General features: G+C 69.3%; 98 protein-coding genes and 1 tRNA gene (2 of these 99 cut by a window edge). 36 read left to right on the top strand and 63 right to left on the bottom strand.

Annotated features, from left to right (window positions below):
• Together AC3ZJJ_RS04570 and AC3ZJJ_RS04565 are read left to right on the top strand one after the other, a co-directional pair.
• Positions 1 to 683, top strand: partial view of a M56 family metallopeptidase gene (locus tag AC3ZJJ_RS04570; RefSeq protein WP_489894072.1) — the 3' portion only. It extends 250 nt beyond the left edge of the window; 683 of the gene's 933 nt are visible here — the last part of the coding sequence; the start codon falls outside the window, past its left edge; it ends in the stop codon at positions 681 to 683.
• A gap of 349 nt (positions 684 to 1032) precedes the next feature.
• The gene (locus tag AC3ZJJ_RS04565; protein WP_489894071.1) at positions 1033 to 1914 is read left to right on the top strand and encodes a hypothetical protein; all 882 of its coding nucleotides are present in this window, start codon (positions 1033 to 1035) and stop codon (positions 1912 to 1914) included.
• On the opposite strand, the gene AC3ZJJ_RS04560 is transcribed toward AC3ZJJ_RS04565, so the two are convergent.
• A complete protein-coding gene (locus AC3ZJJ_RS04560; RefSeq protein WP_489894070.1) occupies positions 1899 to 2174 on the bottom strand; it encodes a DUF1540 domain-containing protein in 276 nt (91 codons plus the stop codon). The two genes, AC3ZJJ_RS04565 and AC3ZJJ_RS04560, sit on opposite strands and share 16 nt — an antisense overlap.
• 263 nt (positions 2175 to 2437) lie before the next feature.
• Here AC3ZJJ_RS04560 and AC3ZJJ_RS04555 point away from each other — a divergent pair, with 263 nt between their 5' ends.
• Positions 2438 to 2911 (top strand): hypothetical protein, encoded by a 474-nt coding sequence (locus AC3ZJJ_RS04555; RefSeq protein WP_489894069.1) that lies wholly within the window; start codon positions 2438 to 2440, stop codon positions 2909 to 2911.
• 39 nt (positions 2912 to 2950) lie between these two features.
• Here the strand turns inward: AC3ZJJ_RS04555 and AC3ZJJ_RS04550 are convergent, their stop codons facing one another.
• Positions 2951 to 5056 (bottom strand): DNA gyrase/topoisomerase IV subunit B, encoded by a 2106-nt coding sequence (locus tag AC3ZJJ_RS04550; RefSeq protein ID WP_489894068.1) that lies wholly within the window; start codon positions 5054 to 5056, stop codon positions 2951 to 2953.
• Positions 5057 to 5282: 226 nt separating this feature from the next.
• Here AC3ZJJ_RS04550 and AC3ZJJ_RS04545 point away from each other — a divergent pair, with 226 nt between their 5' ends.
• Positions 5283 to 5510, top strand: a complete 228-nt coding sequence (locus AC3ZJJ_RS04545; RefSeq protein ID WP_489894067.1) for a DUF7455 domain-containing protein — start codon at positions 5283 to 5285, stop codon at positions 5508 to 5510.
• A 96-nt stretch (positions 5511 to 5606) separates the two neighbouring features.
• On the opposite strand, the gene AC3ZJJ_RS04540 is transcribed toward AC3ZJJ_RS04545, so the two are convergent.
• From AC3ZJJ_RS04540 to AC3ZJJ_RS04525, 4 genes are all read right to left on the bottom strand, one after another.
• Positions 5607 to 6803 (bottom strand): RNA polymerase sigma factor, encoded by a 1197-nt coding sequence (locus tag AC3ZJJ_RS04540; RefSeq protein ID WP_489895691.1) that lies wholly within the window; start codon positions 6801 to 6803, stop codon positions 5607 to 5609.
• Between the two features lie 311 nt (positions 6804 to 7114).
• Positions 7115 to 8269 (bottom strand): DUF4192 family protein, encoded by a 1155-nt coding sequence (locus tag AC3ZJJ_RS04535; protein WP_489894066.1) that lies wholly within the window; start codon positions 8267 to 8269, stop codon positions 7115 to 7117.
• 129 nt (positions 8270 to 8398) lie between these two features.
• Positions 8399 to 9721, bottom strand: a complete 1323-nt coding sequence (locus tag AC3ZJJ_RS04530; RefSeq protein WP_489895689.1) for an MFS transporter — start codon at positions 9719 to 9721, stop codon at positions 8399 to 8401.
• A 17-nt stretch (positions 9722 to 9738) separates the two neighbouring features.
• Positions 9739 to 10671 (bottom strand): proteasome assembly chaperone family protein, encoded by a 933-nt coding sequence (locus AC3ZJJ_RS04525; protein ID WP_489894065.1) that lies wholly within the window; start codon positions 10669 to 10671, stop codon positions 9739 to 9741.
• 216 nt (positions 10672 to 10887) lie between these two features.
• Between AC3ZJJ_RS04525 and AC3ZJJ_RS04520 the strand changes: the two genes are divergently transcribed.
• From AC3ZJJ_RS04520 to AC3ZJJ_RS04500, 5 genes are all read left to right on the top strand, one after another.
• The gene (locus AC3ZJJ_RS04520; RefSeq protein ID WP_489894064.1) at positions 10888 to 12423 is read left to right on the top strand and encodes a leucyl aminopeptidase; all 1536 of its coding nucleotides are present in this window, start codon (positions 10888 to 10890) and stop codon (positions 12421 to 12423) included.
• 230 nt (positions 12424 to 12653) lie between these two features.
• Positions 12654 to 14033 carry a dihydrolipoyl dehydrogenase gene (lpdA, locus tag AC3ZJJ_RS04515; protein WP_489894063.1) on the top strand — a complete coding sequence of 460 codons (1380 nt, stop codon included), beginning with the start codon at positions 12654 to 12656 and terminating at the stop codon, positions 14031 to 14033.
• A gap of 142 nt (positions 14034 to 14175) precedes the next feature.
• The gene (gene sucB, locus AC3ZJJ_RS04510) at positions 14176 to 15936 is read left to right on the top strand and encodes a 2-oxoglutarate dehydrogenase, E2 component, dihydrolipoamide succinyltransferase (RefSeq protein ID WP_489894062.1); all 1761 of its coding nucleotides are present in this window, start codon (positions 14176 to 14178) and stop codon (positions 15934 to 15936) included.
• Positions 15937 to 16125: 189 nt separating this feature from the next.
• Complete coding sequence (locus AC3ZJJ_RS04505; RefSeq protein ID WP_489894061.1) at positions 16126 to 16476, top strand: hypothetical protein; 351 nt, start codon at positions 16126 to 16128, stop codon at positions 16474 to 16476.
• A 134-nt stretch (positions 16477 to 16610) separates the two neighbouring features.
• Positions 16611 to 17048, top strand: coding sequence for an OsmC family protein (locus tag AC3ZJJ_RS04500; RefSeq protein WP_489894060.1), 438 nt, complete (start codon positions 16611 to 16613; stop codon positions 17046 to 17048).
• Positions 17049 to 17153: 105 nt separating this feature from the next.
• On the opposite strand, the gene AC3ZJJ_RS04495 is transcribed toward AC3ZJJ_RS04500, so the two are convergent.
• Positions 17154 to 20882 (bottom strand): S41 family peptidase, encoded by a 3729-nt coding sequence (locus AC3ZJJ_RS04495; RefSeq protein ID WP_489894059.1) that lies wholly within the window; start codon positions 20880 to 20882, stop codon positions 17154 to 17156.
• Positions 20883 to 20911: 29 nt separating this feature from the next.
• Positions 20912 to 22591 (bottom strand): serine/threonine-protein kinase, encoded by a 1680-nt coding sequence (locus AC3ZJJ_RS04490; protein ID WP_489894058.1) that lies wholly within the window; start codon positions 22589 to 22591, stop codon positions 20912 to 20914.
• A gap of 104 nt (positions 22592 to 22695) precedes the next feature.
• Between AC3ZJJ_RS04490 and lipB the strand changes: the two genes are divergently transcribed.
• The 3 genes from lipB to AC3ZJJ_RS04475 are packed head-to-tail and all read left to right on the top strand — an operon-like array spanning position 22696 to position 25163.
• The gene (gene lipB, locus AC3ZJJ_RS04485; protein WP_489894057.1) at positions 22696 to 23370 is read left to right on the top strand and encodes a lipoyl(octanoyl) transferase LipB; all 675 of its coding nucleotides are present in this window, start codon (positions 22696 to 22698) and stop codon (positions 23368 to 23370) included.
• Positions 23367 to 24371, top strand: coding sequence for a lipoyl synthase (gene lipA / locus AC3ZJJ_RS04480; protein ID WP_489894056.1), 1005 nt, complete (start codon positions 23367 to 23369; stop codon positions 24369 to 24371). The genes lipB and lipA overlap by 4 nt, the downstream gene beginning before the upstream one ends.
• Before the next feature lie 30 nt (positions 24372 to 24401).
• Complete coding sequence (locus AC3ZJJ_RS04475; RefSeq protein WP_489894055.1) at positions 24402 to 25163, top strand: DUF4191 domain-containing protein; 762 nt, start codon at positions 24402 to 24404, stop codon at positions 25161 to 25163.
• A gap of 106 nt (positions 25164 to 25269) precedes the next feature.
• Here the strand turns inward: AC3ZJJ_RS04475 and AC3ZJJ_RS04470 are convergent, their stop codons facing one another.
• Positions 25270 to 25704 carry an RDD family protein gene (locus tag AC3ZJJ_RS04470; RefSeq protein WP_489894054.1) on the bottom strand — a complete coding sequence of 145 codons (435 nt, stop codon included), beginning with the start codon at positions 25702 to 25704 and terminating at the stop codon, positions 25270 to 25272.
• Positions 25705 to 25959: 255 nt separating this feature from the next.
• Here AC3ZJJ_RS04470 and glnA (AC3ZJJ_RS04465) point away from each other — a divergent pair, with 255 nt between their 5' ends.
• Positions 25960 to 27384 carry a type I glutamate--ammonia ligase gene (gene glnA, locus AC3ZJJ_RS04465; RefSeq protein ID WP_489894053.1) on the top strand — a complete coding sequence of 475 codons (1425 nt, stop codon included), beginning with the start codon at positions 25960 to 25962 and terminating at the stop codon, positions 27382 to 27384.
• A gap of 107 nt (positions 27385 to 27491) precedes the next feature.
• Here the strand turns inward: glnA (AC3ZJJ_RS04465) and AC3ZJJ_RS04460 are convergent, their stop codons facing one another.
• From AC3ZJJ_RS04460 to glnA (AC3ZJJ_RS04450), 3 genes are read right to left on the bottom strand one after another with little or no spacing between them, the layout of a single operon-like run.
• Positions 27492 to 27818 (bottom strand): cupin domain-containing protein, encoded by a 327-nt coding sequence (locus tag AC3ZJJ_RS04460; protein WP_489894052.1) that lies wholly within the window; start codon positions 27816 to 27818, stop codon positions 27492 to 27494.
• Between the two features lie 38 nt (positions 27819 to 27856).
• On the bottom strand, positions 27857 to 30865 hold the full coding sequence (locus tag AC3ZJJ_RS04455; RefSeq protein ID WP_489894051.1) for a bifunctional [glutamine synthetase] adenylyltransferase/[glutamine synthetase]-adenylyl-L-tyrosine phosphorylase: 3009 nt from the start codon (positions 30863 to 30865) through the stop codon (positions 27857 to 27859).
• 9 nt (positions 30866 to 30874) lie between these two features.
• Entirely contained in the window at positions 30875 to 32215 is a 1341-nt protein-coding gene (gene glnA, locus AC3ZJJ_RS04450) for a type I glutamate--ammonia ligase (protein ID WP_489894050.1), read from the bottom strand.
• Positions 32216 to 32361: 146 nt separating this feature from the next.
• Between glnA (AC3ZJJ_RS04450) and panB the strand changes: the two genes are divergently transcribed.
• Positions 32362 to 33237, top strand: coding sequence for a 3-methyl-2-oxobutanoate hydroxymethyltransferase (gene panB / locus AC3ZJJ_RS04445; protein WP_489894049.1), 876 nt, complete (start codon positions 32362 to 32364; stop codon positions 33235 to 33237).
• A gap of 13 nt (positions 33238 to 33250) precedes the next feature.
• On the opposite strand, the gene AC3ZJJ_RS04440 is transcribed toward panB, so the two are convergent.
• A complete protein-coding gene (locus tag AC3ZJJ_RS04440) occupies positions 33251 to 33439 on the bottom strand; it encodes an SPOR domain-containing protein (RefSeq protein WP_489894048.1) in 189 nt (62 codons plus the stop codon).
• A gap of 48 nt (positions 33440 to 33487) precedes the next feature.
• Between AC3ZJJ_RS04440 and map the strand changes: the two genes are divergently transcribed.
• Both map and ppgK read left to right on the top strand, forming a co-directional pair.
• Positions 33488 to 34363 (top strand): type I methionyl aminopeptidase, encoded by an 876-nt coding sequence (gene map, locus AC3ZJJ_RS04435; RefSeq protein WP_489894047.1) that lies wholly within the window; start codon positions 33488 to 33490, stop codon positions 34361 to 34363.
• Between the two features lie 91 nt (positions 34364 to 34454).
• On the top strand, positions 34455 to 35258 hold the full coding sequence (ppgK, locus tag AC3ZJJ_RS04430) for a polyphosphate--glucose phosphotransferase (protein WP_489894046.1): 804 nt from the start codon (positions 34455 to 34457) through the stop codon (positions 35256 to 35258).
• 140 nt (positions 35259 to 35398) lie between these two features.
• Here ppgK and nrdR read toward each other — a convergent pair whose 3' ends face one another.
• From nrdR to dinB, 25 genes are all read right to left on the bottom strand, one after another.
• The gene (nrdR, locus tag AC3ZJJ_RS04425; RefSeq protein ID WP_489894045.1) at positions 35399 to 35887 is read right to left on the bottom strand and encodes a transcriptional regulator NrdR; all 489 of its coding nucleotides are present in this window, start codon (positions 35885 to 35887) and stop codon (positions 35399 to 35401) included.
• A gap of 85 nt (positions 35888 to 35972) precedes the next feature.
• The gene (hisD, locus tag AC3ZJJ_RS04420; protein WP_489895687.1) at positions 35973 to 37379 is read right to left on the bottom strand and encodes a histidinol dehydrogenase; all 1407 of its coding nucleotides are present in this window, start codon (positions 37377 to 37379) and stop codon (positions 35973 to 35975) included.
• Positions 37380 to 37404: 25 nt separating this feature from the next.
• Positions 37405 to 40911, bottom strand: coding sequence for a DNA polymerase III subunit alpha (dnaE, locus tag AC3ZJJ_RS04415; RefSeq protein WP_489895685.1), 3507 nt, complete (start codon positions 40909 to 40911; stop codon positions 37405 to 37407).
• A 142-nt stretch (positions 40912 to 41053) separates the two neighbouring features.
• Complete coding sequence (locus AC3ZJJ_RS04410) at positions 41054 to 41977, bottom strand: RluA family pseudouridine synthase (protein ID WP_489894044.1); 924 nt, start codon at positions 41975 to 41977, stop codon at positions 41054 to 41056.
• Complete coding sequence (lspA, locus tag AC3ZJJ_RS04405; protein ID WP_489894043.1) at positions 41977 to 42525, bottom strand: signal peptidase II; 549 nt, start codon at positions 42523 to 42525, stop codon at positions 41977 to 41979. The genes AC3ZJJ_RS04410 and lspA overlap by 1 nt, the downstream gene beginning before the upstream one ends.
• Before the next feature lie 96 nt (positions 42526 to 42621).
• Positions 42622 to 43305 carry a DivIVA domain-containing protein gene (locus AC3ZJJ_RS04400; RefSeq protein WP_489894042.1) on the bottom strand — a complete coding sequence of 228 codons (684 nt, stop codon included), beginning with the start codon at positions 43303 to 43305 and terminating at the stop codon, positions 42622 to 42624.
• A gap of 172 nt (positions 43306 to 43477) precedes the next feature.
• Positions 43478 to 43765, bottom strand: coding sequence for a YggT family protein (locus AC3ZJJ_RS04395; RefSeq protein ID WP_489894041.1), 288 nt, complete (start codon positions 43763 to 43765; stop codon positions 43478 to 43480).
• Positions 43766 to 43783: 18 nt separating this feature from the next.
• On the bottom strand, positions 43784 to 44299 hold the full coding sequence (locus tag AC3ZJJ_RS04390; protein ID WP_489894040.1) for a cell division protein SepF: 516 nt from the start codon (positions 44297 to 44299) through the stop codon (positions 43784 to 43786).
• 66 nt (positions 44300 to 44365) lie between these two features.
• Entirely contained in the window at positions 44366 to 45148 is a 783-nt protein-coding gene (locus AC3ZJJ_RS04385; RefSeq protein ID WP_489894039.1) for a YggS family pyridoxal phosphate-dependent enzyme, read from the bottom strand.
• On the bottom strand, positions 45145 to 45897 hold the full coding sequence (locus AC3ZJJ_RS04380; protein WP_489894038.1) for a purine nucleoside phosphorylase YfiH/LACC1 family protein: 753 nt from the start codon (positions 45895 to 45897) through the stop codon (positions 45145 to 45147). Before AC3ZJJ_RS04380 ends, AC3ZJJ_RS04385 begins: the two co-directional genes overlap by 4 nt.
• Positions 45898 to 45927: 30 nt before the next feature.
• Positions 45928 to 47136: a cell division protein FtsZ gene (ftsZ, locus tag AC3ZJJ_RS04375; protein ID WP_489894037.1), complete on the bottom strand. Its 1209-nt coding sequence runs from the start codon at positions 47134 to 47136 to the stop codon at positions 45928 to 45930.
• A 199-nt stretch (positions 47137 to 47335) separates the two neighbouring features.
• Positions 47336 to 48088, bottom strand: a complete 753-nt coding sequence (locus AC3ZJJ_RS04370; protein WP_489894036.1) for a cell division protein FtsQ/DivIB — start codon at positions 48086 to 48088, stop codon at positions 47336 to 47338.
• Positions 48085 to 49482: a UDP-N-acetylmuramate--L-alanine ligase gene (murC, locus tag AC3ZJJ_RS04365; RefSeq protein WP_489894035.1), complete on the bottom strand. Its 1398-nt coding sequence runs from the start codon at positions 49480 to 49482 to the stop codon at positions 48085 to 48087. Before murC ends, AC3ZJJ_RS04370 begins: the two co-directional genes overlap by 4 nt.
• 4 nt (positions 49483 to 49486) lie before the next feature.
• Positions 49487 to 50623 (bottom strand): undecaprenyldiphospho-muramoylpentapeptide beta-N-acetylglucosaminyltransferase, encoded by a 1137-nt coding sequence (gene murG / locus AC3ZJJ_RS04360; protein WP_489894034.1) that lies wholly within the window; start codon positions 50621 to 50623, stop codon positions 49487 to 49489.
• Between the two features lie 43 nt (positions 50624 to 50666).
• Positions 50667 to 52028 (bottom strand): putative lipid II flippase FtsW, encoded by a 1362-nt coding sequence (gene ftsW, locus AC3ZJJ_RS04355; protein ID WP_489894033.1) that lies wholly within the window; start codon positions 52026 to 52028, stop codon positions 50667 to 50669.
• 10 nt (positions 52029 to 52038) lie between these two features.
• On the bottom strand, positions 52039 to 53583 hold the full coding sequence (gene murD / locus AC3ZJJ_RS04350) for a UDP-N-acetylmuramoyl-L-alanine--D-glutamate ligase (protein WP_489894032.1): 1545 nt from the start codon (positions 53581 to 53583) through the stop codon (positions 52039 to 52041).
• A complete protein-coding gene (mraY, locus tag AC3ZJJ_RS04345; RefSeq protein WP_489894031.1) occupies positions 53565 to 54671 on the bottom strand; it encodes a phospho-N-acetylmuramoyl-pentapeptide-transferase in 1107 nt (368 codons plus the stop codon). Before mraY ends, murD begins: the two co-directional genes overlap by 19 nt.
• Entirely contained in the window at positions 54668 to 56140 is a 1473-nt protein-coding gene (locus AC3ZJJ_RS04340; protein WP_489894030.1) for a UDP-N-acetylmuramoyl-tripeptide--D-alanyl-D-alanine ligase, read from the bottom strand. Before AC3ZJJ_RS04340 ends, mraY begins: the two co-directional genes overlap by 4 nt.
• Positions 56141 to 56153: 13 nt before the next feature.
• The gene (locus tag AC3ZJJ_RS04335) at positions 56154 to 57839 is read right to left on the bottom strand and encodes a UDP-N-acetylmuramoyl-L-alanyl-D-glutamate--2,6-diaminopimelate ligase (RefSeq protein WP_489894029.1); all 1686 of its coding nucleotides are present in this window, start codon (positions 57837 to 57839) and stop codon (positions 56154 to 56156) included.
• Complete coding sequence (locus AC3ZJJ_RS04330; protein WP_489894028.1) at positions 57839 to 59692, bottom strand: peptidoglycan D,D-transpeptidase FtsI family protein; 1854 nt, start codon at positions 59690 to 59692, stop codon at positions 57839 to 57841. The genes AC3ZJJ_RS04335 and AC3ZJJ_RS04330 overlap by 1 nt, the downstream gene beginning before the upstream one ends.
• Positions 59693 to 59771: 79 nt before the next feature.
• A complete protein-coding gene (gene ftsL / locus AC3ZJJ_RS04325) occupies positions 59772 to 60500 on the bottom strand; it encodes a cell division protein FtsL (protein WP_489894027.1) in 729 nt (242 codons plus the stop codon).
• Positions 60501 to 60502: 2 nt separating this feature from the next.
• On the bottom strand, positions 60503 to 61498 hold the full coding sequence (gene rsmH / locus AC3ZJJ_RS04320) for a 16S rRNA (cytosine(1402)-N(4))-methyltransferase RsmH (RefSeq protein ID WP_489894026.1): 996 nt from the start codon (positions 61496 to 61498) through the stop codon (positions 60503 to 60505).
• Between the two features lie 168 nt (positions 61499 to 61666).
• Entirely contained in the window at positions 61667 to 62098 is a 432-nt protein-coding gene (gene mraZ / locus AC3ZJJ_RS04315; protein WP_489894025.1) for a division/cell wall cluster transcriptional repressor MraZ, read from the bottom strand.
• A gap of 305 nt (positions 62099 to 62403) precedes the next feature.
• The gene (locus tag AC3ZJJ_RS04310; RefSeq protein WP_489894024.1) at positions 62404 to 62772 is read right to left on the bottom strand and encodes a DUF3040 domain-containing protein; all 369 of its coding nucleotides are present in this window, start codon (positions 62770 to 62772) and stop codon (positions 62404 to 62406) included.
• A gap of 161 nt (positions 62773 to 62933) precedes the next feature.
• Complete coding sequence (gene dinB / locus AC3ZJJ_RS04305) at positions 62934 to 64118, bottom strand: DNA polymerase IV (protein ID WP_489894023.1); 1185 nt, start codon at positions 64116 to 64118, stop codon at positions 62934 to 62936.
• Positions 64119 to 64185: 67 nt separating this feature from the next.
• Here dinB and AC3ZJJ_RS04300 point away from each other — a divergent pair, with 67 nt between their 5' ends.
• A complete protein-coding gene (locus AC3ZJJ_RS04300) occupies positions 64186 to 65295 on the top strand; it encodes a polyprenyl synthetase family protein (RefSeq protein WP_489894022.1) in 1110 nt (369 codons plus the stop codon).
• A gap of 34 nt (positions 65296 to 65329) precedes the next feature.
• Here the strand turns inward: AC3ZJJ_RS04300 and AC3ZJJ_RS04295 are convergent, their stop codons facing one another.
• Positions 65330 to 65683 carry an Rv2175c family DNA-binding protein gene (locus AC3ZJJ_RS04295; protein ID WP_489894021.1) on the bottom strand — a complete coding sequence of 118 codons (354 nt, stop codon included), beginning with the start codon at positions 65681 to 65683 and terminating at the stop codon, positions 65330 to 65332.
• Between the two features lie 207 nt (positions 65684 to 65890).
• Here AC3ZJJ_RS04295 and AC3ZJJ_RS04290 point away from each other — a divergent pair, with 207 nt between their 5' ends.
• Positions 65891 to 67162: a lytic transglycosylase domain-containing protein gene (locus AC3ZJJ_RS04290; RefSeq protein ID WP_489894020.1), complete on the top strand. Its 1272-nt coding sequence runs from the start codon at positions 65891 to 65893 to the stop codon at positions 67160 to 67162.
• A gap of 82 nt (positions 67163 to 67244) precedes the next feature.
• Here the strand turns inward: AC3ZJJ_RS04290 and AC3ZJJ_RS04285 are convergent, their stop codons facing one another.
• From AC3ZJJ_RS04285 to AC3ZJJ_RS04265, 5 genes are all read right to left on the bottom strand, one after another.
• Positions 67245 to 68714: a sensor histidine kinase gene (locus tag AC3ZJJ_RS04285; protein ID WP_489894019.1), complete on the bottom strand. Its 1470-nt coding sequence runs from the start codon at positions 68712 to 68714 to the stop codon at positions 67245 to 67247.
• A 3-nt stretch (positions 68715 to 68717) separates the two neighbouring features.
• A complete protein-coding gene (locus tag AC3ZJJ_RS04280; RefSeq protein ID WP_489894018.1) occupies positions 68718 to 73532 on the bottom strand; it encodes an NAD-glutamate dehydrogenase in 4815 nt (1604 codons plus the stop codon).
• Between the two features lie 114 nt (positions 73533 to 73646).
• On the bottom strand, positions 73647 to 74879 hold the full coding sequence (locus AC3ZJJ_RS04275) for a CpaE/TadZ family protein (RefSeq protein ID WP_489894017.1): 1233 nt from the start codon (positions 74877 to 74879) through the stop codon (positions 73647 to 73649).
• Positions 74876 to 75532, bottom strand: coding sequence for a hypothetical protein (locus AC3ZJJ_RS04270; protein WP_489894016.1), 657 nt, complete (start codon positions 75530 to 75532; stop codon positions 74876 to 74878). Before AC3ZJJ_RS04270 ends, AC3ZJJ_RS04275 begins: the two co-directional genes overlap by 4 nt.
• 147 nt (positions 75533 to 75679) lie before the next feature.
• Positions 75680 to 76231 carry a hypothetical protein gene (locus tag AC3ZJJ_RS04265; RefSeq protein ID WP_489894015.1) on the bottom strand — a complete coding sequence of 184 codons (552 nt, stop codon included), beginning with the start codon at positions 76229 to 76231 and terminating at the stop codon, positions 75680 to 75682.
• A gap of 120 nt (positions 76232 to 76351) precedes the next feature.
• Between AC3ZJJ_RS04265 and AC3ZJJ_RS04260 the strand changes: the two genes are divergently transcribed.
• On the top strand, positions 76352 to 77125 hold the full coding sequence (locus tag AC3ZJJ_RS04260) for a LysM peptidoglycan-binding domain-containing protein (RefSeq protein ID WP_489894014.1): 774 nt from the start codon (positions 76352 to 76354) through the stop codon (positions 77123 to 77125).
• Between the two features lie 76 nt (positions 77126 to 77201).
• A complete protein-coding gene (locus AC3ZJJ_RS04255; RefSeq protein ID WP_489894013.1) occupies positions 77202 to 77798 on the top strand; it encodes an Rv3235 family protein in 597 nt (198 codons plus the stop codon).
• On the opposite strand, the gene secA is transcribed toward AC3ZJJ_RS04255, so the two are convergent.
• The 7 genes from secA to mtrA form a co-directional block, all read right to left on the bottom strand.
• Complete coding sequence (secA, locus tag AC3ZJJ_RS04250) at positions 77795 to 80515, bottom strand: preprotein translocase subunit SecA (protein ID WP_489894012.1); 2721 nt, start codon at positions 80513 to 80515, stop codon at positions 77795 to 77797. The two genes, AC3ZJJ_RS04255 and secA, sit on opposite strands and share 4 nt — an antisense overlap.
• Before the next feature lie 41 nt (positions 80516 to 80556).
• A complete protein-coding gene (locus tag AC3ZJJ_RS04245; protein WP_489894011.1) occupies positions 80557 to 81813 on the bottom strand; it encodes a winged helix-turn-helix domain-containing protein in 1257 nt (418 codons plus the stop codon).
• A gap of 28 nt (positions 81814 to 81841) precedes the next feature.
• Positions 81842 to 82534, bottom strand: a complete 693-nt coding sequence (hpf, locus tag AC3ZJJ_RS04240) for a ribosome hibernation-promoting factor, HPF/YfiA family (RefSeq protein ID WP_489894010.1) — start codon at positions 82532 to 82534, stop codon at positions 81842 to 81844.
• 113 nt (positions 82535 to 82647) lie between these two features.
• Positions 82648 to 83571: a ComF family protein gene (locus AC3ZJJ_RS04235; RefSeq protein WP_489894009.1), complete on the bottom strand. Its 924-nt coding sequence runs from the start codon at positions 83569 to 83571 to the stop codon at positions 82648 to 82650.
• Between the two features lie 103 nt (positions 83572 to 83674).
• The gene (locus AC3ZJJ_RS04230; protein ID WP_489894008.1) at positions 83675 to 85402 is read right to left on the bottom strand and encodes an LpqB family beta-propeller domain-containing protein; all 1728 of its coding nucleotides are present in this window, start codon (positions 85400 to 85402) and stop codon (positions 83675 to 83677) included.
• A complete protein-coding gene (gene mtrB / locus AC3ZJJ_RS04225) occupies positions 85395 to 87146 on the bottom strand; it encodes an MtrAB system histidine kinase MtrB (protein ID WP_489894007.1) in 1752 nt (583 codons plus the stop codon). The genes AC3ZJJ_RS04230 and mtrB overlap by 8 nt, the downstream gene beginning before the upstream one ends.
• 2 nt (positions 87147 to 87148) lie before the next feature.
• Entirely contained in the window at positions 87149 to 87826 is a 678-nt protein-coding gene (gene mtrA / locus AC3ZJJ_RS04220; protein WP_489894006.1) for an MtrAB system response regulator MtrA, read from the bottom strand.
• Between the two features lie 160 nt (positions 87827 to 87986).
• On the opposite strand from mtrA, the gene AC3ZJJ_RS04215 reads away from it, so the two are divergent.
• The 6 genes from AC3ZJJ_RS04215 to AC3ZJJ_RS04190 all read left to right on the top strand — a co-directional run bounded on the left by AC3ZJJ_RS04215 (position 87987) and on the right by AC3ZJJ_RS04190 (position 94395).
• Positions 87987 to 89201, top strand: coding sequence for a DUF7847 domain-containing protein (locus AC3ZJJ_RS04215; RefSeq protein ID WP_489894005.1), 1215 nt, complete (start codon positions 87987 to 87989; stop codon positions 89199 to 89201).
• Positions 89202 to 89204: 3 nt separating this feature from the next.
• Positions 89205 to 89882: a DUF4129 domain-containing protein gene (locus tag AC3ZJJ_RS04210; protein ID WP_489894004.1), complete on the top strand. Its 678-nt coding sequence runs from the start codon at positions 89205 to 89207 to the stop codon at positions 89880 to 89882.
• A complete protein-coding gene (locus tag AC3ZJJ_RS04205) occupies positions 89879 to 91087 on the top strand; it encodes a DUF4350 domain-containing protein (protein ID WP_489894003.1) in 1209 nt (402 codons plus the stop codon). The genes AC3ZJJ_RS04210 and AC3ZJJ_RS04205 overlap by 4 nt, the downstream gene beginning before the upstream one ends.
• Positions 91084 to 92055, top strand: a complete 972-nt coding sequence (locus AC3ZJJ_RS04200; protein ID WP_489894002.1) for an AAA family ATPase — start codon at positions 91084 to 91086, stop codon at positions 92053 to 92055. The genes AC3ZJJ_RS04205 and AC3ZJJ_RS04200 overlap by 4 nt, the downstream gene beginning before the upstream one ends.
• 10 nt (positions 92056 to 92065) lie before the next feature.
• Positions 92066 to 93358, top strand: coding sequence for a DUF58 domain-containing protein (locus AC3ZJJ_RS04195; RefSeq protein ID WP_489894001.1), 1293 nt, complete (start codon positions 92066 to 92068; stop codon positions 93356 to 93358).
• A gap of 221 nt (positions 93359 to 93579) precedes the next feature.
• Complete coding sequence (locus AC3ZJJ_RS04190; protein WP_489894000.1) at positions 93580 to 94395, top strand: phosphotransferase family protein; 816 nt, start codon at positions 93580 to 93582, stop codon at positions 94393 to 94395.
• Here the strand turns inward: AC3ZJJ_RS04190 and AC3ZJJ_RS04185 are convergent.
• Positions 94392 to 95384 carry a uroporphyrinogen decarboxylase/cobalamine-independent methonine synthase family protein gene (locus AC3ZJJ_RS04185; protein WP_489893999.1) on the bottom strand — a complete coding sequence of 331 codons (993 nt, stop codon included), beginning with the start codon at positions 95382 to 95384 and terminating at the stop codon, positions 94392 to 94394. The genes AC3ZJJ_RS04190 and AC3ZJJ_RS04185 overlap by 4 nt on opposite strands.
• Positions 95385 to 95413: 29 nt before the next feature.
• Positions 95414 to 95824, bottom strand: coding sequence for a chorismate mutase (locus AC3ZJJ_RS04180; protein WP_489893998.1), 411 nt, complete (start codon positions 95822 to 95824; stop codon positions 95414 to 95416).
• 87 nt (positions 95825 to 95911) lie between these two features.
• Between AC3ZJJ_RS04180 and AC3ZJJ_RS04175 the strand changes: the two genes are divergently transcribed.
• Positions 95912 to 96274 (top strand): hypothetical protein, encoded by a 363-nt coding sequence (locus AC3ZJJ_RS04175; protein ID WP_489893997.1) that lies wholly within the window; start codon positions 95912 to 95914, stop codon positions 96272 to 96274.
• Here the strand turns inward: AC3ZJJ_RS04175 and mnmA are convergent.
• The 3 genes from mnmA to AC3ZJJ_RS04160 are packed head-to-tail and all read right to left on the bottom strand — an operon-like array spanning position 96271 to position 99547.
• Entirely contained in the window at positions 96271 to 97392 is a 1122-nt protein-coding gene (mnmA, locus tag AC3ZJJ_RS04170; protein WP_489893996.1) for a tRNA 2-thiouridine(34) synthase MnmA, read from the bottom strand. The two genes, AC3ZJJ_RS04175 and mnmA, sit on opposite strands and share 4 nt — an antisense overlap.
• Positions 97389 to 98627, bottom strand: a complete 1239-nt coding sequence (locus tag AC3ZJJ_RS04165; protein ID WP_489893995.1) for a cysteine desulfurase family protein — start codon at positions 98625 to 98627, stop codon at positions 97389 to 97391. The genes mnmA and AC3ZJJ_RS04165 overlap by 4 nt, the downstream gene beginning before the upstream one ends.
• Positions 98628 to 98665: 38 nt before the next feature.
• Positions 98666 to 99547, bottom strand: a complete 882-nt coding sequence (locus tag AC3ZJJ_RS04160) for a hypothetical protein (RefSeq protein WP_489893994.1) — start codon at positions 99545 to 99547, stop codon at positions 98666 to 98668.
• Between the two features lie 81 nt (positions 99548 to 99628).
• On the opposite strand from AC3ZJJ_RS04160, the gene folP reads away from it, so the two are divergent.
• From folP to AC3ZJJ_RS04125, 7 genes are all read left to right on the top strand, one after another.
• Entirely contained in the window at positions 99629 to 100576 is a 948-nt protein-coding gene (gene folP / locus AC3ZJJ_RS04155; protein ID WP_489895683.1) for a dihydropteroate synthase, read from the top strand.
• Positions 100577 to 100585: 9 nt separating this feature from the next.
• Positions 100586 to 101335 (top strand): pyrimidine reductase family protein, encoded by a 750-nt coding sequence (locus AC3ZJJ_RS04150; protein ID WP_489893993.1) that lies wholly within the window; start codon positions 100586 to 100588, stop codon positions 101333 to 101335.
• Between the two features lie 107 nt (positions 101336 to 101442).
• Complete coding sequence (locus AC3ZJJ_RS04145; protein WP_489893992.1) at positions 101443 to 102369, top strand: J domain-containing protein; 927 nt, start codon at positions 101443 to 101445, stop codon at positions 102367 to 102369.
• An 82-nt stretch (positions 102370 to 102451) separates the two neighbouring features.
• On the top strand, positions 102452 to 104218 hold the full coding sequence (locus tag AC3ZJJ_RS04140) for a DUF4389 domain-containing protein (protein ID WP_489893991.1): 1767 nt from the start codon (positions 102452 to 102454) through the stop codon (positions 104216 to 104218).
• Between the two features lie 10 nt (positions 104219 to 104228).
• A complete protein-coding gene (locus AC3ZJJ_RS04135; protein WP_489893990.1) occupies positions 104229 to 104747 on the top strand; it encodes a tRNA (cytidine(34)-2'-O)-methyltransferase in 519 nt (172 codons plus the stop codon).
• A gap of 47 nt (positions 104748 to 104794) precedes the next feature.
• On the top strand, positions 104795 to 105340 hold the full coding sequence (locus AC3ZJJ_RS04130) for an anti-sigma factor (protein WP_489893989.1): 546 nt from the start codon (positions 104795 to 104797) through the stop codon (positions 105338 to 105340).
• A 66-nt stretch (positions 105341 to 105406) separates the two neighbouring features.
• A complete protein-coding gene (locus tag AC3ZJJ_RS04125; RefSeq protein WP_489893988.1) occupies positions 105407 to 106225 on the top strand; it encodes a MerR family transcriptional regulator in 819 nt (272 codons plus the stop codon).
• On the opposite strand, the gene AC3ZJJ_RS04120 is transcribed toward AC3ZJJ_RS04125, so the two are convergent.
• From AC3ZJJ_RS04120 to AC3ZJJ_RS04105, 4 genes are all read right to left on the bottom strand, one after another.
• The gene (locus tag AC3ZJJ_RS04120; RefSeq protein ID WP_489893987.1) at positions 106222 to 106977 is read right to left on the bottom strand and encodes a PIG-L deacetylase family protein; all 756 of its coding nucleotides are present in this window, start codon (positions 106975 to 106977) and stop codon (positions 106222 to 106224) included. The two genes, AC3ZJJ_RS04125 and AC3ZJJ_RS04120, sit on opposite strands and share 4 nt — an antisense overlap.
• Before the next feature lie 2 nt (positions 106978 to 106979).
• Entirely contained in the window at positions 106980 to 107921 is a 942-nt protein-coding gene (locus tag AC3ZJJ_RS04115; protein ID WP_489893986.1) for an electron transfer flavoprotein subunit alpha/FixB family protein, read from the bottom strand.
• Positions 107922 to 107938: 17 nt separating this feature from the next.
• Positions 107939 to 108754 (bottom strand): electron transfer flavoprotein subunit beta/FixA family protein, encoded by an 816-nt coding sequence (locus AC3ZJJ_RS04110; protein WP_489893985.1) that lies wholly within the window; start codon positions 108752 to 108754, stop codon positions 107939 to 107941.
• Between the two features lie 157 nt (positions 108755 to 108911).
• A complete protein-coding gene (locus AC3ZJJ_RS04105; RefSeq protein ID WP_489893984.1) occupies positions 108912 to 110381 on the bottom strand; it encodes a S1C family serine protease in 1470 nt (489 codons plus the stop codon).
• A 257-nt stretch (positions 110382 to 110638) separates the two neighbouring features.
• Between AC3ZJJ_RS04105 and AC3ZJJ_RS04100 the strand changes: the two genes are divergently transcribed.
• Together AC3ZJJ_RS04100 and AC3ZJJ_RS04095 are read left to right on the top strand one after the other, a co-directional pair.
• Complete coding sequence (locus AC3ZJJ_RS04100) at positions 110639 to 112708, top strand: TPM domain-containing protein (RefSeq protein WP_489893983.1); 2070 nt, start codon at positions 110639 to 110641, stop codon at positions 112706 to 112708.
• Between the two features lie 54 nt (positions 112709 to 112762).
• Positions 112763 to 113548 carry a PspA/IM30 family protein gene (locus tag AC3ZJJ_RS04095; RefSeq protein WP_489893982.1) on the top strand — a complete coding sequence of 262 codons (786 nt, stop codon included), beginning with the start codon at positions 112763 to 112765 and terminating at the stop codon, positions 113546 to 113548.
• Between the two features lie 112 nt (positions 113549 to 113660).
• On the opposite strand, the gene AC3ZJJ_RS04090 is transcribed toward AC3ZJJ_RS04095, so the two are convergent.
• The 3 genes from AC3ZJJ_RS04090 to AC3ZJJ_RS04080 all read right to left on the bottom strand — a co-directional run.
• Positions 113661 to 113734 (bottom strand) — tRNA-Met (locus AC3ZJJ_RS04090).
• 66 nt (positions 113735 to 113800) lie between these two features.
• Positions 113801 to 114937, bottom strand: a complete 1137-nt coding sequence (locus AC3ZJJ_RS04085; protein WP_489893981.1) for an acyl-CoA dehydrogenase family protein — start codon at positions 114935 to 114937, stop codon at positions 113801 to 113803.
• A 21-nt stretch (positions 114938 to 114958) separates the two neighbouring features.
• On the bottom strand, positions 114959 to 115343 hold the 3' portion of the coding sequence (locus tag AC3ZJJ_RS04080; RefSeq protein ID WP_489895681.1) for a cytochrome b/b6 domain-containing protein. It continues 485 nt past the right edge of the window; the window shows 385 of its 870 coding nt (coding positions 486-870); the start codon falls outside the window, past its right edge; its stop codon occupies positions 114959 to 114961.

The following is a 115343-nucleotide window of genomic DNA, read 5'->3' as shown; positions in this document are numbered from 1 at the left end:
CCCCGGCGCTGGAACCCGTCCACGTTTTTGCGTTGAGCACCGCGCTGCTGTTGGGCTCCCATCTGGTCTTTACCCTGCTGCTATCCACCTACCGGGTCACCCGGCAGAGGCACAAGCACAGGAGGCTGTTGGCGCTGCTCAGCGACCCCTCGCCCACGGAGCCGGGCACGGTGGTCCTGGCGCACGGCGCGCCGGTGGCCTATTGCCTCCCCGGATTCGGCGGTTCCCTGACGGTCCTGTCACGCGGCCTGCTGGACACCCTCGACGAGCAGGGATTGCGGGCCGTGATCGCCCACGAGCGGGCCCACCTGGACCAACGGCACGACCTGCTGGTGCTGGCCTTCGAATCGTGGCACCACGCGCTGCCGTGGCTGCCCACCTCGCGCCTGGCGCGGCGGGCCGTGCAGGAACTCATCGAGATGCTGGCGGACGACACGGCCCTGCGCCAGGTCTCCGCGGACACGCTGCTGCGCTCACTGGTTGCCGTCGCCTCGGGCGCCGCCTCCGCGCCCGGGACGGAGTCGGGACTGCCGGGCGAGGAGTTGTCCTCCATGCGGCTCAAGAGGCTTCTCTCCCCGGCGGGGCCGCTACCGGTGGCGGGCCGCGCGGGAGTGCTGGCCGTTGCCGCGCTGTTGGTGCTTCTGCCCACCACGCTACTGGTGGCCCCTGGGCTGCTCGGTTAGGGGCCGGCGGAGTCCACCCCGTCTCGGAAACGCGCGCGCCCCAGTCCGCCGGTTGCCACCAACGGTAGGCACCCATTCCGACCGCCGGATCGGGGATCCTCCCGCGGATACGGCCACCGTTGGCGTCCCCCTGGGAGAGCCTGCCCGGGCGCCGGTCTCTTGGCAACCGGTCGTGGGCGTACGAAAACCATTGGTGCTGGTGTCCAGCCGGATCAGGGATGGATCCTTCTCGGACCGCAGCCCGCACGTGACGGGCGGACGCATCTAGGCCGTCATATGCGGACAACAAGTTTTACTTAATGGATTTAGGTGTGCCTTACTAGACGTCGACCGTCTTGGAAGGATTCTGATGAGCTCAATGCCTCACACGGCCCCCGCGCCCTCGTCGCTCGACACCAATCTGCGTGCCAGCCACGCCCGTTCGCTGACGCGTCGGATGCTGGCGGGTGAGGGCGCCGTAGAGCTCACGGCTTATCGGGTCGGTGAGACTCTCTCCTCCGCGGTCCACGGCGTCTCCGGCAACGGACAGCTGGTCGTCGCCGACATCCCCAACCTCTTCCATTCGCTCGGCGCGTTCCACACTGCAGACCACATCGACGTGCGCATGGACATTCTCAAGGACTCCTCCGACCACGCCCTGGCCCTGCGCCTGGCCTCCCTGCACCTCCTGGGCACTCTGCGCTGGTGCCGGGACGCGGAGGAGGTGGCCGGGCTGGGCCTGCGGGGGCACCTGGCGGATCTGGTCGACGACCTGGGGCCTCGGGTGCGGGTGGGCGTGGTCGCGACCCAACGGCTCCTGCTACACGACTGCTCCGGCGTTACCGTTCATGACTTGGCCACCATTTCCGAGGCGGCCACCGCGGCGCCAGCGACGGACGCCCTGAATGGCGCCGTCCTGGCCACGACCACTGCAACCCTGGCCGAGATCGCCGATGCGGTGATGGATGGCCGGCTTCCCGGCTGGGCGGAGCGCCTCGACCTTCCCGACGCGGAGAACCTCGCCGTCGATCAGGCGCATTGTGTGGACGTGGACCGGCACTGCGTGACGCTGGCCCGCTTCAGCGAAGATCGGGCTTGGGTTGTACAGGTGCCGCTGCAGTTGCCGTCCCATGCCCTGCCGGGGCAGGACGGCGTCGCCGTCTGGCAGCAAGTGCTCGATGCGCTGCCCTCGCGGCGCGGTGTCGGCTCAGGGGCAGCCGATCTGCGCGGGGCAGGTCAAGCGACAGTGTAGGTGGCGCAGGTGGCGGTGTCGGTGACCTCGATGCCCTCGGCGGTGCACAGTAGGTCGGAGTTGTAGGAGCACTCGAGGCGATGGCAAGCGCCCACGTTGCCTGCCTCGGCCGTGATCGGCCGGCGGGCGTCCAGCTGCACGAAGGTTCCGCAGGAGGCTTGGGACTCGGCGCCGCTGATCGTGATGGCAAGGGCGTTGCAATCGTGGTTGTTGTTGAAGGAACAGGCGGTGGTCGCGCAGGTGCGCACTGCAGTGGTCATGGTGCTCAGCCTTGTCGGTCCGGGCCCAAGCGCTCGTGCCCGGGCGTTAGAGCAAGAATATGCCTCTTTGTGACGTGCGCAACCTCCGGCAAGATCATCCTTTCGTCGCACCCCGCGGCCGCCCGATTGGCTAGGCTCGAAAAATGGCCCGGGTTTCGGTGTTTCTCGCTACATCCGTCGCTCCGCATCCCGGCCCACCGCCAGCACGCACCGGGAACCACGCCGACCGCCGCGAGGGCCCGGCAGGAAAAGAGGAAGCACCCATGCTCGACACCCTGCAGGAATTCACCATATCGTTGCCCCCGCTCCTGCAGTGGGCGGGAGTTGCCCTCGTCTCGGCGATTCCGTTCGTGGAGTCCTACTTCGGATCGGTCCTCGGCGTACTGTCCGGAATGAACCCCGTGGTCGCCATCCTCGCCGCTGTCGTCGGCAACGTCTGCTCCATGCTGCTCTTCGTGCTGGGCGCGCACCGCGTCCGTTCGCGGATGGTCGGCGGCAGGGCGCCGGTCGAACCCACCCCGCGGCGCCGCAGGCTGAGGAACCTCTTCGACAAGTACGGCGTCGCCGGCGTCAGCCTCCTGGGTCAGACCGTCCTGCCCAGCCAGATCACGTCGGCCGCCATGGTGTCCTTCGGCGCACCGAAGAATGTCGTGATCCTGTGGCAGATCATCTCGATCGTGGTCTGGGGCGCGGCCTTTGGCATCCTGGCCTGGCTGGGATTCTCTCTGGTCGCCTAGGCCACGCCAGCACGGCGATGCGCGCCCGTCGCCCGCGCATCAGGCGTCGATCTGCTCCCTGTCGAGCCGCTCGGCCCCCGAGACGATGAACTCCTTGCGCGGGGCCACGTCGCTTCCCATCAAGAGATCGAACACCTGCTCGGCGCGCTCCGCGTCCGCGATGTTGACCCTCCGCAGCGTCCGGTGGCGCGGATCCATGGTTGTCTCGGCCAGCTGTCCGGCATCCATCTCGCCAAGGCCCTTGTAGCGCTGGATGGGCTCCTTGTACTTCTTGCCCGCCGTTTCCAGGTCCTTCAGCACCCGGCGCAGCTCCGCGTCCGAGTAGGTGTAGACCATCTCGTTCTCCTTGGCGCCGTGGTTGACGACCTCCACGCGGTGCAGCGGAGGCACGGCGGCAAACACCCTGCCGTTCTCCACCATGGGCCGCATATAGCGGAAGAACAGCGTCAGCAGCAGCGTCCGGATGTGCGCGCCGTCGACGTCGGCGTCCGTCATCAGGACCACCTTGCCGTACCGGGCGGCCGAAAGGTCGAAGCTGCGGCCCGACCCCGCGCCGACCACCTGGATGAGCGCGGCACACTCCGCGTTGGAAAGCATGTCCCCAACGGAGGCCTTCTGGACGTTGAGGATCTTGCCGCGGATCGGCAGCAGCGCCTGGAAGTCGGACGAGCGGGCCAGCTTCGCCGTTCCGAGCGCGCTGTCGCCCTCCACGATGAAGAGTTCGGAGCGCTCGACGTCGTCGCTACGGCAGTCCGCGAGCTTCGTGGGCAACGAGGAGGTCTCCAGCGCGCTCTTGCGGCGCTGGGTCTCCTTGTGCACGCGGGCGGAGATGCGCGACTTCATCTCGCTGACGATCTTTTCCAGGAGCTGCGCCGACTGTGCCTTGTCGGCGCGGGCCGACGAGGACAGCCGCGCGCCGAGTTCCTTCTCAACGACGCGGGTGACGATCTGCCGTACGGCGGACGTCCCGAGAATTTCCTTCGTCTGGCCCTCGAACTGCGGTTCGGCCAGGCGGACGGTCAACACGGCCGTCATGCCGGCCATCACGTCGTCCTTCTCGATCTTGTCGTTGCCGGCCTTCAGCTTGCGCGAGTTCGCCTCGACGGACTTGCGGAAGGTCTTCAGGAGCGCCTGTTCGAAGCCCGACTGGTGTGTGCCGCCCTTTGGGGTGGCGATGATGTTGACGAAGCTGCGCAGCGAGGTCTCGTAGCCGATTCCCCAGCGGACGGCGATGTCCACCTCGCAGACCCGCTCGACGTCGGTGATGTGGCTGCGGCCGTCGGCGTCGAACACGGGGACGGACTCCTTGAACGTCCCGGAGCCCTGGATGCGCCAAATGTCCGTGACGGCGGGGTCGTTCGCGAGATAGTCGACGAACTCCGAGATGCCGCCGTCATGGTGGAAGACCTCCTCCACGGGGCCGGCTTCGCCGGGAGTCCCGGCGAGCCTGCGCTCGTCGCGCACGTCGATCTTGAGGCCGGGGACCAGGAACGACGTCTGCCGCGCGCGGGCCTGGAGCTCCTCGTAGGAGAACTTTGCGTCCTTCGTGAAGATCTGCCGGTCCGCCCAGTAGCGGATCCGGGTGCCGGTGACGCCACGCTTGGCCTTGCCGACGACGTCCAGCACCGAGTCCTCGACGAACGGCGTGAACTGCGCGTCCGGCTTCGCCTTGCCGGAATCCGCGAAACGGCCCGGCTCGCCGCGGCGGAACTGCATCCGGTAGGTCTTGCCGCCGCGGTCCACCTCGACGTCGAGGCGGGTGGACAGCGCGTTGACCACGCTCGCGCCGACGCCGTGCAGGCCGCCCGACGCGGTGTAGGAGCCACCGCCGAACTTGCCGCCCGCATGCAGCTTCGTGAAGACCACCTCGACTCCGGAAAGTCCGGTCTTGGGCTCCGCGTCGACCGGGATGCCCCGACCGTCATCGTGGATCTCGACGGAGCCGTCGGCGTGCAGAATCACCTTGATGCTCTGTCCGTGGCCCGCGAGGGCCTCGTCCACGGAGTTGTCGATGATCTCCCAAAGGCAGTGCATCAGGCCGCGCGAGTCCGTCGAGCCGATGTACATGCCGGGGCGCTTACGCACGGCCTCGAGGCCCTCGAGCACCGAGAGATGCCGGGCGTTGTACTCAGAACTCGGTGCCACGCGTGTGCGCTCCTTGCCTTCAACGGGGAATCTGACCGTCTCCAGATTAGTCCGCAATGCCGGGGTTTCCGGGCTCCCCCGCCGGGCGCCCGCGGCCCCGGTTACCAAAACGCGTCCCGTTTGTGACCGGGTCGACGCTACGCGGTGAGCGAAAGGCACCCCGAATTGCGATGGATTGGCGGTCCGGGCTGGTTGTATTGGGTGTACCAGAACTAAGGAGGTCGTCATGACGGCAACATCAGTGGCAACTCGCGGACTCACTTCCCTGGATCGCTGCGACCGCTGCGGTGCACAGGCATACGTCCGTGCGGTCTTGGGGACCTCGGGCGGCGAGCTTCTCTTCTGCGGACACCACGCCCGCGCGGTGGAACCAAAGCTCCGCCCCCTGACCACCGAGTGGCAGGACGAGACGAACCGGCTGCACGAAAAGCCCTCGTTCGACGACGAGGACTAGTCCGGATCGAATAGACGTGTGAAATGAAGTGTGGGCCCCGGCGAAAACGCCGGGGCCCACACTTTTGTCCAAGGCGGCCGGCGGGCCGCCCGGGTTCTAGTCCAGGTAGTCGCGCAGAACCTGGGACCGCGACGGGTGGCGCAGCTTCGACATCGTCTTGGACTCGATCTGCCGGATTCGCTCGCGGGTCACGCCGTAGACCTTCCCGATTTCGTCTAAAGTCTTCGGCTGACCGTCGGTCAGGCCGAATCGCATGGCGACGACGCCGGCCTCGCGTTCCGACAGGGTGTCCAGGACGGAGTGCAACTGCTCCTGCAGCAACGTGAAGCTCACGGCGTCCGCGGGGACAACGGCCTCGGAGTCCTCGATCAGGTCGCCGAACTCCGAATCGCCGTCCTCGCCCAGCGGCGTATGCAGCGAGATGGGCTCGCGGCCGTACTTCTGGACCTCGACCACCTTTTCCGGGGTCATGTCCAGTTCCTGGGCCAATTCGTCCGGGGTGGGTTCGCGACCAAGGTCCTGGAGCATCTGGCGCTGGACGCGGGCCAGCTTGTTGATGACCTCGACCATGTGGACGGGGATGCGGATGGTGCGCGCCTGGTCGGCCATGGCGCGCGTGATCGCCTGGCGGATCCACCAGGTGGCGTAGGTGGAGAACTTGAAGCCCTTGGTGTAGTCGAACTTCTCCACCGCGCGGATCAGGCCGAGGTTGCCTTCCTGGATCAGGTCCAGGAACAGCATGCCGCGTCCGGTGTAGCGCTTGGCCAGCGACACCACGAGGCGGAGGTTGGCCTCGAGCAGGTGGTTCTTGGCGATCTTGCCGTCGTGGACGATCTGCTCAAGGTCCCAGCGAAGCCGCTTGTCCATGGAGTCGTCCGCGGAATTGAGCTTCTCGGTGGCGAAGAGGCCCGCCTCGATGCGCAGCGCGAGGTCGACTTCCTGCTCGGCGTTGAGCAGCGCGACCTTGCCGATCTGCTTGAGGTAGTCCTTGACCGGGTCGGCGGTGGCGCCCGCCACCAGCACCTGCTGCTGCGGGGCGTCGTCCTCGTCGGAGGTGATGATGAATCCCCGGGACTCCTCCTCGGGCTCCGCGGCGGCCACGACCGGGCCTTCCTCGGGATCGGCGGGGTCGGCGGCGCCGTCGGTCTCCGGCGCCTCTGCAGTGGCGGCCTTGGAGGCGCGCTTGCGCGCCGGTGCGGCGTCTGCGACCGGGGCTCCGCCGGCGGCGGATGCTTCCTTCGCGGCCTTGTTGCGGGCACGCGTCTTGGCGGACTTCTGCTGTGGCGTTTCCACGGCGTCGTCGGCGGCGGCGTCGACCTCGGCCGCGACTACTGGCGCGTTGCCCCGGCTGGTTGCTGCCTGGGAGCTCGAATCGGAAGCTGGCACGAATTACCTTTCTCACGGATGTCCGCGGTGCAACCACATGGGTAACACCACTATGACCCTGTCAAGTCCGGGTCCCGTCGCGAGACGGTTCGGAAGCAGGGTCCAGTATTTTCAACGCCTGCCTCCGACCTTTTGTTCCCACCCCGAAAGGGCTGAACCGGGATCCGCCGAGGCGGTCCAAGGACACGGACCCAACCGGGTCTGCGACCTACAGTCTCTCACGTTTCCGCGCCAGGCATGTCACGCGGGGCCGCGCCGCGCTTCCACGCGGTGCCCGGGGCCCGCGCCCAGCCGGGAAGTCGGCCCAGGTCGAGGAACGCCTTCAGCCCGACCGCCAGCGCATAGTCCGGATCGCCCTTCAGGCAGGCATCCAACAGTGCGGCGGCCGCGCTGCTGCGCCCTCTGGCCCACTCGATCCATGCCAGCACGCACAGCAGGGCGCATCGGTCCTCCCCCTGCGCGGCAGCGAGCAGGGACGTCCCCAGATCCCAGAGCCGGTCAACGCGGACCCAGTCTGGCGCGGCGGCCGCGGTGCCCATCAGAAACTCCTCGAGCGCGGCGGGTGCCTCTCCGCCGGCATCGAGCGTGACGACCGCGGACAGCCCCGCCGCGGCGGTGGTCCCGGCGGCGAACGGGAGCACGTCGCGCACGGAGAAGTCGTGAAGTCCTGCCAACAGGATGCCGGTTTCCAACGGGTCGCCGCCCAGCCTCTTCCGCGCCTGATCCGGTTCCAGCTCCAGCGCGTCGCACCAGCGCCGGAGGAAGCCCGACGGCTCCGGTGAGCCGACCACGCCGTCCGTGATGGAGTCCACCATGTCCCGCACCGCGACGGTGCCCGGCCAGGCCGCCGACGTGGTCCCGTCCCAGTGGTCCAAGCCCGGGCTGCTGCCGCCGAACTGCAGCTCCAGGTTGGCGTCCGAAAGCCAGATGCTCTCCAGCGCATGGCCATCGGCCGGACAGCACAAGAGGTCGGTGCAGAAGTGCGACCGCCAGCCGCCCGCGCCGACGTGCCAGGCATCGGGAACCGCGATGGACCTTTGCGCCAAGTGCTCGGCGACGGACCGAACCAACAGGCCGTGGGGCGGCTGCCCGTCCGGGGACGCGACCCTGGAACGGGAGTAGGTGACGATGAACGCGGCGGAGGCCTCCGTCATCTCGTCGAGGTACCGCCCGCACCTGCGCGCATGCCGCCGCGCCGCGGCGGGCGACGCGTCCTCCGGCGGCAGGTCCACCCGGAGCGTTGCCACCAGCCTGACTCCCGTGGTCACCAGGAGGACCATGCTGTTCTGCGGATGGAACCCCAGCATGTGGGGAACCAGGGAAAGGACGCCTTCGGCGTCGGCGACGGAGAGCAGGTTCGTTGAGGTGTCCATGGACCTACCCTCGGGCCGGGCCCCGTCGGCGCGGGACGCGTCCCTGCCGACTGTGGACACGGGCGCCCGTCCACTCGAGGTTCTTCCCTGTGGAGGGCTGGGTCGCCGGCGGCCAGGGAGCGTTCCGCTCTACCGGCCGGGAGCCCCGCCACCCCGGCGCCGCCGAGCGATCGCCTCCCGCCACGGCGGGACGACAATCCCGCGCTCGGCCATGCGGCGCCGCGCCTGCCGCCGGGAGACTGCCATCCCCGCCGCGCCGAGCGCGAGCGGCACGAACTGGAAGGAGAGCGCCAGCCTGAAAGCGTCGAGGTTGTACAGCTCCCCGCTGCGTCCGGCGGCCGCGAACTGGAGGTCCATCAGCGCCCCAACCGCGTAAACGGTGACCAGGGCCGCCAGGAAACCGCCGACGTTCACGATTCCGGTGGCGGTGCCGGTGATGTGCGGCGGATTGAAAGTCCGCGCAAAGTCGAAGCCGATCATCGAACCGGGACCGCCGAGCGCCACGAGGACCATCATGGTGACAAGGACCCACAGCGGAGCCTTGCCCGGCCACAGGAGCACCGTGGCCCACGAGAGGGCCACCCCGGCCACGATGCCGAACGCGAGCGTCGAGCGCCGCAGCGGATGCCGGGACACCGCTCCGCCGAACACGGGACCGAACGCGAGCGCGACCACCACAAAGATGGACATGAGTCCCGACGCCAGCGCGGGCGAGAGTCCCTGCCCGGACACGAGGAACGGGTAGCCCCAGGCCAAGAGGAACACGTTGGTGCTGAACTGGGTGGCGAAATGGGTCCAGAATCCCAGCCGCGTTCCCGGCTCCTTCCAGGCATCGGCCAGCATCGCCAGGGTCTTCGGTCGTGATCCTGCGGCGGCGCGAATTGGCGTCCCGGGCTGGTTGCGGACGGCGATGACGGAGAGCGCGAACGCCAACACGCCGAGCGCCGAAAGCGACAGGAACGCGTTGGTCCAGCCCGACCAGCGCAGCAGGGCGACGAACGGGACAAGGCTTATCAGCTGGCCCAGCTGACCGATCATGCCGGTGAACTGCGTGAGCATGGGAATCCTGTAGCCGGAGAACCAGGCCGGCAGCAGGCGGATCACGGACACGAAGGTCATGGCGTCGCCGGCGCCCACAAAAAAACGCCCCACCAGTCCCGCGGTCACCGAGTCGGCCAGCGCCAGCAGCCCCTGGCCGAGGACCATCAGCAGCGCCCCGCCGGCGATCATTGCCCGCGGGCCCAAACGGTCCACCAGCAGCCCCACCGGGATCTGCAGGCCGGCGTAGACAACCAGCTGCACCACACTGAAGGTCGCGAGGACGGAGGCGGTCGCGTCGAAGCGCTCGGTCGCCTCCAGCCCGGAGACGCCGAAGCTGGTGCGTTGGGTGACGGCCACTAGATAAGCGAAGACGGCCGCGCCCCACACCCACCACGATCGTGCCGTGTCCAGCCCGGGGGTCCGGGCTGTCACCGCCCTGGCTCGTCGGTGGGATCGCCGGTTTGGCCGATCAGGAACGCTTCGGCGGCCGAGGCCAGGTCTTCGCCGTCGGGCAGCGACTCGTTGGGATCCAGCAGCAGCGAGCGCCGCTCGGCGTCGGGCGCATGCTCGTCGAAGCGCTCCTCGAACTTCGACACCATGCGTGCGATGTCCGGGGATCCGGCCACCTGCTCGTCGATCTGCCCCTCCACGCGGCGGGCGGACTCGCGCAGGCGGTCGGTGGGCAGACCCAGGCCCAGGGCTGCGCCCAGGAACTCGAGGGCGGCGACCGCGGCCTGCGGGTATTCGGCCTCGGCCAGGTAGTGCGGGACGTGGATCGAGTAGCCGACGGCGTCGCGACCCGCCTCGCCGAGCTTGATTTCGACCAGTTGCGACACGGACGCCGGAAGCTCCGCCGTCGGGTTCCACGTCGATATGCCCTCGCCGAGGTCCGGACGGTTTCCGTGCACGGTGACGCCGAGGCGTCGCGTGTGCGGAACCGGCATCGGCACGGCACCGAACGACGCCGCCAGCCGCACGTTGAGGGCCTCGGCCAGAAGCACGACGGCGGTGGCAAAGCGTTCCCACTGCAGGTCCGGCTCGGGTCCGGTCAGGAGCAGGAAGTCCTTTCCGAGCCCGTCGGTCAGGCGGTAGAGCTCGATGCGCGGCGTCTGGTACGCGGCGAAGTGGTCACCCAGGAAGGACACCTGGGGCCGGCGCTCCCGGTAGTTCACGAGCTGGTCGGCGTCGAAGGTCGCCACCAGCTGGGGATCCAGCGCGTCCATGAGCTGCGCGCGAACCTGCGCGACCGAGTGGCCGGCATCGACCTGCCCGTCGATCGCCACGATCAGGCCCAGGCCCTGAAGGCGGATGTCGTCAATGACCTCGTGGTTGAGCCTGACGAGGGACAGCGGATCGAGCATGGCGTCTCCTTCCAGGTCTGCGGACGGTCCATGGGCGTTAACGGCGGGGGTGCCCTGATTTCTTCCCAAGCCCTCCCACTCTATCCGGGCGGACCGTTCGGACCGTGTGGCCCGGTCGGCGGGGGCGCCTGCCACTACGATCGGAGGAACACCATGACCACCAGTAGTCAACCGTGCCGGACAGCCATGGCGACCGGCGCATTAAGGACAGGTTCCGTGATCAACGCCAGCGATCTCAAGCTGACAGCCGTATCGGCCGACATCCAGCGGGTCTCCGCCGACGCCGTCGTCATCGGCGTGGCCCAGGCGCCCTCCGGCTCCACCGCGGGGGCACGGCTCCTCGCCTCGCCGCTGTCCCAGAACGAAACGTCCGCGCTGGAGGCGTCGCTCTCCGCGCTCGGCGTCACGGGCGCTCCCGACGACGTGCGCCGGCTGCCCGCCACCGACGGGATCAAGGCCGACGTGATCGTCCTGACCGGGTTGGGCCGGGTCGACGGCGAGATCGTGGACCACGAGGCGCTCCGTAGGGCCGCCGGCGCCGCAGCCCGCGAGTCGGGCGGGCTCCGCCGCGTCGTCTTCGCCCTTCCCGCGCCGACCGTGGAAGCGGCCGCGGCTGTCGCCGAGGGTGTCGCGCTAGGCGCCTACAGCTTCGCCAACCACCGGTCGTCCCCGCGCTCCGCCGCGGACACCAAGCGCCCGCTGACCGACGGCGTGGTGGCGACCGCCGCGTCGGCCGACAAGGCCCTGCCCTCGGCGCTGAAGCGGGCCGCCGTCGTCGGCCGCGCCGTGCGCGGAATCCGCGACCTGGTCAACACGGCGCCGAACGTCCTCTACCCGGAGTCCTTCGCCCAGGCGGCCCGCGACGCCGCCAAGCCCCACCAGGTCAAGGTCACCGTCCTGGACGAAAAGCGCCTCGAGAAGGACGGCTACGGAGGACTCGTCGGCGTCGGTCGCGGCTCCGAACGTCCGCCCCGGCTGGTCAAGGTGGACTACTCCCCCGCAAAGCCCGCCGCCCACGTCGCCATCGTCGGCAAGGGCATCACGTTCGACACGGGCGGGATCTCCCTCAAGCCGCCGGCAAACATGCACCTGATGAAGTCGGACATGGCGGGGGCGGCCACCGCGCTTCAGGCGGTCCTCGCCATCGCCGAACTCGGCCTGCCGGTCCGCGCCACCGCCTGGCTCTGCCTCGCGGAGAACATGCCGTCCGGGTCCGCGACCCGGCCGGGCGACGTCGTGACGATGTTCGGCGGCAAGACGGTGGAGATCCTCAACACCGATGCCGAGGGGCGCCTGGTCATGGCGGACGGGATCGTCGCCGCGGGCGAGGACCAGCCGGACGCCATCATCGACATCGCGACCCTCACGGGCGCACAGCTGATCGCGCTCGGCAACCGCACCGCGGGGATCATGGGCGACGACGCCGTCCGCGACGCGCTCAAGGCCGCGGCCGACCACGCCGGCGAGACCGCCTGGCCGATGCCGCTGCCCGAGGAGTTGCGCCCCTCGATCGACTCGCAGGTGGCCGATCTGGCGAACATTGGCGAACGCCACGGCGGGATGATGACCGCCGCCGTCTTCCTGCGTGAATTCGTGGGAGAGACGGACGGCCGGCGCATCCCTTGGGCCCACATGGACATCGCTGGCCCGGCCTTCAACGAGGGTGCCGCCTATGGCTACACGCCGAAGAACGCCACGGGATCCAGCCTGCGCACGCTGCTGGCCTACGCGGAGGATCTGGCGGCGCGCTAGCGACGTCCCTGGCCCGCGCCGCTGCCCATGGCGGGTCGCGGCGCGGGCGTGAACGGCGTCACGTAGCGGCGATCCCTCGGTCACGTCGTGTGGATACGCACCTGCCATGCGGCTAAGGTAAATCTGAAACATCACTAGGCAATACCGGAGCGGAACACCCGCCGCGACCGGAGCACCCAAAGGACGGCCCCCGCACGGCGGGGACCAAACACACGCGAGGGAGCGTTCACGTGGCCGATACGGCAACAACGCAAGAATTCGACGTCCTGATCCTCGGCGGCGGAAGCGCCGGCTACTCGGCCGCGCTCCGCGCCGTGCAGCTGGGCTTCACGGTCGGTCTGGTGGAGAAGGGCAAGCTGGGCGGCACATGCCTGCACACCGGCTGCATCCCCACGAAGGCGTACCTGCACTCGGCGGAACTGGCGGAGAACGCACGCGAAGGCGCCAAGTACGGCATCAACACCACTCTGGACTCCATCGACATGGGCGCCGTCCGCAGCTATAAGGACGGCATCGTCGCCGGCAAGTTCAAGGGGCTGTCCGGCCTGCTGAAGATGAAGAAGGTCAACGTCATCGAGGGCAACGGCCGCCTCGTCGGCAAGGACACCATCGACGTCGACGGCGTTCAGTACAAGGGCAAGAACATCATCCTCGCCACCGGGTCCACCTCCAAGACCATGGGCATCGAAATCGGCGGGCGCGTCCTCACGTCCACCGAGGCCCTGAACATGGAGTCCATCCCGAAGAGCGCGATCGTGCTCGGCGGCGGCGTCATCGGCGTCGAATTCGCCTCCGTGTGGAAGTCCTTCGGCGTCGACGTCACGATCGTCGAGGGCCTGCCCAGCCTGGTTCCGAACGAGGATCCGGCCATTATCAAGGTCCTCGAACGCGCCTTCAAGAAGCGCGGCATCAACTTCAACACCGGCGTCTTCTTCGAGAAGGTGGAGCAGGACGACTCCGGCGCCAAGGTCACGCTCGCCGACGGCAAGGTCCTCGAGGCGGAGATCGTTCTCGTGGCCGTCGGCCGCGGCCCGGTCACGGAGGGACTCGGCTTCGAGGAGCAGGGAGTCACCGTGGACCGCGGCTTCGTGATCACCAACGAGCGCCAGCACACCGGCGTCGGCAACATCTACGCGATCGGCGACATCGTTCCCGGCGTTCAGCTGGCCCACCGCGGCTACCAGCACGGGATCTTCGTGGCCGAGGAGATCGCGGGCCAGAACCCGGTGGTCATCGAGGACATCAACATCCCGAAGGTCACCTACTGCGAGCCCGAGATCGCATCGGTCGGCTACTCCGAGCCCAAGGCCAAGGAGAAGTTCGGCGACGACCAGATCGAGGTCCAGGAGTACAACCTGGCCGGCAACGGCAAGAGCTCCATCCTCGGGACCGCGGGCATCATCAAGATGGTCCGCGTGAAGAACGGTCCCATCGTCGGCGTCCACGGCGTCGGCGGCCGCATCGGTGAACAGATCGGCGAGGCCCAGCTGATCGTGAACTGGGAGGCCTACCCGGAGGACGTGGCGCAGCTGCTGCACGCCCACCCGACCCAGAACGAGGCCCTGGGCGAGACCGCACTCGCCCTGGCGGGCAAGCCGCTCCACGGCTAGCACCCGCCGCGCACCCCGGTCCGCGCCTACAAGGGCGGGGACCGGGGTGCACTAAGCTCAACAGAAGCCATACTTGGCCGCTTCAGCAACGCCGCCGGCCGCCACATGAAGATACATAGTTTTGAAGGAGAACGGGGACGCCATGTCTGAAACCGTGAACTTGCCAGCCCTCGGTGAGAGTGTCACCGAAGGCACCGTGACGCGCTGGCTCAAGCAGGTCGGAGACCGCGTCGAGGTCGACGAGCCGCTGCTGGAGGTCTCGACCGACAAGGTCGACACCGAAATCCCGTCGCCCGTCGCCGGCGTCATCGAAGAGATCCTCGTCGCCGAAGACGAGACGGCCGACGTCGGAGCGCCGCTCGTGCGCATCGGCGACGGTTCCGGCTCCGAGGCGCCCGCCGCGGAGCCCGCGTCAGACGCGGAGCCCGCCAAGGCCGAGGCGGAGGATTCCTCCTCCGAGGACCAGCCGGTCGCCGAGCCGTCGACCGAGAAGGAACCCGAGGCCGAGGCCAAGGCCGCAGCCCCCGCCGGTTCCGGCGAAGGCACCGAGGTCACGCTTCCCGCCCTCGGAGAGAGCGTCACCGAAGGCACCGTGACCCGCTGGCTGAAGCAGGTTGGCGACGAGGTCGCCGTGGACGAGCCCCTCTTGGAGGTCTCCACGGACAAGGTCGACACCGAGATTCCGTCGCCCGTCGCCGGCACCCTCCAGGAGATCCGCGTTGGAGAGGACGAGACCGCAGAGGTCGGCTCCGTCCTGGCGGTCATCGGCTCCGGTGCGGCCCCCGCAGCCGCCGAGGAGGCCCCGAAGGAAGAGGCCCCCAAGCAGGAAGCCCCGAAGGAGGAGGCTCCCAAGCAGGAGGCACCCAAGGAGGCTCCCGCAGCCAAGCCAGCCCCGGCCGCCGAGGCGCCGAAGGAGGCCGCTCCCGCCGCCGCACCGCAGGAGGCTGCTCCCGCAGCGGCCCCGTCCGGCGACGGCTACGTCACGCCGCTGGTGCGTCGCCTCGCGGCGCAGAACAACATCGACCTGTCGGCCCTCACGGGGACGGGCGTTGGCGGACGCATCCGCAAGCAGGACGTCCTTGATGCCGTGGAGGCCTCGTCCTCCGCTCCAGCGGCGGCTCCGTCGGCCGCCCCGGCCGCCAGCTCCGCTCCGGCCAAGGCTGCCGCGGCGCCGTCGTCCCTCCGCGGGACGGTGGAGAAGGCCCCGCGCATCCGCCAGGTCATCGCCCGTCGCATGCGGGAGTCGCTTGATGTCTCGACGCAGCTGACGCAGGTCCACGAGGTGGACATGACGCGCATCGCCAAGCTGCGCACCAAGGCCAAGGACTCCTTCCTCGCCACCAACGGCACCAAGCTGACGTTCCTGCCCTTCATTGCCAAGGCCGTGGCCGAGGCGCTGAAGCAGCACCCGAAGCTCAACGCCTCCTACGACGAGTCCAAGCAGGAGATCACCTACTACAACGCCGAGCACCTCGCGATCGCGGTGGATACGGACAAGGGTCTGCTGGTCCCCGTCATCTCCGACGCGGGCGACCTCAACCTCGCGGGCATCGCCGGGAAGATCGCCGATGTTGCCGCACGCACGCGCAGCAACAAGATCTCTCCCGACGAGCTCTCCGGCGGAACGTTCTCCATCACGAACATCGGTTCGGTCGGCGCCTTGTTCGACACCCCGATCATCAACCAGCCCCAGGTTGCCATCCTGGGCACCGGCGCGATCGTCAAGCGCGCCGTGGTGGTCACGAACGCGGACGGCGACGACACGATCGCCATCCGCCACATGATGTACCTCTCGCTGACGTACGACCACCGCCTGGTGGACGGCGCGGACGCGGGCCGCTTCCTGCAGACCCTGCGGGCGCGCCTCGAAGACGGCGCGTTCGAGGCCGATCTGGGTCTCTAGACCGGACGCTGCGCGGAGACGCGCGTCGGCGACTCTGACAGCTGCACGGTGGCGCCCGTGGACGGTTCCCCAGGAACCGTCCACGGGCGCTCTTGTGTGCCGTGGAACGGCGGACGGGCGGACTCAAGGCACGGCCCCGGCACACGAAACATGGCGGGACCGCCGGTGCGTCGCGAATAGACTGGTGACATGGACTTTCTCTTGACACTTCTGCTGTTCCTGCACATTCTCGGGGCGGCCGCGCTGGTCGGCGGCTGGCTCGCGCACTTCAAAACGCCGACGGTCGGCGTCTGGCAGTGGGCCGGAGCCCTGACCCAACTTCTGACCGGCCTGCTGATGGTCGGCCTCGCCGAGATGCAGGACTCCACGCTGGACTATGTCTGGGTGGCCGTCAAGCTCCTCATTGCCCTCGTCGTTGCCGTCGCAGCGTTCCTGGGACGACGCAGGGTGAAGGCGGGCGAGGACGTCCCGAAGGGCCTGGCGCACGCCGTCGGCGGCATGGCGCTGGTGAACATCGCCGTCGCGGTCTTCTGGGGCTGACAAGCGCGTCCACCAACGGCGGGGCTGCCTAGTGGCGGTCCCGCCGTTGGTGTATGCCCGCCCGGCGTCCCGTCCTAGGATGGCAGGTGGGCCGCCGCACCGGCGGCCAATAAGCAATTCCTGGAGGAGTAACCATGGCTACAACTCGTTCCGCCCGCACCCTTTGGAGCGGCGACCTGTTCACCGGCAGCGGCCAGACCACCTTCGAGACGTCGGGCATTGGAACCTTCGACGTCACGTGGAAGGCCCGCGCGGAGCAGTCCGAGGGCAAGACCAGCCCCGAGGAATTGATCGCCGCCGCCCACGCGTCCTGCTATTCGATGGCGCTGAGCAACATCCTCAAGGAGGCCGGCTTCACTCCGGAGAGCCTGCAGACCACGGCGGAAGTCGACTTCGACACGAGCAACGGTCCGCTGATCTCCGAAATCCGCCTCAAGCTCGTGGCCACCGTTCCGGGAATCGACGAGGAAACCTTCCAAAAGAGCGCGCAGGCCGCCAAGGAGGGTTGCCCGGTGTCCAAGGCACTCGCCTCGGTCCCGAGCATCACCCTCGACGCCAAGCTGGCCTCCTAGCGACCGACGCCGTGTGGCGCCCGTCCCGGCCGATGGCCGGCGGCGGGCGCCCGTCGTCGTGTGGCGTCGGTGTCGGCCGGCCTCCGCGCTCCGTCGCGCCCCAACCTAGCGGCCCTCGGTGGCCCGGACCGGTACGGCCTCCGCGCGGCCCGTCTGCGGGCGCGGCGGCAGCGGCGCGGGCTGGAGGGAGCGGTAGCCGGCAAGCAGGGGCGGACGCTGGGTCGGGATTTCCCGGAGCATCTCCTTCAGCACCGCGACGCCCTGCTCAAGCTGGGGGTCCTCTCCCGCCGCGTAGGCATGCGGCGGGTACGGGACCTCGATGTCCGGCGCGACCCCACGGTTCTCGATCCCCCAGCCGACCCCGCCGGCGAACCAGGTCGCGTAGCGCGGCTGCGTGACCTTGGTGCCGTCGGCAAGATCGAACAGGTTGTCGATGCCGACCACGCCGCCCCACGTGCGCATGCCGACCACGGGGCCGATGGCCCGCAGTTTGGCCACCTGGGTGATGATGTCGCCATCCGACCCGGCCCACTCGTCGGCGATCACCACCACGGGCCCGCGCGGCGCGCTGGATGGGTAGGTGCCGGTGCGCGTCTCCCGGGCCATGGTCCAGGCCGTCACCTTGCGCCCAATGAGCTCGGCCACCAGCTGAGACGTGTGCCCTCCGCGGTTCCGCCGCACATCAACGATCAGCGCGTCCAGCTCGGTTTCGGTGTCCAGGTCGCGGTGCAGCTGGGCCCACCCCTGCGCGGCCATGTCCGGGATGTGCAGGTAGCCGAATCCGCCTTGGGAAGCCTCGCGCACCGTGCGGCGGTTGCCGGCCACCCAGTTCTGGTAGCGCAGGCGCTGCTCGTCCCGCACCGGGACGACGGCGACCCGCCGCACCTCCCCCGGCCTGCGGCTGTTCGGCCCGCCCTGGATGGTGAGCTCGACGGCGCGTCCCGCCGCGCCCTCCAGCAGTACGTCCGGCCCGCCGTCGTGGGGGGTCCGCTGGCCGTCGACCGCCAGGATCGCGTCTCCCGCGCGGACGGCCACGCCCGGCGCGCTGAGGGGCGAATAGGCCTGAGGATCCGAGGATTCGCCCTCGAGCACCGCGGCGATCCGCCAGAGGCCGTCCGCGCGGACCAGGTCGGCGCCGAGCAGCCCCTGGCGCCCGGCGCCCGGTTCGACCGCGGCGAAGGGCGAGACGTAGGCGTGCGAGGTGCCCAGTTCTCCGTGCATCTCCAACAGGATGTCCACCAGATCGTCGTGGCTTCCCAACCGGGCGATGAGCGGCCGGTACTTTTCCGCGATGCCCGGCCAGTCAAGCCCCGCCATGTCCCCGGTCCAGAAGAAGTCGCGCTGCAACCGCCAGGCCTCGTTGAACGCCTGCTCCCAGACCTTGGCCGGATCGAGCTCCACGCGGATGCGGCTGAGGTCCAGCGTGTGCGAGTCCGGGGAGGAGGTCTCCAGCGAACGGTCCACGGGCACGCTGCGCACCTGCTGCCCGTCCACGTAGACGAGCCGGCGTTTGCTGCCGCTGACCCGGTACGACTTCAGCCGCGGCACCAGCGTCGTCACCCGGCGGTCGAGGTATTCGAAGCGTTCGAGCCGGAGCGCCGGAACATCCGAGTCCGGACCGCGACCATCGCCGGTGACACCAGTCGACTCGTCGACCAGCCACAACAGTCCCTTCTCGACGGCCACGAGGCGGCTGTAGCGGCCCTGTGCGACCGGCACCGCGAAGAGCCGCTGCCCGATTCCCTCCTCGACGACCCAGGTTGTGGCCGGTTCGTCCGCGCCCCCGACGCGGCGCGCACCGTTGACCGCGCCGTTGGCCGGGGAGGCGCCGCGGGGCGTGTCGTCCGGATCCGCGTCGGCGAGGTAGACGGAGGGCCCGAACAGGCTCGGCGTGCCGTCCGAAAGCGCCACCATAAAGGGCTTGGTCGAGGCGGGGAAGCTGAGGTCGAAGCTGTGCGTGTCGTACACCGGGTCGAAGCTGCGCTCGGAGAGGAAAGCCAGGTAGCGGCCGTCGTGCGTGAACGACGGCGAGTGGTCGTGGAACCGCCCATCTGTCACTTGGATCGCGCTGCGGTCCGGTTCCGCCGTCGCCGCCAGCATAATTCGGCTTCGGCCCTCGAAGGCCGTCACGGGCTCGATCCAGGACACCCAGCCGGAGTCGGGGGAAAAGCTCAGGTCGGTGATGCCGCCGAAGTCCGTCTGGCAGAGGTTGCGCCACACACCCTCGCGGACGTCGAGCAGGAAGGCCTCGCCATACTCGGAGCCGACGGCCAGCCACCGTCCATCAGGGCTAGACTCCATGCTGCGCACCCGCCCGCGGCAGGGAAGCGGGACGCGACGCAGGCCGTCTTCGCCGTCGCCGTCGCCGTCGCCGGGACAGGGTGCCCGGAAATCACCCTCCAGCGAAGACGCCTCCCGGTCCCGGTCGGCGGCGCCGGCGGGGTGCATGGCGCCCGGCGCCCCGGCGGCGGCTGGTGAGGCGGCCGGTTGTTGGCCCACAGCCGCCGAAGTCCCCGCGACGGCTACTGCGCTGACCGGCAGCGGCAGGGAATCGTCCAGGGCATGGGCGTCGGCCTGCCCGGCCGCGGTCCGTCCAAGTGCCGGCCCCGCCTGGCTGGTGGTTGCCGGACCAAGACCCGCGGAAGCCGCGAGGGCCGCCAACCGGCGCCGGCGCGCGCCCGTGCCGGGCTCGTCGTCGTCGTCCTCGAGAGCGCTGGGAATCGCGCCGTAGGTTCCAAACACCGCGTCCGTTGCGACGTCGCGCACATACAGCGACTCTTCTCCGCCGCGGTCCGCGATGTAGCCGACGTGGCTGGCGCCGAGCATCCGTCCGAGGCGGCCCCTCACCCCCGGTGTGGCCTCGATCGCGTGCGATGGGCCGTCGCGGTGCTTGAGCAGGTGCAGCGTGCCGTGCGTCTCGACGACGCTGGCGCGGCCGTCCCTGTCCGGTGTGGCACCGTTCAGGTGCCGCGCGGGCACCAGGGTCTGCCGGCGGCGGCCGTGACCTGCCGAGCCAAGGGAGATTTCGAGGCGGCGCGCATCGCCGTCCAGGGTGTCCAGGACAAACAGCCGCCCGCGGTGCTCGTAGACCAGGCGATCCCCGTCCGCGGCAAGATGGCGCGCGTAGAACTGCTCGTGGTCCGTGTGCCGCCGCAGGTCCGATCCGTCCGGCGCCACCGAGTAGACGTTGCCGTACCCCTCGTGGTCGGAGAGGAACGCCACGCGCCCGCCCACCCAGGCCGGGTCGCACAGGTTGCCGTCGAGTTCGGGGACCAACCGTTCGAAGCCGCCCCCTCCGTCGCGATCGATCCAGATCTTGCCGGCGGCGCCGCCACGGTAGCGCTTCCAATAGGCCGGTTCGCGGCTAAGCGCCGTGCCGAGGACCATCGGTCGCTCGTCGCCGATCGCCGGCGCCCAGACCACGGAGTCGACCGGTCCCAGCTGAAGGATGCGGGACGGACCTCCGTCGAGGGGAACGGAGCGCGCCCACGTGTGCCGGCCGTCGGCCTGGCCGTGTGCGCTGACGGCCAGGACGTCGCCCTCGGGCGTGAAGCCCCGAACGCGTGTGCTGGGCTGCCCCCAGTAGGTGAGTTGGCGGTACCCTCCGCCGTCGGTGCCGGCGGTCACGATCTCCGGCGCGCTGCCCTGGACCACGCTCCACACGAGGGCGGATCCATCGGGCGTGAAACGCGGCCCCCGTGCGGGCAGGCCCATGCCCGAGATCCGCCAGGCGCGGCCGCCGGACAGGGGCGCGATCCATACGTCGTTTTCGGCGACGAAGGTGACCAGGTCGGCCGAAAGGTGCGGGTAGCGCAGATAGCTTGTGGGCAACATCCCCCGATCCTATCCAGCCGGGCAGACGTCTACGCGCCGTCGGTATCCTCCGCTACCCTGAAGATCCGCCAGCTCCCGTCCGACCGGCGAAGCTCCAGCACCACGCGCTCCACCCGTGGCTCCGCGGCGGCCTCGACGATCCGGCCCGCCCCGTCGACCACGCGGTACGGCTCCATGGTGCTGATGGCCTCGACCCTGGCGGCCGCGGGAGTGGCCCCCGGCAGGACGACGACGTCGCTGAGCCGGGTCCGCAACCCGTCGTACCGGATACCGCCCGACCGCAGGGCGCGCACCGTTTCCGTGTCCGCGGCGAGGGACGTGCCGCCCGGGTGGTGGATCCGGCGGAGCGCGTCCGCGTCGGCAGCGGTGAGCGCGTCGTCGCGCAGTCCGGCGAGTGCTCTCGCGGCACGCCCGGCATCCGTCGCGAGGGACGGAACAGCCTGGGAATCGGTCGGCGCCCGCGACGGCGCGGACGGCTCCGGGGCGGCGGGGGGACGGGGTGTGCCCCCTTCCGCCGGCGTCGCCGACTGGGTCGCCTCCGGAGCCGCTCCGGCCGGTGGCACGGGTGCCGCGGCTACCCGTGGTTCCGCGCCACGTCCGTCGGTCGAGTCCGGGTGGGCAAACCACCACGCGGCCACCGCGGCCGCCGCGACCAGCACGAGGGCGGCGGCCACAACAGCGGGCAGTGGCACACGTCCACCGGCCCGCCCCGGCAGCTGGCCCCGCCGGGAACGGCGCGCCCGTTGGGCCGGCGCACCCGGTTCCCGCCGTCCCTGGGCGCCGACCGGACGTTGCCCCACGCGCGGCCGGCGAAGCCGGAGCCATGGATTCCACCCGCGGTACTTTTCGGGTGGCGCCCCACCCAGCTGCGTCACCATGTGCCCCATGGCAGCCGGATGCACGGACTCCGTGAGCGACACGGGTTCCGGATCCGCCGCACAGAAGACGCGACGTGCCAGGTCGCCGGCCGCGGGCCGCAGGTCGGCGTCCTCCTGGAGGCACTCCTCAATGAGGAGCGAGAACTCGTCGGGGACCGCCGGAACCAGGCTGCCCAGGGGCGGCCGGTGGGACGTCGGTGCCGGCGCGCGGCCCGTCAGGAGGAACCACGCGACAGCGCCCAGGGAAAAGACGTCGCGAGCCGGATGGAGGGACTTCGTCATCGAGCTGCCCGCCTCCTCCGGAGCGGCGAATCCGGGAGTGCCGCCCGGCACGCCCGGCTGGCCCACCAGCGAGGCGAGCCCCAGGTCCCCCAGCTTCGGCATCCCCTCGCCTGTGAAGAGAATATTGCCCGGCGAGACGTCGCCGTGGACGGCGCCCGCGCCGTGGAGGGCGGCGAGCGCCTGGGCGACAGGGGCGATCACGGTTACCGCCTCCCCCAGCCGGACCGGTCCGCGGGCCGCGACGAGATCCGCCGCGGAGCCTCCCGGCATGTACTCCATCAGCACGCCCTCGCCCCACGATGTGTCCGCGGTTCCCTGGACCTGCACCAGATGGCGGTGCCGAATCCCGCGAAGGACCTCCACCTCGCGCGACAGCGGATCTCCGCGCCTCCCGGCCCCGGTTGGCGGCGCGACCTTGAGGGCAAAAAGGGCACCTGTGGCCTGGTCCCGAACCTCGTAGACGCGGGACGAACCGCCCCGTCCGATTTCGCGCTCCACGGAGTGGCCGGCGAGGGTGGGAGGTCCTTGTGGCCCCGTTGAGGATTCCATGCCTCCGTTCTACCGGAGCCCGGAGGAACGCGCAGACGTTATCCACAAGTGCCCGGTGTTCACGCAATTCGAACCTCCCGACGGCGGAGCGTAACCTTGTCGCCATGACCATCAACTTCCAACGGGTCGGCTTCGCGCCGTCCTTCGTTGACTACGAGGCGGGTTGGGACCTCCAGCGCGGGATCCACGCGGAGGTGGCGGCGGGCCGGAGCGGGCCGCAGATCCTGCTGCTGGAACACGCACCCGTCTACACGGCCGGCAAGCGCACCGAGCCCGAAGACCTTCCCCAGGACGGGACCCCCGTGATCAATGTCGACCGCGGCGGCAAGCTGACCTGGCACGGGCCAGGACAGCTGGTGGGCTACCCGATCGTCGAGCTCGCCAACCACGCGGGGATCAGGGACTACGTGCACCGCTTGGAAGAGGCCCTCATCCGCGTTGTGGCCGACTTCGGCATCGCCGGCGTCAGCATCAAGGGCCGTTCCGGAGTCTGGGTGGAAGGCGACGGAGTGGTCCCCGACCGGAAGATCGCCGCGATCGGGATCCGGGTGGACCACGGCGTCACCATGCATGGCTTCGCCCTGAACTGCTCCAACGATCTGACTCCCTACGGCCAGATCATCCCGTGCGGCATCACCGACGCCGGCATCACCACCATCTCTGCGGAGACCGGCCGCGCCGTGGAGCCGGCCGATGTCCTCGATCGCGTCGAGGAGGAGCTGGCCGCGCAACTGCTGCCCGCCGTGAAGACAACCGCCACCGAAGGAGCCCTGTCATGAGCCTTGCCCCCGAAGGCCGCCGTCTGCTGCGGATCGAACAGAGGAACTCCGCGACTCCCGTGGAGCGCAAGCCCGAGTGGATCAAGGCCAAGGTCAACATCGGCCCCGAGTACGTGGACCTCAAGAAGTTGGTCAAGTCCGAGGGCCTGAACACCGTGTGCGAGGAGGCGGGCTGCCCCAACATTTTCGAGTGCTGGGAGGATCGGGAGGCCACGTTCCTCATCGGCGGTTCCGAGTGCACCCGGCGGTGCGACTTCTGCCAGATCGACACCGGCAAGCCGGCCGCGCTCGACCGGGCGGAGCCCTTCAAGGTCGCGATGAGCGTCAAGAAGATGGAGCTTCGCTACGCCACCGTGACCGGAGTGGCGCGCGACGACCTGGAGGACGAGGGGACGTGGCTCTACGCGGAGACCGTGCGCCGCATTCACCAGCTGAATCCGGGAACGGGTGTGGAGCTGCTGATTCCCGACTTCTCCGGGCACAAGGACTACCTTGACGAGATCTGCGCGTCCGCCCCGGAGGTCTACGCCCACAACCTCGAGACCGTGCCGCGCCTGTTCAAGAGCATCCGCCCGGCCTTCCGCTACGAGCGCTCCCTGGACGTCCTGACGCAAGGCCGCAACAACGGCATGATCACCAAGTCCAATCTGATCCTCGGCATGGGCGAGACCCGCGAAGAGATCTCCGAGGCCATGCGCGACCTGCACGGGGCCGGCTGCGACCTGTTGACCATCACCCAGTACCTGCGCCCCACGGAGCGCCACCACCCCGTGGAGCGCTGGGTGAAGCCGCAGGAGTTCGTCGACCTGCAGCACGAGGCCGAGGAAATCGGCTTCCTCGGCGTGATGAGCGGACCGCTGGTGCGGTCCTCCTACCGTGCCGGACGCCTCTGGGCGGGCGCCATGCGCAAGAAGGGCCTGCCCATTCCGGAGGCCCTGGCCCACATCGAAAGCTCCGGCAGCACCCGCCAGGAGGCGTCCAGCCTGCTGACGGCGCGCTGACGCCGCACCATCCCCTAGAATTGGATCACTATGGCCAAGACCCCCGATAGCTCCCCAGTGGACGACGCGCAGCCCAAACGCCGGCTTTTTTCCCGCAAGCCCAAGGCCGACAAGGCCAACAAGGAACCCGGCCGCCTGAAGCAGCTCGGCCAGGTGTTCCAGATGACCCGCCGGAACGATCCGAGCGTCGTCTGGCTGATGCTGCTGGCATTCCTGGGAACCGTGGCGGTCGGACTCGTCGTGGGCCTGATCATCGACAACTGGATCACGCTGCTACTGATCTCCATCCCGCTGGGCCTCCTGGCGGCCACGTTCATCCTCTCCCGTCGCGCGGAGAAGGCGGCCTTCGCGCAGTTGGAGGGACGCCCCGGCGCGGCCGGCGCCGCCATGAGCGTGCTGCGCCGCGGCTGGATCCTGAAGGACCAGCCCGTCGCCGTCAGCCCGCGCACGCAGGACCTCGTGTTCCTCGCAATCGGACGCCCCGGCGTTGTGCTCGTCACCGAGGGGCCGAGTGCCCGGGTGCGCCCGCTGGCCGACGCCGAGCGACGCCGCATGGGCCGCGTGCTGCCGAACGTCCCGATCCACGTCATCAACGCCGGCAGCGCCGACGGGCAGACCGCCCTGGGCGACGTCGCAAAGAAGATGAAGAAGCTCCCGAAGTCGCTGAACAAGCAGGAGGTGCACGCCGTGGACCTGCGCCTGACCACCCTTGGCAGCGCCAAGCTCCCGATCCCCAAGGGCATCGACCCGATGCGCGCGCGGCCGGACCGCCGCTCGATGCGCGGCCGGTAGGCTTCCGCCTCCCGACACGAAGATGGCCCGGACCGCTTGGTCCGGGCCATCTTCTTGTGTCCGTGCCCGGTGGGTGACGCTGACGGGAGGGCGGATCCTGGCGGTGTCAGATTCTCACGAGAATGGTCTTGGCGGCCCTGTCGTGGAGCCCGCGCTGGTCGGCATCGGACAGCAGCGCGGGGACCACCAGGCAAAGCAGCACGGTGCGCACCACGCCGTCCAGCGGCTTCGCCGCCGTGCCGTCGAGCCGCTGGACCTGCATTCCCAGCGTGCGGTGGCCAACGGAGTGCCCCGTGACACCCACGAAGACGAGTTGCATGCCGGCGAATAAGGCCAGGTTCGCCGTCGAGTCGCCGCCGAAGAACACGAAGGACAACAGCATGGCCAGGGCCCAGTCGACGCAGAGGGCGGCTACCCGCCTCCCGAAGCGGGCCACGCTGCCCGGGCCGGCCGCGGGACGCCCCAGGCGCTTACCGGGCCACGGCTCCGAATTCAGTTGCGGGGGGCCGTCGAGCCACGATCCGATGTCTTTTCTTTCCACTCCTCCAGACTACCGCCGCGGCCACGCACGGGCCCTTGCCGCGATCCCGCCGGTCCCGGCGCGACACGCCCGGCTCAGTGCTCCAGGACACAGGAAAATCCCGGGCGGGGCGGCCCTGTGTAACGCGCCCGAAACATTTGTGTCATGGCCGGGTAACCCCGATTCGTTATGGTTGACACAACATCGGGTACCGATCGCCCGAACCAAGGGCACCCCGCGGCCCGGAACCAGAGCGTCACTTAGGAGCAGTTCTAGATGTTCAAGACTACGGACGAAGTCCTCCAGTTCATTGCCGACGAAGACGTCAAGTTCGTCGATGTCCGCTTTACCGACCTCCCGGGCGTTCAGCAGCACTTCAACGTGCCCGCCAAGACGGTTGACGCCGACTTCTTCGTCAACGGCCAGCTGTTCGACGGCTCCTCCATCAAGGGCTTCCAGGGCATTGCCGAGTCCGACATGCAGCTGATCCCGGACGTCACCACGGGCTTCCTTGATCCGTTCCGCGTCGAGAAGACCCTTGCCTTCAACTTCTCCATCGTGAACCCCCGCACCGGCGAGCCGTACCACCGCGACCCCCGCGGCGTTGCCGAGCGCGCCGAGGCCTACCTCGCGTCCACCGGCATCGCCGACACCGCGTTCTTCGCCCCCGAGGCAGAGTTCTTCATCTTCGAGAACGTCCAGTACGAGTCCAAGCCCGAAGGATCCTTCTACAAGGTCGACTCGGACGAGGCCCCGTGGAACACCGGCCGCAAGGAAGAGGGCGGCAACCAGGGCTACAAGACCCCCTTCAAGGGCGGCTACTTCCCCGTCTCCCCGACCGACAAGCAGGCCGACCTGCGCGACGCCATGTGCGTCGAGCTGGACGCCGCCGGCCTCGAGGTCGAGCGCTCCCACCACGAGGTCGGCGCCGCCGGCCAGGCGGAGATCAACTACAAGTTCAACACGCTGACGCACTCGGCCGACGACCTGCTGAAGTTCAAGTACATCATCAAGAACGTCGCCGACGCCTGGGGCAAGTCCGCCACCTTTATGCCGAAGCCGATCTTCGGCGACAACGGCTCGGGCATGCACTGCCACCAGTCGCTGTGGTCCAACGGCGACCCGCTGTTCTACGACGAGAAGGGCTACGCCGGCCTGTCCGACGTCGCCCGCTGGTACATCGGCGGCCTGCTCAAGCACGCCTCCGCCGTCCTGGCGTTCACCAACCCGACCGTGAACTCCTACAAGCGCCTGGTCAAGGGGTTCGAGGCGCCGGTGAACATGGTCTACTCGCAGGGCAACCGCTCCGCCGGCATCCGCATCCCGATCACGGGCTCGAACCCGAAGGCCAAGCGCATCGAGTTCCGCGCGCCCGACGCCTCCTCGAACCCTTACCTGGCGTTCTCGGCCCAGCTGATGGCCGGCCTGGACGGGATCAAGAACCGCATCGAGCCGACCGACCCGATTGACAAGGACCTCTACGAGCTCCCCGCCGAAGAGGCCAAGGACATCCAGAAGGCTCCGGGCTCTCTCGAGGAGGCCCTCCTGGCCCTCGAGTCCGACTTCGAGTTCCTGCTCGCGGGCGACGTCTTCACCGAGGACCTGATCCGCACCTGGATCGAGTACAAGCGCGAGAACGAGATCAAGCCGCTGTCGCTGCGCCCGAACCCATACGAGTTCGAGCTCTACTACGGCTGCTAGTCACTGCCCGAACGACGACGGCGGGGCCGCACCTTCACCATGGAGGTGCGGCCCCGCCGTCGTTCCGGGCCGCCCGACGCCCGGCCGGCGGGCCGGAACCCGCCGCGTCAGGCGATGGTGCTCAGCAGGAAGACCGCTGGGGACTCGGCCGTCACATTGTGCACGGCATCCGGCAGCACAAAGAGGCCTCCGTGGTCCACGCGCTGCTCGCCGCCGTCCCAGCTGACCTTCACGCTGCCCTGAAGCACCAGCAGCGTGGCGGACTCTGGCTTGGCGTGGTCGTCGAGCACTCCGCCGGTGGTCAGGGCCATCAGCGTGTGCCGGAGCCGCCCGTCCTTGAGCACGGCGTGCGCGCTGCGCCCGCGCGGGGACGCCGTCGCCTTGTCCAGGTGTTCGCGGGACAGTTCGTCCAGTTCGGCCTTGGTGACGTGCATGACCGCTCCTTTCCGTCGGGGCGATCCGCGTCGCCGGCTCAGAACCCGTAGAAGTGTTTCTCGAAGACATGCCGCGCGCGGCGGGCGGCCTTGCGGTAGTCGTCCTCCATGCGGCCGGCTTCTCCCCGCGGGTAGCCGCACCAGCGTGCCACAGCCTCGAGTTCCAGTCCAGAGCGCGGCAGGACGTCCGACGCGCGCCCGGTGCACACCATGGTGGCGCTGCGGATGCGCGTCGCCATGGTCCAGGCGCGGTCCAGCAGTTCGACGTCCTCCAGGGGCAGGATCCCGGCGGTCGCGATCGCCCGCAGCGCCTCTCGGGTGCTGGTGGTGCGCAGCGTCGGGTGTTCGGCGGCGTGCTGCAGCTGCAGCAGCTGGACGAGCCACTCGACGTCGCTGAGCCCGCCCCGTCCCAGCTTCACGTGCCGCGCCGGGTCGGCGCCGCGCGGAAGGCGCTCGGACTCCACCCGGGCCTTGATGCGTCGGATCTCGCGCACGTCCTTTTCCCCGATCGCGGAGTGGTAGCGCACGCCGTCGACCAGCGCCATGAAGTCCTCCGCAAGCGCGTCGTCCCCCGCCATCGGGCGCGCCCTCAGCAGTGCCTGCTTCTCCCAGACCAAGACCCACCGCTCGTAGTACTCGCGGTAGGCCTCAAGCGAGCGGACCAGGGGCCCCTGCTTGCCTTCCGGCCGCAGGTCCGCGTCGACCACCAGCTTCGGTTCGGCCATGACCGCGGGCTTCAGCGGCTGCGTCAGTAACAGCCCCAGCCGCCCGACAATGCGCAAGGCCTGTTCCTGTGCGTCCTGTGGTTCGGCGCCGTCGCGCGGGCGGTGCACGAACATCACGTCCGCGTCGGACCCGTATCCGATCTCCCGCCCGCCCTGGCGGCCCATGGCCACCACGAGCAGGTCCGTCTGGCGCGGAGTGGAGGCGAACTCCTCCGTCTCGGCGACGCGCAGGGCGCCGAGAACGGCGGCACGGTCGGCGTCCGAGAGGGCCAGGCCCACGGTGTCCACGTCCAGCAGGCCGGCCGAGTCGGCCAAGGCCACGCGCAGCATCTCCCGCCGCCGATTCAGGCGCACCAGACGCATCGCGGACTCCGGGCGCGGGTTGCGCCGCATCTTGGATGCGTTCTCCTGCCAGAGCTGTTCGAAGGGCATCGGGGTGAGTTCCCTGTCGTCGCCCAGCCAGGCGGCGGACTCGGGCGAGACCTCCAGCAGGTCGGTGATGAACCGGCTGTTGGACAACACGTGGCACAGGCGCTCGGCTCCGGCGCTCGAGTCCCGCAGCATCCCAAGGTACCAGTGGGTCTCCCCCAGGGCCTCGCTGAGCCTGCGGAACCCCAGCAGGCCCGCGTCCGGGTCCACCCCCTCGGCGATCCACCCCAGCAGGACCGGCAGCAATTGGCGCTGGAGGGCGGCACGGCGCCGCACCCCGCCGGTCAGCGCCTCGATGTGGCGCATGGCCCCGCGCGGGTCCACGTAGCCCAGGGCCTTCAGCCGAGCCTCGGCCGCGCCCGCGGTCAGCCGCACCTCGTCCGTGCTCAGGTTCGCGGCGGTGGCCAGCAGCGGCCGGTAGAAGATGCGCTCGTGCAGTTGCCGCACGGCCTTCTTGGTCCGCTGCCACTGCTCCGTCAGTTCGGCGGCCGTCGGCCGCCCCACGGCGGCGCCGCCCTGCGAGGCGCGTGCCAGGGCGCGCAGCGCGGGCTCCTTCACGGGCATTAGGTGGGTTCGGCGCAGCTGCACCAGTTGGATCCGGTGCTCCAGCACGCGCAGGTAGCGGTAGGCGGCGTCGAACTCCGCGGCGTCTGAGCGGCCGATGTAGCCGGCGTCGCTCAGGGCGGAGATCGCCGTGGTGGTGTCCCGCACGCGGACCGCCTCGTCGACGCGCCCGTGGACCAACTGCAGCAGCTGAACGGTGAACTCAACGTCCCGGAGGCCGCCGGGGCCCAACTTCAATTGCCGGCCCACCTCCTCGCCGGGGATGTTGTCGGTGACCCGGCGGCGCATCGCCTGTACGGACTGCACAAAGCCGTCTCGCTCGGAGGAGGACCAGATCATGGGCGCGACGGCGTCCTCGTAGGCGCGCCCCAGCCGTTCGTCGCCGGCGATGTGCCGGGCCTTGAGCAACGCCTGGAACTCCCAGCTCTGCGCCCAGCGACGGTAGTAGGCGATGTGCGAGTCGAGCGTGCGCGACAGGGCGCCGTCCTTGCCCTCGGGCCGCAGGTTCGCGTCGACTTCCCAGAGCCCGGGTTCCATCCCTGCGGTCCCCACAACCCGGGCGATCCCGGAGCCCAGGGCGGCGGCAATCCGGCTGGCGGCGTCCTGGTCGACGCCGTCCGCCTCGTGGACGTAGACCACGTCGACGTCGGAAATGTAGTTCAGTTCGCCCGCGCCGCACTTGCCCATGCCAATGACCGCGAGCCGGACGGCCGCGACGTCGTCGGCCCCGAAGCGTTCCCGCGCCTCAGTCCGGGCGACCGCCAGGGCGGCGTCGATCGCGGCGGCGGCCAGGTCGGCCAGTTCGCGGCCCACCAGCGGCATCACCGCCACGGGATCCGCGGCGCAGACGTCGCGGATCGCCAGGTCGGTCATGGCCGCGCGGTAGGCGACCCGCAGCGCCGCGTGGACTTCCTTGCCCGCCCCCGAGGCGACGGGCCGGTCCGCGTCCGGGTCGGCGCCGACCGAGCGCAAGAGCACGCTCCGGAGATGCCCGGCCGGAACCGCCGAGGGTTCCGGATCCGGGACGCGGTCGAGCAGGCCGATGTGTTCCGGGTGCCGGATCAGGAATTCGGACAGGGCCTCCGAGGCGCCCAGCAGCCGGAACAGCGGGACGGAGCGTTCGCCGCGCCCCACAAGGTCCGCGGCGCCCGGCGCGCGCTCGACCAACCGCACCAACGCCAGCAGCGCCTGGTCCGGATCGGCCGCCAGGGCAAAGCCGGAGAGCAGGCTCTCCTGGGAGAGCCCCTCGAGTTCCGGCGCCTGCATAAACCGCTTGGCGCGGTCGATGTCTTCGAACCCCGCGGCGATGAGGCGGCGCGTCAGGCTCACGGCGTCGCCCTAGAGGATGCCCAGGTAGCGGTTGATCTCGAACGGGCTGACGTTCTGGCGGTAGGCGCTCCACTCGTCCTGCTTGTTGCGCAGGAAGCTCTCGAAGACCTGCTCGCCGAGGATCTCGGCGACGAGCTCCGACTCCTCCATGCTGCGGATCGCGTCGTGCAGGCTGCCCGGCAGGGGGTCGTGCCCCATCGCCCGGCGCTCGGCGGAGGACAGGCTCCAGACGTCGTCTTCGGCGCCGGGGGGGAGCTCGTAGCCCTCCTGGATGCCTTTCAGCCCCGCCCCCAGGAGCACGGCGTACGCGAGGTACGGGTTCGCCGCCGAATCCACGCCGCGGTACTCGACGCGTGCGGACTGCCCCTTGTTGGGCTTGTAAAGCGGCACGCGCACCAGGGCCGAGCGGTTGTTGTGCCCCCACGACAGGTGGCTGGGGGCCTCGCCGCCGCCCCACAGCCGCTTGTAGGAGTTGACGAACTGGTTGGTGATGGCGGTGAACTCCGGGGCGTGGCGCAGGAGCCCGGCGATGAACTGCCGTGCCGTGGTGGAGAGCTGGTACTCCTGGCCGGCCTCGAAGAAGGCGTTGCTGTCGCCCTCGAAAAGCGAGAAGTGCGTGTGCATGCCGGAGCCGGGGTGGTCCGAGAACGGCTTGGGCATAAAGGTGGCGTAGATCCCCTGCTGGAGCGCGACCTCCTTGATGACCGTCCGGAACGTCATAATGTTGTCCGCCGTCTGCAGGGCGTCCGCGTAGCGCAGGTCGATCTCGTTCTGGCCCGGCCCGTTCTCGTGGTGGCTGAACTCCACGGAGATGCCGACGGCCTCCAGCATGGTGACGGCCTTGCGGCGGAAGTCCTGGCCGACTCCTCCGGTGACGTGGTCGAAGTAGCCGCCGTAGTCCACCGGCACCGGGGCGCCGGACTCGCCGATATCCGGGGATTCCAGCAGGTAGAACTCGATCTCCGGGTGCGTGTAGCACGTGAACCCCATGTCGGCGGCAGCCGCGAGCTGGCGCTTCAGGACGTTGCGGGGGTCCGCCGGGGAGGGCGCGCCGTCGGGCGTGAGGATGTCGCAGAACATGCGCGACGTCGGCTCCGTGTCGCCGCGCCAGGGCAGGATCTGGAACGTGGAGGGGTCCGGCTGTGCCAGCATGTCCGATTCGAAGATGCGCGAGAGCCCCTCGATGGACGAGCCGTCGAACCCCAGCCCCTCCTCGAAGGCGCCCTCCACCTCGGCCGGCGCCAGGGCGACGGACTTCAGGGATCCGACGACGTCGGTGAACCAGAGGCGGACGAAGCGAACGTCCCGCTCTTCGATGGTCCTGAGGACAAACTCCTGCTGACGGTCCACGTGCGGGACTCCTTCCACGGCGGAATGCATTCGGTGGCGATGGCTCCAGCCACCGCTTGCCACTCTACTCGGGTGAGCGCGCATTCCGCCTCTGGCTAGGCCCCCGCGCCCCGTCACATGGCGGCGCGTGAAGTAGGCTGTCGGCCATGAGCGCCGAAGAAATCGCCCCCTACGGAAACGGTGCCGGCGGCCCGGCCCAGCCGGTCCCCGCACCCCGGAGCGCCACACGGATCCGGACGCACCACCTGGCGCAGGCCAAGGCCGAAGGGCGCCGTTTCGCCATGCTGACCGCCTACGACCAGTACATGGCACAGATCTTCGACGAGGCCGGCATCGAGGTGCTGCTGGTGGGCGACTCCGCCGCCAACAACGTGATGGGCTACGAGACCACCCTGCCGATCACGCTCGACGACATGATCGTGTTCGCGAAGTCAGTGACCGCCGGGGCCAAGCGCCCACTCGTGGTGTGCGACCTGCCCTTCGGCTCCTACCAGGTGTCTCCCGGCCAGGCCGTGGAATCGTCGGTGCGGCTTATGAAGGAGGGAGGCGTCCACGCGGTCAAGCTCGAGGGCGGCGCACACTACGCCGACCACGTCCGCGCCCTGTCCGCCGCCGGCATTCCCGCCATGGCACACATCGGCTTCACGCCGCAGAGCGAGCACGCGCTGGGGGGCTACCGCGTGCAGGGCCGCGGCGGGGCCGCCGCCGCGCTCGTCGCGGACGCCCTCGCCCTCCAGGAAGCGGGCGCCTTCTGCGTGCTGATGGAAATGGTTCCGGCCGACGTCGCCGCCGAGGTCGACGCCGCGTTGCGGGTTCCGACCATCGGCATCGGCGCCGGCGCCGGCACCACGGGACAGGTACTGGTGTGGCAGGACATGCTGGGGCTGCGCACCGGAAAGATCGCCAAGTTCGTCAAGCAGTACGCGGACCTGCGCTCCGTTGTGTCGGACGCCGCGCAGTGCTACCACAACGACGTCGTCACCGGCGCGTTTCCGGCCACGGAGCACGGCTTCGACCGGTAGCCGGGCAGCGGAGCTAGGAGTCGTCCTCGGCGTCCCACGCCTCGTTGCGGCGCTCGACCGTCTCCATCGCCTTCTCCGCTTCCGCGCGGGTCGCATAGGGTCCCAGCAGCTGCGTCCAGTCCGACTGCGCCCCGACCTCGACCTGCTTCGTGACGACGTTGAACCAGAAGTCCCCCTGGCCCGTGCCCGTGTTATCGCTCATGTTTTCCACCCTACTCCGGCGTCGTTCGATGGCGATAGGATTGGCGTCATGCCCAGCACCACCACCGCTCCCGTCGGGAAACTTGTCCCCGGAACACCCACCCCCGTCAGGCACGTGCCGTCGGCGATCGCCAGGCCCGAGTACGTGGGTAAACCCGCGCCCTCCAAGTTCGAGGGGTCCGAGGTCAAGGACCCGGAGACCATCGAGCGGATCCGGGTGGCGTCGCGCATCGCGGCGCAGGCGCTGCGGGAGGTGGGCCGCGCCGTGGTGCCCGGCGTGACCACGGACGAGCTCGACAGGGTCGGCCACGAGTTCCTTCTGGACCACGGGGCCTATCCCTCGACGCTTGGCTACCGCGGCTTCCCGAAGTCGCTCTGCGCCTCGATCAACGAGGTCATCTGCCACGGGATCCCGGACACGACGGTCGTCCAGGACGGCGACATCGTCAACATCGACATCACCGCCTACATCGGCGGCGTCCACGGCGACACCAATGCGACCTTCCTCGCGGGCGATGTCGACGAAGAGTCGCGGCTGCTGGTGGAGCGCACCGAGGAATCGCTGCGCCGCGCGATCCGGGCTGTGATGCCGGGCCGCCAGATCAACGTCATCGGGCGCACCATCTCCGCCTACGCCAAGCGGTTCGGCTACGGCGTGGTCCGGGACTTCACCGGCCACGGGGTCGGGGAGGCGTTCCACACCGGCCTGATCATCCCGCACTACGACGCCGCGCCGGCCTACAGCCGCGTCATCGAAACGGGGATGGTGTTTACCATTGAACCGATGCTGACGCTCGGCACGATCGACTGGGACATGTGGGACGACGACTGGACCGCGGTGACACGCGACCACAAGCGGACCGCCCAGTTCGAACACACCCTCCTGGTGACCGACGACGGGGCCGAGGTCCTTACCCTGGCGTAGCCGCCGCACCCGTTCCGCCAGCACCCGCAGAACCCGCCAGTCCCGAAGCACTCCCCCATCCACCGTGCAAGCACCCACGTCGAGGAGCCACATGTCGAAGGCCGATAAGAACAAGTCCAAGAACCCCACCGCGATCGGCATCGATATCGGCGGCACCGGCATCAAGGGCGGCATCGTCGACCTGAAGAAGGGCAAGCTGGTCGGGGACCGCTTCCGCATCGACACGCCAAAGCCCTCGACGCCCGAGGCCGTGGCCGCCGTCGTCGCGCAGATCGTCGCCGAGCTGGCCTCGCGCGACGAGGCGCCCGCGGCGGATGCGCCGGTGGGCATTACCTTTCCCGCGATCATCCACAAGGGCATCGCGCTCTCGGCGGCCAACGTGGACAAGTCCTGGATCGACACGGACGTGGACACGCTGATGACCGCGGCACTCGCCCGCCCGGTCCAGGTCATGAACGACGCAGACGCCGCGGGCCTGGCGGAGGTCCGCTACGGCGCCGGCAAGAAGGTGGACGGCACCGTCCTGGTCATCACGCTCGGCACCGGGATCGGTTCCGCGCTCATCCATGACGGCGTCCTGGTGCCCAACGTGGAGCTGGGCCACCTCGAGATCGACGGGCACGACGCCGAATCGCGCGCCTCGGCGTCGGCCCGCGAGCGGGAGGAACTGTCCTGGGAGGACTACGGCGTTCGCCTGCAGCGCTACTTCTCCCACGTGGAGTTCCTCTTCTCCCCCAACCTCTTTGTGGTGGGCGGAGGGATTTCCAAGCGGAGCCAGGACTTCCTCCCGTTGCTGGACCTGCGCACGCAGATTGTGCCGGCCACGCTGAAGAACAACGCCGGCATCGTCGGGGGCGCTCTCCAATCGGCGATCCACTTCGGCTTCGCGTCCTGACCCACGGGACACACAGCGACGGGCCCCGGCTTTCCGGGGCCCGTCGTTTTGTGACCACGGGGCGGCCGTTCGCGCCCCACGTGGTGCCGGTGGCGGCGTCGGCTTCCCCTCCGCAGCCGCCACCGGAGTATGGTGTGGTCCTACTTCGCCGTGAGCGGTCGCTGCCGTCCGGGCGCGCCCTGCCCGGACTCGCGCCGCAGCTTGGAGATGGCCGTCTCGAAATCCTCGAGCGAATCGAATCCCTGGTAGACGCTCGCGAAGCGGAGGTAGGCGACCTGGTCGAGCTTTTGGAGTGGGCCGAGGATGGCCAGGCCGACCTCGTGCGCGTTGATTTCCGCCGTGCCGGAGGCGCGGACCGATTCCTCGACCTCCTGAGCCAGCAACGCCAGGTCGTCGTCGGTGACCGGCCTGCCCTGGCAGGCCTTGCGCACCCCGTTGATGACCTTGCTGCGGCTGAAGGGTTCCGCCACGCCCGAGCGCTTCAGGACGCTCAGGCTGGTGGTTTCCACGGTCGTGAAGCGGCGTCCGCAGGCGCCGCACTGCCGACGCCGGCGGATGGCCGAGCCGTCGTCTGTGAGCCGGGAGTCCACAACACGTGAATCGGCGTTGCGGCAAAAGGGGCAGTTCACTCCGGCCACCCTCCCTTGTCGCTGATCCGATGCGCTACCCGCCCATAGTAGGACTACATCTGGGCGAATGACAAGAATGTAACTACTACATGTTGTGTTGCGGGGCCGTGCGCGCCAAGACGGCGTCGCCGTGCGCCGGAAGGTCCTCGGCCCGGGAGAGCGCGACGACGTGGCCGCCCACCTGCTCGAGCGCCCCGCGCGGGTAGTCGATCACTTGGATGGCCTTAAGGAAGGTGACGACGTTCAGTCCCGAGGCGAACGCCGCGGTGCCGCTGGTCGGGAGCACGTGGTTGGAGCCCGCGCAGTAGTCGCCGAGGCTCACGGGGCTGTTGTCACCGACGAATATCGCCCCGGCCGCGGTGATGCGGGCAGCGACGGCGGCGGCATCCGCGGTCATGATCTCCAGGTGTTCCGCCCCGTAGGCATCGCAAACCCGGATCCCCTCCTCCAGGCCGTCGACCAGAACGATCGCGGACTGTGTCCCCGCGAGCGCCTCGGCCACGCGCCCGGAATGCTTCGTGGTTGCCACCTGGCGGGCCAGTTCGACGCGGACGGCGTCCGCCAACCGTTCGGACGGAGTCACCAACACGGCCGCGGCGTTGGGGTCGTGTTCGGCCTGGCTGACCATGTCCGCCGCCACGTACCTGGGGTTGGCCGTGTCGTCTGCGAGGATGGCGATCTCGGTGGGACCGGCCTCCGCGTCGATGCCCACGGTGCCCTTCACCAGCCGCTTCGCCGTGGCGACGTAGAGGTTGCCGGGGCCAGTCACCACGTCCACCGGCTCGATGGGCGGCAGGTCCGAACCCTCCGGCGCGGGCACCCCATAGGCCAGCGCGGCGATGGCCTGCGCCCCGCCCATGGAGTGCACTTCGCGGACCCCAAGCAGTTCGGCCGCCGCGAGGATGGTGGGGTGCGGCAAGCCACCGAACTCCTTCTGGGGCGGAGAGGCGATGGCCAGCGAGCGGACGCCCGCCGCCTGCGCGGGAACCACGTTCATCACCACGGAGCTCGGGTAGACGGCCAGCCCGCCGGGGACGTACAGTCCCACGCGCCGGACCGGGACCCAGCGCTGCGTGACCGTTGCGCCGAGCGGGTAGGACACTGTTGTGTCCGCGGGAACCTGCGCCGCGGCGAACTCGCGGGCGCGGGAGATGGACTCCTCGAGGCCGGCCCGCACCACCGGGTCGAGGCCCTCCAGCGCCTCCACGAGGGCGGACCGCGGGACCAGCGTGTGCCGTTGCTCCACGCCGTCGAACCGTGCCGCCAACTCCGTCAGCGCGGCGAACCCGTCGCGCCGAACCTGGGCGATGATCGCTTCGACCGCCGACGCCGCGGTGTCGAAGTCGAGCTCCGGGCGGGGCAGCGCGGCCTTGAGGCCGGCGTGGTCCAAGTCCGTGCCCCGCAGGTCGATGGTGCGCAGGTCGAGCGCGCGCGCGTCCACGCCACGCGGGGCGTCCGGTCCTGGTGTCTGGGAAGCTTCTGAAGTCACCAGCCAAGTTTACGACGCCGCGCGGCGCCTAGACGTCAAGGCAGGTGGGCCCCAGCAGCACCTTGAGGTCGCCGAAGAGCGCGGGGTTCGGATTGACCCGGAACTCCATGCCCAACCGCATCAGCTGGACGGTCCTGGTGCCGGAGAGCTTGACGCGGACCTCGGTGTTGCCCGCGTGCGTCCGGAGGACTTCTCCGAGCGCCGAGACCACGTCCTCCGTGGCCTTGTGGCTCGGCATGCTGATCACCACCGGACCGGCCAGCCCGTCCTCGCTGATCTCCGGGATGGTGAGCTCCTGGGCATTGAGGCTCACCGCTCCGTCGTCGCGCCGCTGGAGCCGGCCGCGCACCACAACGATCAGATCCTCCGCCAACAGCGTGGCGATTGGGCCGTAGACCTGTCCGAAGAACATGACCTCCATGGAGCCGCCCAGGTCCTCCACCTCGCACTTGGCGTACGCGTTGCCGCTGTTCTTGGCGATCCGGCGTTGCAGCGAGGTGATCATGCCCGCGATCTTCACGGTGTGGCCGTCCTGGGGTCCGTCGTCGGAGAGGACCTGGGTGATGGACAGCTCGGCGTGCTGGTCCAGCAGCCCGCCGAGGCCCTTCAGCGGGTGGTCCGAGACGTAGAGCCCCAGCATGTCGCGCTCGAACGCCAGCTTGTCCTTCTTCTCCCACTCGGGGAGGTCCGGCACCTCGACCGCCAGGCCGGAGCCGACGGACGGGTCGTCGAAAGCGCTGAACAGATCGAACTGGTTGGCCGCCTCGTTGCGCTTGAGCACGATGACCGAATCGACGGCCTCCTCGTGGATCATCGCGAGCGAGCGGCGCGGGTGCCCCATGGAGTCGAACGCGCCGGCCTTGACCAGCGACTCGATGGTCCGCTTGTTGCACACCACGGCCGGGACCTTCTGGAGGAAGTCCCCGAAGTTCTCGAAGGCGCCCTTCTCCTCCCGCGAGGCCACCATCGCGTGGACGGCGTTGGAGCCCACGTTGCGGATGGCGCCCATGCCGAAGCGGATGTCGTTGCCGACTGGCGTGAAGTTCAGGGCGGACTCGTTGACGTCCGGCGGCAGCACGGTGATGCCCATGTGCCGGCACTCGTTCAGGTACATGGCGGACTTGTCCTTGTCGTCCGCCACAGAGGTCAGCAGCGCGGCCATGTACTCGGCGGGGAAGTGCGCCTTGAGGTACGCGGTCCAGTAGGACACCATGCCGTACGCGGCCGAGTGCGCCTTGTTGAACGCGTAGTCGGAGAACGGAAGCAGGATGTCCCAGAGCGACTTTACGGCCGCCTCGGAGAACCCGTTGTCCACCATGCCCTGGCGGAAGCCCGCATACTGCTTGTCCAGCTCCGACTTCTTCTTCTTGCCCATCGCACGGCGGAGGATGTCCGCCTGGCCGAGAGTGAAGCCGGCGACCTTCTGGGCGATCGCCATCACCTGCTCCTGATACACGATCAGGCCGTACGTGGTGCCCAGAATCTCCTGCAGCGGTTCCTCAAGCTCCGCGTGGATCGGCGTGACGTCCTGCAGGCCGTTCTTGCGCAGGGCGTAGTTGTTGTGCGAGTTCGCGCCCATGGGACCCGGGCGGTACAGCGCGATGACCGCGGAGATGTCCTCGAAGTTGTCGGGGCGCATGAGCTTGAGCAGCGAGCGCATGGGGCCGCCGTCGAGCTGGAACACTCCCAGCGTGTCGCCGCGGGCCAGCAGCTTGTAGGACTCCGCGTCGTCGACCTCCAGGCGCTCCAGGTCGAGCTCGATGTCCTGGTTGGCCTTGATGTTCTCAATCGCGTCCGAAATGATCGTCAGGTTCCGCAGGCCGAGGAAGTCCATCTTGATCAGGCCCAGGCCCTCGCAGGTCGGGTAGTCGAACTGCGTGATGACCTGGCCGTCCTGGAAGCGGCGCATGATGGGCACCACGTCGATGATCGGATCGGAGCTCATGATCACGCCGGCGGCGTGCACGCCCCACTGCCGCTTCAGCCCCTCGATGCCCTTCGCGGTCTCGAAGACCTTGGCCGCCTCGGGGTTTGTGGCGACCAGTTCGCGGAACTCGCCGGCCTCGCCGTAGCGCTTGGACTTCGGGTCGTCGATGTCCGCCAGGGGGATGTCCTTGGCCATCACGGCGGGCGGGAGCGCCTTCGTGAGCTGCTCGCCCATGCTGAACGGGTAGCCCAGCACGCGCGAAGAGTCCTTGAGCGCCTGCTTGGTCTTGATGGTGCCGTAAGTGACGATCATGGCCACGCGCTCGTCGCCGTACTTGCGGGTCACGTACTCGATGACCTCGGGGCGGCGCCGATCATCGAAGTCGACGTCGAAGTCGGGCATGGACACGCGCTCCGGGTTCAGGAAGCGCTCGAAGATCAGCCCGTGCCGCAGGGGGTCGAGGTCGGTGATGCGCAGCGCGTACGCGACCATGGAACCCGCGCCGGAGCCGCGGCCGGGACCCACCCGAATGCCGTTGTTCTTCGACCAGTTGATGAAGTCGGCCACGACCAGGAAGTAGCCGGGGAAGCCCATCGTGTTGATGACGTCGAGCTCGTAGTCGGCCTGCTTGCGCACGTCGTCCGGAATGCCGCCCGGGTATCGGTACGCGAGTCCGGCGTCGACCTCCTTGACCAGCCAGGACGTCTCGTCCTCCCCCGGCGGGCAGGGGTAGTTCGGCATGTAGTTGGCGTTGGTGTTGAAGGAGACCTCGCACCGCTCGGCGATGAGCAGCGTGTTGTCGCACGCCTGGGGGAACTCGGCGAAGAGCTGGCGCATTTCCGCCGGAGACTTGAGGTAGTACCCGCTGCCGGAGAACGCGAAGCGCGATCCGCCCTGGTCGTAAGTGGGTTCCAGCAGCGTGGAGCCCGATTGGATGGCCAGGAGCGCCTCGTGGGCCTTGGCGTCGTGTTCGTGCGTGTAGTGCAGGTCGTTCGTGGCCACGAGGGGGATGTCGAGCTCGTGGGCCAGGCGCACCAGGTCCTTCGTCACGCGGCGTTCGATGTCCAGCCCGTGGTCCATCAGCTCGCAGAAGTAGTTCTCCTTGCCGAAGATGTCCTGGTACTCCGACGCAGCGCGCTTGGCCTCGTTGTACTGGCCCAGCCGCAGGCGTGTCTGCACCTCCCCGGACGGGCAGCCCGTGGTGGCGATGAGGCCGGGGCTGTAGGTCTCGAGCAGTTCACGGTCCAGCCGCGGATACTTGCCGAACGCCGAGTCCAGCGAACCGATCGAGGACGCACGGAACAGGTTGCGCATGCCTTGGTTGTTGTGGCTGAGCAGCGTCATGTGCGTGTAGCTGCCGCCGCCGGACACATCGTCGCGGCGCTGGTTCTCCTCGCCCCACCGCACGCGCGTCTTGTCGTTGCGGGCCGTGCCCGGCGTGACATACGCCTCCACGCCGATGATCGGCTTGATGCCGGCGTCCGTGGCCTTCTTCCAGAAGTCGAACGCCCCGAACAGATAACCGTGGTCGGTCGTCGCGAGCGCCTTCATGCCGAGCCGGTCGGTCTCGGCGAACAGGTCGCCCAGCCTGGCGGCGCCGTCCAGCATGGAGTATTCAGTATGGTTGTGAAGATGGACGAATCCGCCGGAAGTTGAGCTAGCCACCCATCAAGTCTAGGCGTCCGGGAGCGCCGCGCGGGTGAGGCCCCGGCCACGGGGCGAGCCGCCCGCGGCTACCCGCGCCCGCGGTCTAGAGTGCGCCGTCGCGGAGCAGTTCCAGGGCCTTGGAGAGGTCCGCCGGGTACTCGCTGGTGTACTGGACCCAATCGCCCGTGACGGGGTGGGGGAAGCCCAGGCGGTAGGCGTGCAGCCACTGCCGGGTCAGACCCAGCGCCGCCGCCAGGCGGGGGTCGGCCCCGTACGTCTGGTCGCCCGCGCAGGGATGCCGGAGGGCCGCGAAGTGCACGCGGATCTGATGCGTGCGCCCGGTCTCGAGCCGAACCTCCACCAACGACGCGCGGCCGAAGGCCTCGACCACCTTGTAGTGCGTGACGGAGTCGCGACCGTCCTCGAGAACGGCGAACTTCCAGTCGTGCCCGGGATGGCGTCCGATGGGCGCGTCGATAGTGCCCTCCAACGGGTCCGGCAGGCCCTGCACCACTGCGTGGTAGGTCTTGGACGGCGTCCGCTCCTTGAAGGCACGCTTCAGCGCGGTGTAGGCCCGTTCGGACGTCGCCACCACCATCACGCCGGAGGTGCCGACGTCGAGCCGGTGGACGATCCCTTGGCGCTCGGCCGCGCCGGACGTCGAGATCCGGTAGCCCGCCGCGGCGAGGGCGCCGACCACGGTGGGTCCGACCCAGCCGGGCGACGGGTGGGCGGCGACGCCAACGGGCTTGTCGATGACAACGTAGTCGTCGTCCTCGCCGAGGATCCTGAGGTCTTCCACGGGTTCGATTCTCACTTCCAGTGGATCGGGGCGTTCCGGGATGGTCACGTCGACCTGTTCTCCGACGGCGGTCTTGTGGGACTTGCCGACGGGCCGGCCGCCCACCAGCACGTGCCCCTCGGCGCACAGCTGGGCCGCGAGCGTTCGGGAGAGTCCCAGCGCGCCCGCAACGACCGCGTCCAGGCGGGCCCCGTCCTGGTCCTCGGAGACGGTGAACGCGGGCATCAGGCCGCCTCCTCCGCCGTCTCGCGGGTTCCGTCGAGGCGAACGCCCTTGAAGATCAGGAGGCAGATCACGATCATGGAGCAGACCACCAGCGAGTCCGCGATGTTGAAGATGGCAAAGTTGGGCAGCGCGATGAAGTCCACGACGTGGCCCATGGCGAAGGACGGCTCGCGGAATAGGCGGTCCGTCAGATTGCCCGCGGCGCCGGCCACCAGGCCGCCCAGGGCGACCGCCCACACCCGGGAACCGAGCCGGCGCAGCAGGAACAGCACATAAACAACCACGGACGCCTGAACGATCGTGAAGATCCACGTGACCTCCGTGCCGATGGAAAAGGCCGCCCCCGGGTTGAGGATGTAGTGCCAGCGCAGCAGGGGCGGGAAAACGTCGATGGTCTCCCCGAGCGCCATGTTGGTCTGGACCAGCCACTTGGTGAACTGGTCCAGTGCGTAGCCGACGACGGCGACGGCCAGCGCCGCGCCGACCAGGCCGCGCCTGCGCGGTGTCGGACGCGGGGTTGCCTGCGGTTCGGCGGGTTCGTGCTCCATGGTCTCCCTTAACGTGACGACGGCGGCCGGGTGACCCGGCCGCCGACGATCTACGGCTGACAGTCGCCCGGCCATCCGGGCGACCCTAGCTGATGCCTAGGCGTTTTCCTTGGCTTCCGGCGTCGCCACCGAGCCCTTGGACTCCAGGTCGCGCAGCTGGCCCTCGATGTAGGCCTTCAGGCGGGCGCGGTAGTCACGCTCGAAGCCGCGGAGCTGCTCGACCTTGCGCTCGAGCACGGCCTTCTGCTGTTCCAGCGCGCTCAGGGTCTTGCGGCTCTTCTCCTCGGCCTCGTTGACCAGGGTGTTGGCCTGGATCTGGGCCTCGGCGATGATCTTGTCGCGCTGCTCCACACCGGCGCCGACGTACTCGTCGTGCAGGCGCTGGGCCATGGCGAGAACGCCGGCGGCCGATTCGGCCGTTCCGGTGGAGGCCGCTGCGGGCGCCGCGGCGGCAACCGGAGCTGCCTCGGCGGCCGCGGCCGGCGCCTTCTCCTGCTCGGGCTTCGGGGTCTTGTCGACAACCTCGGCCTTGTCGGCGGCGACCGGAGCGGCTTCGGTGGCGGGGGCCGCGGCGACGGGCGCCGGGACGTCGCCCGACTCGGCGTCGCCGGACTGCAGCTCGCTGACGCGGCGACGGAGCTCGTCGTTCTCCTGGTTCAGGCGACGCAACTCGACGACGATCTCGTCCAGGAAATCGTCGACCTCGTCCTGGTCGTAGCCTTCGCGGAACTTCGTCGGCTGGAAGCGCTTGTTGACTACGTCTTCTGGCGTGAGTGCCATCTGGTCACCTCGTTACTTTGGTTCTTCCACCGACCGCTGCTGCGGCCCGCGTACGCTGGTTCACTTGGGGCACATCCGGCACGTCTGTGACGGGGCCTGCTGCGACAAGACTATAACGTTTGGGTACGGGACAACTAACCCGACTACCGGAGCCGCCAGGTGCGGCCCGTCGCTAGGCCAGCGACTGGACCACGATCTTCGCGATGATGACGGCGAAGTAAAGGATGAGGAAGGCGAGGTCCAATCGCATGCCGCCCAAGTCCACCGGCTTCACCTTGGACCTCAGCCAGCGCATGGGCGGATCGGTCACGCGGTAGACCACGCTGGCCGCGAGCAGCGCGACGCCGCGGGGCCGCCAAGAGCGGGCAAACATTTGGACCACGTCGAAGACGATTCTGACCATCAGCAGAACCTGGACGATGGTGAGTGCGATGTACAGCAGTCCGAAGATCAGTTCCACGGCGGAGACGCGGCCCGGCTAGCTCTGGTTGAAAAAGGTCGCTTGGCCCTCGGAGGACTTCTTGTCCTCGCCGAGGACTTCCACGGACGACGGCGAGAGCAGGAAAACCTTATTGGTCACTCGCTCGATGCTGCCGTGAAGCCCGAAGACCAAGCCGGCCGAGAAATCCACGAGGCGCTTGGCGTCGCCCTCGCCCATGTCGGTGACGTTCATGATGACCGGAATGCCCTCGCGAAAACTTTCGCCGATGATCTTGGCGTCGTTGTACGAGCGGGGGTGGACCGTTGTGATCTGCCGCAATGAAGAATCCTCGTCCCTGGAAGAAGGCGCGCGCTTGATGGGAGTGACCGGGGCCCGGTACTCGGTGTCCGTCTCCGGAACGGCCGCCACCGGTTGGTGCGTCCGCTCTTCGCGGACGGGTTCGTGGCGCCGCGCATCCTCGCGCTCGTCGACGTCGTAGTTGTCCGAGGCGTAGTGCTCGTCACCGTCGGCGAGCCCCAGGTAGATCATTGTCTTGCGCAGGGCGCCAGCCATGGTCTTCTCCTTATGATCGTGCGCGGTCCAAGGGTCTGTTCCGCAAGAGTCTCCGCTGTATCGACGCTACCGCAAGGGCGGGCGGGGCCCGAGGACATCGGAACCGACACGCAGGTGTGTCGCCCCGGCGGCAACCGCCTGCTCAAGGTCCTGACTCATGCCCGCCGAAACCGCGTCCGCTCCGGGGTACGCGGCGCGGACCGCGCGGGAGACGTCGACGAGTCGCGCGAACGCCTCGGCAGGGTCTGCGCCCAGCGGAGCGACCGCCATCACGCCGCCCAATTCGAGCCACGGCGCGGCGTCGATCGCCGCCGCCAGCGAGAGAACGCCGGCGGGCTCGACTCCGCCGCGTCCTGCCGGCCCGGTCTCTGCTCCGGACGCGTCGCCCGTGGGCTGCCGCAGGTCGACTTGGATGAGGCAGCGCAGGGCGGTCCGCGCCGGCTCCCCAGCCTCGCGCCGCCGTTCGTTCTCCCGGGCGACCGCCTTGTCCAGTGCGGACACCAGGCCCGTGCGGTCGACGGACTGCACCGCGGAGGCGTAGCGGACCACCGACTTGGCCTTATTGGTCTGGAGTTGGCCGATGAAGTTCCAGTCGAGCGGCAGGTCACGCAACTCCTCGGCCTTCGCCGCGGCCTCCTGGTCGCGGTTCTCGCCGACCGCGCGGACGCCGAGTCCCGCCAGGAGCCGGACGTCGGACGCGGGGAAGAACTTTGTCACCACGATCAGTTCGGGCTGGTCCGGCCGGCCGGCCGCGCGCGCGGCCTCGGAGATTCTTAGCCTGACGGCGTTGAGCCTGCGGTCCAGCTCGTCCCGTCGGGACTCCTGAGCCGCGGGCGCGCTGGCGCTCACTGGGCCCCGCTCTGCTCGGGAGCGTCCGCGGTGCCGACCCACACGAGGCCGGCGAAGCGCCCGGTGGCGGGGTCGCGGCGGTAGGAGTAGTAGTTGGTGTCCTCGAGCGTGCAGATCCCGGTCTCGACGACCGCGACACCCTCGGACGCAAGGAGGCCGCGGGCCGCCCCCGGCAGATCCAAGCCGCTGGTGCCACGCCGGGTGGTGGTCGCGATGCCGGGCAGGATCGCCTCGGCGCCCGCGGCCATGTCCGGCGGAACCTCGTAGCAGCGGCCACAGACCGACGGACCGATCCACGCCTGAATGGCTCCGGCCCCGGCGTCGCGCAGTGCCCGAACCGTGTTCTGCAGCACCCCTCCCAGGAGGCCGGCCCGTCCGGCGTGCGCCACCGCCGTGGCGACACCCCCGTCGACGGCGCCGGCGAGCACCACCGGCACACAGTCGGCGACCATCACCGCCAGCGGCGCCGAGCCATCGGCGGAGACCAGGGCGTCTGCGGTCGGGGCGGACGCCCGGTGGGAGGCCAGCCGGAGCGACCCGCCGGTTGAGACGAGGTGGACGTCCGCGGAGTGGACCTGGTCCATAAAGCGCAGGGCACCGGGATCGACGCCCAGCCGCGCCTCCAGGTCGCCGCGGCGTTCCGCGACGTCGGCCGCGTCGTCCCCAACGTGCAACGCGAGGTTGCCGTCGGCGACCGAAGTGAAACCAACGTGGGTCTCGGGGAGTCCCACGGGTTCGAATCGGAGCATCTTCGGCAACCTCGCGTTGTGTGCCTCTCCCTACTTGAGGAAGTCGGGCACGTCCAGATCGTCGTGGGAGGACCCGGACAGGTCCTGCTCCACGATGGCTGGCAGGTCCTCGTAGCGCTGCTGCGCGGGGCGCGCGGCCTCGGGGGCCGAGTGCGCGGACACCGCCGCCGCGGGCGCGGCCGCGGGCTGCGCGGGAGCCAGCGGGATGGTTCCCGGCACCGACGGGAGCGGGCGGGCCTGCTGCACGGGCTGGGCCTGCTGCTGCGGGGCGTGGGCCGGAGCCGAGGTCACGTCCACCTGGTCGAAGCCCGCGGCGATGACGGTGACGCGCGCCTCGTCCCCGAGCGCGTCGTCGATTACGGCGCCGAAGATGATGTTCGCCTCAGGGTGGGCGACCTCCTGCACCAGCCGGGCGGCCTCGTTGATCTCGAACAGTCCCAGGTCGGAACCGCCCTGGATCGAGAGCAGCACGCCGTGCGCGCCGTCGATGGAGGCCTCGAGCAGCGGCGAGGCGATGGCGAGTTCCGCGGCCTTGACGGCGCGGTCCTCTCCCCGGGCGGAACCAATGCCCATGAGAGCCGAACCGGCGCCCTGCATCACGGACTTTACGTCGGCGAAGTCCAGGTTGATCAGGCCCGGCGTGGTGATGAGGTCCGTGATGCCCTGGACGCCGGACAGCAGCACCTGGTCGGCAGAGCGGAAGGCATCCAGCACGGAAACGTTTCGGTCGCTGATGGACAGCAGTCGGTCGTTCGGGATCACGATGAGTGTGTCGACCTCGTCGCGCAGCGCCTCGATGCCCGCCTCGGCGGAGCTCGCGCGCCGGCGGCCCTCGAAGGTGAACGGACGGGTGACCACACCGATGGTCAGTGCGCCCAGCGAGCGGGCAATGCGGGCCACGACGGGCGCGCCGCCCGTTCCGGTGCCACCGCCCTCGCCTGCGGTCACGAAGACCATGTCCGCCCCGCGCATGACCTCTTCGATCTCTTCGGCGTGGTCCTCGGCGGCCTGGCGGCCCACCTCGGGGTTGGCACCGGCGCCGAGCCCGCGGGTCAGTTCCCGACCCACGTCGAGTTTCACGTCGGCGTCGCTCATGAGCAGCGCCTGCGCGTCCGTGTTGATCGCGATGAATTCGACGCCGCGGAGGCCGACCTCGATCATGCGGTTGACGGCGTTCACGCCGCCACCGCCGATGCCGACGACCTTGATGACGGCGAGGTAGTTCTGTGGAGCTGCCACGTCCTGGTTCCCTTGTTCGATGTGCTGCTGATCTAGGAAGCTTCAACTGACAAACGTTAACCCTCAGCTTGAGGGTTATAGTTATGTCAAGTACTTGCTACTGAAACGCTATGGCCTGCCCAGGGCCCATGCAACGACCTAGGCCGCGTGTCGCCCATTGCGTACCGGAAAGTTTTCCGCGGCCGGTGGCCGACGGCGGTCAGCGCGTGACCGGGTGGTCGGGGCTGGTGACGTCGTACACCTTGACGGCGGCCGTGTTGGGCTCTTCCTTGACCCGAAGCAGCGCCGTGACCACCCCGGCCTTGTCCGCGTTGCGCTCGGAGTTTCCCCACAGCACGGTCTTGCCGTTGGTCAGCTTCAGCTCGACGGAATCGATCGTCTTGGCGCCGGCCTTGTCCAGCCGGTTCAGCACCGACTCCGGAAGGGAGGCGAGGACCTCTGTCACCGTGGCGAAGACCTTCGGGTCCGCGACGGCGCTTTCCGCGTCGATGACCGGCAGGTCCGCACCGTCGCGCTTGGCCAGGGCCGCGAGCGTCCGTCCGTCCTCGCCCACCAGACGGTACTTTCCCTTCGACTCGACGATGGCCACCGGCTGGTGCTCGACGATCTCCACCCTGAGCGTGGAGGGCGCCTCCGCCTGGACCACCACGTCCCTGACGGCGGGCTGGCCCTCCAACAACCGCAGGACCGACGCGGGCCCGATGCGCGGCAGTGGCGTCCCGACGAGTGGTTCCAGCGCCTCCTGGACGGCCGACTGCTTCGCGAGGTCGTTGCCGCTGACCTCGATGTTCTTGACGGCCAGCAGCGGCGAGTACAGCAGCACCACTATGAGGGCCAAGATCAGCGCCACCACCGATCCGGAGATGATGAGGAGCAGGCGCCGCGTGCGCCTTCCCGGGGGCTCGGGCAGCGGGACGACGTTGGTGTCCGGCCGCGCGTCGACGCGATTCACTCGCGATCCGCCAAGGCCGCGAGGATCTCCGCGCCGGCCTCCGTCACGTCGCCGGCGCCGACCGTCATCACAACGTCGCCGGGCCGCGCCACGGCGGCGATGAGGCCGGGAGCGGCGGAACGGGTCGCGGCGCCCCCTTCGGTGTTGAGTGCGTTGGCGACAAGTTCGCTGGTCACTCCGGGAATCGGCTGTTCGCGGGCAGGATAGATCTCCAGCACCAGGGCCGTGTCCGCCAGCGACAGGGCGTCGGCGAATTCCCGCCAGAATTCGCGGGTCCGGGAGAACAGGTGCGGCTGGAAAAGCACGTGGACGCGCCCCTCCCCCGCCACCGCCCGGGCGGCCTTGAGGGCGGCGAGCACCTCCGTGGGATGGTGGGCGTAGTCGTCGAACACGCGCACGCCCGCGGCCTCGCCGCGGAACTCGAAGCGGCGCGCCGCGCCCGCGAACGACGCCAGGCCCAGGGTCGCGTCCTCCGGCTGGAGGCCGCAGTCCAGGCCAACCGCGAAGGCCGCCGCGGCGTTGAGCAGGTTGTGGTCCCCGGGCACCGCCAAATCCAGGCGTCCCTCCTCGCCGCTGCCCCACTCCAGGGAACACCCGTAGCGTTGGCCGGCCAGCGGCACCGCCTCGAGCAGCCGGCGGTCGGCCGACTCGCTGAATCCGTAGGTCTGCACGCGCACGTCCGGCCGCTCGTGCCGCATCCGCGCCGCAAGGGCATGCGAGCCGGGGTCGTCCGCGCAGCAGATCAGCAACCCGTCCTCGGGCAGCAGCGACACAAAGCGGTGGAAGCTCTCGTGGACGGCCTCGGCGGTGCCGTAATGGTCCAAGTGGTCGGCCTCTACGTTGGTGACCACCACAACGTCGGGACGGTAGTTCAGGAAAGACGCGTCCGATTCGTCCGCCTCCGCAACGAAGATGCGGCCCGCGCCCAGTTCGGCGTTGACCCCCAACCCGGCGACATTCGCACCGATGGCGAATGAGGGCGACAGGCCGGCGTGGCGGAGCATCACGGCGATGAGTGAGGTGGTGGTGGTCTTCCCGTGTGTCCCGCAGACCGCGACCACAAAGTCCCCCTTCATGGTCGCCGCGAGCCCCTCCGAGCGGTGGAGGATTCGCAGCCCGCGGCGCTTGGCGGCGTCGTATTCGGGATTGCCGTCCTTGATGACGGACGAGACCACCACGGTGTCCACCTCGCCGAGGTTGGCGGCGGCGTAGCCGACGTGGATGCGCGCCCCCAGCCCGCGGAGTTCGTCCAGTACGGGCAGGTCCTTGGCGTCGGTCCCGGATACGGGGATGCCCCGCGCCAGCATCAGTCGTGCGACCGCGGAGACGCCGACGCCGCCAATGCCAAGAAGGTGCACGCGGCCAAGCTCGGAGAGTGTCGGGATGTGCTGCATTCCTCTAGCTTCCCATGCCGGAAACGGTTGCGCCGACGGCGGTTTCGAGGACGATCTCCGCCATGCGCCCTGCGGCGTCGCGGCTGCCCAGCGCGTGTGCCGCGCGGGCCATGATCTCGAGTCTGTCCCGGCTGGTCAGGAGCGGCAGGACCGTTCCGGCGAAGAATTCCGGCGTGAACGCGTCGTTGTCCACCACCACGGCCGCTCCGGCGCCCAGGAGCGGCTCCGCGTTGAGCCGCTGCTCGCCGTTTCCGATGGGCAGCGGGACGAGGATGGACGGGAGTCCCACCGCGGCCAGCTCGCACACCGTTCCGGCGCCGGCCCTGGCGATGATGAGGTCGGCCGCGGCGTAGGCGTTCTCCATGCCGTCGACGTACTCGGTCTGCCGGTAGCCCGGCGCGGCGTACACCGTCCCGGCGTCGTCGAGCAGCTGCTTGCCGCGCCCGGTGACGTGCAGCACCTGGACCGGCGTGCCGGCGGCGGCAAGGTCGGCCAGGATCGGCAGCGACGTCCGGATGGTGTGGTTGATGGATGCGGCCCCAGAGGATCCGCCGGTGACGACCAGCGTCGGCAGGCCCGGCTCAAGGCCGAGAGCCTCCCGCGCGGCGTCGCGTGCCGCGACCCGGTCCAGTCCCGCAATGGCCGACCGCATGGGCATGCCCACCAACTCCGCGCCGCGCAGCCCGGTGTTCGGGAAGGCCGTGGCGATGCGGGCGGCGAACCGCGCGCCCAGCTTGTTGGCCAGGCCGGCGCGGGCGTTCGCCTCGTGGATGACCACGGGGATTCCTCGCTTCCTCGCGGCCAGATAGACGGGCGTGCAGACGTATCCTCCGACGCCCACAACAACCTCCGCGCCGGCCCGGTCCAGGACGGCACCGGCGTGGCGGACGGCCTGGACGATGCGGAACGGCAGCTTGAACAGGTCCGCGGAGGGCCGGCGGGGCATCGGCACGCGCTCGATGGTTTCCAGGGCGTACCCGGCGGCGGGAACCAGCCGGGTCTCCATGCCCGACGCAGTCCCGACGGCCACGATGCGCGCGTCCGGCGCCTTGGCGCGGACGGCGTCCGCTATGGCCAGCAGGGGAGAGATGTGGCCGGCGGTGCCGCCACCGGCCAACACGATCGACGGTCCAGGCTTCATGTGGTTCACAGCTTTCGGTGCGGGGCTGGGGTGCGAAAGGACATCAGGAGGCCGCGTCCGGCGGTGCCGGACGCTGGCGGGCGAAGCACAACACCACGCCCACGGCCATCAGCGCGAAGGTCAACGCGGAACCGCCGTAGGAAATGAAGGGCAGCGGAACGCCGATGACCGGAAGCAGCCCGGTCACCATGCCGATGTTGACGAACGCCTGGCCGATCAGCCACGCCATGATGCCGCCGGTCGCGATGCGGACGAAGGGGTCGGAGTGCCGGACGGCCACCCGGTACATGGCCACCGCCAAGATTCCGAAGAGGGCGATGATGACCGTGGTCCCGATCAGGCCCAGCTCCTCGCCGATGATTGCGAAGATGAAGTCGTTCTCCGCCTCGGGGATGTAGTTCCACTTCTGCCGGGACTGGCCGAGGCCCACGCCCCACCAGCCGCCGGAGGCGAGCGCGTAGAGCCCCTGGCGGGACTGGTAGCAGGCGTCGTTGGCGCCGCAGTCGATGCCGAGCCACGCGTTGATGCGGCCCATCCGGTTTCCGGAGACCAGGACCATCACGATCGCGCCGAGCGCCGCAACGCCGGCCGCGACACCGAAAATCCTCAGCCGGGCCCCGCCGAAGAACAGTGCGGCCACCAGGATGAGGATCAGGACCAGCCCCGTCCCCAGGTCGCGGCCGGCGAGCACGAGCGCCAACACGGCCGCCCCGCCTGGGAAGACCACGGGAATCAACGCGTGCGCCGTCTGGTTGACCAGTCGGCCCTTCTTCGCGAGCATCATGGCCGCCCACACGGCCAGCGCCAGCTTGGCGGCCTCGGAAGGCTGGGCGGTGAAGCCGCCGATACCGATCCAGTTCCGGTTGCCGTAGACGGAAATCCCCAGTGGGGTGAACACCAGCAGCAGGAGGAAAAGTGCCAGCCCGATTCCGGGCCAGGCAAGTCGCTTCATCGTCGCAACGGGCAGCCGGGACATCAACACCATCAGACCGCAGCCGGCCAGCGCCCAGACACCCTGCTTCATAAAAAGTGCGTAGGAGGAGGTCTCGCTCGATATCGCCTCGACGGCGGACGAGGACAGCACCATCAGCAGGCCGATCAGCGTCAGCGCCAACGCGCTGCCGAGGATCATGTAGTAGCCGGTGTTGCCTCCCGTGTCGGCATCGCCCTCGACCATCCGCCACAGGCGTGACATGGGCCGGTCGCCGGCCGTCTTTTTGCCGGCGCCGCCGCGGCGGGCCGGGCTCCTCTGGGCTGCCGGTCGCGCCGACGACTCCGCGCGCGCGCGGGACGGCCCGGAGCCGCCGGCGCGCGCGTCTGTCCCGGCAGTGTCCTGGGGGCCCGTGGTGCGTACCCGCGGCTTGCGTCCAGCGCTGCCGCGAGGCGGCGAGGTGGGGGCTGGCACGGGTACTCCTTTACGTTGGGGTGTCCTCCATAAGGCCGCGGACCGCCTCGATGAAGGCGTCGCCGCGGTGCGCATATGAAGAGAATTGGTCCATCGAGGCCGCCGCCGGCGCCATCAGCACTGTGTCGCCCGGGCGGGCCATCCCGGCGGCTTCCGCCACGGCTTGCGCCATGACCGACCAGCCGGTCTTTCCGCCGCTGTCGGCCACCGGCGTCTCGCTCCCAGTTTCCCGCACGCGGGCCTCGATCACCGGCACGTCCGGCGCGTGTCGCCGCAATGACCCGCGCAACCCGTCGCTGTCCGTCCCGATCAGCACCACCGCGCGCAGGCGGGGCGCGTGCGTGGAGACGAGCGCGTCGTAGTCCACACCCTTGGACAGTCCGCCGGCGATCCAGACGACCGACGAGAACGCCGCGAGCGATGCGTTGGCCGCGTGGGGGTTGGTGGCCTTCGAGTCGTTGACCCAGAGGATGTCGTCGCGCCTGGCCACGACCTGGATCCGGTGCGCGCCCGGATCGAAGTTGCGCAGGCCGTCGCGGACCGCCCGCGGCTCCACCCCGTAGGCGCGCACCAGGGCCGCCGCCGCCAGGGCGTTGGCCACGGTGTGCCGGGGCGCGATCTCGCCCAGGTCGGCCAGCGAGGCGAGCTCCGCGGCGGACGTCTTGCGGTCCTCGACGAAGGCGCGGTCCACCAGCAGACCCTCGACCACCCCGACCATGCTTAGGGCGGGAACGTTGGTGGTGAACCCGATGGCCCGGCAGCCCTCCACCACGTCCGCGTCTTCGACCATGCGCTCGGTCTCGGCCTGGTCGGCGTTGTAGATGGCCGCCACGCGTGTGCGCTCATAGATCTTGGCCTTCGCGGCCAGGTACTCCTCGTAGGATCCGTGCCAGTCGACGTGGTCCTGCGCGACGTTGAGCACCACGGATGCCAGCGGCGACATGGTGTGCGTGGTGTGGAGCTGGAAGCTGGACAACTCGACTGCGATGGCGTCGTAGCCCTCGGGATCGCGGATGGCGTCGAGGATCGGCGTGCCGACGTTGCCTGCCGCGATCGCACGCAGGCCCGCCGCCCGGAGCATCGACTCGGCCATGCCGACCGTCGTCGTTTTGCCGTTGGTGCCGGTGATCACCAGCCACTCGGCCGTCTTGCGGCCCGCGCGGGCGCGTACGCGCCAGGCGAGCTCGACGTCTCCCCAGACGGGAAGGCCCGCCTCCCCCGCCTCCACCAGCAACGCCTGCCTGGGGTTCCAGCCCGGCGAGGCGATGACGAGTTCGGGGGCCTCGCCGTCGACCGTCGGAAGCCCGGACGTGTGCTCGGCGCCGAGCCGCACGTCCGCGGCGCCCACGATGCGCAGGGTGTCGGCGCGGGCACGGTTCTCCTCGGAGTCCGCGCCATCGACCACCACCACCCGCGCGCCCAGCTCGATCAAGGTGTCCGCGGCCGAGAAGCCGGACAGGCCAAGGCCGGCGACCACGACTCGGAGACCCGTCCAGTCGGCATCCCAGGTGGTCAGTTCCTCCAGCGGCGCGTGGCTCACAGCCCGACGACCCATTCCGCGTAGAAGATGCCCAGCGCCGCGGCGACGAACAGGCCGGCAACGATCCAGAACCGGACAACGACGGTGACCTCCGCCCAGCCCTTAAGCTCGAAATGGTGCTGCAGCGGAGCCATCAGGAACACCCTCTTGCCGCCGCTGAGCTTGAAGAAGCCCACCTGGATGATGACGGACAGCGTGATGATCACGAACAGGCCGGCGAGGACCACGAGCAGCAGTTCGGTGCGGGAAAGGATGGCGAAGGCCGCGATGGCGCCGCCGATGGCGAGCGACCCGGTGTCGCCCATAAAGATGGCCGCGGGAGAGGTGTTCCACCATAGGAAGCCGATGAGGGCCCCGCAAAGGATCGCCCCGAGCAGGGCCAGGTCCATGGGGTCGCGGACCTCGTAGCAGACCGATCCGATCGACCGCGAGGATCCGCAGGCCTGGTTGTACTGCCAGATGCCGATCAGCGTGTAGGCGCCGAAGACCATGATGGACGCGCCCGTGGCGAGACCGTCCAGGCCATCCGTGACGTTGACGCCGTTGGTGGCGCCGGTGACGATGAGGTTGGACCAGAGGATAAAGAGCAGCGCCCCGACCACCGGCCCGGCGAAGGCCAGGTCGATTCCCGTGTCCCTGATGAAGGAGATCTCGGTGGACGCGGGGGCAAGGCCCTTTTCGTTGGGGAACTGGAGGGCCAGCATGGCGAAGCCGACCCCCACGATGGCCTGCAACGTGATCTTCTGCCACGCGCGCAGCCCCAGGCTGCGTTGCTTGGAGATCTTGATGAAGTCGTCGAGGAATCCGACGAGGCCCATGCCGACCATCAGGAAGAGCAGCACCATGCCGCTTGCGGTCGGGCCGACGGCGTGCTCGCTGAAGAGCTCCAGCAGCCCGTGGGTGCCGAAATAGGCGAGAACAACGGCGAGGACGATCATGGCCCCGCCCATCGTCGGGGTGCCGCGCTTGGTGTGGTGCGACGTCGGTCCGTCGTCGCGGACGAACTGGCCGTAGCTTCTGCGCACCAACAGCTTGATGAACAGGGGTGTGCCCACGAGGGAAAGGATCAGCGCGATTCCCGCGCCCAGAATCAAAGCGATCATCGGAGCGTCTCCCGCCCGGCCTCGGGTGCGCCCGCGGACGCCGATGCTATCCGATCGCCGAGGAACCGGAGCCCCGCGCCGTTGGAGGACTTGAACAACACGATGTCTCCCGGTTCCAGCCGCTCTTCAAGCAGCCGTTCTGCGTCGTCGACGGTCTCGACGAACGTTGCCTCGTCGCCCCAGCTGCCCTCGAGGACGGCCGCCGTGTGGAGCGGCTTGGCGCCGGCCCCCACGACCACGAGCTTCTTGATGTTCAACCGAACGACCACGCGCCCGAGGAGGTCGTGCTCAAGGATCGAGTCGTCTCCCAGCTCAAGCATCTCCCCGAGCACCGCCCAGGTACGGCGAGTCTCCCCCACGGCGTCGTCGACCTGGCCCAGCTCCGCCAGCGTGCGCAGCGCCGCGCGCATGGACTCGGGGTTGGCGTTGTACGCGTCGTTGATGATCGTGACGCCGTCCGCGCGTTCGGTGCGCTCCATGCGCCAGCGGCTGGCGGGACCGAGGTCCGTCAGCGTGTGGGCGATGGTTGCGCCGTCGATGCCCAGGGCATGGGCCGCGGAGGCGGCGGCCAGCAGGTTGGTGATGTGGTGCCGGCCGATCAGCCCGCTGCGCACGGGGTGAGCGGAGCCGTCGGGCATTGCAAGCGTGAACACCGGGTGGCCCGCGTTGTCGATCTCGATGTCCCGGGCGCCGACGAAGCTGCCGTGGGCCTCGGACTCGGGACCGAATCCGAGCACGGCCGCGCCGGTCCTGCTTGCCATGGCCCGGACCTGGGGATCGTCGAAGTTCAGGATGGCCGTGCCGGTGGCCGGAAGCGCCTCGACCAGTTCTCCCTTGGCGCGGGCGATGTTCTGCGCCCCGCCGAACTCTCCGGCGTGGGCGGTGCCCACACAGAGCACGACGCCGACCTCGGGTCCCACCATTTTGGCAAGGTAGTCGATGTGTCCGATGCCGGTGGCACCCATCTCCACCACGAGGAAGCGGGTGGACGGCGTGGCCCGGAACACGGTGAGCGGGACACCCACCTCCCCGTTGTAGGAGCCGATCGGGGCCACGGTCTCGCCCGCCGTGGACAGGACGGCGGCCAGGAGATCCTTTGTGGTGGTCTTCCCGGCCGAGCCGGTGATGCCGACCACGCGCAGCCCGCCTTCGCGGAGCCGGCCGACCACGTGGGAAGCGAGCTTGCCCATGGCGAGCACGGCGTCCTCGACGATGACGGCCGGGTGTACAGCGCCCTCGGCATCGAGGGTCTCGCGCTCGGCGAGGGCAAGCACCGCTCCGGCCGCAAAGGCCTGCTCGACGAAGCGGTGTCCGTCGGACGCCTCGCCCGGCTTGGCGACGAAGAGCCAGCCCGGCTGGCATTCCCGCGAGTCGGTGGCGACGCCGCCGACGACGGTCTCCACGGACACGCTCGTGGTGGTGCGACCGCCCGTGATGGCGGCAATTTGGGCAGCGTTAAGTTCAATCATGGCTCTGTGGACTTTACTCCCTGACCGGCGTGCCGGAGGAATTGTCGGGATCCTGGAGGACATCGAAGCCGCGGTCCGCGAGGGCCGCGCGCAGCTCGACCCGGTCGTCGAGCGGGAGGTTCTCCCCCATGACTTCCTGCCATACCTCGTGCCCCCTGCCGGCGACGAGGATGGTGTCCTCCGGGCCGGCCATGGCCGCGGCGGCGGCGATGGCGCGTGCGCGGGGGAACACCTCGATCGCGGAACTGGCGAGACCTTCGGCGCCGATCGTGTCCAGTGCGCCGCGGAGGACCGCGGCGCGGATCCCCGCCGGCTCCTCGTCGTGCGGGTCGTCGTCCGTGACAATGACCACGTCGGCGTGGCGGGCGGCCACGGCACCCATAATGGGCCGCTTCGTCGCGTCCCGCTGGCCCGTTGCGCCGAACACCACGATGACGCGCGATCCGGTGGCCTGGCCGCGGACGGCGCCGATGGCCCGCTCGAGTGCGTCCGGGTTGTGCGCAAAGTCGACGATGCCTGCGGGTCGTTCGCACACCACCTGCATGCGGCCCGGCACTGACACGGTCAGCGGGTCGGCCCGCTCCAGCGCGGCCTGGAGCGCGGACGGCTCGGCACCGGCCGCCAGCACCAGCAGGACGGCCAGGGCGGCGTTCGAGACGTTGAAGAGGCCCGGGAGCCCGGTCCGGGCCCTGATGCGGACCCCTTCGGGCCCGTGCAGTTCGAAGCTGTGGCCGAGACCGTCCGGCACGACGGCGCCGACGCTCCAGTCCGCGCGGGCCGCGAGAGCGGAACCCTTCGCGTCCCGGGGGCCGTCCGAGCCGTTTTCGGCCGCCTCGCCGCCATCGGGAATCGTCGACAGCGTCCAGGTTTCGGCGGTGCTGGCGGCGGCCATGCGGCGGCCCCACTCGTCGTCCACAGTGACAACGGCGCGCCGGGTGCGCTCCTTCGTGAAGAGTTGCGCCTTGGAGCCGAAGTAGGCCTCCATGCTGCCGTGCAGGTCCAGGTGGTCCTGTGTGAGGTTGGTGAATCCGGCGACGTCGAAGCGCAGGCCCGCGATCCGCCGGTAGTCGACGGAGTGGGAGGACACCTCCATGGCGGCCGCCGAGATTCCGGCCTCCCGCATGCGGGCAAGGAGCGCATGCAGCTGCGGGGCCTCCGGAGTCGTGAGCACGCTGGGGATGCGCGTGTCGCCGGCGACGATTTCGATGGTCCCTATGAGCCCGGTGGTGTGCCCGAGCGCGCGGAGCAGGGAACGGATGAAATACGTGGTGGTGGTCTTGCCGTTGGTCCCGGTCACGCCCAGGAGCGCGGGGGCGCCGGACGCCGTCCCATAGACGATGCCGGCGAGCTCGCCAACGGCCTCGCGCACGGAGTCGACCAGCAGGACGGGCAGTCCCGTCGCGCGCGCCCTCACGGCGCCTTCGGCGTCCGTGAGGATGGCCGCCGCGCCATCCTCCGCGGCCTTGGCCGCGAAATCGGCGCCGTGCCTGTTGGCGCCCGGAACGGCCGCATAAAGGTCGCCGTTCTGGACCGCGCGGGAGTCCATGCAGACGCCGTGGACCTCGGCGTCGCCGTCGCCCTCGAGGACGCAGGCTAGGCCGAGTTCGGCCGCGGCGGTCGCAAGGGTCCGCAGTGCGACGGCGGGAGGCAGGGAGGGACGGAAGGACAGTTCGGCCTCCCGGGGAGTCGGTTGCGGCATTAGTCCCAGCTGTATTTCTGCTCTTTGCCGACGAACACCTTGTAGGGGTTCGGCTCGGTCGTGGAGGGCGGAACGTTGTAGGTGTTCAGCGTTTGGCTCATGATGAGTTTGAAGGTATCAGCCACGGTCCAGGTCCTCCAGTTGCCCTGCGGGCGGTGCATGGTGACCACAACGAGGTACTGCGGGTCGTCGATGGGCACCATGCCGGCGAATGAGCTCGTATAGCCGTCGTATCCGCCGTTCTCGCCCGCCGCCTGCGCGGTGCCGGTCTTGCCGCCGACCCGGTAGCCCTCGATGGCCGCGCCGCCGGCGGTGCCCTCCTCGACCACCGTTTCCATCATCCTTCTCATCTGCTCGGAGGTCTTTTCCGAGACGACCCGCTTGGGAGTGGCCGCGGCGACCGGGTGTTCGGTCCCGTCGGGATCGATGTACGCCTCGATGAGGGACGGCTCGACCTGGAGGCCGTGGTTGCCCACGGACTGGAAGATCTTGGCCGTGTGGAGCGCCGTCTGCGTGTACGACTGCCCGAACATGGTGGTGAACTGCTGCCGGCGTTCCCAGGCCTCGGGGGGCGCGAAGATGCCCTCGTTGAACGGCAGCCCGATGTTGATGGTCTGGCCGATCCCGAACTTCTTCATCCACTCGTAGCGCTGCTGGTTGGTCAGCTTCTCGCCCACCATGACCGTGCCCGTGTTGTAGGACCGCGCGAAGATGCCGGCGGTGGTCATCGGATACGTCGCGTGCTTTAGCGAGTCGTTGATGGTCTCGTTTTGCACCTTGTAGGAGTTGGCGACCTTGAACTCGTCGGTCGGCGTCACGACGCCCTCCTGCAAGGCAGCCGCGAACGTGGCGAGCTTGCCCGTCGAGCCGGGCTCGAACGCCTGCGTGACCGTTGTCGACGTGCGGAATTCGGGGTCCGTGGCACCCGGATCGGAGGGGTCGACGGACGTGGAGTCGGCCAGTGCGCGGATCTTGCCGGTCTTCATCTCGACGACCACGGCATTGACCCACTCGGCGTCGAACTGCTCCTGCTTGGCCATCACGGCCTCCTGCGCGGCCCACTGGATGTCGCTGTTGAGCGTCAGCCGGACATCTTGGCCGTCGACCGCGGGCACCTCCTGCATGGTGGCCATGGGGATGCGGATGCCATCGGCGCCGACCTCGTAGGTCTTTTTGCCGGGTGTGCCGCTGAGCTGCTCTTCCTTGCTGAGCTCGAGGCCCTCTGCGCCCGTCTCCACGCCGGAGGTCGCCTTGTCGGCGGCGTTGAGGAATCCCAGGACCGTTCCGGCAACGGAACCGTTGGGGTAGTTCCGCTCGATGTGGCGCTCGCTGGTCAGCGCCGGAATGCCAAGATCGATCGCCGCGTTGCGGACGTCGGGCGTCACGTTCTTGGCGACGAACGAATATCCGCGCTTCTCCGCGCCTTCCTTGCCGACGACGGAGTCTGTCAGTGTCTGGACGTCGAGTCCGACCACCGCGCTGAGTTCGGCGATGGCGTCGTTGATGTTGACCGTCTCGCGGTCGCCGGACTCCTTGTTTTTGCGGGTGAACTCTTCCTTGACGAGCTTCTGGTTGACCACCACGTCAAAGCGCTCCACGCTCGTGGCGAGCACCCGGTTCTCGGAATCGAGGATGTCCCCGCGCTGCGGTGCGACGTTCTCCACCCGGATGCGGTTGTCCACGGCCGCCTGGGCGATGCCCTCGGGGTCCAGGCCCTGCACCAGGAAGAGCCGACCGCCCAGCAGCACCAGCATGACCAGGGCGATCCCCAGGCCGATCCTCAGCCTGGCCGGCAAGCCCTGCGTGCTCTGGCGCGCCGCCGGTCCACTGTTCCGGTTGCGGTTGCTCACCATGGTTACGTCCTTGCTTTGCGGTTGTCTTCGGTCGCGGATCGCTGCCTGCTTCCGGGCCGAACCGCCGCGGCCGCGTGGCCTAGCTGTCCGTCCCCTGCTGGGCCGGCGCCGGAATCGTTCCGCCGTTCAGTTCCTTCTCCGAGAAGGACGGCCGATCTTCCGTGCCCGTGCCCGAGTCCGTCGTTGTGGTCTCGGTGGCCTCCGCCTCGGCGGGTGCCGCTTCCTGTTCCTGCTGGACCGGGGCCCCCTCCGAGGCGTTGTCCGCCGCGGACGCACCGCTGGCGGCGGCATCCGTCGTCTCCGGTGCCGCGTAGGGCGCCTCCGGGGGCGCGACCAGCGCGGTCGGGGACTCCGTCTTCTCGGCGGGAGTCGAGATGCCCGAGACCTTGAGCGTTCCCAAGTCCACGGAAGCCACGGAGCCGGGAACGACCATTCCCAATTCTGCCGCCTTGGCGGCCACATTCTGTGGAGCCTCGAGATTTTGGGCGCGCTGTGTCAGCGCCTCGTTCTCCTGGGTCAGTGCCCGCTCCGTGTTGCGCAGGCCCACGAGTTCGTACTGTGCGCTGGATACCTGGACGTTGAGAACCAGCACGCCCGCGAGGGCGGCCAGCATCACGCCGAAGCAGAAGATGGCGAAGTGCGCCCGCTTGGTGCGCGTGACGGCGGGGACCACGGACAACGGCGTCCGGCGTCGTTCGGCCGGCGCGTCGAAAGCCGGCTCGCTCGCGAGAACGCGGGCGTTGGCGCCGTCAATGGCCTGGGTGACGATGCCACGTGCGTGAACACGCGTCTGAGTCCGGGTGCTCATGCTCAACTCCTCTTCAGGATTCGTTCGACGGCCCTCAGCTTTGCCGAGGCCGCGCGGGGATTTTCAAGGATTTCCTGCTCCGTGGGCTTTTCGGTGCCCTTGGTCAAGGTGCGGTACTGCGCCTTGTGTTCTTCAAGCTCCACGGGGAAGCCGACGGGGGCCGAGGACCTGGATCCCGCGGCGAAGTGGCGCTTGGTGATCTTGTCCTCGAGAGAGTGGTAGCTCATAACGACGACGCGTCCTCCAACGGAAAGGGTCCCCATGGCCGCGGGGATCGCGCGGTCCAGCACGTCGAGTTCCTCGTTGACCTCAATGCGCAGTGCCTGGAAGGTCCGCTTGGCCGGGTGGCCCCCGGTTCGCGCGGCGGCGGCGGGGACAACGGAGCGAATGGCCTCCACCAGGCGGCCGGTTGTCGCGAGCGGCGCCTCGTCGCGGGCCTTGACGATCGCCGAGGCAATGCGTCCGGCAAACTTTTCCTCGCCCCAGGTGCGGATGATGCGCACCAGGTCGCCCTCGGAGTAGGTGTTGACGACGTCGGCCGCGGTCGGTCCGGTCGACATGTCCATGCGCATGTCCAGCGGCGCGTCGTACGAGTACGCGAAACCGCGCTCGCGCTCGTCGAGCTGGAGGGAGGAGACTCCGAGGTCGAAGAGAATGCCGTCCACACCCGAAAAACCGAGATCGTCGACAACGTCGGCGATCTCGTCGTAAACGGCATGGACCAGGTCGGTCCGGCTGGAGAAGCGGTTGAGTCGCTCCCCCGCGAGCGACAGTGCCTGCTCGTCCCTGTCCAGACCTATGAGGTGCACTTCCGGGAAGCGCGTGAGGAGGGCCTCCGAGTGGCCGCCCATGCCCAAGGTGCAATCAACGACGACGGCGCTTGAGCGTGCGGCGATCCCTGCCTGGATCGCCGGAGCCAACAACCCGACGCAGCGTTCGAGCAGCACGGGCACGTGGCGCTCGTTGGTGGGGCGCGGTGTGGCGTCCTCTGGCGTCACCGGTCCCCCTTCAGCGTGTCACTGCTTGCGATTCATGGCCTTCGCTTGGGCCAGAGCCCCCTCCGCGCCGATGTGTGCCGCCTGGCTCCGGGGAAGGTGAGCCAGGATGGCGCGCATCGGGCGGCTGGAGATCTCGTCCAAGCGCTCCGGTTCCGGCGGCGGCTGCCGCTAGAAGATGCCCGGAATAACTTCTTCGTCCGTCTCGGAGAAGGCGTTTTCCTTCTCCTCCAGGTAGGCGTTCCAAGCACTGGTGTCCCAGATCTCGGCCCGCGTGCCTGCGCCGATGACCGTGACCTCGCGGTCGAGCCCGGCATACGAACGCAGCGAAGGCGGGATCGTGACCCGCCCCTGCTTGTCCGGAACCTCGTCCGAGGCCCCTGAGAGGAACACGCGGGTGTAGTCCCGCGCCTGGCGGGAAGACAAGGGGGCCTCACGCATCTTCTCGTGGACCCTCTCGAACTCCCGCTGGCTGAAAACGTAGATGCAACGCTCCTGGCCCCGCGTCAGCACCAGGCCCTCGCCCAGTTCGTCGCGGTACTTCGCCGGAAGAATCAGGCGGCCCTTCTCGTCGATTCGCGGCGTGTATGTCCCGAGGAACATGCGCACCGCCTTCTCGATTCGAGGAGCTGCCCGCACCCCCTATTCACCAATGCCCTCTTCTATCCACCACTTTACTCCACTTCTCTCCACTGTCAACGCCATCGGCGTTGTTTTGCTTTAGGCGAGTCAAGAAAAAACCCCGTCCCACTAGGGAACGGAGCGAATGGCGCGAAGTGGAGGGCTTTTGGGTGCAGGAAGGGGGCCGCCGGCTTAAAAAACAGCAGGACCCGTGAATTTCACGGGTCCCTTAGCCTCGGTGAGGCGTCTGTGGAGCGGAGTGGAGTGCCGCGGGGAGGAGAGTGGAGTTACTCGTCGTCCCTGCGCCGCGCGTCCCACTTCGACTCGAGATCGGACATGAACGAACTCTTGGGACGGGCACCCTTACCCGTCGCCGTTCCACCGAGACGGCCCAGCGACGTTTTCGATACTGCGATGTACACGCCCACGCACATCATGGCGAAACCAACAACGCCGACCGGGATCCACTGGCTCGAGATCCCGAGCAGCAGAACCACGATGCCGGCAACGCCGACTAGTGCGCCGATGGCGATGTTCCGCGTCGAATAGCCGCCAGGGGACGAACTGGACTTCATCGAGGACGCAAACTTGTGATCCTCGTGCAGTTGCTTCTCCAGCTGTTCGAGCAAACGTTGCTCGTGTTCGGAAAGCGGCATCTTCCCTTCCCCGATCCCCTAGTGCTTAGGCCTTGAGGCCCTTACCTGTACTAACGACGAACCCCACGGAATCGTTCCGCGGTGCACCCGACAATCCGACGGCGGAGTCCCGCGTCGTCCAGTAGCTAAAGGATAGTCCCGCATGGCCCGCGGGCGGTAGTTCAAGCGTCCCGCCCGGGAGGCAGGAGCGTGGCCGGACGAACCGTTCCGGCCGGGAACTTGGCCCGGATCCGATCCATTGCCTCCTCTGCCTGTCGCCAGTTCCCGTCCGAACGGTCGAAACTGAGTTGGTAGCCGGCGCCCGCCTCGATCAGTTGCTCCGCCCTCACGCCCACCAGGCGGACGGCTTGGGGGCGGGGACCCAAGCCGTCCAGAAGGGCTTCCGCCACCTTCCCGATCGCCGCGGCGGAGTTTGCCGGCTGTCCAAGCCGGCGGCTGCGGCTAATCGTCGAGAAGTCCTCGTACCGGAGCTTGAGGGCGATCGTCTGCGCCTCCTTGCCCGCCGCACGCAGCCGCTCGGCCACGCGGAACGACAATCTCAAGAGCTCACGGCGCAGCACGGACGTGTCAGAGGTGTCCTTGGCAAACGTTTCTTCGGCCCCGATGCTTTTCTCTTCGCGCACCGGCTCGACCGGCCTGTCGTCCAGGCCCCACGCCAACGCGTGCAGACCCGTTCCGTGGACACCGAGCATGCGCTCCAGCGTTCCACGCGGCGTCTGTGCCAGGTCGGCGACGGTGGAGATACCGGCACGGGACAGGACCTCGGCCGTCTTGCCGCCCACTCCCCAGAGGGCGCCCACCGGCAGGCCATGGAGGAAGGCGACGGTGTCCTCGGGCGCCACACGCAGCAGGCCGTTCGGCTTCGAGCGAGTCGAGGCGACTTTGGCCACGAACTTGTTGCGCGCTATGCCCACGCTCGCCGGCAGCCCCAGCTCCTCGCGGATCCGTTGGCGGATCAGCTCCCCGATCTCCAGGGGACCACCCAGCCTGCGCAGGCTGCCGCTCACGTCCAGGAAGGCCTCGTCCACACTCACCTGCTCGACCAACGGCGTGATGTCGCGGAAGATCTCCATGATCAGCGCGGAATAGTGCCGGTAGCTGGCCATGCTGGGCTCGATCACGGTGGCGCGCGGCGCGAGCCGGAGCGCCGAAGACATGGGCATGGCCGAGCAAACGCCGGATCGGCGGCATTCGTACGACGCCGACAGCACCACCGAGCGCTCGCCCCTGTGCCCAACGATGATCTCCCGTCCCGCAAGTTCGGGGCGCACGAGAAGCTCGACGGAAACATAAAAGGCATCCATGTCCACGTGGAGCACCGTGCGCGGCGCGACTGCGTCACTCATGCCTCAATCGTAGGCGTCCGCCCCGACGCTTCGACCCAGTCCGATGCGCGCCGATAGAGTGGTGGGCATGACCGACCTACCCGCCGTCCGCCCCACCACCACCTCGGGAACGCGCGCAGACGCGGCGGCCTTCACCGCGAAAGTCAACGCGGAGCTGGCGGACTTCCTGGACAGGCAGCAGCGCGAAGTCGGGGACATCTCCCCGCACGCGTCCGAGCTGGTCGCCAGCATTCGGGACCTGGTCCGCGGGGGAAAGCGGCTCCGGCCGCAGTTCGCGTATTGGGGGTACGTGGGCAGCGGCGGAGATCCGGATGACGAAGTTGTGGTTCGGGCCGGCGCCGCCCTGGAACTGTTCCAGGCGGCGGCCCTCATCCACGACGACCTGATCGACCGGTCGGACACAAGGCGCGGACAGCCCAGCGTCCACAGGCGATTCGAGGCGATCCACCGGCACAACGGCTGGGACCGCGCGGCTTCGCGCTTCGGCGAGGCGGCATCCGTGCTGGCGGGCGACCTCTGCCTGTCCTTCAGCGAGCAGATGTTCGCCGGCATTCCTTCCACCGCGGGGGCCGCCCGGGTCATTTTCGACCGCATGCGCACGCAGGTGATGGCGGGACAGTTCCTCGATGTGCTCGAGGAGTCGGCCGGCCACTCGTACGGAACGGCGAACGCCCTGGCTCGCGCCCGGACGATTCTGACCTACAAGTCGGCCAAGTACTCGACCGAAAACCCTCTGCTGATCGGCGGCGCCCTTGCCGGAGCCACCGACGAGCTGCTCCGGGCCTACGCCGAATTCGCCCTTCCCCTCGGGGAGGCGTTCCAGCTGCGGGACGATGTGCTGGGAGTCTTCGGCGACCCCGCCGAAACGGGAAAACCCGCCGGCGACGACCTTCGCGAGGGCAAGCGCACGGAATTGATAGCGCACGCCCTGCTGCTCTCGGGCGCATCCGACGCCGGCTTCATCGAGTCGCGCCTCGGCGCGGACGATCTGGAAACGGCGGAAGTGGACCGGATGAGGGAGATCCTCGAAACCTGCGGAGCTCTTGCGGCCACGGAGGCGTCCATCGAGAAGCTCTCTGCCCAGGGATTCGCCGCCTTGGAGCGGCTGCCTATCGAGGAACCGGTCCGTTCTGCCCTGCACGACCTTGGCTGGTCGGCGATCGCCCGACGCGCCTAGGGGCGGGACGCGGAAGACGCCCGCGGGCTGGCAACTACCAGGCGAGCGCCTGGGCCCTGCGCCTGATTTCGGTCTTGCGCCCTTCGCGCAGCGCCTGCATCGGGGTTCCCGGCAGCGATTCGTCCGCGGTGAAAAGCCAGGCCAACAGTTCCTCGTCCGAGAATCCGGCGTCGACGAGGACCGAAATGGTGCCCTTGAGGCTGTCCACAACGTGGCCGTCGATGAAGAAGGCCGCCGGCACGGAGCGGATGCCGCGCTCCCCCACACGCGCCTCCACGAGTGCGCGCTCGTCCAGCAGGCTGTGGACCTTCTTGATGGAGACGCCCAGGTGCTCCGCGACGTCGGGCAGGGGCATCCAGTCGGCTACGAGATTTTCGATAGTACTCACGGCACCAGAGTGCCATAAACAACCGATGAACACGCCGTTAAACCGCGGTTGTGGGCGATATTGGGCTGTTGTGTTGCCCACCTCATAGTGTAAATTCACTTGAGTCACACTTGCACCATAGGTCACAAGAGAAACGAGGGGCCCTGCCTGGTCCCCGGCTTCGACTGTGCTCCGGCGTTCCCCGCCGGCCCAACCAGAGGATGATTCATGCCACAGCCCCGCACCCGCACCCTGTCCGGCGCCGTAGCCGCCGCGGCGATCCCCGCCGTCGTACTCTCCGGCTTCGGAGCCGCGGCACCCGCCGCGGCAGCCGAGGTTCCGGCCATCGGAACCACGCTGTCCCCAAGGTTGGCCACGCAGGCCAACATTTCGGCGGCTCAGGAACGGATCGCCGCCCACCTCGTCGCCTCCCGGATCCCCTCGCGGGTAACCGTTGCCGCGGCGCCGTCCACCGTGACCGTCAAACCGGGAGACACCCTCTCGCACATCTCGATCCGTCACGACGTCGCCTTGTCGACCATCCTGAAGGCGAACGACCTGAGCTCGCGTTCCGTCATCTACCCGGGCCAGAAGCTGCGGCTCAAGGGCTCGGCCGGCGGTTCCGGGGCCTCCGCCTCGGCGTCCGCCGGGACCTACACCGTCGCCGCCGGCGACACGCTCTCGGGCATCGCGCAAGGCAAGGGCATGGGATTGTCGGTCCTGCTCAAGGCCAACGGCCTCACCGGTGGCTCCGTCATCTACCCGGGGCAGAAGCTCACGCTCGGCGGCTCCTCCGCGGGTTCGTCGGCCGGCGCCACCGCGACGTCGGCGGCCCAGACCTACAGGGTCGTCGACGGCGACACCCTGTCCGGCATCGCTGCCAAGAACAACATGTCGCTGTCCGCGCTGCTGTCCGCCAACGGCATCACGTCGACGTCCATCATCCGCCCGGGCCAGAAGCTGGAGGTCGGAGGGACATCCACCGTGTCCGCGACGTCCACGAGCCGCAAACAGCTGGTGCCGAGCACGTTCCTGCACTACTCCTACCCCAAGGAGACGGTGAGGTCCGCCAACGACAACAAGTACGAGCTGCTCTCCCGCAACCTTCCCGGACGCAACGAGATGAAGCAGATCATCTCGGCCACCGCGTCGAAGATGGGCGTCGACCCGTCGCTCGCCCTCGCGCACGCCTACCAGGAGTCCGGCTTCAACATGGCCGCCGTCTCGCCGGCCAACGCCATCGGCGCCATGCAGGTCATCCCGTCCTCGGGCGAGTGGGCGTCGCAGCTGGTCGGGCGCGAGCTGGACCTGCTGAACCCCTACGACAACGCCACCGCGGGCGTCGCCATCATCCGGTCGCTGCAGCGCACCAGCTCCACGGTCGAGAACGGCATCGCCTCCTACTATCAGGGCGCGGGTTCCGTGAAGCGAAACGGCATGTACAACGACACGAAGCGCTACGTGAAGAGCATTCAGGCCCTGCAGCAGAGCTTCGGCTAGGCGGAACATAGGAGGGCCCCGGGGATGCGGCGATCCGCATCCCCGGGGCCCTTTCGCGTTGCCTTGGCGCCGCGCGCCAGTCCTAGGCCGCCGCGACCGGCAGGTCCAGCACCACGCGGGTGCCGCCCCCGTCCCGCTGCTCCCAAACGATGTCGCCGCTGAGTTCGCTGTTGACCAGCGTGCGCACAATCTGCAGGCCCAGCCCCCCGCTCGGCGGGCCGTCGGGAAGACCCACGCCGTCGTCGGAGACGGTGACACGCAATCGGGCCGATCCCGTGTGGTCCGTGCTGCGCTCGGCGCCGAGGGACACGGTTCCGTTGCTCTCGCCGAGTCCGTGCTCGACGGCGTTGGCGACCAGTTCGTTGATGACAAGGGAAAGCGGAGTCGCCAGTTCGCTCGGCAGGTCGCCGAACGAACCCGTTCGCTCGGTGCGCACCACTTGACCGGGCGAGGCGACCTCCGCCGCGAGCCGGAACTGCCGGTCGATCAACTCGTCGAAGTCGACGTTCTGCGTCAGCCCCTGCGACAACGTGTCGTGGACCAGCGCGATCGTCGCCACGCGCCGCATGGCTTGTTCGAGCCCCAGCTTTCCCTCGTCGCTCTGCATCCGGCGCGACTGCATCCTCAGCAGTGCCGCCACCGTCTGCAGGTTGTTCTTGACCCGGTGGTGGATTTCGCGGATGGTCGCGTCCTTGGAGACCAGCTCCATCTCGCGGCGCCGCAGTTCCGTCACGTCGCGGCACAGGACCAAGGCTCCGTAGCGGTGCGAACCGTCCCGGAGCGGAATGGCCCGCAGCGACAGGCTGACGCCGCGGGACTCCACCTCCGTGCGCCACGGCATGCGGCCCGTGACGACCAGCGGCAAGGACTCGTCCACCAGACGGCGATCCTTGATCAGGCCCGTGGTGACCTCGGCCAGCGAGCGCCCCTCGAGACTGTCGACCCCGCCGAGTCGCCGATAGGCCGAAACACCGTTCGGGCTGGCGTATTGGACGATGCCCTCGGCATCCAGCCGGATGAGTCCGTCGCCGACGCGGGGCGCGCCACGACGGGATCCGGTCGGCGTCGCAAAATCCGGCCAGAGGCCCTGCGTGCACATCTTCAGCAGATCCTGCGCGCACTGCCTGTAGGTCAGCTCCAGCCTTGACGGCATGCGGGAACTGGACAGGTCCATATGGCTCGTGACGACGGCGAGCGTCCGGTTGTTCCGCACCATCGGCACCGCCTCGATGCGCATGGCGGCGTCCCTTGTCCAGTGGTCCTCGTCGGCGCGCTGGATCGTCTGCGAGTTCCACGCCCGTTCGACCAACGACTTCAGGTCCCTGCGGATCCGTTCGCCCACAAAGTCGGTGTGGAACACCGTGTGGCTGGTGGAGGGGCGAACATGCGCGAGCGCCACGAACGTCCCCCCGGGGGCCGGGTGCCAAAGGACCAGGTCCGCGAAGGCCAGGTCCGCCACGAGTTGCCAGTCCCCCACCAGCAGGTGGAGCCACTCCTCGTCGCCGGGTCCGAAGTCCGCAAACTCGCGGACCGTGTCGGTGAAGATGGCCAAGAGCTACCGCCGAACGGTGGAGCGCAGCAGCCGCAACGCGACCGAGAGCGACGCCATGTCGTCCCGCTCCAGGTTGTTGACCTCGTTGAACATGCTGCGGACACGGTCCAGGTTGTCCGCGTTCTGCAGCTCCCACTCCGCCAGCCGCGCCATGGGATCGGACTCCCCCGGAGCCGCCTCGATGGCGGCCCGGGTGATGTCGACAACCGTCGAGTACAGGTCGTCGCGCAGCGCGGCACGGGCAAGCGCCTGCCACCTGTCCTCCCGGGGCAGCATGGTGATGCGCTCCAGGAGGGCGTCGATGCCGAAGCGGTCGAAGACCACGTAGTACGTCTTCGCGATGTCATCGGACGGTATTCCCGTCTCGCGAGCCGTCAGGGCGATGTCCAAGAGGGCAAAGCTCTCGAACTGCTGGCCGTAGCGCGCCGCGAGGGGTTGCGGCAGTCCCCACGAGAGGGCCTCCGCCTCCCACTCGCCCACACGCTTGGCGTCGTTTCCGCGCAGCAGCTCGGAGAGACGCCCGCGCAAAGACAGGACGGTGTCCTTGAACGCGTCGATGTCCGCCTGCACCGTCGAGCCGCGGCCGACGTGCGCGATGAACCAGCGGGTCGCCCGGTCCAGCAGCCGGCGCATGTCCAACTGGATGCGGCACCACTGCTCGGTCGGGAAGGCGGCGGGCAGGTCGACGACGCTCGCAACGAACTCGTCCAAGGCGTAGATTTCGCGCAGCGCGACGAAAGCGCGCGCGACCACGGGCTCCGGCGCGCCCGTCTCCTCCATGACCCGGAAGGCGTAGGTGATGCCACCCATGTTGACGATGTCGTTCGCGACCACGGTCGACACGATCTCGCGCCGCAGGGGATGCTCGAGAACCTCTCGCGGGAACCGCTCAGAGAGCTGCTTCGGGAAGTAGTCCCGCAGCGTCCCGTCGAAGTAGGGATCGTCGGCAAGGTCCGTTGCCGTGAGCGCGGTGGCCAGTTGGATCTTGGCGTAGGCGACCAGGACCGAGAGCTCCGGCGACGTCAGGCTCTGGCCCCGTTCCAGCCGGGCCTCGAGTTCCTTGTTCGACGGCAGGAACTCGATCTCGCGGTCGAGATCGGCGGTCTCCTCCAGCCAATCCATGAGCCGCTCGAAGCTGGGGCTCCAATCCACGAGGCGCTGCCTGTCGTTCAGAAGCAGAACGTTCTGGTCCACGTTGGTCTGGAGCACCAGCTGGGCGACCTCGTCGGTCATGGAATGCAGGAACCCGGTCCGTTCGGAGGCCTCCAGCTTGCCCGCCGCCACCATGCGGTCCACCAGGATCTTGATGTTCACCTCGTGGTCCGAGCAGTCGACGCCCGCGGAGTTGTCGATGGCGTCGGTGTTGAGAATGACTCCGTTCAGGGCCGCCTCGATGCGCCCGCGCTGGGTCATGCCGAGGTTGCCGCCCTCCCCGATGACCTTCACGCGCAACTCGCTGCCGTCGACGCGGATGGCGTCGTTGGCGCGGTCGCCGACCTCCGTGTGTGTTTCGGCGGAGGACTTGACGTAGGTGCCGATGCCCCCGTTGTACAGGAGATCCGCCGGCGCCATCAGGATGGCGCGCAGCAATTCGGGCGGCGACAGCTTGGTGGTCCCATCCGGCAAGTCGAGCGCTTCGCGCACTTGGGGCGTGATCGGGATGCTCTTCGCCTCGCGTGGATGGATGCCGCCGCCCTCGCTGATCAACGAGGAATCGTAGTCGGCCCAGCTGGACCGCGGCAGCTCGAAGAGGCGCTGGCGCTCGTCGAAGGAGGTGGCCGCGTCCGGATGGGGATCGAGGAAGATGTGGCGGTGGTCGAAGGCCGCGACGAGGTTGATGTGCCGCGAGCGCAGCATGCCGTTGCCGAAGACGTCTCCGCTCATGTCGCCGACCCCGACGACGGTGAAGTCCTGCGTCTGCGTGTCGACGTCCAGTTCGGCGAAGTGGCGCTTGACCGATTCCCAGGCGCCCCGCGCGGTGATGGCCATGACCTTGTGGTCGTAGCCCACGGAGCCGCCGGAGGCGAACGCGTCGCCCAACCAGTGCCCCAGCTCGAGCGAGATCGCGTTGGCGATGTCGGAGAAGCTCGCTGTGCCCTTGTCGGCGGCGACCACCAGGTAGGTGTCGTCGCCGTCGAGCCGGACCACGTTCCGCGGAGGAACCACCCGCTCGCCGCCTTCCGAGGTCACGAGGTTGTCGGTGATCTCCAGAAGGGAACGGATGAAGATGCGGTAGGCGGCCTTGCCCTCCTCCATCCAGGCGTTGCGGTCGACGGACGGATCGGGCAGTCTCTTGGCGAAGAAGCCGCCCTTGGCTCCCGTGGGGACGATGACGGCGTTCTTGACCATCTGTGCCTTGACCAGCCCGAGGATCTCGGTCCTGAAGTCCTCCCGGCGGTCGGACCAGCGCAGGCCGCCCCGCGCGACCTCGCCGAAGCGCAGGTGCACGCCCTCGACGCGCGGCGAGTAGACCCAGATTTCGTACTTGGGGCGCGGGTAGGGCGCGCCGTCGATGGAGCGGGGCGACAGCTTGAAGGCGAGGTGATCCGAACCTTGGAAGTAGTTGGTGCGCAGCGTGGAGTCGATGACGTTCACAAATCGGCGCAGGAGCCGGTCCGCGTCGAGCGTCGGAACCTTCTCCAGCGCCGACGCGAGGTCGGAGCGCAGCGCGGTGGACCGTTCGGCGCGGACCGCGTCCTCCAAGGACGGGTCGAACGTGTTCTCGAACAGGGCGATGAGCGTCCTGGCCACCTCCGGATTCGCCAGCAGCGTGTCGCTGATGAACCCGTACGAGTTGGGGATGCCGAGCTGGCGGAGGTACTTCGCGTAGCTGCGCAGGATGGCCGCCTGGCGCCACCGCATGCCCTCGCGCAGGATCAGTCGGTCGAACGAGTCCGACTCCGACTTGTCCAGCGAGACGGCGACGTAGGCCTCGGACACCAGGTCTTGGGTGCGAAGCGGATCGACGCCTGCGGGATACTTCAGCCCGAGGTCGTACAGGAAGAACTGCCTGCCGTCGCCGCGGGAAATGGCGAAGGGCTTCTCGTCGACGACCTCGAGGCCCAGATTGGTCAGGACCGGAAGGATGCGGCTGAGCGACAGCGGCTCCGTGAGATAGAGCTTGAGCCTCGCGTCCACCCGGTGCTCGCCGCCCGCCGTGGGCGGGACGTAGACCTTGACGACCGGTCCCTCGTGCGCGGGGTCGTCGTGGCGCCGGAAGTGCTCGATGTCCTCAAGCGCGTCCTCGATCTCGAAGTCCACACGGTAGGCGGGCGGAAAGGCCTCCGCCCACTGGGCGGAGAGGGCGGTGGCCTCGTCGCTTCCGAACTTGCCTCGGACGGCCTGGTCGATGCCCTCTCCCCATGACCGCACGGCCAGCACCAACCGCTGCTCGAGTTCAGTCCGGTCGACCGCCGGGACATCCCCGCCACGGGGCAGCCGGATGCGGTAGAACAGGCGGACCAGGGCAGAGTCGCTCATCCGCACCTCGAAGTCCATGGACTCCGCGGCGAAGGCGTTCTCCAGTTCCCCCTCTATGCGCAGCCGGACGCCGGTGGTGTACCTGTCGCGGGGCAGGAACACCAGTGCCGACATAAAGCGGCCGTAGATGTCGGGGCGCAGGAAGATGCTGGTGCGCCTGCGCTCCTGCAGCCGCAGGATGCCCAGCACCGTTTCCAGCAAGTCCGCCGGTTCGATTTGGAAGAGCTCGTCGCGGGGATAGGACTCGAGGATGGTGAGCAGGTCCTTGCCCGAGTGGGAGTCCGACGCGAAGCCGGACCGGGCCATCACGGCGTCGACCTTTTCGCGGACCACGGGGATGCTGCGGACGGACCGTGTGTAGGCGCTCGACGCGAAGAGCCCAATGAACCGCCGCTCACCGTTGACATTGCCCTGCGGATCGAAGCTCTTGACCCCGATGTAGTCGAGGTAGACGGCGCGGTGCACGGTGGACCGGGAGTTGGCCTTCGTGATCACGAGGGCGCGCTTCTCGCGGGCCTTGGCGCGGCCCGAAGAGGTCAGGTGCTGGACGGAACCCGACTTCGGCGGCCTGCGCATCATCCCCAGCCCGCTCTCTGATCGGACCCTCAGCACATCCTCGCCGTTTTCGGTGGTCAGGTCGTACTCCCGATACCCGAGGAAGGTGAAGTTCCCGTCGTCCAGCCATCGGAGCAGTTCGCTGGCGCTGTGGAGATCGGGCACCTCGTGGCCGTTGGCGACCGCGCCCAACGAATCGGCGATGTCGTGGGCCTTCGCCCGCATTGCGGGCCAGTCCTCAACGGAGACGCGGACGTCGGCCAGGACCTTCTCCAGGCCCTCGACGAGCGCGACGACGGCCTCGGACGTGGGCTGCCCTCCGATTTCGATGGAGATCCAGGACTCTACCTGCGTGTGGCCCTCGGTCTGAAGCAGGAACCGGGCCAGGTTGGGCAGCGAGGCGGTGTCGCCGCTGGAGATCGGGACGGAGGTGGAGACGGGCTCCAGGTCCGTCAATTCCCCGTCCGGCGACCTCCGGGCGATGAACGTGGGGTGGACCACCAAATTGATGGCCTGCCGCTGGCGGCTGATTTCCGCCGTGACGGAGTCGACGAGAAACGGCATGTCGTCCGTGATCACGTAGACGACGGACGTCCCGCCGTACTCGCCGACCGCGACGTTCGCCTCGCCCGGCCGCCTCGTTTGCCCCACCGCCAGATGGGCTCCGACTCGTGCGTCGAGCTCCTCCGTGGAATATCCCTCAGCGTCCTCCTTCGCGACGTGTCCGTAATACGTTGCGACGAATGCGGGAGTGAGCGTGTCAGCAATAAACCCAGAGGGCATGCCGGACCCCGACGACTTCAATGTAAGCCTCCGTGTGGTGGTGTGTACCGCGCCATTGCGGTCTTGTGCCTTCCACCCTATCCCCTCTGTCGGGAAGTTCGCATTGGACGTGGATCAGCGCCGGAAGAGGGGTCTGCGCCTCGTAATCCCCACCCCGACAAGCCCGGCAATCGAGGCCCGGAGCGCGGTTGCCGGTGCCGATTCGGCCAGGACGCTTCCCGCCAGGAGCGCCGCGTCCGCAGTTTCCCGGTCCCACGGCACAAATCCCGCCACCGGGACGTCCGGGCCGAACCGGATCCAGCTCTCCCGCAGTTGCCGTTCCGGCGCCGATCCGATGGACGAGGACCTCACCTTGTTGAAAACCACTCGGGGCCCGACGTCCGGAAAACGGTCGGCCAGCTCCTCCACCGCCTTGACCAGGCGTGGGACACCCACACTGTCGGCCGCGGCGACCGCCAGCACGTCGTCCGCGGCCTCGAGTGCGGCGGCCGCGGCCGCATTGCGCTGGGGTGCGGACGTGTCGAAGGTCAGGTCCTCGTCGAACTCGATGAACGGGGCCACGTCCACGACCACAAGGTCCGCCTGCCGTCGAGCGAAGTCCAGGACACGGGTCATCGATTCCGTCCGCAGCTCAGGCCATCGGCTGGCTCGCGGCAGGCCTGTCGCCACTCGAATCCGGGTCCCCGCGACCGCCAGCACTGAACACGCGCGATCGAATCCCGCACGGTCCAAGACGCCCTGGTCCGCGAGTCTGCACAATTGCGCGATGCCGGCCGATTCGTCCAGGAGCCCCAAGTGGACGGCGACGCTGGCCCCGTAGGTGTCGGCGTCCAGGAGCACCACGTCCTGGTTGTCCAGCGCGGCCTCCACCGCGGCGTTGACGGCAATCGTCGTCCGGCCCGGAGCGCCCGGCGCCCCCCAGACCACCATGACCCTCCCAGGCTCACGCTCCGATGTCGGCTGCCGTGCTGTGGCGTCGACGATGGGCGCCATGGCGCCCCGGACAACGCTGTTGCACAACAGTTCGAGGAGGTCGGAAATGGACTGCGCGCTGGAGGCGGGGGACTCCACGCTGGCCCCCAGGGCGGAGAGCCGATCGGACTCCGTCCGCTCCCCGGCAAGGACAAGTGCCGGCACTCCGAGACGCGAAAGGGCGTCCAGCGTTGCCCCATCGACCTCCGCCGAGTCTCCCGCGAGCAGTGCCGCGTCTGCCAGGCCCGATTCCGCCAGCGCCACGACCTCCGTCAGTTCCCCGCACTGGCGGACCACCGTCACGGTACCCCTTAGCCGTTCGAGGGAGTCGGTGACTCCGCCGGGATCGCCCCACACGACCACGGCAACCGTCACGGCGTGCCGCCCGTGGGGTTGTGGACCACCGTTATGCGGGCCTCGTTCGCAAGTGCGTTAAGCAATTCCCCAAGCTTTTCATCGTCGACCAGCACCTCGACCACAACACCCGCCGTACCGCCGAACCCGCTCTCCAGGGGGCGCAGTGCCGAGACCTCGGCCCCTGGCAGCAGCAACTCGGGCTGGGCGTAGGAATTGGTTGATGCTTCCTTGGCGCCGGACCACACGTCCACACGGCTTCCGACCGCGATCGCCTGCGGCAGGGACTGCTGAAGCTCGATGGTGACAGGCTTCCTGCCCGCGGCATCCGGCATGGCCAGTGCCCGGAGCGGAACCAGTTCCCCCGCCTTGATGAGCGTGTTGGCCTGCGAACCTTCGCGGATGCCGCCGGCAGCCGTCGCGTAGCCGTCGGCGGTACCGTCGAGCCGAACCTCCACGACGGACAGGCGGGAGGGATCGACCTTCTCGCCGAGCGAGATGTCGTCCTTCGCCACATACATCGCCACGGAATTGTCCAAGCTGGAAACCAGCGCGACCACGCCGGCTGCGGAAGCCAATACCAGCAGGATGCCCGCCAGCAAGCGGGGATCCCGCCAGCTGGGCTTTCGGAGGCGGCGCGCGTCCGACTCGTTGCCTTTCGCGTCCGCAGCCATGGCCAGTCCCCCAGTCTCCGGGCTTCGGCCCGCCGCACGATCCCGGCCGCCCTTTTTTGGTGCGACCCGATTCCACACTATTGGTTAACCACTCCGTGCGGAAAGCGATTCTGTGCGGATGTGGACAAATCGGCTAGGGTTCGGCCGTTACGCGTCGCGCTGCACGGCCGCCAAGGCCTCCAGGGGCACCAGCAGGAGCGCCCGCACGGAATCGTCCCGCCGGAACTCCCCCAGCGGATGGGCGGCCAGCTGAACGTAGTCGATTCCGGCATGATCCAACGTCCCCGTGCCGAGAATCGAACCGTCGCGGGCGTGCAGGGTCACGCGCGCCCGGTCGCGCACCACCGCTCTGAGCGCCGCGCCAAGGCTCACCAGCCGCCGTCCGGGATTGGCCGGAGGGGCGACGCGGGCTCCGGGGCCGGTGAGCGATGCGACAGCGGGGACCGGGACCAGATACTCGACGTTGCCGACCGTGAGCGACAGCCAACCCGCACCCACGCGGCGTAGCTGTCCGCGCAGCCTCAAACCGCCCAGAAGGACCAGCGCCACCGGACCACCAAGGTGGCCCCCCAGCCTGCCGGAGATCGGCAACTGGGCGCGTTCGATACGCACCATCTCCTGGACTTCGACCACCCGGTCCCGGGCGGCCTCCCCGTTGATCTGGGCCTCGAGGTCGGCGAAAAGCGCATCCCATCTCATGGGAGCCAGCCTAGTGGGCACCCGGTGGGACCTAGACACCAGACGCCGCCGGTGGCAGGATACGAGATCAAGCAGCAACAAATGACATCAAACGATACTCAAGACATGTGGAGGTGCACGATGAGGGCCATATTGCGCGACGCCCTGTGGTTCGTGGCAAGCGGAGCCCTGGGTTCCCTTCTGGTGGCCTCCGGCGCACTGCTGCTCGGCGCGGCGGACGATGGAACCCGCCTCGGCCCCCCGGAATCCGTGGGTGAGGTGGAGCGCTCGGCCGCCTTGGGCGTCGCCGCGCTGGGACTCCTCGTGCTCTGCTGGTGGGCCCTCGGTTTATTTGCCGCCTTCGCCGCGTGCCTGCTTTCCTCGGGCGGACGGCCGGATGCCGCACGGCGCATCGCGCGGATCAGCCCGGCCTTTATGCGCAGGCTGGCCGCGGCGACGATCGGCGCGAATCTCCTCCTGGCGCCGCCCGCGCAAGCGACGGTGGCGGCTCCCCACGTGGGCGTGGCCACCGCCGCGACGGACTTCGCCAGTCAAGCTCCGGCGCCCTACTGGACGCCCGCTTCAGGAGACGAGGCTGCCACGCAAGTGGGGACGGCAAGGGCCGAAGGGGCCACGCGCCGCGTCGCGCCCGATCCGGGTTGGACGGCGGAACAGCCCGCCGCACCGATGGACCGAGTCATCGGAGGCAGTGGACGGACGGGAACGAACCGGGACGTGGTCGTCACCCGCGGCGACTCGTTGTGGTCCATCGCGGCAAGGAGCCTGGGCCCGCAGGCTACGGAGGCGGACATCGCGCGGGAATGGCCCCGGTGGTACGGGGCCAACAGGCACAGCATCGGCTCGGATCCCGACCATCTGGACGTCGGCACCGTCCTGGTGCCGCCCACCGGCTAGGACCGGGCCGACCCGCGCCAACAGCAGCAGCAGCAGACAACAATTCAAACAACAACAGCCAATTCGGGAGCACATCATGACCAGCACACCGGAACCCCGCCGCATAGTTGCCCGCCCCCTGGGCGTAGCCCCCACGGTCGGTCATGCCGCCCGTGTACGCCGCTTCAGCGACGCCCTGCCGGCGTACCGCGCGCCGAACGGACAGGCCGACGCCGTCGCGGCGCCCGCCCGTGGCATACCAAAGGAGGGAGGGGTACCGGGCAAGCGCAAGGAGTGGCCAGAACAGGCGCTCGTACGCCCTTCCACGGCGCCGGCCGAGGCCGATCTGCGCGCGGAACACCGTCACATTGCATCGATAGCGCGCCTCGTGGGACAGGCCGCTTTCGAGACGATGGCCGGGCTCCGTCCCGTCCACCAGCTCGCCCGCTGGCTGGATCCGGAGAGCTTCGACAAGATGTGCGACCGGGTTCTGCTGACGAAGTCGGCCCACCATGCGGCGGAGCCGCGACTGTACCGGAACACCGCCGTGCGGCGCACCCGGCTGTGCAGGGTCGCCGACGGCGTCTACGAGGCGTCCCTGGTGGTCGTGGACCAAACGCGCGTCCACGCCGCGGCCCTGAGAATCGAGCGGCGGCGTGGACAGTGGAAGGTTTCCGCGCTGGAGATCGGTTAGGCGCGCTTTCCCTTCTTGGCGCGACGGTCCGCGCGGTTGGCGGCTTCCTCTTTGGCCACGCGCTCCACGTGGGTGCTGGCCACGCCATCCTCCGTCGGCGCCGTGTACTGAAGCGTCGCGGGCTTGGCCGGCACTTCGAGTCCGGGTGTGGAGAGGGTGGGAGCCAGCGTCGCGCCACGGCCGTCCGTGACACCGGGCAACGTCACGGGCGTGGGCTGCGCCACCTCGACCTCCAGGTTGAAAAGGAACCCGATGCTCTCCTCGCGGATTGACTCCATCATGGCCTGGAACATCGTGTAGCCCTCACGCTGATATTCGACGAGCGGATCGCGCTGGGCCATGGCCCGGAGGCCGATGCCCTCCTTGAGGTAGTCCATCTCGTAGAGGTGCTCCTGCCACTTGCGCCCGATGACGCTGAGGACCACGCGCCGTTCCAGCTCGCGCATGTTCGGCTCGCCCACCAACTCCTCGCGGGTCTGGTACTGCACGCGGGCATCGGAGAGGATCTCCTCGTGCAGGAACTCGGACGTCAGGTGCCCGCGACCACCCGCCTCTTCGACGACCTCGTCGATCGTGAGGGACACCGGGTAGAGCTGCTTCAGGTTGGTCCACAATTGCTCGAGGTCCCAGTCGTCGCCGTGGCCCTCCGCCGTCGTCTCGGTCACCATCGCCGTGACCACGTCCTCCAGGAAGTGGCCCACCTTCTCGTGGAGGTCGTCGCCCTCCAGGATCCGGCGCCGGTCGCCGTAGATCGCCTCGCGCTGGCGGTTCATCACGTCGTCGTATTTCAGGACGTTCTTGCGCTGCTCGGCGTTGGTCGACTCGACCTGGCCCTGGGCCGTCTCAATGGCCTTGGAGACAATCTTGGACTCCAGTGCCATGTCGTCCGGCATGGACGGGTTGTTCATGATCCGCTGTGCCGCGTTGGCATTAAATCGGCGCATGAGTTCATCGGTCATCGACAGGTAGAACCGCGACTCGCCCGGGTCGCCCTGGCGCCCGGAGCGGCCGCGCAGCTGGTTGTCGATGCGACGGGACTCGTGGCGTTCCGTGCCCAGGACATAAAGGCCGCCCAGCGCGCGGACCTCCTCGGCCTCGGCCTCCACCTGCATCGTCGACGCGGCGAACACCTCGTCCCACACGCGCTCGTACTCTTCGGAGTCGACGGCCGGGTCAAGCCCGCGCCGTTCCATTTCTGCGACGGCCAGGAACTCGGCGTTGCCGCCCAGCATGATGTCGGTGCCGCGCCCGGCCATGTTGGTCGCGACCGTCACGGCCCCCTTCTTGCCGGCCTGGGCGATGATGGCGGCCTCCCGGGCGTGCTGCTTGGCGTTCAACACCTCGTGGCGCACGCCCTCCTTGGCCAGGTTTCGGGAGAGATACTCGCTCTTCTCCACGCTGGTCGTGCCGACGAGGACCGGCTGGCCGGCGGCGTGCCGCTCGGCGATGTCCTTGACGACGGCCTCGAACTTCGCGATCTCGTTCTTGTAGATCAGGTCGGCCTGGTCCTTGCGCTGCATCGGCTTGTTGGTGGGGATCTCCACCACGCCGAGCTTGTAGGTGCCCATGAACTCGGCAGCCTCGGTCTGCGCCGTTCCCGTCATGCCGGAAAGCTTCGAGTAAAGGCGGAAGTAGTTCTGCAGCGTAACCGTGGCCATCGTCTGGTTCTCGGCCTTGATCTCGACGCCTTCCTTGGCCTCGATCGCCTGGTGCATGCCCTCGTTGTAGCGGCGGCCGGCCAGCGTGCGCCCGGTGTGCTCGTCGACGATCATCACGTCGCCGTTCATCACCACGTAGTCCTTGTCCTTCTTGAACAGTTCCTTGGCCTTGATGGCGTTGTTCAGGAACCCGATCAATGGCGTGTTGGCCGACTCGTAGAGATTGTGGATGCCGAGATAGTCCTCGACCTTCTCGATGCCGGACTCGAGCACTCCGATCGTGCGCTTCTTCTCATCGACCTCGTAGTCCTCCTCGATGCTCAACTTGGTGACGAGGCGTGCGAACTCGCCAAACCAGCGGTTGACGTCGCCGGTCGCCTGGCCCGAGATGATCAACGGGGTGCGGGCCTCGTCGATGAGGATGGAGTCGACCTCGTCGACGACCGCGAAGTTGTGCCCACGCTGGACGAGTTCGTCCTTGGACCACGCCATGTTGTCGCGCAGGTAGTCGAACCCGAACTCGTTGTTGGTGCCGTAGGTGATGTCCGCCAAGTACTGCTCGCGCCGGACCGCGGGATCCTGATTGGACAGGATGCATCCGCTCGTGAGGCCGAGGAACCGGTACACGCGGCCCATCAGGTCGGACTGGTATTGCGCCAGGTAGTCGTTGGTCGTGACCACGTGCACGCCGTCGCCGGTCAACGCGTTGAGGTAGGCGGGGCCGGTGGCAACAAGGGTCTTGCCCTCGCCGGTCTTCATTTCCGCGATGTTGCCCAGGTGCAGTGCCGCCCCGCCCATCAGCTGGACGTCGAAGTGCCGCATGCCCAGAGTCCGGCCAGCCGCCTCGCGGACGGCCGCGAAGGCCTCCGGCAGGAGCGAGTCCAGGGTGGCGCCGTCCTGGTAGCGCTGCTTGAACTTGTCCGTCTCCCCGCGCAGCTCGGCATCGGTGAGCGACCTGAATTCCTCATCGAGCACATTGATCGCATCGGCGTAGCCGCGCAACCGCTTCAAGGTCTTCTTGTCGCCGGTTCGCAGGACGCGTTCTAGCAGTGATGCCACGTGGCAGCTCCCAAATCTCAAGCACAGGATTTCTGGCTAGGTCAGTCTACGTGAGACACGATCAACGCCCGGGGAAGGTTCCCCCCGACACCGCAGCCGGCCTCCTGGGCAAGTTCCCGCGCAAGGTCACCCTTGGGCTCGACCACAACCTCGTCCAGTCCTAGCCACCGTGCCATAAGGCCCAGCTCTTGTGCCAATTCGGCCGCGGTCTCGGGCGGGGCGACTTCCTCCCCATAGCTGCCGCGCACCCGCAGGACTCCCGCCCCGCGGTCCGCCTTAAGGTCGACGCGGGCCACCATGCGCTCGCCCAGGAGGAACGGCAACACGTAGTAGCCGTACTCGCGCTTGGCCTCGGGGGTGTAGATCTCTATCCGGTAGCGGAAACCGAAGAGATCCTCGAGGCGGCGACGTTCGAACACCATTGAGTCGAACGGTCCCAGAAGGGCTCGGCCGCGGGCTGCGCGCGGTGCCGCGGCCCCCGCGTACACGTACTGTTGGCCGCGCCACCCATCGACTTCGACGGGGCTGAGCTCGCCCAACCCGACCAGGCTTTCGACCGCCAGCACCGCCGGTCGCGCCGGGACCCGAAAGTAGTCGGCGAAGCACCGGACGGATCCTATGCCGTGGGCACGGGCGGCCGCACGCACCAGTCGCACCATTGCCTCGTGCGGATCGGGGTCCGGGTCGGCCGGCACCCCGTCCGGCAGAATCTTGTGGATCGGCGCGTACCGCCGCTCGAATTGCGGCGTGCGGCCGGCCGATCCGACTTCGCCCGCCGCGAAGAGAACCTCCAATGCCCTCTTGACCGCGGACCAGTTCCAGCCCCAGTTGTCCCGCTCGAGGTCCTCGGTGTGTCCCAGACGCAGCTGGACCTGCCGGGCGGTGAGCGGCCGCGAGGACTCCAAGGTTTCCAGCACGCGGTCCGCCACACGCCGCAACTGACCCGAGTCGCTGGAGAACGAGCCCATCCATTTCCGCTGTTGCCACACCCGCAGGTCGGCGAAATGCTCGGGCCGCACCAGGCTGGCCTCGTGCGCCCAGTACTCCACCAGGCGACGGGGGCGATGCGACGAAAGCCGATCGAGCGCCCCGCGGTCATAGTCGCCGAGGCGCGAATAGAGGGGCAGGTAGTGCGCCCGGCTCAGGACGTTGACCGAATCGATCTGGAGCAGTTCCAGCCGCTCCGCCGAACGGCCCACCTGCCGGGCCGTTGCCCGGCCTGTGGGCCGTTCCTTGGAAAGTCCTTGGGCCGCCAGCGCGATCCTTCGCGCCTGTCCCAGGGTCATCCGTGTTGTCATGTGGCCAGTCTAGGACCGGCCGGCGGGCCTAGGCCTCGGCGGCCTGCGCCTCGCGGTAGTGGCGTACCTCCACCGTCTCCTCGTCGTTGCATTCGCTGTCCAGCGAGATGATGCCGTAGGCCCAGCCCTTGCGGCGGTAGACCACCGAAGGCTGGCCCGTGGTGTCGTCCACAAAAAGATAGAAAGGATGGCCAACCATCTCCATGCGGTCCACCGCATCATCGACGCTCATGGCCGACGCCGGAAAGACCTTCCGGCGGATCTCCACCGGGCTGTCCGAGTCGGCGGCCGCGGCCGACACGGTGGTGGCCGTCTCCGCCTGCTCGCGCGCGGCCTCCACGTGGAGGGGAACGGTGGAACTGGCCGGTTCCAGCGTCGACGTCGCCTGGAAAACGGCCGTGGGCGTCTGGCGCCCGTGGTGGACCTTCTTGCGGTCCCGCGCCCGGCGCAGACGCTCGAGCAGTTTGGAGAATGCGATGTCGAATGCGGCGAACTTGTCGGCGGCCTTGGCCTCGGCGCGAATCGCGGGGCCTCGGCCCACCACGCTGATCTCAACAGTGAGCTGCGTATCGGTCTGGCGCGCGTTGGGCTCCTTGGTCACCTTGACGTCAAGGCGCTGGACCTTTGTGGCCAGCTGCTCGATCTTTGCGACCTTTTCGTCCGCGTACTCCCGGAACCTGTCGGAAACCGTCAGGTTGCGTCCGGTGATCATCATCTCCATGGTGTCCTCCTACTTGCCTCGGGTGACACATCAGCGGCCTTAAGGAATGCTCCTCTCAGCCGCTGAAGATGGGTTCTTACCCTCCTGGCGAGGTGCCCATATCTCACCGTAATTCACACCCGCCCCGTTTCAATGGAGTTCACGAATGTTTCTCGTTCACCGTCCGCTGAACCGCTGCGGAGCACCGAAGCCGACGTCGGCCGTTGCTCGTCGGCGTGCCGGGGAGGGCGGGTGGCAGCGACGACCACCACGCCCTCAACCAATGCGCCGGCGGCGGTGAGGCACCTGTGCGCCTCCGCCGCGGTGGCGCCCGTCGTCAGCACATCGTCCACTATGAGGCAACGCCGTCCCCCGACGCCGGCGCGGCGGCGAAGTGCCATGCTCCCCTTCGTCTGGACCCGGGCCCGGCGGCCCTTGCCCTTCTGGGCGCCCCGTCCCGCGCCCCTGCGGTCGCGCTGAACCAGAAGCCTGGCCACGCGGGCGCCGTCCGGCAGCAGCCCCCTGGCGGAGACCCAGCCGAGCAGGACCTCCACGGGGGCGTAGCCGCGCTTGGAACGGGCCGCGAGGCGCGACGGCACCGGCACCAGAAGGACCGTATCCAGGCTTCCGTCCGGAGCACCCTGTCCCAACGTCACGAGCGCCGCCCTCAGCGCTCCGGCCAGCGCGGGCCCCAGCACCGAGGCCAAGGAGATGCGCTGTTTGTTCTTGAACGCCAACAGGGCGGAGGACAACTCGTCGCGGTAGACGCCGGCGGCGACGGCGGGCAACGGCTCCAACGGATCGCCGTCTTCCCGGGCTTGCCGCAGCGGAAGCGACTCGGCGTCGTCGTGGGCGAGAAAGGGGCGAACGGTGGTGGCCCGCAGTACCGCCCTGCACCGCGGACACAGCACAGTGTCCGGTGCGCCGCAGCAGACGCAGTCGGACGGCGCAAGCACGGAGGCAAAGTCGCGCAGGGCCGCGGCCGCCGCAAGGGAGCGGTGGTGGAACAGCCACGTGTCGGCCAGAGCAGCGGCTCCCGCGGCGAGGGATGTGTCCATGGGGCAATCCTCGCCCGCGCCGGGTCCCTTTGCGGGCGCCCTACCCTGCCCTGTGGACGCGGGCCGGCCAAAGACCCCCTGTGCGGGGCGGGCCGTGCCCGGATCAGCCTGGGTAGGCGAGGAAGCTGGCCTCTCCCGCCTGCTTTTTCCACAGGTTGCTGACGCGGGAGAACACGCCCTCGGGCGTCTCGGCATACACGGTGCGCTGCTCGCCCGGCCCGGCGGAGATCCCTGTCATGCCCAAGAGCGGCTGGAACAGCTCGCTGTCTCCCGCCAGCGGAATGCGTTCGGCCTGGACCGGCTGCTCGTTGTTGGGCTCCATCACGATCACGGAAGTTGCGGAATCCCACACCGCCTTGCCGACCGGCACGGTGGACTGAAGCTTCGAAGGCTCGGTGAACCCGCGCGGAACGCCGTCCGTGTCACGGATGACGCCCGAGATGTAGACGCCTGCCTCGCCGTCGATCTTCGCAACGACCACCGCGCGGGCGCCATCGCGTGAGATCCGCAGCGAGGAGACGGTTGCGCGGTCCATCCATTGTGCGGCCACCTCCCGTACCTCGCCGTCGCGTTCCCTGTCGGCGGGGACCGCATACACCTGGGTCCCGTCGGTCGGGTCCACCGTCCACGTCCAGCCGTGGATGTCCATGCTGGGCGGCAGGAGCCTCTCGCCGACGGCCCCTATGCGGGCCGAACCGTCCTCGTCGACCGTGACCAGCTTGCTCCTGTCCCCGCTGAGGAACGCGAAGCGGTTCCCGCCCGGCGACATCGCGGGATCGCGCGGTTCGTGCGCGGAGATGTCCACCACGCCGGCGACGGCCTGAACCCCGTTGCCCTGGTAGTAGACAAGCTCCCCGTTGGCGACCGCGACCTGGGTGTCCGGTACCGAGGGGTTCACGACCGCGTCGACGAAGTCCGGGGACCTGTTCCCCAGGCTGACGGCCCGCTGCCCCACCGTCATGGTGACCGAGGAAATGTTGCCCACGCTGGCCAGCGTCAGCTCCAGTTGCTGCTGCATCTGTTGCCGGTGCAGCTCGGTGGTGTCCACGAATACGCGTTCGATGAAGTCCACCGTCGCGTGGCGGGATTCCACCGGGACGGAGGCGCGGGCCAGCTCGCTTCCCTCGGGGAACGCGCTCCGCACGGCGTTGCGCAGGTAGGGGGCGGGGCCCGCCAGCATGGACTCGACCAGCGTCGCCCCGAGGGACTGCCGGTCCGCGAACCACCGGTAGTCTGGCACCGCGTAGGCGAGGGTGGCGTCGTAGAAGTAGAGGGCGTAGGGGGAGAACAGGACAGGGAAGGCCGCCTGCTCGACAAGCGTCCCGTCGGGCGCCTGGGCAATGCGCCACTCGCCCTCCACCTCCACGAGGCTGACCTCCACGGACTCCGTGCTGTCCGGCGCGTTCCTGGACATGATGCCGCGCGCGTCTATGGAGGCGACGACGGCCAGCTCGATCGTGTAGCTGCCGTCCTCCACGTTGGCGACCACGTTGGGCTCGGATTCGTAGACCAGGGTCCGGGTGGTGCTCTTCCACTCGCGCGCCATCTCGGGCGCCAGGTATTCACGGGCAACCTTGTAGTCGTCCTGCGGCGAGATGCCCGCACGGTAGAATCCGGCGATGATCTGCTCCTCGCTGGCGCCCTCCTCCGGCCCGGGAGGCGTGAACGCGTACTCGAATCCGGAGTCGGACTGGTCCTCCGGTCCGATGGTTCCCACCGGCCCGCGAACGGGGATGGACCCGCATCCGGCCAGCAGCAGCACAACGGCGGCGCAGGCCGCGATCAGTGCGCGAAGCAGGCTCCTGCGGCACGCTGCCTCGTTCCTACGCATCCCGTCCTCCGATCGATGGGTGCTTGGCGTCCGCCGCCGGTGGTTCGGATGCGGCCGCAGCGGCGCCGGCGTCCGGCTCATCCGGCCCATCCGCGTTGGTGGTGTCCGAACCCGGCACCAGGTGCAGCGTCGACGCGGCGACCGCCTCGCCGAGCCTGCGCGGAAGCGTCAGGCGGAACGAGGCCCCCTCGCCTTTCTCGCCCCAGGCCTGAAGCCAGCCGCCGTGGAGCCTTGTGTCCTCCATGGCGATCGACAGTCCCAGCCCGCTGCCACCCGTGGTGCGCGCACGCGCCGGGTCGGCGCGCCAGAACCTGTCGAAGACACGAGCGGCGTTGGCGGGCGACATCCCGATGCCGTGGTCCCTGACCACCACGGCAACGGCGTCGTCGTCTCCGGCCACCGTGATGTCGATCGGCCTTCCCTCGCCGTGCTCGATGGCGTTCATCACGAGGTTTCGGATCACGCGTTCTATGCGGCGCGGGTCCATCTCCACCACGCAGCCCTCCCCCGGCGCGTGGATGCGCAGGGGTGTGCCCGCGGTGTCCGCGTGCAGTTGCGCGGACTCGACGACGCGGCGCACGACGGGCACGATGTCCAAGGTCTCGGCGTCGAGGACGGCGACCCCGGCGTCGAACCGGGACACCTCGAGGAGGTCGTTGAGCAGGTTCTGGAAGCGTTCGACCTGGTTGTACAGCAGTTCCGCGGACCGCTTGTTGACGGGATCGAAGTCCGCGCGGGCGTCGTGCAGCACCTCGGCGGCCATACGCACGGTCGTCAAGGGGGTCCGCAGCTCGTGCGACACGTCGGAGACAAAGCGCTGCTGCATCTGCGACAGGGTCGCGAGCTGGGTGATCTGGTCCTGGAGGTTGGCGGCCATCCGGTTGAAGGAGGTCCCCAGGCGGGCGATCTCGTCCTCACCGTGGACGACCATGCGCTCCTGCAGTTCTCCGTCGGCGAGCTTCTCCGACACAAGCGCGGCGTTGGAGACGGGGCGGACGACCAGCCGCGTGGTGTACCAGGCGATCCCGCCCGTCACCACAAGCAGCAGGACTCCCCCGATGCCCATCACACGGTGGACGAGATTGAGGGTTTCCTGCACGGAGGACAGGTCGTAGACAAGGTAGAGCGCGTATTCGCGCCCCGGCGGCAGGGACACCTGCGTGCCGAAGGCCAGGCCGGGAACATCGGCGTTGTCGCGCGGATACTCGATGGATTGCCAGTAGACCCCGGTGTTCTCGCGGACGGCGTCGGCGAGCGCGTCGGGGATCACCCCGGTTGTCAGGCCCCCGCTGGCGGTGTTGGTGACGTAGATGTTTTCGGAGCTGGGCAGCGGCGTGAGCACAAAGTCGCGCTGCACGCTGGCACCGTCGCCCTGGACCAGTTTCAGCGTGTCGTTGACGAACGCCACCGTGCTGGAGCGGTCGGTCGTGGCGGCGGACTCGAAGTTGGACTTCACCTGGTTCAGTCCGCGGACCGATTCGTTCTCGACCTGACGAAAGCGCTCCTGGAAGAGGCCGGCGGCGATCTGGTTGGACAGGAACGCTCCGGTGCCGGCCAACGCCAGCGCCGACAGGAGCACGGTGGCGGCCACGGCCCTGAGTTGCAGTGAGCGGCGCCAGGCGCTCGTGATCCGTCTCCACCACTGCCGCAGCCGGATTAGGGCGACCCTATGGCGCGCCGCGGAGACGGCCGGTGTCCCGTTTCCGGTTCCCGCCGCCTGTTCCTGAGCCGCGGCAGTGGACAACGTCAGCCTTGGCCTGCCTTGTAGCCCACACCGCGGACCGTCAGCACCACTTCGGGATTCTCCGGGTCGCGTTCAACCTTGGAGCGGAGCCGCTGGACGTGCACGTTGACCAGGCGGGTATCGGCCGCGTGCCGGTAGCCCCACACCTGCTCCAGGAGGAGTTCCCGCGTGAAGACCTGCCACGGCTTGCGCGCCAAGGCGACCAGCAGGTCGAACTCGAGCGGGGTCAGCGAGATCTCGTCGCCGCCGCGCATGACGGAGTGGCCGGCCACGTCGATCGTCAGGTCGGCGATCTTGAGCGTCTCCGGTGCGTGCTTCTCTCCGGGGCGCAGGCGTGCCCGCACACGGGCGATGAGTTCCGCGGGCTTGAAGGGCTTGGGGACGTAGTCGTCCGCTCCGGACTCGAGGCCCCGGACGACGTCGGCGGTGTCCGACTTGGCGGTGAGCATCACGATCGGAACGTCCGCCTCGGCCCGAATCAGCCGGCACACCTCGATCCCGTCCATGCCGGGCAGCATCAGATCCAGGAGGACCAGGTCCGGCTTGGCGTTGCGGAACGCCTCCAGCGCCTTGCCTCCGTCATAGCAGAAGACGGGGTCGAAATCGTCGTTGCGCAGGACAATGCCGATCATCTCGGCCAACGCCTCGTCGTCGTCGACCACCAGTACTCGAGCCTTCATGGCCCCCCTTTCCCACAACGGCGGCGGGCGGCCGCCGTAGTCCTCCAACAACACTATAGGAGTCGGCGGTGCGGCAGACCCCGGCGGCGCACCGCGGGCACTAGGCTGATTCCAAGATCGGCTCGCGACAAATCGACTCGTGACAAGGGGAACCACAGCCATGACCGAGCAACCGAACAACCCTTATGGCGCGCCGGGTCCGGACCAGCCCCACCGCTCGCCGCAGGGGTGGGGCGCCGCTCCGCAACAGGGATGGGCTCCCCCCGCCCCAAACGGCTGGGGCCAGCCGTTTCCCGATCCGAGCGCCGCCGTCCCGGGGTTCGGCGCGCCGCCCCCGCCGGGCTTCGGCCAGGGGTACGTCCCACCGCCGAAGCCGGGGGTGGTGCCGCTGCGTCCGCTGGGGATCGGCGACCTGCTCGACGGGTCGTTCCAGGCGATCCGTCGGAACGCGGCCGCAACGCTGGGGCTCGCCGTCCTCATCCAGTTGGCCTGCGGCGTGGCGATCGCGCTGATGAGCGCCCCGCTGTATTCCGTCGTCCTGTCCCCTGAGGTCCTCGCCGGGGCCGATCCGGACGCCGCCGATCTTGCCGGTTCACTTCTGCTGTTCTCCGGCGGGATCCTGCTGGCGGGCATCCTGTCGGCCGCGTTCCTGGTCTTTGTCCAAGGGATGACCACCATCCCCGTGCTGCGCGCCGTCCTGAACCGCAAGACCACGTTCGGCCAGGCGCTCTCCCTCGCGAAGCCGGCCTTGGGACGGCTGGTCGCGCTCGGTCTGCTCTGGTCCGCGGCGGGCCTGATCGGTACGGCACTTTTGGTTGGCATCGTGGTGCTGGCCGTCGCGGTGGGCGACGCCGCCGTCGGCGTCCCGCTGGTCATCGTGGTGGTGCTCGGCCTCCTGGCGACCGCCATCTGGGTTTCCGTCAAGTTGTCCATGACCGCGCACGCCCTGGTCGTCGAGGATCTCGGCGCTTTCGCGTCCATGTCCAGGTCCTGGCGGCTGACGCGCTCCAGCTGGTGGCGCTGCCTCGGCATTCTGCTGCTGACGGGGGTGATCGTCGCCGTGGTGACCAGTCTCATCACCACCCCGCTGAGCTTTGCGACCGGCCTGACCGGCGGGATGGTCTCGCCCGAAGACCCCGGTGCGCTCCAGTCCTACGTCGGCAACCTGACGGCCGTTATGACGATTGTCAGCGCCGTGGCGGCGGGCCTGGGCTTCGCCTACCAGTGCGGCGTCTCCTCTCTGCTATACACGGACCTGCGCATACGGCGCGAGGGTTTCGACCTCACGCTGCTGCGCGAGTTCGAGTTCGAGTCCGGGGCCGACAGCGGCATCCCCGGCCGCACCGCCGCCGGGCCCGAAGCCGGGCCGCTGTAGGCCATGGCGTTGAACCCCACCGCCGGCGCGATCGCCGCCTCCTACGAGCCCTCCCTCGAGGATGCCAGGAGCGAACTTGCCCGGGAGCTTGCACGTCCGGAATATGCGGCGGCGCTCCCCAATCCCATCGTCGAATTCCTGGGGCGGGCCTGGGCCGCCTTCACCGAGTGGTTGGCCGGGCTCGGATCGCTGGCGCCGAACATGGGACTCGTTGTGGCGCTCGTCATCCTGGCCTCCGTGGTGGCCGCGGCCGTGCTCGCCGCCCGCCCGCGCCTACGGCACCGCGCCGCCGCCCGCGATTCCGGCGTGGGCCTCGAGGCGGGAACGACGTCGGAAGACTACCGCGCGCTGTCCGCATCGGCGGCGGCGGACGCCGATTGGGCGACCGCCTGCCTGCACCGCTTCCGCGCGATGGTGAGGAGAGCCGAGGAGCGGACTCTCCTGGACCGCCAGCCGGGGCGGACGGCCTTCGAGGTGGCGGGACGGCTCGAGGTCCTGTTCCCTGACGAGGCCGAGGGGCTGGAGTGGAGCGCCAACCTGTTCAACGCCGTCCACTACGGGAACCACGATGCCGGCATCGATGACTGGCGGCGGCTGGATGCCCTCGAGGGCCGACTCGACGTCGCGGCGGTGGCGGGGTCGCCGATCGCCGGATCCCGCACGATGGCGGCTCCGCGGTGACCGCGCCGGCCTCGGACGGCCTCCGAATCGAACGGGCCCGCGCGCCGGAGTCCGCCGCGGACATGTGGCGCCGGCGTTGGCGGAGTTCGCGGATCTGGCTCGCGCTCGTCGCCGTTGCCGTCCTGGCCGGCCTGTTCTACACCCTCACGAACACGTCCGAGGACCGCCGCGCCCTGGGTCCGGAGAATCCGCGGCCCGACGGCGGGATGGCCGTGGCTCGCGTCCTGTCCGAACACGGAGTCTCCGTGGTGGCTCCCGAAAATCTCGACGCGGCCTTGGCCGCGCTGGACCGGCCGGATGCCGGCGAGGGCAGCGGCACCACGCTGCTCCTGCACGACCCCGACTCCATTCTCAACGACCGCCAGCTCGAACGCCTCTCGGCCGCCGCGGGCCGCACGGTGCTGGTCGATCCTGGATTCGCCCCCTTGCGCGCCTTCAGCGACTCGGTGCGGCCGGCCGGGCTGGTTCCCGATGACGCGCCCTCCCCCGTGCCCGCGGCGTGCCCGGCTCCGGTCGCCGCGGAAGCCCCCAGCGCGGCCGCCGGCGGAAAGATCTACACGGCCGACTCCGGCTGCTTCGGCCGCACCACGCCGGGCGGCACGGCCTACTCCGTGGCGATCGACGGCAGCACAACCGTCCTGGGCAACACGGCCTTCTTGGACAACGGGAACGTCCTGGACCACGGGCACCCGGCCCTGGCCCTGTGGACGCTGGGCGCCGAGCCCACGCTGGTCTGGTACCAGCCCACGTTCTCCGACCTCCAAAGCGATGCCCCGCCGGCGTCGCCCTTCGAGCTCCTGCCCGAATGGTTCGGTCCGGCGGCCGCGTGGCTGATGCTGTTCGGCGTCGTCGCCATCCTCTGGCGGGCGCGCCGCGACGGGCCGCTGGTGGCCGAACCCCTTCCCGTGGTTGTTCCCGCCGCCGAGACGGCGGAGGGCCGGGCACGCCTCTACCAGGACTCCCGCGCCGTGGACGCCGCGAAGGCAAGTCTGCGCTCGGCGTCCCTGACCCGGATCGCCGACCACCTCCGGCTCGGCCACGGCGCGACGGCCGCCGGCGTCGTCGCCACGCTGGCCAAGGCCGGCCACCGGACGGACGCGCAACTCCTCCACCTCTTCCACCCCGACGCGATCACCACCGAGAAGCAACTCGTCGCGTGGGCCAATGACCTTCACATCCTCGAACAGGAGATCGGAATCCCGTGAGCCAGCAAGTCCAAGACCCAGTCCGCGCACGCCAGGCCCTACTCGACGTTCGCCGGGAGGTTGCGAAGGCCGTCGTCGGACAGGACGCCACCATCACCGGCCTCCTGATCGCGCTGCTGGCACAGGGCCACGTCCTGCTGGAGGGCGTCCCCGGTGTGGCCAAGACGCTGATGGTGCGCTCCCTGTCCGCCGCGCTGAGCCTCGACACCAAGCGGGTGCAGTTCACGCCGGACCTGATGCCCGGCGACGTGACCGGCTCCCTGGTCTACGACCAGAACTCCGCTGACTTCAGCTTCCGCGAGGGGCCGGTCTTCACCAACATCCTTCTGGCGGACGAGATCAACCGCACTCCCCCGAAGACCCAGGCCTCGCTGCTGGAGGCGATGGAGGAGCGCCAGGTCAGCGTGGACGGCGTCACCCGGCCCCTGCCGGAGCCGTTCATCGTCGCCGCCACCCAGAACCCGGTCGAGTACGAGGGAACGTACCCCCTGCCGGAAGCGCAGCTGGACAGGTTCCTGCTCAAGCTCACCATGGACCTTCCGGAGCGGGACGACGAGATCGAGATCATTCGCCGTCACAGCGAGGGATTCGATCCTAGGTACCTGCAGGCCGCGGGAGTCACCGCCGTGGCCTCGTACGAGGACCTGGTGCAGGCCCGCGCGGCCGTCCGCGAAGTCACGATCTCTCCCGAGGTCATCGGCTACATCGTCGACATCGCCCGCGCCACCCGCAGCGCGCCCAGCTTCCAGCTGGGGGTGTCGCCGAGAGGGGCGACCGCGCTCCTGAACACTTCGCGCGCCTGGGCCTGGCTGAGTGGACGCGACTTCGTCTCGCCGGACGATGTCAAGGTGCTGACGCTTCCGTGCCTGCGCCACCGGGTGGGCCTGCGGCCGGAGGCACAGATGGACGGCGTCGGCGCGGACGACGTGCTGCAGTCGATCCTCGCCACCGTCCCCGTGCCTCGCTAGGACCCCAGCCGTGGCCCTGACCCCGCGCTTCGTCTGGCTGTTCCTGGCCGGGCTGCTTCCCGTCATCCTGTTCCCCGCGTGGTGGACGGTGGTGATCGCGGCTTGCCTCCTCGCTGCCCTGGCGTTCGTGGACGTGTGGCTGGCACCATCCCCGCGCAGCGTCGTGATCGAACGTGCCCTGCCGCGCAGCGTCCGGCTCGACGAGCCCACAACATCGCGGCTGCTGGTCACCAACGCCGGACGACGCCGGCTGCGCGGACAGGCGCGCGACGGATGGCAGCCGTCCGCGGGCGCCGAGCCGACCAGGTTCGCCCTGGACGTACCGGCGGGAGAACGGCGCGCGTTCGACGTCGGCCTGCTGCCGCGGCGCCGCGGCGACCTGACGGTGCGGCACACCACCATCCGCAGCCGTGGACCGCTGGGGCTCGTGTGGCGCCAGCTGACCCACGCGTCGCCGGGGGTGCTCCGTGTCCTGCCGCCGTTCCACGCCAAGCGGCACCTGCCGTCCAAGCTGCAGCGCCTCCGGGAACTGGATGGGCGCGCGGCCATCCAGGTGCGCGGAGCCGGAACGGAATTCGATTCCCTCCGCGACTACGTCCGCGGCGACGACGTCCGCTCCATCGACTGGCGCGCCACCGCGAGGCGCCAAAACGTGGTGGTGCGCACCTGGCGCCCCGAGCGCGACCGGCGCGTTGTGATCGTGCTTGACACCTCGCGGACGTCGGCCGCGAGGATCGCCGACGAGCCGCGCCTGGACACGGGCATCGAGGCCGCGCTGCTGCTGTCCGTCCTGGCAGAGCGCGGCGGCGACCGCGTGGACTTCCTGGCCTTCGACCGGCGCGTGCGCGCCCGCGTGGAATCGGCCTCCAAGGGAAACCTGCTGACCCAGCTCGTGGACGCGATGGCCACGCTGGAGCCCGAACTGATCGAGGCCGACTGGTCCCGGGTCCCCGCGCAGGTACACCTGATTTCCAGCCACCGGTCATTGGTGGTTCTCCTGACGTCGCTGGATTCCGGCGCCGTCGAGGAAGGCCTTCTTCCGGTGTTGCCGGCGCTGACCGCCCAGCACGTTGTGGTGATCGCTGCCGTCAGGGACCCGGAGCTCGAGCACCGGCGCGCCGAACTCGGCTCCACCGGGGACGTCTACCGCGCGGCGGCGGCCGAGCGGGCCCTGCAGCAGCGGGAGGCCCTGAAGGAGCAGCTGCGCTCCATGGGTGCCGAGGTGGTGGATGCGGCTCCACTCGACCTGCCGCCGGCTCTGGCCGACGCGTACATTCGCCTTAAGGCCACGGGGCGCCTCTAGCGTGTCCGAGCCCATGGCGTTCGACTACGCCGCCACGGCCCGCCGCCGCGGCTGGTCTTCGCTGCCGGCACCGGTCCGCGCCTTCTTGACCCACCGCGCGGGCGGGCGGGTGGACGGCGTGCGTTTGGCCGGGGGCGGATTCACCCACGGCTTCGCCGGACACGTCGACGGCCCCCACCCGGTCTTCGCCAAGGCGGTCCCGGAGTCCGATCAACTGGTCCATGCCGGCTACGCGCGAGGCGGAGGTCCTGGGAGCCCTCCCGGCAGGGCTCCCCGTCCCGGCGCTGGAGGCGGTCCACGTGGTGGATTGCGGCGCAGCGGGCAACTGGCTGGTCCTCGTGATGCAGGCGATCGAGGGCCACATGCCCGGCCGCCCGTGGACCGTCGCGGAGGCGCGCGCGATCCACGAAAGCTGCCTGCAAATTAATGCGGCCCTCGGGTCGGAGGCCGGACTGGCAGCCCGCTTGCGCCCCGGGAGCATGGTGGAGGAGTGGGGCGGCCCGGAGTTCCCCGGCGTTGCCGCGCGTCTCGCGGCCGGCCGATCGCACCGTCCGGATTTCCTGCCCGATTGGTTCCGGCAGGCGGGTGACGACGCCGTGGCGGACCTCGCGTACCTGGCCTCGCTGGCGCCCGCCGCCCTGCGGGGGAACGTGCCGCTGCACAACGACCTTCGGGCGGACAACGTGGTGATCGGATCCGCGGAGCGCTGGGGGCGGCCGCCGGGGACGGCGTGGATCTGTGACTGGAACTGGCTCTCGCGCGGCCCTGCATGGGCCGACTGGGTCGCACTTTTCCCGTACTTCCACCATGCCGGGCTGCCGGTGGAGGACATGGCCGCCTGGCGCCTGACGGCGGGCGCGGAGGCGGTGCACCTGGACAGCTGGCTGGCACTCCTTTGCCTCTACATGATCGACGCCGGCGCGCAGCCCGAGCTCGCGTCCAGTCCCCGGCTGCGCGCCCACGGCCGCTTCACCGCACGCATCACGATCGGGCTGCTGGCCGAGCGGCGGGGCTGGACCGGGGTCGGCGAAGGCTAGGCCTCGGCCAGGATCTGGTTCATCGCGTCGGCGGTCTGCGTCAGCCGCGCCAGCACCGCGCGCACGGCCTCCGGCGTCGCCTCCGCCAATCCTCCGGTGGGCAGGAGCGTGAGGGTTCCCAGCGCGGCGTCCACCAGTCCCAGTTGGCGCCACGGGCGCAGGATGCGCTCCACGGCGCGGACGACGCTGGGCGGTTCCCTGGAGGGATCGAACAGCCCCAGCCACAGTTGTTGTTCCGCCTCCACCAGGCCCGCGGCCCGTTCCCAGCCGACCCTGTCCAGGGAGCCGATGGAAAGGGACACGCCGTCCGCGCCGGACGCCGCCACGGCGTCGAACACGGTGTTGATGTCCGCGGCGCGGGCCTCGGGGGCGAGCACAACGGCCGCGGCCCCGGCGCCGCGAAGGGAGTCGACGAGTGTCGCCCATGTTCGGGTGACCTCGTTGCGCGGCACGGCACGCAGCGTGCGGTAGCCGCTGGCCGTGGGAACGGTGCCCCCGAGCACGTCGGAGAGGCCGGGCTCTTCGACGACAACGGTGACGTCCCGCCGGCCGCTGGTCCTGATGACGTTGCGGACGTGACCGGCCGCGCCGACGGCCAACGACTCGGCGACGTCGCGGCGCGCGCCGGGGTCCGAAAGGGCGCGTTCGCCGTGGTGGAGATAGAGGCCCGTGGCCATGGACAGTGGCCCCCGAAGCTGGATCTTGAGGGTGCCGCCGGGGTTTTCCTCGGCTCCGACCACGTCCGCCAGCACGTTCAGGTCCGTGGTCAGGGCGGACACCGCCCGCCGATGGTCCTGGCCCGGACGGTCCACGATCCGCCATCCGAAGGGCTGGACATCGACATAGAGCCCCTCCAGCATCGCCGCGGTCCGGCCCGTGTCGTCGGAGCCCACGCCGCGGTCGGGCAGCTGGACCAGGTGCGGGAGGTTCGGCTCCCCGAGCTCGCCGCGGACGATGCGCGTCGCTTCGATCGGGTCGGTTCCCGGCATCGGCCCCCGCGCGGTGGAGCGGACGGCGGTCAGGATGCCTCTCCCCGGTCCGGAGCGTGGGATTCGGAGATTGCCTGGTGGTGCCTGATGACCTCGCTGATGATGAAGTTCAGGAACTTTTCGGCGAAGGCGGGGTCGAGTTGGGCCTCCTCGGCCAGCCTGCGGAGCCGGGCGATCTGCGCAGCCTCGCGCCCCGGATCCCCCGCTGGGAGCTGGTGGCGCGCCTTGAGGTAGCCGACCCGCTGAGTGGCCTTGAACCGCTCGGCCAGCAGGTAGACGAGGGTGGCATCGATGTTGTCGATGCTGCCCCGAACGGACAGCAGCTCGTCCATGACGGACTGGTCGATGTCCCCCCGCAGGGAGCTCGCGGTCGGGTCGTAGTCGGGCGCCGAGGCGGAGGTGGTCTCCGGGGCGTGGTCCGTTTCCAGCTGGTCGCTCATGCCTGCAAGTCTAGTTGCCCGTGCGCGGCCCTCCCGTCCTGTTACGGGGACGGGACGGCGCGCCCCACTGGCCTATCATTGGGGACGATGATGACACGACGTGACGCGGCGATTGCCCTCGATATCCCGCTGGAGATGGCGCAACGCCACGGCATTCCCTCCAGGTTGAGCGAGGCCGAGCTGGCCGCGATCGTGGCGGAGCCGCCGGCGTGGCTGGTGCAGTCCCGGGCGAACCGCCAAGGGAAGCGCCCGGTGTGGGTCCACCTGACCTGCACCGTGTGTGGCTACTCGGAGGCGGCGCGACCGAAGAAGTGGTGGCCGGACTTCGACTTCGTGCACTGCGCCGACCACGCGCCGCGCGAACTCCCCCCGGTGGTGGCGGGGCGCGTTCGCTGCGAGTACGAAGAAATCGGCACCCGCATGACGGGCGTCGTCGACGAGGCGATCTAGGAGACCGCGGCGGGGTCCCACGCCAGGCTGCGCGCGGTATCGATCGTCGCCTGGCCCAAGACCCGGGTTCCCTGGTAGAGCACCATGGTCTGGCCGGGCGCGACGCCGCGCAGCGGCCCCTTGAGATCCACCACCAGTTCGGCGCCCTCGACAACGGCGGTCGCCGGGACCGGGTCGGCGTGGGCGCGCACCTGGACCATGCACTCGAAAACCTCGCCGGCCGCGGCCGCGTCAAGCGGAAGCCCCGCCCAGCTGATCTTGATGCCGCGCAGCCGGTCGACGGCCAGGAGCGCCTCCGGTCCCACGACCACCTTGTTCTCCTTGGGCCGGATCTCCAGCACAAACCGGGGTTTGCCGTCCGCCGCCGGGCGGCCCAGCTTGAGCCCCTTGCGCTGTCCGACGGTGAACGCGTTGGCGCCAGGGTGGGTCCCGACCGATTTTCCCTCGTGGTCCAGGATTTCGCCCTCGCTGAGCTCGATCCGTTCCTCGAGCCAGCCGCGCGTGTCGCCGTCGGGGATAAAGCAGATGTCGTGGCTGTCGGGCTTGTAGGCCACCGACAGCCCCCTGCGTTCCGCCTCGGCGCGGACCTCCGCCTTGGAAGGGGTCTCGGCCAGCGGGAACAGCGAATGCTTGAGTTGCTCGTGGGTCAGGACGCCCAACACGTAGGACTGGTCCTTCGCCCAGTCCGCCGCGCGATGCAGTTCCCGGTTGCCGTCGGCGTCCTCGACGACCTTCGCGTAGTGTCCGGTGCAGACCGCGTCGAATCCGAGCGCAAGGGCCTTCTCCAGCAGGGCCGCGAACTTGATGCGCTCGTTGCACCGCATGCACGGGTTGGGCGTCCGCCCGGCCGCGTACTCGCTGATGAAGTCGTCGACCACGTCCTCCTTGAAGCGCTCGGAAAAGTCCCACACGTAGTACGGAATCCCCAGGACGTCGCAGGCACGCCAGGCGTCGTTCGAGTCCTCCACGGTGCAGCACCCGCGGCTGCCGGTCCGCAGGGTGCCGGGCATGCGGCTCAAGGCGAGGTGCACGCCCACAACGTCGTGCCCGGCCTCGACGGCGCGCGCCGCGGCCACCGCAGAGTCGACACCGCCACTCATTGCTGCCAAAACCTTCATGCCCTGAATCCCGTTCCCGCCGTTTGGATGCTGCTTGGTTGCGCGGCCATGCCCGCCTTCTTGGCCCGCGAGTACGCCTCCGGCATCGCGGCCACCAAGGTGTCAACGTCGTCGGCCGTGGTTGTATGCCCCAGCGTGAAGCGCTGCGCCCCGCGTGCGGCCGCCTCGTCCAGGCCCATGGCCAACAGAACGTGGCTGGGGCGCGGGACGCCGGCCGTGCAGGCGGACCCCGTGGACGACTGGATCCCGAGCATGTCCAGGACGAACAGGAGGGAGTCCCCCTCGCAGCCGGGGAAGGTGAAGTGCGCGTTGCCGGGGAGCCGCGTGCCGGCGTGCGCCCCGTCCGGGACGCCGCGGAGCCTGGCCTCGGGCACCGCCTCCAGCACGCCGTCGATGAGCCGGTCGCGCAGCCGCGCCAGCCGGGCCGACTCCTCCGGGAGCCCCGCGGCCGCGTCCTGGGCCGCCTGCGCGAACGCGGCCGCCGCCGCCGCGTTGAGCGTGCCCGAACGAAGCGCCCGCTCGTGGCCCCCACCGTGCAGGACGGGCGTCAGCGCCACGTCGCGGCGCACGAACAGCGCGCCAATACCGACCGGCCCCCCGATCTTGTGGCCGCTCACGGCCATGGTCGCCAGCCCCGACCGGCCGAAATCCACGGGCAATGCAGTAAAGGCCTGGACGGCGTCTGAGTGGACGGGGATTCCGTGTTCCGCCGCCAGGGCCACAACGCGGGCGATGGGCTGGACGGTCCCGACCTCGTTGTTGGCCCACATCACGGTGACCAACGCCACGGACCCCGGGTCCCGTTCGATCTCCGCGCGCAGCGCGTCGGCGTCGACGCGGCCCTCGCCGTCCACGGGGAGCCACACGGCCTCCGCTCCCTCGTGCGCCTGCAGCCACTCGACGGTGTCGAAGACAGCATGGTGCTCCACGGCGCTGCAGAGGATCCGGTTCCGCCGCGCGTCCGCGCCGGAACGCGCCCAGAACAGGCCCTTGACGGCCAGGTTGTCGGCCTCCGTCCCGCCGGACGTGAAGACGACCTCGGTGGCGTGCGCGCCGGCCGCCGCCGCAAGCCGCTCGCGGGCGTCCTCCACCACCATGTGGGCGCGCCTGCCCGCGCCGTGCAGAGAGGAGGGGTTGCCGGTCCTGGACAGCTCGCGCGTCATCGCGGCAAGCGCGGACGCGGACATGGGCGTTGTGGCCGCATGGTCGAGGTAGACGGGCTGGCTGGAGGGCATCCCCCAATTCTACCGACATCCCGAGCGGAGCCCTTCGGCTAGTGTCCGGGCAGCTCCGGCGGCGGGTTGAGCCGGTCGCCGTCGGCATCCAGCCTGGACCCGGGGACCACGACCCGGACCTCGAGCTCCGGGTGGTCGGCGAGCGCGCGCACCAGCGCGGCGCTTCCCCCGACGATGGTGCTGTCCTCGTACAGTTCCGTGGACACCACCCACGAGTGGTCCGCCGGCCACGCCATGTTCGGCGCCTGGCGCTCCTCGAAGGCCGAGCCGCGCTTCCACAGCGGCCGTGCGAGGTCGTCCGCCGTTCCGGCAAAGACGAAGTAGCCCCGGTAGCCGCCGGGGCCCAATTCCAGCAACGGCCCGCCGAGAACGTCGGGACCAAAGGCCGGCCGCTTGGCCTCCTCCTCGAGGGCACGGTTGCGTTCGAGGCGCTCGGCATGTTCGGCGTCGCCCTCGGCCGCGCCGTCCGCGGCCTCCGCCGACAGGATGGACATCGCGTCGCCCCCGTGGATAAACGCATAGCCGTTCCAGAGCGCCAGAAAGATCTCCCGCGGTGTGCTCGTGTGCCCTGCCAACACGCCGGCGAGCGCGGCAAGGTCCGGTTGGGGAAGCCCGTCGCCCGACGGGGGCTCGCCCTCCCACGCTTCCTCGTGCCAAGGGTGCCCGGATTCGTCCACGCCGGAGATGGAGGCGAACTGTGCCTCGCCGTGAAGCACAGTGCCGCGCTCCCGGGCGATCGCCGCCCATCGCACTGGCCGGCCGTCGTCGTCGCGGGCCGGGTGGAACACCCGCGCATAGGATTCGAAACCGGACGGGATCTGGCCGGCGACGGTTGCCGCCGTCCGCGGATCGGCCGCCGCCTCGGCGAGTGCGTCCACAATCCAGCGACCGGGCCCGGGCCCGGCGAAGTTCAATGCCATGCGTTCAGCCTAGTGCCCGCCCGATCGGCGCGGCGGCTGGTATGAATGGAGTATTCCCACGAAGGAGCCCGCACCGTGAGCATGTACCTGCCCGAGCTGAAGCATCCCGTGCACCACTTCGCGCACCGCACCATCGACTTCTCCCGGCGGATTGCGCTGATGGCCATCGTCAACCGGACGCCGGACAGCTTCTACGACGGCGGGGCAACGTTCGCGCTGGATGCCGCCGTCCGGGCCTGCCTCAAGGCGGTCGACGACGGGGCGGACTGGCTGGACATCGGCGGAGTGCCGTTCGCCCCCGGGCCGGCACTGTCCTGGGAAGAGGAAGCGGAGCGCATCGTGCCCGTCATCGAGGCCGTCCGCTCGCGGTCCGACGTCGTCATTTCAGCCGACACGTTCCTGCCCCGCGTCGCCGAGGCGGCCATCGAGGCCGGCGCGGACGTCGTCAACGACACCACCGGCCTGAGCCACCCCGAGCTGGGACGCATCGTCGCGGAGCGCGGAGCGCACCTGGTGATCACGCATTCCTTGGCCCGGCCGCGCACCGTCTTCCCGCGCCCCACCTACGGAGACGTCGTCACGGAGGTTCGGGACTACCTGGCGGACAAGGTCGACGTCGCACTCGCCCTCGGCGTGGATCCGGCGAAACTCATCATCGATCCGGGACACGACCTCAACAAGAACACGCTGCACACCCTGGAGATCACCCGCCGCTACGAGGAGATCGCCGCGCTGGGCTACCCGGGCCTGGCCGCGGTCTCCAACAAGGACTTCATCGGCGAGGCCCTGGACCTGCCCAAGACGGAGCGCCTGGCCGGTTCGCTGGCGGCGGCGACCCTGTGCGTCATGAACGGTGCGCGCATCGTCCGCATGCACAACGTCCCGGAGGCGTCCTCCGCGGTGCGCCTGATCGAGGCGGCGATGGGCTGGCGCGAGCCCGCCTATCTGCGGCACAACATGGGCGAAGCCAACGAGCCCTCGCATCCGGCCCGTCCCGCCGGGTCCGCCGAACCGGCCCGCGGCCGCTAGGTTGGTCACATGGTTCACCAGCCCACCGCCGGAAAAGCGCCCCTGGACGACGACGACCTGCTCGCCCTGTACGCGCCGCCGCCCGGCCAGGACCCCTGGGTCCGCTTCAACTTCGTGTCCACGCTCGACGGCGCGGCAACCCACGGCGGCGTTTCCGGCGGTCTCGGCACCGCGGCGGACAAACGCATCTTCGCCCTCTTGCGCCGCCACGCCGACGTCATCCTGGTGGGCGCCGGAACCATCCGGGCAGAGGGCTACGGTGGCGACCTGGTCGACGGCGCCGGACGGGCCTGGCGGACCGCGCGGGGCGTGCCCGCCCACCCCGGAATCGCGGTCGTTTCCGCCGGGCTCAACCTCGACCCGGCGTCGGAATTCTTCGCCCGGGCACCCGTCCGGCCCCTGGTGCTGACCACCGCGGACGCACCCCTTGAACGCGCCGGAGAACTGGCGGAGGTCGCGGACGTCGTACAGTGCGGCGAGCATCGCGTCGATCCGCGGCGGGCCGCGGGGGAACTCGCCAGCCGTGGGCTCCGCCGGATCCATTCCGAGGGCGGCCCCACGCTTTTCGCCGACTTCCAGGAGGCCGACCTGGTGGACAGCCTGTGTCTATCGCTCAGTCCCCTGCTGGCCGGCGGCACGTCGCGCCGCATCGCCGACGGCGCCGGCGAACACCCACTGCGCCGGATGGCCCTCAACCTTCTCCTCGAGGAGGACAGTGCCCTGTTTCTCGAATACCGCCGAGCGCACGCGGAGGGCTAGCGCGGGCCGCGGCCCGCACGGAACATTGCGGGCCACCGCCACGTTGAACCCCACGACCGGCCGAACCGTCGCACACCCGGCCGGCACACCCCAACGAAAGGCAGCCCTTGGCGCAGGAACGCACGCACTATGAGGTTCTGGGCATCTCCAGGACCGCCAGTGTGACCGAGGTCAAGGCGGCCTTCCGGCGGGCTGCCCGCGCGACGCACCCGGACCACGGCGGCGACGCCTCCGAATTCCGGCTGGTGTCCCTCGCGTACCAGACGCTCTCCGACGCATCCGCACGGGCAGCCTACGACCGAAGCTACGGGGGGTCCTCGGCCTACCGGCGAGCGCCGTCCGACGACGCCGCCTCCCACCGCGCGGAGCCGGAGGCGCCGTCGGGCCCCAGCCCGCAGCGGTCCTCGGCGACCGATCCGCCCCGCTACGTTCCGGCGTTCGCCCCCGGCGCCGTGCCCGTGCTGGCGCAGGCCGTCGCGACCCAGAGGATCCACGGGGCCCCGCGCAAGCGCGGGATCTTCGGCGCCCACGCACGGCTGGCACGCGAGGCACGGACGGTGCAGCTTCTCGCGGGCAACGTACTCGACGTCCTCCCGGCCGCCCGCCTTGTCAACGGCCTCCACTCTCCGGCCGACAACGGCCATCTGGACCACGCGGTGCTCGCGGGCTACCGGTTGGCGCTGGTGGACTCGATGCTGCTTCCGCGCGGCGTGTACCGGTGGGACGGCCAAAGCCTGCTGCGCGACGGCAAGGCGATCGCTCCGCCGCGCCTGGCGCCCTCCGTGCGCAGGATGCAGGAACTGTTCCCCGAGCTGAACGTCACCGGGTGGACCGTCATCCACTCCCCCGACGGCAACCTGCACGAGCCCGTGATCGACTACGCCCGGGGGGCGGACCCGTCCTCCGCCGCCGGCGTCCACGTGGTCAACGCCGCCAACCTGGTGCGCGAGCTGAAGATGTTCCTCGGGACCGGACCCACCCCCAACGTCGTCGACGTCCCCGTCCTGGCGAGGCTGCTCGGCGGCATGTACTAGCGACGCGGCCCCCTAGATCCCTCCCGGGCTGGAGCGCATACTACGCTGGACAGCTGTTTGCGGGGACTCCCTGGAGGCGCACATGAAAATCGGCCGAATCCTCATGCTGGTCGTCGGGGCGCTTTTCGCGCTCTCGGCGTTGGGCCTGCTCGCCGGCGCGGCCGGGCTCGCTTGGGCCAACAACATCCAACGCGACGGCGGCTACCTGACGTCTCCCCTCGAGCGCTTCACCGTGGACGCACCGGCACTGACCACGTCCGGTCCCGGGCATGGGGGCCCGAACGAGATGGTCGAGGACCAGATCCCCGCCGGGTTTCCGGCGGGGGACCTGGCCAGCGTCATGGTCCGGGGCTCGGCGGTAGACCCCGGCGCGGAGATCTTCCTGGGCATCGCGGACCGAACGGACGTCGCCTCCTACCTGGCCGGAGTGCGGCACAGGGAGCTCACCGACGTCGACTACGACCCGTTCAGGCCGGAGTACCGTGAGGTCGCCGGGACCGCCACACCGGATCCGCCCGCCGGGCAGGGCTTCTGGGTCGCGTCCGCGGCGGGTTCCGGGACGCAGGAACTGACGTGGGCGGCAACCCCCGGAGATTGGACCGTGGTGGTCATGCGGGCCGACGGCGGTGTCCTGAAGGCGGCGGACGTCCAGGCGGGCGTCCGTTCGGACCTGTTGGGACCTCTGGCCGCGGGGCTCCTGACCGGCGGGATCGTCCTGCTGCTGCTGGGTGCCGGCCTGATCGTCGCCGGAGCCATCGGGCTCGGCCGGCAGGCGCAGGCCGAGCGGGGTCCCGTCGAACGGCAGGGCGTTGGGCCCCGGGACGGTGCGCAGGGCCACGTGGGGCCCGCAAGCGCAGCGCAGGGACTGGCCAGGGCGGCGGCACACGGCCCCGGACCTGCCGGGTGGGGGCACGGGGTGCCGACGGCCGCTCCGCCCGCCGGTGGCCCGTCGCCGGCATCGGATGACTACCGGCCGTACCCGGTGCGGCTGACCGGCCACCTGGATCCCGGACTGTCCAGGTGGATGTGGCTGGTGAAGTGGTTCCTGGCCATCCCGCACCTGTTCGTCCTGCTCCTCCTCGGCATCGCCATGTTCGTCACAAGCATCGTCGCGTGGTTCGCCATCCTCTTCACGGGGCGCTACCCCCGCAGCCTGTTCGAATTCAACGTCGGCGTGATGCGCTGGCATTGGCGCGTGGCGTTCTATGCGTTCTCCGTCGTGGGAACGGACCGCTATCCTCCGTTCACCTTGGCGCGGACGGACTATCCGGCCGACCTCGAGGTGGAATATCCGGAACGGCTCCACCGCGGCCTGGTGCTGGTCAAGTCGTGGCTGCTCGCGATCCCCCAGTTGCTCGTCGTCGCGGCCCTGACCGGGGGCACCCTCTTCGCCTCCGGCGAGTGGGACGGGGACCGTGGCGGCGGACAGGCCGCCGCCTGGGGCAGCGCCGGTTGGGCCTCGTGGGAGGCCGAGCGGCAGCCGGGGATTTCCCTGCTGGCCGTGCTCGTGCTGGTGGCCGCCGTCATTCTGTTGTTCACCGGCCGCTACCGCCGCCCCCTGTTCGACCTGATCATGGGCTTGAACCGGTGGATCGTCCGTGTCGGCGCCTATGTCTGGCTGATGCGGGACGAATACCCGCCATTCCGTCTGGACGCCGGGCCGATGGAACCGGCCGAGGGCTCGGCGCCGCCCGACTTCTGGCCCGATGCCACCCCGGGGCCACCGGTGGGCGACGGGTCGGTGCCCGACGACCTGCCGCGGCAGACTCCCCCAGAGATCCGGCGCTCGGGGCCGCCGATGCCACCGCCCACCGGCGGTTCAACACCGGGAGGCGGAACCGGAGCATAGGATGGAATCCGTGTTCCGCATACTGTTCTTCACGCCCGAAATCCCCGGCAACACGGGGAACGCCATCCGCCTCGCCGCCGTAACGGGTGCCGAGCTACACCTCGTGGAACCCCTCGGCTTCGACTTCGGCGACTCGAAACTGCGCAGGGCGGGCCTGGACTACCACGACCTGGCCCACGTCACCGTCCACCCGGACCTCGACTCGGCCTGGGCGGCGTTGCTCCCGGGCCGGGTTTTTGCCTTCACTTCCGACGGCGAGGAGATGTACACGGACATCGAGTACGCCGCCGACGACGTCCTGCTCTTTGGTCCCGAATCCGTGGGCCTGCCCGCCGACGTCAAGGCGGACCAACACGTAACGGCGCGGGTCAGGCTCCCCATGCGGCCGGCAAGACGCTCCCTGAACCTCGCCAACGCGGCCTCCATCGTCCTCTTCGAGGCCTGGCGGCAGAACGGGTTCGCCGGTTCGGCGCCCAAGACCCACCCCACCCCGGCACGTCCCGCGGCCCCCGACGCGCCGCTGGCCTAGGCTGGGTTGGGTTCCCCCACCAACGCACCACCCAAGGATTGAGGACCATGCGCCAGAGCGATCCCGCCGACGCCCGCGACTTCGACGACGAACCCGAGGAGAACCTGGGCCTCGATCTGGTCGACGAGGTCGCCGAGCACCGCCCCCGGCGGCGGACGGCGCCCCTGAAGAAGTGGATGCTCCTGGCCGCGGCGGCCGCCGTTGTGGTCATCGGCGCGATCAGCCTTTTCTCGGCGCTCGCGCCGCGGGACCTTGCCTCCGAGGTGGCCGGTGCGTCGGACCGGGTGGAGCGAACGGCGGAGATACCGGGCGGCGGGACCGCCACGGTGGCCGTCTCCCGCTCCAACGACGCGGGCGCGGTCACCCTCCAGGGGCTTCCCGCGCCGGCCCAAGACACCACCTATCAGGTGTGGCTTGTCTCGTCCGCCACGGGCGACCTCAGCTCGCTTGAGATGGTCGCGGAAGGCGATTCCACCACCGGCTTCCGCGGTCTCGCTGATGTGCAGGGCGTGGCGCTGACCTCCGAGCCCGCCGGCGGCTCGGAGAAGCCGACGTCGGATCCGCTGGTCACGGTGGATCTGCCCGCCGAGTAGCCACCGGCTCGCGGACCCGGAACCGCGCCTTGACGTTGACGCTGCGTCAACTCCTAGGGTTGTCCCATGAGCCGAGATTGGGACAGCGCGCGCACTCCGGGGCTGAACGGAATAGCCGACCTGGCCCGGGCCTCCGGCGTCACGTCGCGCACGCTGCGCCACTACGACAGGATCGGCCTGCTGCGACCCGCCCGGACAGGGCACAACGGGTATCGATACTACGGATGGGAGGAATCCCTCCGGCTCCAGCGGATCCTGCTCCTAAGGGAACTCGGATTGGGCCTTGAGGCCATCGGCGGAATCCTCGACGGCGGCAGGGCACCGCTTGACGCCTTGAGGGTGCACCGCCGCTGGCTCGACGCCGAACGACAAAGGCTTGGGGCCATGGCCGCCTCGGTGGACGCAACGATGGAACGACTGGCCCGCGGAGGAACCTTGGGAACACAGGACATGTTCAACGGATTCGGAAAAAACCCCTACGAGGACGAAGCACGCGAACGCTGGGGCGATGCTGCCGTCGACAACGCACACGCCAGGCTGGACGCGCTGGCGCCCCCCGAACGCTCGTCGATGATGGACAAGGCGCGGGAGATCAATCGGGAACTTGCGGCCTGCATGGCCGCGGGAGAACCGGCCGGCGGCCCGCGGGCGCAGGCCGCCGTCGAGCGCCACTACCGTTGGGTGTGCCTGTCGTGGACACCCACGGCGACCGCCTACGAGGGGCTGGGCAGGATGTACGTGGACGACCCGCGTTTCACGGCGTTCTATGACGCGCCGCGCGACGAGGCCGCCCGGCCGGGGCTGGCGGCATACCTGCTGGAGGGCATCGAGGAGTACGCGGCCTCGGTGCTGCGGCACCCGCCCGGCGATTCCCCGGGGGCCTAGAATCCTGCGATCGTATCCGCCGCGTTGACCGCCACCGCGTGGAAGGCCTCCGCGAGGCGCCCCTCCGGAAGCGAGCCCGCGGCGGCCTTGCGGCGCGAGTTCGCCTCGACAAAGGCCTCCATCCGCGCCACGTCCGGATGCTGCGTCAGGTGCTGCCGCAGGGCTTCGAGCTTCCGCGCGAACGTGTCCGTAACGTCCACCCAGTGGTTGTCGCGGGAGGCGGGGCCACCGTAGAGCCACAGCCAGCCGAGCTTGTAGGCGGCGAGCCCCTCGGCCTGCAGTTCGGGGTAGGCATACGGATTCTCGACGGCCGGATAGACGGCCCGGGTCACGGCTTCGCCGCAGGCCAGGTGGTCCGGGTGCGAGCGCTGGAGGCGCTCCCAGTCGCGTTCCGGGTGCATCGCCAGCACGACGTCGGGGCGCACCTGACGGATCAGTGCAACCACCTTGCGCTGCACGTCGTGGGTGGGCTCGAGGTAGCCGTCGCGCTCCCCCAGGAAGTGCACCGTGTCCACCCCGACGATGCGGGCGGCCTGCCGTTGCTCGTCGTGCCGCGTGGCCACGATCTGCTCCCGGTGGGCCGGGTCGAACCCCCCGGCGTCGCCGTCGGTCATGATGCAGTACTGGACGTCGACGCCGGCCGCCGTCCACGCCGCCACGGTCCCCGACGCGCCGAAGTCCAGGTCGTCGGGGTGCGCGGCGAAGCAGAGGACCCTGCGCACCGGCTGGGTTCCGGAGTCGAAGGCGGCCACCCCTAGGCCTTGCGCCGCAGGATCTCGGCCGCCGCCTGCGGCAGGACGCTGGCGGCGTCGCCCACCACTCCGAAGTCGGCGATTTCGAAGATCGGAGCGTCGGGGTCGTTGTTGACCGCCACGATCGTCTGCGACGTCTGCATGCCGGCCTTGTGCTGGACCGCCCCGGAAATGCCGGCGCAGATGTACAGCTGCGGGGAGACGGTCTTGCCCGTCTGGCCCACTTGGTAGGAGTGTTCGATCCAGCCGGCATCGGTCGCGGCCCGCGAGGCGCCCACGGCCGCGCCGAGGGCGTCGGCGAGCTGTTCCACTGCTGTGAAGTCCCCGTCCAGGCCACGGCCGCCGGACACAACGACGCGCGCGTCCTGGAGGCCGGGGCGGCCGGTCGCGGTCTTGGCGGCCACCGCGGTGACGCGGGCCGCGGGACCGGAGGCGCCGGCGTCGAGCTCGACCCGCTGCGCGCATCCACCCGCCGGTCCGGCCGGCTCGACACTGTTCGGCTTCACGGTGACCACGGGCACCCCGCGCGTCACCCGCGCGCCGACAGTGTAGGAGCCCGCCAGCACGGACTTGGTGACCGTCAGGTCGGAGGCGATGTCCACCGCGTCGGTGATGACGCCGGAGCCGAGCTTGATGCCCACGCGGGCTGCGATCTCCTTGCCCTCACCGGTGTTCGGCAGCAGGACCGCCTGCGCCTCGGCCGCGCCCGCGGCGGCCGCGACGAACGCGGCCTTGCCCGCGACCAGCTGGTCGCCGAGGTTGACGGCGGCGGTGTAGACCGTGGCCGCCCCGTGCGCGCCGAGGGCGGCAACGGCGTCGTCCGGGGCCGTGCCGGCGACGGCGGCGACCGGGGTGCCGAGCCGTGCAGCGAGTGTCAGCAACTCGCGTTGCGCCTTGCCCGGCTGGTCGGAGGGCGTGTCGATGAATACCAGGATGTTGGCCATGATTGGTCCCCTCGCTCCTACAGCAGTTTCTGGGCGGCCAGGAAATCGACCAGCTTGATGCCGGCGTCGCCTTGGTCGGTGATGACGGTTCCGCCTTGGCGAGGCGGCCGGGCATCGGCCGCGAGGACCTCGGTCCAGGATCCCGAGGGTCCCACCTCGTCGGGCGAGACGCCGATGTCGGCCAGCGAGAGCACCACGGTCTTCTTCTTCTTGGCCGCGATGATGCCCTTGAAGTTCGGGTAGCGCGGCTCCTCCCATTGGTCGGTGACCGAGACGAGCGCGGGGAGGTCGGCCTGCAGCGTCTGCGTGCTGGCGTCGTCGTCCCGTCGCCCGATCAGCGAGCCGTCGGCGCCGAACTCCAATGCCGAGACCAGGGTCAGCTGCGGCAGGCCGAGGCGCTCGGCGAGCTGGGACGGAACCAGCGAGGTCTCGCCGTCCGTTGAGGACATGCCGGTGACAATCAGGTCGAAGCCGCCCAGGTGCTCGACGGCCCGCGCCAAGGCCAGCGAGGTCGCTGCGGCGTCGGAACCGGCCAGCGCGGGGTCCGTGAGGTGGACGCCGTCCGTGGCGCCCATCTGCAGGGACTTCTTCACCGCGCTCACCGCCGCATCGGGGCCCATCGTCAACGCCGTGACCGTGTTGCCGGCCTTGGGCCCGCCGCGGGACTCGGTGAGCTGGAGGGCCGCTTCCACCGCGTACTCGTCCAACTCGGACAGGATGCTCTCGGAGCGGTCCGTGGTGTTGCCCGGACCGCTCAGGTGCCGATCGAACTGGGCGTCCGGAACGTGCTTGACCAGGACCAGGACCTTCAGCGGCCCGCTTGCCTCGCTCATTGCTGCCTTTCGTCTGCGAAAGTGTGGCCGGATACGGCCAACCACCATGTTAGCCGGAGGTCCGCGCCAACCGGCCATTTCGGTTAGTGATGATTAACCGTAGCGCGGCGCCCCGGATCCCTTGGGAACCGGGGCGCCCGCAGGTCGCCGAGCGCCGTTACTGCGCCTCGGTGGCGCCAACCGCCACGTCCACGCTGGATTCCTTCCCGTCCCGGGTGTAGTGGATGGTCGCCGTGCTGCCGGCCGCGTATTCGCGGACCGCCGCCGTCAGCGAGAGGCTGTCGTCGATGGGGCGGTCCCCCACGCCGGTGATGACGTCGCCGGACTTCAGGCCGGCCTTGGCCGCCGGAGAGTCCGCGACGACGTCGGCGACGGAGGCGCCCACGCTGAAGGACGTGCTCGATCCTCCCGTGCTGGCCGCCTCGGCCTTGACGGTGACGCCGAGAAGCCCATGGGAGGCCTCGCCGTTCGCGATCAGGTCGTTGGCCACGCGCTTGGCGTAGTCGATCGGAATGGCGAAGCCCACGCCGATGCTGCCTCCCTCGGACGCCGACGCACCGCTTCCGGCAGAGGCGATCGCCACGTTGACGCCGATGATCTTGCCCTCGATGTCCACCAGCGCGCCGCCCGAGTTGCCGTGGTTGATCGCGGCGTCGGTCTGGAGCACGTTGATGTAGATGGAGCCGGCGCCCGAGCCCTGCTCGCTGGACTCGCCGGGGAACTGGAAGTTGAACTCGTTCCCGTTGTCCTCCTCCGTCTGGCCCTCCGCGGGGCTGTCCGGCACCGCCGAGGACGCCACGCTGATGGTCCGGTTGAGGGTCGAGATGATGCCGTCGGTGACGGTGCCGCTGAGCCCCAGTGGTGCGCCGATGGCCACCGCCGTGTCACCGACGTTGAGCTTGCCCGACTCCCCCAGGGTCGCCGGGGTCAGTCCGTCGGCCTCGATCTTGATGACCGCCAGATCGGACAGTGGGTCGGTGCCCACGACCGTCGCCCGGTGGACCTCGCCGTCGCTGGTTCGCACGTTGACCGTGGGTGACGCGGAGGCCCCGCCGAGCGTCACCACGTGCGTGTTGGTGAGGATGTGGCCCTGATCGTCGAGGATGATGCCTGATCCCGAGCCGCCCGTGCTGCCGTCGTTCACCTCGATCGTGACGACGCTGGGCGACGCCTTGGCCGCGGCGGCGGTCACGGCCGTGACGTTCTCGGGGTTGTTGATGACGACGGCGCCGCCGGGCTCCACCGAGGACGTCGCCGCCGGAGGGGCGTCGCCGACCAGCAGGTAGTTGGCGCCGACGGCCGAGCCGCCGCCAATGAGAGCCGCCGCCAGCATTCCGGCGATGAGCGTGGGCGCGCCGAAGCGCTTGGGCTGCTTCCGCGCGGGTGCCACCGCCGGGGCCGCGGAGAACGGGGATGGGGCCGGCGCGCCGTAGGGCGGATAGTGGCTGCCCTGGCCGAACTGCGGCTGCTGTGCGGTGTCGATGGGCGCCGTGGCGTTCCAGGAAGAATAAGGCGCCTGGGGCGGCGTTTGCGGGCGGGGCGGAAGGTCGGAGCCGGCCGGGCGTCCGTAGGCGTCCGCGTCCTGGCCCGACGCGTCGTCGCCCTGGTTGTACCTTTGCTCGCTCATCGTTGGTCCTTTCTGGGGTTCCTTTGGCTCAACTATGACAAGCCGCGCTGTGTTCCCAGAAAGCTTTACCTGAATGAATGCTGTGAGTGGGCCGACAGTATGCCCGCACCTTTCGCTGTGGGCGCATTTGGCCTTGGTGGACGCTCCCACACTGCGACCATAGAATCAACCACGACAGCCCCCTCGCCGGGGGCCGGATATCGACCCAGATATCGACCGGCGGAACGGGGGCCGTCCACGATGTTGAAGGGTGATCCATGAGATCCATTGCCAGGCGGGCGTCGGCGGCTGCCGGCGCCGCCATGTTCTCCGTCCTCTATTTGGCTGGCCCCGCCGCCGCCGAACCCCCCGTGACGATACCGCCGGGCGAGTTTGTGATCGACGAGGCGGGCGCCTTCGGATCCGATCTTTCGCGCGTCGAGGATGCCGTGCAGGAGCTCCGCCAGAACACCGGGCGCTCCCTGTTCGTCGTGACGGTGGACAGCTTCGAGGATCCCGCCGACGCCGACGAATGGATCGCCGAGGTGGCCAAGACCAAGGGCATGGGCGCCAGCGATTCGATACTGGCCTTCGCCGTGGAGGACAGGCAGGGCCGATTGGACTCCGCGGACAAGACGGAGGTGGCCCCCTTCGACAACGAGATCTGGACCCAGTTTGTGGTTCCGGAGCTGCCGTCCGGCACCATCTCGTCCGAGGATTGGGCCAACGCCGCCGTGGGCGCCGCGACCGGGATCGAGGCGGCCGTCAACGGCGAGCTGGGCGCCGCGGAGGGAACGGACTCCGGCTCCGGGGACTCTGGCGGCTCGGCCGCTCCATGGATCATCGGAGGGGTCGCCGTGGCCGGGGGCGCGACCGCTTGGGCGCTGTCCCGCCGCAAGAAGCTGCCAGCCGCCGGGCCGGCTCAGGGAGCCCAGTCCGGACCCGACGGCCGCCCGGTGGACCCGTTGGCCGGCTTGAGCGTCGAGGATCTCCGCCAGCGGGCCGGCAGCCTGCTCATCGCCGCCGACGACGCCATCAAGTCCAGCGAGCAGGAGGTGGGCTTCGCCATGGCGCAGTACGGCGAGGAGGCCATCAGGCCGTTCGCGGAAGACATCACGGCGGCCAAGACCCACCTGACCGAGTCCTTCAAGCTTCAGCAGCAGCTGGACGACCACATTCCCGACACCGAGGAGCAGCAGCGCACCTGGCTCGGCGACATCATCCGCCGCTGCGAGGCGGTCAACGACACGCTCGAGGAACACCGCGAGGAGTTCGACGCGCTGCGCGAGCTCGAGCGCAACGCGCCCCAGGCCATCGCGCGCCTGCGCGAGGACGCGCCCGAAGCGCGGGAGCGCCTCGTCTCCGCCCAGGCGTCGCTGCAGGCGCTGACGGGCTCCTACGCCGATTCCGCCCTGGTCCAGGTGCGGGATAACATCGCCCAGGCAACGGAGCGACTCGACTTCGTCGACAACGCCATCACCACCGCGGAATCGAAGATCGCCGAGGAGTCGCCCAGCGAGGCGGCCGTTGCGGTCCGCGCGGGCGAGGAGAGCCTGCACCAGGCCCGCGTCCTGTTGGAGGCCATCGACAGGACCGGCGACGAACTGTCGCAGGCCCGGCGCGACCTCGAGGCCGCAGTTTCCACCACGGCCCAGGACTTGGCCCAGGCGCGCGCCATGGTCGCCAGCGGGCGCAGCCCCGATCTGGCCGGTCCCGCGGCCGCCGTCGAACGGGCCCTCGGACAGGTCCGCACCCAGGTCCAGGCCGGCCGGATCGATCCCGTCGCCCTGCTGGGCACGGTGGAGCAGGCGCACGCCCAGCTCGACGCGCCGCTTTCGGCGATCCGCGACCAGCAGCAGCAGGCCGCCCGCGCCGCCGAGCAGCTCCAGGCGGCCGTCCGCAGCGCGCAGGTCAAGATCGAGGGCACCAGCGACTTCATCCGCGCCCGGCGCGGAGGCGTCGGCTCGACGGCCCGCACGCGCCTCGCGGAGGCCCAGCGCAACCTCGACGAGGCCCTCCGCCTGGGCAACCACGATCCCGTGGCGGCGCTGCAGTACGCCAACCAGGCCGCGTACCTCGCGGACCAGGCGGCGCGCGAGGCGGAGAGCGACGTCAGCGGCTTCGGCGGCGGAGGGTTCGGCGGGGGCGGCTTCGGCGGGGGCGGCGGAGGCAACGGGCTCGGCGGCGCCATCCTCGGCGGCATCCTGATCGACTCGATCCTGCGCGGCGGCGGCGGGGGCGGCCACTCGGGCGGCGGCATCTTCGGCGGTGGCGGTTTCGGCGGGTTCGGCGACGGCGGCGGCGGCGGATTCGGCGGCTTCGGCGACGGCGGCGGCGGGAACTTCTAGCACGGCTTTCCGGGTTTTCCGGAGTTGTATCGATGACAAGTGGAAGGTGACACCGTGGTAAAGCAGTCAATCTTTGGTCGAGTCGCACAGCTGGCCAAGGCGAATATCAACGCCATACTCGACTCGGCGGAGGACCCGCAGAAGATGCTGGACCAGATGGTCCGTGACTACACCAACAACATCGCCGAGGCGGAGACCGCCGTCGCACAGACCATCGGCAATCTCCGTATGCTCCAGCAGGACCACCAAGAGGATCAGGACAACGCCCGGGACTGGGGCAACAAGGCCCTGGCCGCCTCCCGGAAGGCCGACGAGTACCGGGCCTCCGGCGACGCCGAGAATGCCGGCAAGTTCGACAGCCTGGCAAAGGTCGCCATCGAGCGTCAGATGCAGTCCGAGCGGGAGGCCGGCGGCGCGGAGCCGACCATCGCCTCTCAGGAGGAGATCGTCTACAAGCTCAAGTCCGGGCTGAACGCAATGAAGGGCAAGCGCCAGGAGCTGGTGTCCAAGCGCGACGAGCTTGTGGCCCGCGCGAAGTCGGCCCAGGCCCAGACCCAGGTCCACGACGCGATCAAGAGCATCGACATCATGGATCCGACGTCGGAGGTATCGCGCTTCGAGGAAAAGATCCGCCGCGAGGAGGCCCGGGTGATCGGGGCGGGCGAGTTGGCCGCCTCCAGCCTGGACGCGCAGTTCGAGTCTCTGGAGGACCTTGGGGAGCACACCGAGGTCGAGGCGAGGCTGGCTGCGCTGAAGGCCGGGCGGTCCCCCTCGGCGCTCGGCTCGGCGGCGTCCGACGCGGCCTCCGCCACGGAGGAGACCACCTACCACGGCGCCTAGCCGGTTGCCGTTGCGCCGTGCCCCGTCCGGTGGACGGGGCACGGGGCATTCTTCGCATACGAAAAAACGGTCCCGGACGTGGATTTCTCCACGGCCGGAACCGTTCATCTTGTTGCGGGGACAGGATTTGAACCTGTGACCTCCGGGTTATGAGCCCGGCGAGCTACCGAACTGCTCCACCCCGCGGCGCATCATTAACTCTAGCGGAGGTTCGGCCCACCGCCAAATCGGGGGGCATGTGCTCTACGACGACTACCTCTCGGCGATCATCCGGCCCACCACCAGGCGCATGATCTCGTTGCTCCCCTCGAGGATCTGGTGGACCCGGAGGTCCCGGACGATCTTCTCCAGGCCGTACTCCGCCAGGTAGCCGTACCCCCCGTGGAGCTGGAGGGCGGAGTTGGCGACGTTGAACCCGGTGTCCGTGGCCACGCGCTTGGCCATCGCGCACAGGCGCACGGCGTCGGGCGAGCGCTCGTCCAACGCGTCCGCCGCGCGCCACAGGAAGGTCCGCGCGGACTCCAGTTCGGTCTCCATGTCGGCCAGGGTGAACAGGAGCGCCTGCTGGTCGATCAGCGGACGCCCGAAGGCGCTTCGCTGGTGCAGGTGCCTCACGGACTTGTCGAGGGCGGCCTGTCCCCCGCCGATCGAACAGGCGCCGATGTTGATCCTGCCGCCGTTGAGCCCCTTCATGGCGATGCCGAACCCTTGGCCCTCGTCGCCGAGGAGGTTCTCCGCCGGGACCCTGACCCGGTCCAGGACAACCTGTCGCGTGGGCTGCGCATTCCAGCCCATTTTCCGTTCAAGCGCGCCGAACGAGAGCCCCGGGGATCCCGCAGGCACAAGGAACGCGCTGATCCCGTGGCTGCCGGTGTCGGCGGTCCTGGCCATGACCAGGTAGACGGCCGACGCTCCGGCACCGGAGATGAACTGCTTCACCCCGCTCAGGACGTAGTCGTCGCCATCGCGCACGGCGCCCGTCGTCAGCGCCGCGGCGTCAGAGCCGGCGCCGGGTTCCGTGAGGCAGTAGCTGGCCAGGTCGTCCATCCTCGTCAGTGCCGGCAGCCAACTCGCCCGCTGCGCCGCGTCCCCGAAGGTGTCCACCATCCACACGACCATGTTGTGGATCGAGATGTAGGCGGAGATGCTGGGGTCTGCCTTGGCGAGCTCCTCGAAGATCAGGACCGCGTCCCTCCGCCCTAGACCCGAGCCGCCGAACTCCTCGCTGGCGTAGATGCCGCCCATGCCCAGGCCCCCGGCCTCGCGCAGGACGTCGACGGGGAAATGGTGCTCGCGGTCCCACTCGTCGGCGTGCGGGGCAATGCGTTCGGCCGCGAAGTCCCGCACCATCGCAACGATTGCCTCGCGCTCTTCGTTGGGCTCCTGCATCCTGCATCCCTCCGGTGGGCTCTAGCGGCTGACCTTTCCGGTCAGCGAGGCGACAGGGGCAAGGAACACGGGCCTGGCAAGGAACCAGGCGCCGACCATCACAACGAGCGATACGGCGAAGATCCAGAAACCCACCCAGCCGCCCTCGTCGCGGGCGGCATACATGTGGTTGAGGTTGCGCAGCGCGCCCGTGGCCATCACCAGCGCCACATGTGCGATGACGAACAGGACGAAGTAGAGCATGACGGGGAAGTGGACGGCACGGGCCGCCTCGATCGGGAAAGCCCTATTGACGGGGGACTTCTTGGGCCAGGCCTCGGACATGCGAAGGCCGGTGACGATGGCGAGCGGCGCGGCGATGAAGACCGTTGCGAAGTAGGTCAGCAGCTGCAGGCTGTTGTAGTTG

It is taken from the genome of Arthrobacter sp. AOP29-A2-19 (genome assembly GCF_058138025.1).
The sequence above is the reverse complement of the archived record's forward strand: the minus strand, read 5'-3'. Positions and strand labels throughout refer to the sequence as shown.

Coding starts and splice junctions, on each gene's coding strand:
- AC3ZJJ_RS04565 (WP_489894071.1), top strand. CDS start 1,033: ATGAGCTCAATGCCTCACACGGCCCCCGCGCCCTCGTCGCTCGACACC.
- AC3ZJJ_RS04560 (WP_489894070.1), bottom strand. CDS start 2,174: ATGACCACTGCAGTGCGCACCTGCGCGACCACCGCCTGTTCCTTCAAC.
- AC3ZJJ_RS04555 (WP_489894069.1), top strand. CDS start 2,438: ATGCTCGACACCCTGCAGGAATTCACCATATCGTTGCCCCCGCTCCTG.
- AC3ZJJ_RS04545 (WP_489894067.1), top strand. CDS start 5,283: ATGACGGCAACATCAGTGGCAACTCGCGGACTCACTTCCCTGGATCGC.
- AC3ZJJ_RS04535 (WP_489894066.1), bottom strand. CDS start 8,269: ATGGACACCTCAACGAACCTGCTCTCCGTCGCCGACGCCGAAGGCGTC.
- AC3ZJJ_RS04525 (WP_489894065.1), bottom strand. CDS start 10,671: ATGCTCGATCCGCTGTCCCTCGTCAGGCTCAACCACGAGGTCATTGAC.
- sucB (WP_489894062.1), top strand. CDS start 14,176: ATGTCTGAAACCGTGAACTTGCCAGCCCTCGGTGAGAGTGTCACCGAA.
- AC3ZJJ_RS04505 (WP_489894061.1), top strand. CDS start 16,126: ATGGACTTTCTCTTGACACTTCTGCTGTTCCTGCACATTCTCGGGGCG.
- AC3ZJJ_RS04500 (WP_489894060.1), top strand. CDS start 16,611: ATGGCTACAACTCGTTCCGCCCGCACCCTTTGGAGCGGCGACCTGTTC.
- AC3ZJJ_RS04495 (WP_489894059.1), bottom strand. CDS start 20,882: ATGTTGCCCACAAGCTATCTGCGCTACCCGCACCTTTCGGCCGACCTG.
- AC3ZJJ_RS04490 (WP_489894058.1), bottom strand. CDS start 22,591: ATGGAATCCTCAACGGGGCCACAAGGACCTCCCACCCTCGCCGGCCAC.
- lipB (WP_489894057.1), top strand. CDS start 22,696: ATGACCATCAACTTCCAACGGGTCGGCTTCGCGCCGTCCTTCGTTGAC.
- lipA (WP_489894056.1), top strand. CDS start 23,367: ATGAGCCTTGCCCCCGAAGGCCGCCGTCTGCTGCGGATCGAACAGAGG.
- AC3ZJJ_RS04475 (WP_489894055.1), top strand. CDS start 24,402: ATGGCCAAGACCCCCGATAGCTCCCCAGTGGACGACGCGCAGCCCAAA.
- glnA (WP_489894053.1), top strand. CDS start 25,960: ATGTTCAAGACTACGGACGAAGTCCTCCAGTTCATTGCCGACGAAGAC.
- AC3ZJJ_RS04460 (WP_489894052.1), bottom strand. CDS start 27,818: ATGCACGTCACCAAGGCCGAACTGGACGAACTGTCCCGCGAACACCTG.
- panB (WP_489894049.1), top strand. CDS start 32,362: ATGAGCGCCGAAGAAATCGCCCCCTACGGAAACGGTGCCGGCGGCCCG.
- AC3ZJJ_RS04440 (WP_489894048.1), bottom strand. CDS start 33,439: ATGAGCGATAACACGGGCACGGGCCAGGGGGACTTCTGGTTCAACGTC.
- map (WP_489894047.1), top strand. CDS start 33,488: ATGCCCAGCACCACCACCGCTCCCGTCGGGAAACTTGTCCCCGGAACA.
- ppgK (WP_489894046.1), top strand. CDS start 34,455: ATGTCGAAGGCCGATAAGAACAAGTCCAAGAACCCCACCGCGATCGGC.
- dnaE (WP_489895685.1), bottom strand. CDS start 40,911: ATGCTGGACGGCGCCGCCAGGCTGGGCGACCTGTTCGCCGAGACCGAC.
- AC3ZJJ_RS04410 (WP_489894044.1), bottom strand. CDS start 41,977: ATGCCCGCGTTCACCGTCTCCGAGGACCAGGACGGGGCCCGCCTGGAC.
- lspA (WP_489894043.1), bottom strand. CDS start 42,525: ATGGAGCACGAACCCGCCGAACCGCAGGCAACCCCGCGTCCGACACCG.
- AC3ZJJ_RS04400 (WP_489894042.1), bottom strand. CDS start 43,305: ATGGCACTCACGCCAGAAGACGTAGTCAACAAGCGCTTCCAGCCGACG.
- AC3ZJJ_RS04390 (WP_489894040.1), bottom strand. CDS start 44,299: ATGGCTGGCGCCCTGCGCAAGACAATGATCTACCTGGGGCTCGCCGAC.
- AC3ZJJ_RS04380 (WP_489894038.1), bottom strand. CDS start 45,897: ATGCTCCGATTCGAACCCGTGGGACTCCCCGAGACCCACGTTGGTTTC.
- murC (WP_489894035.1), bottom strand. CDS start 49,482: ATGCAGCACATCCCGACACTCTCCGAGCTTGGCCGCGTGCACCTTCTT.
- murG (WP_489894034.1), bottom strand. CDS start 50,623: ATGAAGCCTGGACCGTCGATCGTGTTGGCCGGTGGCGGCACCGCCGGC.
- murD (WP_489894032.1), bottom strand. CDS start 53,583: ATGGGTCGTCGGGCTGTGAGCCACGCGCCGCTGGAGGAACTGACCACC.
- mraY (WP_489894031.1), bottom strand. CDS start 54,671: ATGATCGCTTTGATTCTGGGCGCGGGAATCGCGCTGATCCTTTCCCTC.
- AC3ZJJ_RS04340 (WP_489894030.1), bottom strand. CDS start 56,140: ATGATTGAACTTAACGCTGCCCAAATTGCCGCCATCACGGGCGGTCGC.
- AC3ZJJ_RS04335 (WP_489894029.1), bottom strand. CDS start 57,839: ATGCCGCAACCGACTCCCCGGGAGGCCGAACTGTCCTTCCGTCCCTCC.
- AC3ZJJ_RS04330 (WP_489894028.1), bottom strand. CDS start 59,692: ATGGTGAGCAACCGCAACCGGAACAGTGGACCGGCGGCGCGCCAGAGC.
- ftsL (WP_489894027.1), bottom strand. CDS start 60,500: ATGAGCACCCGGACTCAGACGCGTGTTCACGCACGTGGCATCGTCACC.
- mraZ (WP_489894025.1), bottom strand. CDS start 62,098: ATGTTCCTCGGGACATACACGCCGCGAATCGACGAGAAGGGCCGCCTG.
- AC3ZJJ_RS04310 (WP_489894024.1), bottom strand. CDS start 62,772: ATGCCGCTTTCCGAACACGAGCAACGTTTGCTCGAACAGCTGGAGAAG.
- dinB (WP_489894023.1), bottom strand. CDS start 64,118: ATGAGTGACGCAGTCGCGCCGCGCACGGTGCTCCACGTGGACATGGAT.
- AC3ZJJ_RS04300 (WP_489894022.1), top strand. CDS start 64,186: ATGACCGACCTACCCGCCGTCCGCCCCACCACCACCTCGGGAACGCGC.
- AC3ZJJ_RS04290 (WP_489894020.1), top strand. CDS start 65,891: ATGCCACAGCCCCGCACCCGCACCCTGTCCGGCGCCGTAGCCGCCGCG.
- AC3ZJJ_RS04280 (WP_489894018.1), bottom strand. CDS start 73,532: ATGCCCTCTGGGTTTATTGCTGACACGCTCACTCCCGCATTCGTCGCA.
- AC3ZJJ_RS04270 (WP_489894016.1), bottom strand. CDS start 75,532: ATGGCTGCGGACGCGAAAGGCAACGAGTCGGACGCGCGCCGCCTCCGA.
- AC3ZJJ_RS04265 (WP_489894015.1), bottom strand. CDS start 76,231: ATGAGATGGGATGCGCTTTTCGCCGACCTCGAGGCCCAGATCAACGGG.
- AC3ZJJ_RS04260 (WP_489894014.1), top strand. CDS start 76,352: ATGAGGGCCATATTGCGCGACGCCCTGTGGTTCGTGGCAAGCGGAGCC.
- AC3ZJJ_RS04255 (WP_489894013.1), top strand. CDS start 77,202: ATGACCAGCACACCGGAACCCCGCCGCATAGTTGCCCGCCCCCTGGGC.
- AC3ZJJ_RS04245 (WP_489894011.1), bottom strand. CDS start 81,813: ATGACAACACGGATGACCCTGGGACAGGCGCGAAGGATCGCGCTGGCG.
- hpf (WP_489894010.1), bottom strand. CDS start 82,534: ATGGAGATGATGATCACCGGACGCAACCTGACGGTTTCCGACAGGTTC.
- AC3ZJJ_RS04235 (WP_489894009.1), bottom strand. CDS start 83,571: ATGGACACATCCCTCGCCGCGGGAGCCGCTGCTCTGGCCGACACGTGG.
- AC3ZJJ_RS04230 (WP_489894008.1), bottom strand. CDS start 85,402: ATGCGTAGGAACGAGGCAGCGTGCCGCAGGAGCCTGCTTCGCGCACTG.
- mtrA (WP_489894006.1), bottom strand. CDS start 87,826: ATGAAGGCTCGAGTACTGGTGGTCGACGACGACGAGGCGTTGGCCGAG.
- AC3ZJJ_RS04215 (WP_489894005.1), top strand. CDS start 87,987: ATGACCGAGCAACCGAACAACCCTTATGGCGCGCCGGGTCCGGACCAG.
- AC3ZJJ_RS04210 (WP_489894004.1), top strand. CDS start 89,205: ATGGCGTTGAACCCCACCGCCGGCGCGATCGCCGCCTCCTACGAGCCC.
- AC3ZJJ_RS04190 (WP_489894000.1), top strand. CDS start 93,580: ATGCCGGCTACGCGCGAGGCGGAGGTCCTGGGAGCCCTCCCGGCAGGG.
- AC3ZJJ_RS04185 (WP_489893999.1), bottom strand. CDS start 95,384: ATGCCGGGAACCGACCCGATCGAAGCGACGCGCATCGTCCGCGGCGAG.
- AC3ZJJ_RS04180 (WP_489893998.1), bottom strand. CDS start 95,824: ATGAGCGACCAGCTGGAAACGGACCACGCCCCGGAGACCACCTCCGCC.
- AC3ZJJ_RS04175 (WP_489893997.1), top strand. CDS start 95,912: ATGATGACACGACGTGACGCGGCGATTGCCCTCGATATCCCGCTGGAG.
- mnmA (WP_489893996.1), bottom strand. CDS start 97,392: ATGAAGGTTTTGGCAGCAATGAGTGGCGGTGTCGACTCTGCGGTGGCC.
- AC3ZJJ_RS04165 (WP_489893995.1), bottom strand. CDS start 98,627: ATGCCCTCCAGCCAGCCCGTCTACCTCGACCATGCGGCCACAACGCCC.
- AC3ZJJ_RS04160 (WP_489893994.1), bottom strand. CDS start 99,547: ATGGCATTGAACTTCGCCGGGCCCGGGCCCGGTCGCTGGATTGTGGAC.
- folP (WP_489895683.1), top strand. CDS start 99,629: ATGTACCTGCCCGAGCTGAAGCATCCCGTGCACCACTTCGCGCACCGC.
- AC3ZJJ_RS04150 (WP_489893993.1), top strand. CDS start 100,586: ATGGTTCACCAGCCCACCGCCGGAAAAGCGCCCCTGGACGACGACGAC.
- AC3ZJJ_RS04140 (WP_489893991.1), top strand. CDS start 102,452: ATGAAAATCGGCCGAATCCTCATGCTGGTCGTCGGGGCGCTTTTCGCG.
- AC3ZJJ_RS04130 (WP_489893989.1), top strand. CDS start 104,795: ATGCGCCAGAGCGATCCCGCCGACGCCCGCGACTTCGACGACGAACCC.
- AC3ZJJ_RS04125 (WP_489893988.1), top strand. CDS start 105,407: ATGAGCCGAGATTGGGACAGCGCGCGCACTCCGGGGCTGAACGGAATA.
- AC3ZJJ_RS04115 (WP_489893986.1), bottom strand. CDS start 107,921: ATGGCCAACATCCTGGTATTCATCGACACGCCCTCCGACCAGCCGGGC.
- AC3ZJJ_RS04110 (WP_489893985.1), bottom strand. CDS start 108,754: ATGAGCGAGGCAAGCGGGCCGCTGAAGGTCCTGGTCCTGGTCAAGCAC.
- AC3ZJJ_RS04105 (WP_489893984.1), bottom strand. CDS start 110,381: ATGAGCGAGCAAAGGTACAACCAGGGCGACGACGCGTCGGGCCAGGAC.
- AC3ZJJ_RS04100 (WP_489893983.1), top strand. CDS start 110,639: ATGAGATCCATTGCCAGGCGGGCGTCGGCGGCTGCCGGCGCCGCCATG.
- AC3ZJJ_RS04085 (WP_489893981.1), bottom strand. CDS start 114,937: ATGCAGGAGCCCAACGAAGAGCGCGAGGCAATCGTTGCGATGGTGCGG.